This is a genomic window from Halobacillus litoralis, assembly GCF_009856415.1.
GTDB lineage: Bacteria > Bacillota > Bacilli > Bacillales > Halobacillaceae > Halobacillus > Halobacillus litoralis_C.
Genome location: NZ_WMEZ01000002.1, coordinates 343,864 through 459,206 on the forward strand (window position 1 = coordinate 343,864; position 115,343 = coordinate 459,206).

The window sequence follows — 115,343 nt, forward strand, 5'->3', positions numbered from 1 at the left end:
GACAGCCAACTGGTTTTCACTCAGGACCTCAATGTTCTGAACTTCCAGGAAAAGTGTTCCTTGAGCCACTTCTGTATTGTAGGATAACAGCGCAAAGTCACCACGACGCATTTTGGCATTTGGTGAAAATGTTGTTGTCGTTGTACCGGAGATCAAGCCGTGAGAATATAGAGTTTTTAAATCTTCCATATACCATGCTCCATCTACCACATCTGTGAACGGCATCTCTTTTTCATCTTCTAACTCCAAGCCATATCCCTGGACAATCATACGTGCCAAAGCCGCCCGCGTAATGTTGTCTTTAGTACCGAACTTATTTTCACCTACACCAACGACAATGTTTGAATGATAGAGAGCATTGATGGCACCGGAATACCATACCCCTTGCTGCACATCTTCAAATGGGGCTGGTGGGGCATTCTCTTTATCTAGATTCAACAAATTTGCAAGCATAACTGAAGCTTCTGCACGAGTAATTTGATTTCGAATCTTGAATTCTCCACCTTCATAACCACTTACAATTTGTTTTTCAGCCAAAGCATGAATAGGTTCATAATAAACCGTTCCTTCTGGTACATCTGTGAACACTTGTGCATTTATTTTTACTGGATTGATCGTAGCAACCACAGATAAAGCCATGACAAGAATCACAAACATACGATAAACGTTTATTCTTTTCATAGTGCTAGTCCTCCCCTAAATGATTTCCATTCCCTATTAACCTATAAAGTGGTAATTATAAAAAGAGTATTATTACCTAAATGTTAAAGGTATGTTACAAAACTTTTACAAAACACTGAAAAAACACTAGATAATTGGGTCTATTGATATAATTAATTGGAAATATAAACCTAACTATTAAACCAAAGGGGAGAGTTCATGCTTTACTACTTGGATAGTCAGGACAAAGAAAACCTTCAGATGTTGAAAAGAACGAATTTGAAAAGCGTTGGATGGAGAGAAGAAGATTTAGAGGAATTATTGGTGAAAAACTTAGACCGTGTTTTAGACGAGGAAAATTTGATGCCTATTTTTACGGAAAGAAATTTTCAACCTGAGCCCGATATATTAGCACTGGATGAAACAGGGAAATTATACATTTTTGAATTGAAACGCTGGAAGTCCAAAGATGACAATCTACTACAAGTATTAAAATATGGACAAAAATACGGCCAGAAAAGTTACAAAGATCTTGAAAACATGTATTTCAAATTCAACCCGGATGCAGCGTCCCTCATCCAGGACCATAGGGAATATTTTAAGCTGGATTCAGAATCAGAAATCAAAGAAGAACACTTCAATCAACATCAACAATTTTTAATCGTCACCGATGGGACAGATTTCAAAACACGTAGAGCCATTAACTACTGGAAGAAAACAGGCCTTGATATAGAAGCGATCGTCTACCGTGTTTATACGACAGATGCTAACGAGCATTTAATTGAATTCAATACGTATTCCCCATTTCAAGATGTCATTGAACATGAACCGTCCAACTTCATTTTGAACACCAATCACAAAAGAAACCCCGCTTCCCATCAAGATATGCTTACCAAAGAAAAAGCAGCCGCTTATTACCACCCTTGGAAAAATAAAATCCAACGCATCCAAAAAGGAGACAAAGTCTTTCTCTACCAAAGTGGCAAAGGAATTGTCGCTATGGGAATCGGTACAGGAATAGTTAACAAAGAGGAATATCATGGAAAAGCAAATGAAGAATATAATATGAACTTAGAAGATTTCACCATCTTGAAAAAGCCTATGGCAGCCAAAAAAATGAAGGAAATTACAGATTCAAATTTCATGTTCAACCAGACGTTATTCTCCGTCGATAAAGAAAAAAGTGATCTGATTTGGAAACATATAAAAGAAAATCATATGTAAATACAAAAAAGCCTGCTAATATTAGCAGGCTTTTATATTTATGAAAAAATCGAATCATTCTTTGTGATTTCCTCATCCGAAAGCTATCCAATGTCCACTAATTGTCAACCACCTGTTCCGTTCGTTCGCTTAGCTCCTGGAATGACGGCATCAATGGACGGCTGATTCAAGTACCAGGCCATTACAATATGAGGAACCTCCACTCTCTTCCACTATAGGACGGTAACTCATCGACTTTAGCTAAATTCTGTTTAAATAAAAGTAGAGCCCTGGAAACAATAGATCCAGGGCTCTACTTTTTATGAGTTCAAGAAATTCAAAGCGGCTTGTCTATAGATTTCCGTCGTTTCTGCAAGTTCATCGATATCCACATACTCATCAATCTGATGCGGTACTTCGCGGTCTCCCGCTCCAATCGTCACGATCGGAACACCCGCTACATGTAAAAACGTACCGTCTGTCGCACCGGGAACGCCGTTATACACCGGTTCTTTTTTCAAAACGGTGCGGACCGCTTCTGAGATGGCTTTTACCACAGGTTCATCTTTCTCTGTTGATGTCCAAGGGCGATCCTCAATGACAGTGAAATCCGCTTTGAAATCCGGATCATCCTTCGCTAGCCGATCTAATATTTGCTGCAGTTCTTCTTTCAATACCTCATGGTCCTGACCAGGAACGGTGCGGATATCCAGCGTAGTCATGCATTGTTCCGGGATGACATTGATCTGGGCATCCCCTTTGGCCGGCGATTGTAAAATAGTCGGTGTGATACTAGGCCATCCTAAGGTTGGGTGTTTCCCAAGCCGCTCCTGCTCCCGTTTCTCCAGTTTCTCTAATTCAACGATGATCTTCGCCATCCGCCAGTTCGGGTTGATGCCACTCCATGAGATCGCTCCATGGGCCATTTTTCCATACGCATTCAAAACCACTCTCATAGCTCCGCGCTGGGCGATGCACACTTGATTCTCTTCAGGTTCACAAATGATGGCGCCATCTACTGCATCGGCCCACCCCTGCTTAATGAAGTGCTTGATGCCAATCATCATTCCTTCTTCATCACAAGGAATACATAAAATAATCTTCCCGGACCATTCCTCTTGATCTTCCAAAAGAGATTGGACAGCTGTGATCATGCAGGAGAGGTTCCCTTTTGTATCATTCGTCCCCCGCCCGTACATCCGCTCACCGACAATCTCCGCACCAAAAGGATCGTATGACCATGATCCATGGTCTCCTTCCGTCACGACATCCGTATGTCCTTCAAATAAAAGCGTTGGTCCTGGCTTTCCAGAGTCGATCACACCGATGACATTCGGACGCCCCGGCTCCACTTCCTCCACATGAACTTCGATGCCTAGTTTCTTCAGGTATTCGGCAACATAAAGAGCCGCTTTTTCCTCATTACCACCCTCCACTCCAGGTCTGTAAACACTCGGGATACGAACAAGTTCTTGAGTCAAAGAAATAACCCGCTTCCGATCACGAATTCTTCTCGTTTCGATTTGTGTATGAGACATAAATTACATGCTCCTCTCTAATTGGTCATGAGAAATGGATTGATTTTGAATGAGCGATTTGGTCAATAAACTAATAGTGACAAAGGCGATAAAGGAAAGGAGAATCGGGACGACGACGTTATGCATTCCGAATAAACTCGGAAAAAATTGATCAACGATGATATAAGAAACAATCCCGACAACCATCGATGCCAAAGCTCCGTATTTATTCCCACCATCCCAATAAAGACCGAGCACAACCGGCCAAATAAAGGTCGCTTCAAGTCCCCCGAAGGCAAATAGGTTCAGCCAAATCAGTAAATCCGGCGGGCTTAAGGCCATGAGAAAAACTAAAATTCCAAGGATGGCTGTAACACCAAAACTCATCCGCTTCACTCGTGTATGCGAAGCATCCGGCTTAATGTAATTTAAATACACATCTTTCACAACAGCAGAGCTGACAAGGAGCAGCAAGGAATCCACTGTGGACATGATGGCTGCCATCGGAGCAGCTAAAACAATACCAGCCAGCCATGGCGGCAGCACTTCCTGGGCAATCAAGGGCATTACTTTATCTCCCACTTCAATACCAGGAAGAATCGGACGTGCGAATACTCCGATCAAGTGCATGTTCAACATGATGAAACCTACGACAATCGTTCCGATAATGAGCGCACGGTGCATGGAACGAGAGTTTTTATAAGCCATAGCACGAACGGTTACCTGTGGCAGACCGACGACAGCGACACCGACAAGAATCCAGAAGGAGGAAACATAAGTCGGACTTAACCCACCATCGGCACCGTACGGAGTGACGAGGTTCGGGTTCTCTGCCGTAAGGTCTGCCATAATGTTGTCGATTCCGCCTCCTGCCATGATGGTCGCAATCAGCAAGATAAGCGTTCCTCCGAACATGACGACACCCTGGACCGTATCGGTAAGAGCGACCGCTTTGAACCCACCGATAATGACATAAACAAGAACAGAGACCGCAAAGATGAACAAGGCCGTCGTATAATTCAATCCAGTAAGAGATTCAATCAGACGTGCTCCCCCGACCCACTGGGCGGCCATGGCAGAAAAAAGGAAGATAATGATACTGAAAGCAGCTGTCAATACGACCCACTTACTTTGATAGCGGCCTTTCAAATAGTCGATGAGCGTGACCGCCTTATATCGACGGGCCATGATGGCGAACTTTTTACCGAGAATCATCAGTACAAAGTAACCGGTAGCTACCTGGGACATGGAAAGGAGTACCCAGCCGAAGCCTTGAGTATAAGCCACACCAGGGCCGCCGATGAAACTGCTCGCACTTCCATATGTAGCAATCATCGTCATGGCGAGGATAAATCCCCCGAGCTGCCTGCCTCCGAGGAAGTACTCCTGAAGGAAAGAATCTCCCGTTGCATTCTTAAGAGACCGACTCGACCAAAAGCCAATGGCAAAAATCAAAGCAAGAAAAATAGCGAGTGAAATGACGACTGGTGTGTTCATGTTTGTTCACCTTCCTCTTCATCGAAAGGAACTTCCACAAACCAGACCTTCACAACAAAAATGACGAGTAAAGCCATGATGATGAATCCTAGCACACAACTGTAAAAGAACCAGGAAGGTAACCCGAAGACGTATGAATAGTCTTCAGGTGTTCGATCTCCGAGACCATAAGCGAAAGCAAACCACCAGATGAAGTTGAACACCGCAAGAGCGACTCCAATCAAGGCTTCCCTGTTGGCAATCCTGAACCGGTCATCCTGTTTTTTCTTCCTTTCTTTTTCCAAGACCCCATCTCCTTTTTTATAGAGTTGAAAACTTCCAAGATAAAAGTTTTCATTGATTCATAGGGTGATCAAAGAAAATTGCAATTACATCTTGACCGCGACATTTTTCAAAATCGTATAGTTTTTCAGTGCTTCAAGCCCTTTTTCTCTGCCGAAGCCACTTTTTTTGTATCCACCAAAAGGCATCTGGATGCCTCCACCAGCGCCATAGTTATTGATGAATACCTGTCCGGCTCTTATTTTCCTGGCTAGACGGTGCGCGCGCCCGATGTTTTCGGTCCACACACCTGTTACCAATCCATAAGGGGTGTCATTGGCAAGTTGTATGGCCTCTTGTTCTTCTTTAAAAGTGAACACGCTGAGCACGGGTCCGAATATTTCTTCCTGGGCCACTTCACTATGGGCATCGAGACCATCAATGATCGTCGGAGCAAGAAAATAACCATTTTCACATCCATCAACATCGACACGCTCGCCCCCTGTTAAGAACGAGGCGTTTTCCTTCTTCGCAATGTCCAAAAACATTTCAATCCGCTCGTATTGCTTCTGTGACAAAACGGGTCCCAAGTCAGGATCGTCCAAACCTCTCCCAAGGCTTAAGCTCTCCATTTGTTTCTGAATACGTTGTAAAAATTCTTCCTTTATCCCTTCTTGTATGAGAAGGCGCGAACCCGCCGAACACGTCTGACCGGCATTTTGGACAATCGATTTGACGACCCACTTCGCAGCCTCGTCCAACTTAGCATCAGCAAAAACGATATTTGGAGACTTGCCGCCAAGTTCCAACGTGACAGGCACGATATTCTTTGAACCTGCTTCCATGACGAGCCTCCCCGTCTGGACAGAACCAGTAAAGGTGATATGGTTGACCTCTGGATGATGAATCAACGCATCCCCGGCTTCTTTTCCGTAGCCCGTAACGACATTGAACACTCCTTTAGGTAAAGAGGTTTCATCAAAAAGTTCTGCGAGTTTAAGGGCTGTAAGAGGCGTATCCTCCGCAGGCTTTACGACAACGGTGTTCCCTGTGGCAATGGCAGCGGCCGTACTTCGTGAAGTAATCTGGATTGGATAGTTCCACGGAATGATATGCGCCGTCACTCCGACTGGCTCCCTCACCGTGTAATCCAATACATCCGCCTGGACAGGGATGGTTTCACCAAAGATTTTGTCAGCCATGCCTGCGTAATATTCAAAATAACGAGCGGCCGCTTCCACATCTCCTCGAGCTTGAGAAATCGGCTTTCCCGTATCCTTCGTTTCCATTTGAGCGAACTCTTCAGCCGCTGCTCTGATTCTCCCTGCCATGTCAAAAAGAATCCTTCCGCGCTCTTCAGCTGCAAAATCCTGCCATTCGTCAGATTCAAAGGTCTTCCGTGCGGTCAGCACAGTTCGATGAACATCCTCTTTGCCGCCTCTTGGTACTTCTGCAATGACTTCTTGTGTCGCTGGATCTTTCGTAGCTAGCGTTCTTTGATCCTCACCCTCTACCCATTCACCACCAACATACATGTGCTTCATACCTTCACCCCTCCTCTTTTTACAGTCCTCTTCCTCCATCAACGTTCAAGACACTTCCTGTCACCATCCGTGCACCGTCAGAGCTTAAATACATCGCGGCTTCTGCGATATCTTCAGGTGTCACCAACTCACCTAGCGGGACGCTTTTCTTAAAAGTATCTTCTTTCACCTGATCGACGTCCCCGCCTTCTGGACTGAATTTCCCCAGCATACTCGTATCAGATGGACCCGGATTGATGGCATTCACGCGAATTTTGTATTCGGCCAGTTCAATGGCAAGCGCTTTAGTAAAAGCTAACGCGCCTCCCTTTGATGTGACATAGGCATTCAAACCCGGCCGCGGACGCTCAGCAGCAATAGAAGCAACATTGGTGATCACACCAGCACGCTGCTCTTTCATTCCTTTTACCACTTCTTTGTTTATAAGGAATAAAGAAGTCGTATTCACAGCCAAAAGTCGATCCCAATCGGCGACTTCCACTTCATCAATCGGTGTCGCAGGCTGAGCGATTCCTAAAGTATTCACTAATATGGAGATAGGTCCCAGAAATTCCGTCGCTTTTTCGACGGCCTCCCTCACTTCTATTTCCTCTGTAAGGTTAGCGGAAATGACCTCCAATTGATCGCCATATTCGTTTTTCCACTTTTCCACCTCATCAACATGCAGATCGAGAGCCGCTACTTTCGCTCCTTCTTCTAAAAACCGCTTCGTAATGACTTGCCCCATTCCACCATTGGCCCCTGTCACGACAACATTTTTATTTTGAAAATTCATCGATTCTCCTCCTACATCTGATGGTAGATTTGTTTGACAATGGCATCTCCGGTTTCAAACGTTTTCGCATTCCCTCCCATGTCAGGTGTCAAGAATTCTCCAGTTTCTATGACTTTTTCGATAGCAGTCATCACGATCAAAGCAAGGTCTTCTCTCCCTAGATGCTCAAGCATCAAAGCTGCCGACCAAACTTGTGCTATCGGGTTCGCCATTTGTTTTCCAGTAATATCAGGAGCTGAACCATGAATTGGCTCAAACATGGATGGGTAATCCCCTTCCGGATTCAAGTTCGCGGACGGGGATAACCCTAATCCACCGACAAGCGCCGCTCCAAGGTCCGTTAGAATATCACCGAATAAATTGGAAGCGACGATGACGTCAAAGGATTCCGGACGCTGGACTAGATGGGCAACCAAGGCATCAATGTAGACATCTTCCACTGCTATCCCTTCGTAATGCATGGCTATCTCTTTGACTGATTCATCCCACAGTCTCATTGAATGGACAATGGCATTGGATTTCGTTGCGTTCACTACGCTTTTCACATCATTCTTCTGAGCATAGTCGAACGCATAACGGGCCAGACGCTGCACCCCTTTTTTCGTAATCACCGTATTTTGAATGGCCAGTTCATCCGAAGTTTCCTGATACAACCGACCACCGATGTTGGAGTACTCCCCTTCCGCGTTCTCTCTGAAGACGTAGAAGTCTATCGGACCATCCGCTTGAATGGGACTCTGCACTCCAGGCAATTGTTTGATCGGGCGGAGGTTCACATATTGATGAAAGTTTTTCCGGATCGGCATGATCAAGTCCCAGATCGGGATGTGTTCGGGAACACGACGGTCACCAATCGCTCCAAAGAAGATGGCGTCATACTCTTTTAAAGTTGCCAGACCGTCTTCCGGCATCATGCGGTTATGCTTCAGGTAATATTCTGAATTCCAATCAAAGGATGTCGTTTCTAACTGGAAGGACGAATCCGTTTTGGTTAAAGCGTCCAAGACTTTCATCCCTTCCTCTACGACTTCAGGACCAATGCCGTCCCCTGGCAGTACAGCTAATCGATAAGTTTTCACATAATCCCTCCTCGTCTTTTTATTCAATGAACCATAGGCTTAAGAATGGTAAAAAGGAAACAATCAAAACATCGATAATCATAATGATGATGAACGGAATAATTGCACGGACGAGCTTTTCAAATTTGGTCCCCGCAATATTCGCAGCGACGAATAAGTTCACACCCACAGGAGGCGTAATAAAGCCGATCGCTAAATTCACGATCATAATGATGCCGAAATGCGTAAGGTCAATGCCCATCGCGTTGGCAATCGGAACGAGAATCGGTGTCAGGATAATGATGGCTGCTGAAGTCTCCAAAAACACCCCGACGAATATGAGTAGAAGATTGATGATCAACAGAGCGATGATCCAATTATCGGTCACGCCGAGCATCGCTTCCGTCAATTGAGCGGGGATGCGTTCACGTGTCAGGTAATAACCGAAAGCAGAGGCTCCCGCGATGATGAACATGATGACCGCTGATATGACAACAGAAGAAGAAAAGATCTCAGTCAAGTCCGGAAGTTTGATTTCTCTATAGATGAATACGCCAACAATCAATCCGTAAACAACAGCTACGACCGCAGCTTCTGTAGCTGTAAAAATACCCCCATAGATACCGCCAAGGATGATGACAGGCATTAAAAGAGCTAAAATCGCATCCGCAAATGCTCTCAAAAACTCTTTGAAGGAATGGGACTCTCCGCCTCCATATCCCTCTTTTACAGAAATGAAAAAAACAAGAACCATTAAGGAACCAACGACCAACACTCCTGGAACAATGCCGGCAAGGAACAAGTCACTGATTGAAACACCAGCCGTCACCCCGTAAAGAACAAGGGGCACACTCGGAGGAATCATAATCCCTACCGTCCCTCCAGCCGCTTGCAAGGCAGTTGAAAAGCTTTTGTCATAGCCTTTTTTCACCATCGCCGGTATCAACAAAGAACCAACGGCAGCTGTCGTAGCCGCAGCTGACCCTGAAATCGCTGCGAAAAACGCACAAGCGACAATTGACACAATGGCCAATCCACCTTTGACTCGCCCAACGATGACATTAGCAAAATGAATCAACCTTCGTGAGATGCCGCCGTTTTCCATCAGCTTTCCAGCTAGAATGAAAAAGGGAACCGCCAATAATGGAAAAGAGTCGACCGAATTGAACATACGCTGAACAATGACGATGATCGATAAGTTTCCCTCAATCAGAAAAACGATGGTCGCCGCCATCCCGAGCGTGACAGCGATCGGGACATTGATTAAAAAAAGGAGGATCAGGATACTAAAGAGCAGGATCGTCATGCGATTCGCCCTCCTTTTTCAACACATCTGAAATCGTATTGGCGAGTAAATTAATGATAAGAAAAATGCCGCTGATCGGAATGACAAGATAGACAAATCCCATCGGCAGATCGAGGACGGGTGATGTCTGGCTCGTCGATTTACTGACAAGCTGAAATCCGTAAATGACAAGTATTGAAAAGAATGAAAGACTGACGACACCTGCGAGGACGGCCATGATTTTTCTCCCAAGTAAAGGAAAGGAGTTCACGAAAAACTCCACGCTCAGATGGGCTCGTAGCGACATCGCATAAGCCGCTCCCAGAAAAGTGATCCAAATCAGACAGTACCGCGCTAATTCTTCCGTCCATGCCAATGGCTGTTCAATGAGAAAACGGAAGACCACCTGCATGAATACAGAAACGGTCAATACAGCCAGCAAAAGATTCAGGAAATGTTTCATCCCCAGGTTTATGTACTTTAAGATCGATTGGATGATAACTCCTCCTCTCTGAATGAAGAAACAGGAAAGAGAAGGAATTCCCTCCCCCAATCCCCATTACTCTTGCGCATCAAGGATCTGATTCAATAAATCCTGATATTCAATTTGATCATACACAGGCTTCACGGCTTCCTGGAACGGTTGGGTATCGACTTCTTCGATGATCTGCATCCCTTCATCCTTCAACGTTTGCAGAGACTCTTTTTCCATCTCTACAATCATCTCTCGTTCCATCGCACCGACTTTCTGCCCTTCTTCCATGACGATGTCACGGAGATCTTCCGGAAGCTCATCATAGGTTTGCTGACTCATCATATAAATGGCAACGGAATACACGTGGCCTGTTAACGTCATGTGTTCCTGGTTGGCTTCATAAAGCTTGAACTGGTCGGCCACAATCGCCGGGTTCTCCTGTGCATCCACGACTCCTTGCTGCAGGGCCGTCAATGCCTCTGTCCAAGCCATCGGCGTCGGCTGCGCTCCTAATTCCTCGAAAGCTGCCAAGTGAATTTCGTTTTCCTGGGTACGGATTTTCAACCCTTCAAGATCGGCAGGCTTTTCAATCGGACGCACACTGTTCGTTACATGTCTGTAGCCATTTTCGCCCCAGGAAAGTCCGATGATTCCTTCTTCCTTCATTTTGGAAAAGAGCGTATCTCCGACTTCCCCTTCTAAAACGTTGACCGCCTCGTCACGATTTTTAAAGATAAAAGGAGCATCAAGGACGGCCAGTTCTGGAACAAAGTTCGTAACAGGAGCGGTGGAAGAAACGACAAGATCGACCGTTCCAAGTGTCATACCTTCCGTCAGTTCGCGCTCTGCCCCGATTTCACTGTTCGGGAACACTTCGATTTTCACTCGTCCATCTGTCCGTTCTTCCACGTTTTCCGCCATTTCAAGAAACCCTAAATGATAAGGGTGATCCTCTGGTAAAGAATGACCAGCCTGAAGGGTGTATGTTTCTTCGCCACCATCAGAAGAAGCATCATCACTTCCACATGCAGTCAAAACCATCAAGAACAATAGAGAAACCAACCAAAACAATCCTTTTTTCATTATTCAGCCCCCTACACCCTGTCGAAAATCTTCCCAGGGTTCATGATTTGATTCGGATCAAGCGCCATTTTAATTTGCTGCATCACTTCAAAGGAGTCGCCATGTTCCAACTGCTGGTATTTCATTTTTCCGACTCCTACGCCATGTTCTCCCGTACATGTCCCTCCTCTTTGTAGGGCATGATGGACGATGGCTTCATTGAATAGATCCGCTTTCCGCTTCTCTTCTGCATTTTCTGGATCAATCATGAGTAACGCATGAAAATTCCCATCACCCACATGACCAAGTAAAGCACCCTCCAGTGAAAGCGCATCCATTTGTTCGCGTGCATGTTGAATGCCAAGCGCTAACTGAGAGATCGGCAGGCAGACATCTGTAACCATCATTTTCTTCCCGGGATGTCCGTGAACGAAAGAATACGCAAGGTTATGACGCGCTTCCCACAACTCATTTCTTCCTTTCACATCTTTTTCAAACTCGATATCCATGCCGTCTGCATCAGCTAATAACTCTTCAGCAAAAGAAATGTCATGATGAACACTTGCTTCATTTCCATGAAATTCAATGAACAAGGTCGGTGCTTCCTTGAAACTCTTCTCATTCGACTCGTTCACTTGTTTGATCGATGCCTCGTCAACGAGCTCCACCCTTGCGAGCTGAATGCCTGCAGATAACAATTGAATCACCGCTTCCACCGCTTGATTCAGGTGTTTGAAAGAAACACGGGCAGCGACGATGGTTTCAGGAATTCCGTACACTTGAAGTGTGAGCTTCGTGATGCATCCAAGTGTTCCTTCTGATCCTACAAACAGACTGCTCAAATGATATCCAGAAGAAGACTTCGCTGCGTGTGTCCCTGTTTGAATGATCTTCCCATTCGGAAGCACCACTTCTAAGCTCCTCACCTGGTCTTTCATCACTCCATATTTCACAGCTGTCGTTCCACTTGCATTCGTAGCGGCCATTCCACCAAGGGTAGCATCCGCTCCTGGATCGACAGAAAAGAATAAACCATACGGCTTTAACTTCTTATTCAATTGCGACCGTGTCACACCAGGATCAACGGTTACAAGAAAATCATCTGGTTTGACTTCGATTTGCTGGTTCATCGATGAAAAATCAAGACTGATTCCACCATGGTAAGGAATCACATGTCCTTCCAGGCTTGTCCCCAATCCAAATGGAACAACCGGAACTTGAAATTCATTGGCTATTTTGATGATTCTAGAAACTTCCTCACTCGATTCTGGAAAAACGACTACATCAGGGTTCCTAGGTTTTAGATAGGCCTCATCTTTGCTGTGCTGAGCCAAAATCGTCTCATTTGTAGTGACCCGATCCTTTGAAGTGGCTTGAATCAGTGCTTCAATGACTTCTATCATCTTTCTCCTCCTTTCCTGAATTTCGCCTGAACTTCAATGAAGATCTTCTTCAATACATGACCGAAAAATAAAAGCTATTGACGTGTACATCATATGTATGATGTATTATATATAGTATATTATCTGAATATTCGAACGATGTAAATGACTTCTATGGAAAATTCTGAAATATTAAAATACTTTTATGTGAGGATGTTTTTATTGAATCTTACATTCAACAGAATTCACCCGAATCAAACGAAGACGATGGGGATTGTTTCCTTAATTAAGGACTATTTAATTGAGGGGAAGCTGAAACCTGGAGATAAATTGCCAACCGAAATGGAACTGATTGAACAATTAGGAGTGAGCCGTACACCTGTCCGGGAAGCGATCAAGATCCTTGAATCGATCGGTGTCATTCAAATCAAGCGTGGAGAGGGGATGTTCATTACAGATAACTCATCAAAACTGACGATGAACCCGCTGATCTTCAGTTTGATCATGCATAGTCATAACCTCGAGCAGCTCATCGAATTTCGCCAACATTTTGAAATGCTGCTAATGAACATGGTCATAACGAAAGAAAAGAAAGATTTGGAGAAAATCGAAGCCGTGTATTACTCCCAAGTGGAACGGATGACACCAGACTTGACCCCCGAGGAGCTTGTCGATATTGATTTAGAATTCCACTATGCCATTTTAGAAGAGACGGAAAATCCATTCACCATGGAAATCGGCCGCACCATCTACGAATTGATCCGTCCGAAAATGGTCCATTTCAAGGATCCAGGGGGGATTGAAAGAACCTTGGCTACCCATAAAGAACACTTGGAATTTTTGAAAGGTGAGAAGGTCTTCGATACGAAGGAAGCAGTCACGCAAATGATTAAGAACAACGAGGATATGATTAAAGAATAAAAACACCCACCCTTCGATTTGGATGGATGTTTAGAATTGCTATTAGAGATTCGAAAGAAAGGAATCTCAAACGATATTTGAGAATCAACGCATACTCGCGGCGACACCCTTTTAAAAGAAAAAGTCTTGCTGATGAATCAAATCATGAGGAGAAGAGTTCGATTGAAGAACTCTTCTTTATTTTGTTCATTAACCGTGAGTACTACCGCAACATACACTACTCGATCATTCTTCAACATTAAATTCAACAGCTAATTGTTCCGTGATTCCCGTATGTGCCGCGTCGAAAGTCTTTACAACCCTATAAGTCCCCGGGTTAACATTTTGCTTTTCTAAGTCAATGTCCTGAACTGACGTTTCATGGGGATCGAGAAAATAACCAATATCCTCAAAAGCCTCATATTTGTTAATACTTCTCCATCCTCCCATACTTTGTTTTTCTAAAGAATAACCCTTACCAAAAGTTAACTGTGTCGGCCCCCAGTTCTCCACTTTGACTTGTATGGTTTCATCCATTCCATATGAGTCTTCCTCCACGGACAACCGAGCATTAAATTCCTCCCGCGGCACATAAAAAAGAGATACATCCGTATCTAACACTTCATCATTTTCACTAAGCGCTTCTTGACTGTAAGTGTAAATGGCGCCTTTTTTCTTTGGAAGCTCCACAGTCAATTTTTCACCATTCCTGAAAACCTCTTCCTTCACCATGTCAACTTTCTTTAAGTTACGATTTCTTTCTACAAGTTGGACCCGCACTTTATGATTAGGAAAGGATTCAAACGTCCCAACACTTTCTCCGGGTTCAGCCATAAAGAACGTGGTTGTTAGGTAGATTCCCTTGAAAAACTCTCCCGTAAAAGGCTCGTATCCTGATTTCTCACTAATCTCTTCAGTTGACCATTCTTTAAAGTCCGGCACATCCATTGAGTTCGGAGAACCTATATGGTCTGGAATGTCATTCGATGATTCACCGCCAGCACCACCACTACTACTGCTACTACTGGTAAAGGGAGCACACCCTACAACTAGGAACAAAACCATCAAAGGTCCCACCCACCATTTCACCTTGATCACCTCTCGTTAAATTCCACATTCCCATTCGGAAAGTTTTCAGTATGGGATATGGTATTTTATACCTGTATACAATAAGACGATTATCTTTCATTTCCGTTACACTCTCTTTACCAAATTCACTCTTTATGGTGATGTGTCTATGAAATGAAGAGTAGTGTGATTACACATAAGACGATTTTTTCATTAAAAAACGTCCACCTCTTAGAAAATAGAGATGGACGTTTGGTTCTATCTTTGATTTAAACTTCTTCTATTATCAATTCCCTGTGAAGACCAAGCGAGAAAACTTTGTTGGAAACATCAATACTTAAGAAAAGATTTCACTGATTTTTGATACTTCCTGATCGGTCAATTGCACATCCAACGTCTTCAAGTTATCGACCACCTGTTCCGTACGCTTCGCACCGGGAATAACAGCCTCAATAGATGGCTGATTCAAATACCAGGCCAAAACAATATGAGGAACCTCCACTCTTTTCTCTTCAGCTATAGGACGTAACTGATCAACTTTAGCTAAATTTTGTTTGAAGTTATCCCCTTGGAAAAGAGGATTCTTCGCACGGAAATCGTCAAATGTCGTATTCTCATCATATTTTCCAGCCAGAAGACCGGATGCAAATGGGAAGTAAGGGACGAATGAGATTTGATTGTCAGCCGTATAAGGCAGCATTTCGTTTTCCGCTTCGCGCTTGAAAAGGTTGTACTCCCCTTGGATGACATCCACATAACCGTCTTTGTTGGCTTCTTTCAGTTGCTCCACCGAGAAGTTGGAAACCCCAATGGACCGTATCTTCCCTTCATCTTTCAACTCTTTCAATGCACCCACCGCTTCGTCCTTCGGTGTCTCCTCGTCAGGAAAATGGATGTAGTAGAGGTCGATATAGTCCGTGCTCAAGCGTTGAAGGCTGTCTTCCACCGATTTTTTCAAGAAGGATGGTTCATTATTGAAAACGACATCTTCTCCCTTAAATTGGTGTGCTCCCTTTGTAGCCAGAACAATTTCATCCCTTTTATACTCTTTCATGACCTCTCCGACAAGTTCCTCGGAACGTTCAGGTCCATAGATGAATGCAGTATCCAAAAAATTCATTCCGTGATTCAATGCTGCGCGGACCACGTCTTTTCCGGCTTCTTCATCTAAATTAGGATAAATGTTATGGCCTCCAACGGCGTTTGTCCCAAGTCCGATCGGGTTCACATGTAAATCTGACTTTCCTAACTGTGTCTTTTTCATCGCTTTTACATCTCCCTTGGAAAAGTTCATCTTCTTACATTGTTTACCACATGCTTTTCCAAGAGAAACAAAAGAGTGCACAATGACTTCTTAATCAGTTTCCCAAAACACCAATTACCGTCTCTACTAACACACGAGAAGCATCAGGCATGGCACTTTGATCAAATGTCATATGAGGGTGGTGCAACCCAGGCTGCAAATCACATCCAACGGCAAGCATTGAAGCCTTCAACTCCGGCTTTCGGATCGTGTAAAAGTGGAAATCGTCTCCTCCGGTCGTTTGAATGGCTGGTTTTAAGGCATCTTCTCCCCTGACTTTAAGAATCCCCTGTTCCAAATAACTTGCTGCTTCCTCGTTAATCACAGCCGCAGGAACTTGTGCCTTCTCGTCTACCTGAACACCCGTACCATGCAAGTTTGATAGCGCATGACAGGCTGATTTTATTTTAGCCATCAATTCATCCATGACCTCATTCGTCTGGGCTCTTACATCAATAGAAAACGTCGCTCGACCTGGTATGATGTTCGTACTTTTCCCTCCGCTGTGGAACGAGGTCACTTTTGCCGAGTGTGGGACCATGGGATCCACATGGATGTTATTAAGCAACTGCACCAATTCTGCTCCTAGTTCAATGGCATTTTTATTTAGATGCGGTCTGGCACCATGAGCGTCTTCCCCTTCTATCCGTCCCTCGAGAAATCGGACAGCCCCGTGCTGAATGGCTGGGGAAAACTCTCCCGACCGCAATTCCTGGATCGGCCTCAAGTGCAAGCCAAAAAGATAATCGACATCATCCACGACTCCCTTTTCGACCATGGCAATTGCTCCTTCAATCGTTTCCTCCGCTGGTTGAAAAATGACGCGCAACGTCCCTTTCCAATCTGCCCGTCGCTCTTCCAATGCAAAAAGAGTATGAAGCACAATCGACATGTGGGCATCGTGGCCGCATGAATGATTCGCTCTGAATTCTCCGTCCACTTCCTGCCAAAGAGCGTCTATGTCTGCCCGGATGGCTACACATGGTTTTCCTTGACCAAGTTCGGCGACCACCCCAGGACAATCATTAAAACGTTGTACTCTGAAGCTCGTCTTTCCTAGTAGTCTTTCTATGTAATCGGTCGTATTATTTTCATGCCAGCTAATTTCCGGATGATCATGTAAATGTTTGTATATTTTCCCAATTGATGGGTGGCCTTTATTTTCCATATCTCCACTCACTCCTATCATAATTTCTCGTAATTCCTTTACCTTACAAATACGTGTTAGAACTCTAAAACTCCTCCCTACTTTTCACTAAGTAAGGAGGAGTAGATTACTCACTCTTTTTTTAATCGTCCTCATAATATCATGAGAGGATTCAACCCAGTAAAAGCGTCCACATTTACAAACCTTGACCACATGCCCTGGGCTGAGAAAGTAATCATCTACTTACATGAAAAAGGAATTATTCATGGATATGAAGATCAAGCGTTCAAACCGGAGGAGTACAATACAAAAGCAGAAGTTTCTGACATGATTGACCAAGCCTATGACATCCAGCAAAAAAGAGATAATCCGCATCAATTTGTCGATGTCCCGGATGTTGAATGGGCTGTTGAAAGTGTAATGGATTTGCACTCCAAGCTCATCATTATTGGATGTCTAGCGAGCCCATTTAAGCCGAACAAAAATATTACGCGTGACGTTTTTTCAAGGGTTCTATCCTCAACCATTTTGCTTTGTTGAAGTAATTTTTACATAGAAATTTAATAAAAACCAAGTCACGCGAACAATATAGTTTTGATTTGTTATATTTTATTGTAATCATTCAATATCGCTATCATTATTTGACTCTACTTAAGTTCTACTCCTAATAAGACGATATAGATATCAAGTAAAGCCCTAAAAGGATGATTACATGTTTGATAAATGGTTTCAAAAAAGGAAAAAAGCGTTACAAACCGAAAAAGCACTAAACAGGCAAAAGAACCCCGCTCCTCCAAAGAGTGAAGAAGTTAGTAAAAGGAAGGGAGAAATAGGGGAATATAAAATTAATATTCAATTGGACCAAATGCCCAAAGAATATCTACATATGAGTGACCTAATGATCAAGAATAGTAAAGCGAAATCTGACTACTCTCAGATTGATCATATCCTGATTACTGACTTTGGAATCTTTGTTATTGAAACTAAGAATTATCAAGGAACTGTTTACGGAGGTAAAGATAGAAAAACGTGGTCTGTGAATGGAAAATTCAAAATGATGAATCCGTTCTATCAAAACTATGGCCATATCCAAGCATTGATTTCGGTTATTGGAAAAGAATATGAAGACCGTATGATTTCTATCGTATCCTTCACGAAACGATGCACTTTTAAAATAGATTCGGACCTTCGAGATATTAAGCAGAATCAACTTATAGTTTATGATGTAGAACTAAGCGAATTCATTAACCGTAAAATAAATGTACAAAAGCTGATTCATAAAGAACCTTTACTCACAAATATAGAAATTAACAATATCTATGATCAAATCAACAAACATCATATTACTGATCCTAATGTGGTGGATAAGCATGTGGAAGCTCTTAATAGAAGTTCAACTACTACTTGCGAGATTTGCAAAAAAGAAGTATCAGACAAAGTAAAGGAATTTTGCCTTAATAATAGACGTTTTAAAGGAAAAGTTTATTGCTACACACATCAGAAAATGTAATAGAGAAATTAACTGCACCTACCTAACAAGAGATGTCTCACCCAATAAACAGAAAAGTTGTTGTGATATACCTGACATGTGGGGATTATTGCTAACATCCTTATAGAAGGCTAAAGTCAATTGTTTAAAGACTTTAGCCTGTTTAATATAGCGAACTTGGTCCTAATCTCCAATTATAATCCTGATGGAATCAATACTTTTCAAAAAATCTTTTCTTCCGCTTATCCATAGCTTTAGTATATCCTGAATTTTTCTCTCACACTTTCATATGAGACTTCCACTTCCCTAACCAGTTCACACTACCCCAGGAGATCCACCCTCTTCTCTTATTAAACTCCTAGGCTATCTTTAGACACAAAAAAACCCAAACCAGTGAAGACTGATGCTTCATCCGTTTGAGTCCCATTTAAATGATTCTTTATGCTCCCATTGTGGAGAGCGGTTGTTTTTCCAGTTGTTCCTCTTGTTCCTTTTTCATTTGAAGAACCTTCATTCGTTCTAGTTCCAACTCTTCCTGAAGTCGTTCATTCTCTTTCACAAGATAATCCCTTTGATCAAGGATTCTAATCATATCTTCTCTCATAATAGGTTCCCTCCTCTTATGTTATCGGTCTCTTTTTAAGAATTTGTAGAAAAATGACGGTTTCTATCTTTTTATAGGAATCATTTACCCAACATGGCACAAATTCAAACACATGGAGAAAATCTTTATGAGAATCGAGCTGTTCTTTCACTCATTTTTCTGAAGCAGATAGAGGAGTGCTCCAAGGATAGGGACCATGCCGAGCCAATGCTTCTGGTTGTACCTCCCTCTCCTGCTTTCTTTCCAATACACTACGAATGTAGACAAAAATGTCAATATAACGAAATCGATCGACATTATATGAACAAATTGAGATTCCAAAAAAGCCTCTACATAAAATTCAAAATCACCCTGCGTCATCCCATAAATCAATAAAGTAATGGTACCCATAAATAAAAGAAGGTGGAAAACACGGGAATGAAGCCTATTTAATATGAATACAGGAACCCTTGGCTTTCTTGATTCCTCCCCTTTTGATAGGAAGAAGTAGGGCATTAAGGCAAATGCTCCTAGGAAGAACATTCCCAGAACAAAAGGCCATAACGGCAAACGGCTATCATCTTCTCCGAGCAGCAAGGCAGAGAAAACCAGTGGGTATATACCAAGAAAACTGAACACCATCAATAAATAAGGATCCGGATCATCCATGGTCAGCAACTGATGGAGGTATCCTTGGTTACCGTCAGGTGCTAGAAATACGGCATACAAAATAAAAGCCATCCAACTAATGAAAAAGATGCTCTGTCGTATCGTCATTTGACCACTCCCTTTTTAAAGAACCCTTTAAGTTAACTTTATATTTTTTTCCCTTTGAATGCATGACAAACACCTACAGATAAGCAGGCATCTCTGATAACGACAGGAAATACAAAAATAGCGCAGCATCAACAATAAAGCCTGATGCTGCGCTATTCTCTAACTCGACTGAGTCTTAATTCTGATCACCAATAAACTTTACGCAAACAGGTTCCGGAACATGAACATCCGATTGAACAAGAGACAGCTTCCCAGTATTCTTGTCCCTTTCAAACAAGGTCATCGTATTTGACTTCTGGTTCGTCGCAATTAAGAATTCCTCAGAAGGATCCTGCACAAAGTCACGCGGCCAATTCCCTTCCGTAGATGTCCATTCTACAAACGTTAACTGCCCCGTGTCTTGATCGACCTTATATGATGCAATGGAGTTATGTCCTCGATTTCCAGCGTACACAAATTGCCCATCTGATGAAATATGGATCGCACTTCCGTCATTTGTTTCTTTAAAGTTTTCCGGGATTGTTTTAATCGCCTGATGCTGCGTAAAACTCCCATCTTTCTCATCATAATGAAGCACAAGCACTTCTGAACTCAGCTCTGTCATGACGTATGCGTATTTTTGATTCGGATGGAAAGTGATATGTCTTGGACCACTTCCTGGCGCTGTGTTGAATACTTGGACCTGAGTTAGATTCCCTTGATCAGCCGCGTAAGTAATGACCCGGTCACTTCCAAGGTCGATTGCAATCACGTATTTTTCATCCGGTGTGAAACCTGCATAATGCATGTGTGGTTTTTCTTGTCGTTCATGAGGCCCGGTCCCCTCGTGCTCGATCACAGAAGCTGCTGGATTCAAGGATCCATCTTCATTTGTTAAGTAGGATACGATATTCGTTGTATGATAATTCGCCGTTACCACTGTGTTCTTATCATGATCGACACTCACATGACACGGCGGTGATCCTGCGGCGGTTTGGGTATTTAATTTTGTTAGCTCTCCTGTTTCCTCTTGAATGGAAAAAGCCGTCACGCCGCCATCTTCTCCTTCTTTCGTGACCGCATATAAATTTTTCTGATCGTCACTTACCGTTACATACGTCGGGTTACCTAATTCAGCCGCTAATTTCACATCTTTCAGCTCTTTATTGTCAGTATCCAGCGTAAACTGATAGACACCTTTACTATCCTGTTTTGTGTACGTTCCAACATATCCAACATACTTTGTCATTTTTAAAACTCCTTTAAAAATTAGAATGATTATTTGGTTAGCCAGACTGTTCCTAATCATTATCTCACAAATGGTTTCGCTCCTAAATAACTACACCTCTTGGAAGACAAATAAACCTGCCCTCTATTTTATATACAAAATGGAGGACCCCACCCGCCTCACAAAAATTAATCATGTAGGATTCGTCCACTATCCTAATGGCGATCCTAATTAAAAGCGAAAGGGCATGCAGAATATGGGAATATTGTCAGGGGAAGTCAAAGATTCGTTATAATAGAAGTATCCTATTTATTCGAAGGTGATGACAGACATGCAACCAAAATGGAAACAACTCCTCCAATTAATACGTGCAACCCACCCACCAAAGCTTATCTTTTCCATCGCATTATTTTTAAGTTTGCTTACGACTGTGGCAGGGCTTGCTATTCCTTTGCTGGCCAGCCGTTTGATCGATAACTTTGATTTGAATGACTTAAATACTACCGTCATTAGCGGAATCGGGATCGCCTTCTTCGTCCAAGCCGTGGCTGGTGGTGTGTCTGTCTATTTCCTTGCTAAAGTCGGGCAGCATATCATTGCTTCTTTGCGGGAGCAATTATGGAGAAAACTCCTCGTCCTCCCGGTGTCCTATTATGATGCCCACGAGACGGGAGATGCGGTGAGCCGGATGACGAACGATACGGGCGTCATCAAAAACTTGATCACTGAGCACTTCACCGGATTCATTACAGGCATCATTTCTGTTGTCGGTGCGATTATCATTCTTTTCTACCTGGACTGGCCATTAACGCTCGTGATGTTTTCCATCATCCCACTAGCCCTCCTTTTTCTCATACCAATCGGGAAAAAGATGGCAAACATCTCACGGAACCTCCAAAAGGAAACGGCGGGCTTTTCGGCTCATTTGACGCGCGTCATCTCAGAAGTCCGCCTTGTAAAAGCTTCGAATGCCGAAGACAGGGAGTGGAGAAAGGGGCAGTCAGGGATCAAAAGATTGTACGCTCTCGGTTTACGGGAAGGGGTCATTCAAGCTTTGATGTCGCCCCTCGTCTCTTCTTTAATCATCGTTGTCCTTGTTTTAATCATCGGATATGGTGGGGTCCGGGTAACTTCAGGGGCCATGACACCAGGGGAACTTGCCGCTTTCTTCATCTACTTGTTCCAAATCATCATGCCAATTACACAGATTGTGGTCTTCTCTACCCAATTTCAAAAGACAGTAGGAGCGACTGAAAAAGTGCTCTCGATTTTGTCCTTGGACGGAGAAGATTTCCAAGATGGAAGTGAGGTCAATTCTTTAGACCACAGTCTCGTTATTCAGAAAGTATCTTTTGGCTACCAGCCTGAAGCCCCGATCCTGGAAGACGTTTCTTTTACAGCAAAAAAGGGCGAAGTAACAGCTATTGTTGGACCAAGCGGAAGTGGAAAAACGACAATGTTTTCTCTAATCGAACAGTTTTATTCCCCCACTAGCGGAGATATTCGTTATGGCGAAGAACCAATCTCAACCTACAACCTGAAATCATGGCGCACGATCATTGGATACGTATCTCAAGAGAGCCCACTCTATGCAGGGACGATCAAAGACAACTTAACCTACGGATTAGATGGGGACATTCCCATTGAAAAAATACACGCTGCGGCAGAAATGGCTTATGCGGATACCTTTATTCAATCGTTGACCGATGGTTATGAAACCGAAGTCGGGGAACGAGGCATCAAGCTCTCCGGTGGACAAAGGCAGCGCATCGCCATTGCCCGCGCCCTTCTCAGAGATCCTGAGATTCTCATGCTGGACGAAGCCACTTCAAGCCTTGATAGCCAATCGGAAATTGTCGTTCAACAAGCTTTGAAAAATTTAATGAAAGGACGAACGACACTGGTCATCGCGCATCGCCTTTCCACAATCGTTGATGCAGACCAAATCATCTTTTTGGATAAAGGAAAAGTAACAGGAATCGGCACCCATGATGAGCTGTTCCAACAACATACGCTTTATCGTGATTTTGCTCGCCAACAATTGAAGACTGATGTGTAAAAAGCCCTTACATTTATAACTTTTCAAAAAAGAGGCGGTCTGGCGTCCCTTTGATAGCATTTCCATAACAATATTTTACTAATAAATAGAAACACGGGAGCCTATCGGTTTGTTTATTCTTTCCGGCACCACCACCAGTTGCCAAAGACGAACAATATCTAATAAGCGGAATTCGTAATGAAAAGTCCCGCGGGTCCCTACCCAACCTCTAAGCACTCATGATTATTACTCTTTAAATCAGTTATTTTTAAAAACTTCAGAAGATAACACTTGGTTCCCTAGGTTGTAAAACGAATATTTACAACTAAATAAATAAAATCATTCGTTTTTTTCATTGTTTATTTTAATAGTGTTTGTTATAGTTACACCACAGCCAATTACATATCGTACTCGTATATTCTCAGTAATAAGGTCTGAGCGTTTCTACCTGGTTCCCAAAGAAAGAACTAGACTACGAGTTGAAGCAATCAAGCTGCGGGAAAATAGCAGCCGTTTTTAGCGATGCCGCTAACCCATGCTTTAACTTTTGGTAGTCTGGAAGGTAGAACATTCACTTTACAGACTTTTTTATTTGCGAATAAACGATGTACAACGATGTGATTGAGTACTACATCAAGGGAGAGCTACTCATGAAAAACATTCGCAACCTCGCAATCTTACTATTCATCACTCTCATCTTTTCTTTCGTGGCAGGATGCCAGAGTTCCACAGAAGGAGAAGCATCTGCTGAAGAAAATGAACAGCAGCCGATCCTCATTCAGGGACCAATGCCTATTGAAGCCGAAAATTTCGCAGCAAAGCTTGAGGATGTAGAAGAAGAGACCTCCGGGAACTTCGTCTTTTATAAAGGGAAAGTCGATGATTATCCTGTGATTGTCATGAAGACAGGAAAAGGCATGGAAAATACAGCTGCCGCTACGGCAATTGCTATAGAAAAATTCAATCCGGCTTCCATCATCAACCAAGGAACATCCGGCGGTCACGATCCTGACTTGCATGTGTTTGATATCGTCTTAGGAGAAAGAACCGTCAACATCGGTTCATTGAAAACAGGACATAGAGAAGATGGAGAAGGTATCGCACCAAAAGAATGGATCCCAATGGACCTTATGGCATCAGAAGGCAGTGCCGGTGAAGACCCTGATGCTGAAAACATCCGTTATTTTGAAGGAGACAAGGAATTGCTTAAAGCTGCCAAAGCCGTCAAAGATACTCATGAAGAAGGAAAAGTCGTAGAAGGAACCATTGGTTCTGCAGACGTCTGGAACAATGAAGTCGACCGCATCCAGTGGTTCCATGAAAACTTCGGGACTTCTGTTGAGGAGATGGAAGGAGCTGCCGGAGCTCAGATCGCCAAAGCCTATGATGTGCCTTACCTAGGCATTCGTACATTATCCAATAATAAAACGAATGGCGGAGAATACAATCCAAACACGGCTGAAGCAAACCAAGAGTATGTCTATGAAGTTGTGAAAGAGTATATTTCTAATAGAAAATAAAATATATGACACACGCAATAAACGTAACCAAATAACTATTGCTGTTAAAAAGCGAAGCATCCGAGACTTATGCGGATGCTTCGCTTTTCTATGGTCTTTCACCTGTCTCATTAGATTATTGCGGATGAATGTCTCACGTTCTCATCAAGATGATTGTGAACTATGTGTTTTCTCATATTGCTCTCCATAAACCTTCCTCATATGAAAGTAATGCACGAGCCGGATCGTCGGACGGATGAGCATTTGAATACTTCCGAGGACAAAGAGCGTCACACCCCAGGTCTTCAAATGTTCGAAATAAAAAAAGATACTACCGATCAAGAACCAGAGTCCAAGCAGGACGTCATTGATGGTATAAAGAATATCGTAGGTTTTTTTAAAGAAGATATCATGTTTCCCTACATGGAGATCGATGTATTTCTGCTTGTCTGACTTTTGGTTCGACACACTCCCACCTCCTCTAATCCCATTCCCTCCGCAAGCTACTTTTATAACGTATTGATATCGTATGAATTGCAGAAGTTTAGAATCCTCTCCTCCTCCTTTTTGTGCAACCCACACAAATGTAAGCGCTTATATTTTGGTGTTTCAACGAATGTTTATGGATGAAAACATGATAGGGTAGAACATGGACATTATCAAAGACCGCCCTACATAGACGGTTGCAACAGGATTAGGAGGGTAATGATGTTAGACGTATTGAACCAAATCAATGATGTTCTATGGGGAACACCCAGTTTAGTCTTGCTATTCGGGACAGGGCTGTTTTTGACCATTATGCTAAAAGGGCTGCAGTTCAGTAAGCTTTTTTATGCCTTTAAACTTGCATTTACGAAAGAGGAGAAAACAGAATCATCTCAGGATTCCCAAGGGGATATTAGTAATTTCAAAACTTTAATGACAGCGCTATCAGCAACGATTGGAAACGGAAATATTGCAGGTGTCGCGACCGCTTTGACACTTGGTGGACCCGGCGCGATTTTCTGGATGTGGATCGTCGGCTTATTGGGGATGGCGACCAAATACTCTGAAGCTCTCCTTGCGATGAAGTATCGAGTGAAAAATGAGAACGGAGAGTATTCTGGTGGACCGATGTATTATGTAGAACGAGGCATCGGGAAGAAGTGGAAATGGCTTGCCGTCGCATTCGCATTATTCGGTGCCTTTGCCGCATTAGGAATCGGTAACAGTGTTCAGTCCAATACCATTTCAGATGTTATGACGGAAAGCTTCCACATTAATGGCTGGTTCACTGGAGCTGTGCTTGCGATTTTGACAGGGCTGATCATTTTCGGAGGTATCCAGCGGATCAGTACAGTGGCCGGATTTTTCGTTCCGATCATGGCTTTTCTTTATATTGGAGGGGCTCTATTCATCATCATCGCCAACTACGAGGCGATTGTCCCTGCTTTTGAAATGATCTTCCAATACGCCTTCAGTCCGGTATCCGCAGCCGGTGGATTTGCTGGTGTTGTCGTCATGGAAGCGGTCAGAAGTGGTGTTTCAAGAGGAATTTTCTCAAACGAAGCTGGTTTAGGTACGGCCGCATTAATCGCTGGAAATGCCAAGACCGATCATCCAGTAAAACAAGCACTCGTTGCCATGACAGGTACGTTCATCGTAACCATCGTCGTTTGTACCATGACAGGGCTTGTCTTGATTATGACAGGATTTTGGGATCCATCCGGTGGAGCAATCTCTGGTGTTCAACACGCGACCGGCCTAGACGGTGGCGCGCTTACAAGTGCTGCATTCGGACATGCATTAGGAACGATAGGCGAATACATCGTAGCCTTTTCCGTCATCTTCTTCGGCTTTTCAACGATTGTTGGATGGTACATGTACGGAGAGAAGTGTTTCGAATATCTCTTGGGACTTCGCTATATCGTTCCATATCGTTTCATTTACATCACAGCAACATTTATGGGCGCCGTTATGCAGCTTGATCTCGTATGGGCTTTTGCGAACATGGCGAATGCTTTGATGATGATTCCCAACTTAATTGCTTTATTGCTTCTTTATAAAGTGATTGTGAAAGAAACGAACCATTACTTTAATGACTATATTCATCAACATCACTATACGCGTTCGAAAGCAAGTTAATATCATAATGGAAACAACCTGTCTTTAGGCAGGTTGTTTCTATTTGTTTCAGCTAGGTTAATCGTGAAATGGAACTTATAAAAAAAGAGGAAGAACTTTGAAAGTTCTTCCTCCCTTCTTTACCTCAAGCGATAGACAACCGCGGCAGCCTCCGCCCGACTTGCATTTCCTTTTGGTACAAATTCATTCCCTGGAAGACCGACCATGAGTTCAAGCTCGTAAGCTGCTGTGACTTCATCCACAAACCCGATACGGATCAGATCCTTATCGTCATAAGGCAGGTCACTTGATGGATGATAATCCTTTCCGGTTTTAAATTCATAAGCACGGACGATCATTGCCGCCATTTGTTCGCGAGTGATAAAAGCTTCAGGATCGAAACGATCAGACGCAATTCCATGGACAATGCCATTTTCAAACGCAGCGGCCACTTCCTCCTGATACTTGTCCGGTACATCTTTAAATGGGCTTTCTCCTTCTGCCATTAAGCCTAACTCTCTTGTAAGAAGCATCGCGAATTGGACACGAGTCAGTTTGTCCGTAGGCCCGAAGTTTCCATTTGGATAACCTTTGATCACTCCGTCTTTGGCTAGTTCAGAAATCTCTCCTTCCGCCCAATAACCTTCAGGAACGTCAGGGAAAGAGATTCCCTCCTCTGTTTCAGACCATTCTACGGTGTATTCAGCGAAACCGTCGGCTTGAGTTTCCAGGTATGTGATGGCTTCCTCTTTGCCCGCATAATCTTTACCCTTTGGAGAGGATCGGAACGTTAAGGTTACATCCTCCTCGATGGGTGCAAAGGACCAGTTCCCATCCGCCTGAGGGTCAATTGTTCCATTTTCACGGATATAATTGACGAGTACCTGGCGATTTTCATCCGGTGATTCGATTACGACATTGTCACCATCAGGATTCGCAAATTTGGAAGAAGCACGATAGTTGTTTGTCGCTACTAAGAATTCCTGGTCAAGGTCGATCGGCTCATCATTGAATTCTACGTTAACGATACGGTGGCTGTTATTGATTTTATCCCCATCGTTGTTGTAGCGGGCCGGTTCGGTCACATCAATTTGATAAGTGATCCCGTCGATGACATCGAAGTTGTAACTTGGGAAACCAGGCTCTGTACTTGTATTCTCTTTGACCAACTGCTGGGCTTCATTTGTATCTGGATCGATTTGATTAAATTGTCCAGCACTCCACTCCAGCCACTCGATCACTTGAGCCCCATTGATTTTCACTGCCCGAACGGTGTTCGGATACTTATAGAGAGAGGTCGTATCTTTAATCGCTAAACCTCCCGCTGGTATATCGGTATAATCACCGACTCCGTCTCTTCCCGCTTTGAAGGGGGCTGCGGCGGACAGGACCGGCAATCCATCCAATTCTGTTCCTTGAATATACTTTTCAATATAGCTTTTCTGAGCATCATTGACGATCTGGACGGTCGGATCATCGAGAACTTGAGAAAAGTAGCTGTATAAAGGGGCCTCTGTTTCTCCGACAGGCGTTGCTACATAATCTTTTGTTCCCTCATGATCATGGGCGACAGCGTCCACAATTTCTTGATCCGGATCCACAAGAGGGTCTCCTGTTTCAGAGTCATAAATGGGACGGGCTTCCGAATTTCCTTGAACGACTTCCCATTCTCCATCCGTTTTTTCCATCTGTAAATCGATGATTCCTAAGTCAGATCCCCAGAAACCAGCTTGGGTGGTCGGCACTCCGTTGATCGTACCTGTATTCAAATCAATGTTGTGCTTGCCATCAAGAGAAGCATAATCCTCACTTGGGAACGTCTGGTGGGAGTGCCCGAAAAGCAATGCATCAAAACCATCGACCGTAGACAACTGATAGGTTTGGTTTTCTGCTCCCTTGATATATTCTTCCGCCGACCCAAGCCCTGAATGAGCGATTCCTACGATTACATCAGCGCCGGCTTCTTTCATCTCAGGAATGAATTTTTCCGCCGTTTCTTTCAAGTCACGCGTGGTCACGTGACCTTCCAACTTATCTTTGTCCCATGTCATGATCTGCGGAGGGACAAAACCGATGACACCTACCTTGATAGAGTGGGCCTCCCCATCTTGGTCAACGACTTTCCGGTCAAGGATCACATATGGATTGAAATAGTTTTCCTCACTACCTGCTTTATACACATTTGCGTTCACGTAAGGAAACTCTGAACCTGAAATAGCCTGTTTGAGAAACTCCAACCCGTAATTGAATTCATGATTGCCATAGTTTCCTGCGTCATACTCTAATAGATTCATGGCTTGATAGACAGGATGGATCTTTCCTTCTTCATCAAGAATCTTTTGATCGACAACATAATCCGCCATCGGATTCCCTTGAATCAGATCTCCGTTATCAAACAGCATCGAGTTTTCAACCTCATCTCTTGCACTATTAATCAATGTTGCTGTGTTTACAAGACCGACCTTGTCATCCTGTTGACCGGAAAAATAATCATAGTTCATGACATGGCTGTGCAGATCTGTCGTTTCCATCAATCGTAAATCAACGACATCCTCATCCGTATCCGCCATAACCGCTGAAGGCAATACGGCTGAGGCTGCCAAACCCAGACCTAGAGCCGAGCGAAGCCACCACTGCTTTTGGTTCTTTTTCACTCTCGCATCTTTCCTTTCCGTATGGATTTTTTTATGTAAAATCTTGGTGTTTCTTCTATTATTTTATCACCTTATCGAAATAATGATATGCCTTTATCTATACTGATCAATGATATTCTAAAAATAATTACCCCTACCTAAAACTAACTAAGGGTTAAGGGGCGTCTATCTGCATTCGTGAAGTTAAAAACCGAGACGTCATAATGTTCCAACAAGAAAACTCCCTCTCAACGAAAGCAAGAGGGAGCTCACAGAAAAAGATAATACGATTAAATGAATAGATATCACGCCTATAAATAATCCCCTTACTTTTCTTAAATTTTTCAGAGACAATAAATGGTCAGGCTTCTTCTTTCTTATCAATGAATGTTTTCCATGCTTGTCCTTGGATATCTAATTCCACTTCCGCTGCTCCCATTAAATATAGCTCGAACCTCTTATAATCCAGCGTCAACTCTTCTCTATAAAAATGCACCTTCCCTAAGATGTCTACCACTTCTAAAAGCAACTTAGCATTCGATTTCATCTCAGTTCTCAAACCTGCAATACTATAAAATAGGAGTAAATCGGCTCTATTCTTAGGTTTTTCTATTATTTTTCTTATTTGTAGTAATTCAGGGCGTTGAAATGGTGACCCTAAATACCCTAAATCACTGAACCTTTTAGTAACAATCAAGTTATTAGCTGAACAGTAATCAAACAACACCTTATCCTGGTGGATAATGCGCTCGACTGGAGTCCGTGAGTTTCCAAAATCAATAGACTTCCTGTAATAACAGAAAACACTTCCCATCCCTTGCCCACATCCCGTTCAGTATAGTGATGAAAGAATGAAAGACGCACAAAAAAGCATATGCATCCAACAATCTGGATTCATATGCTAGTATGGCCTCTTAAACCTCTCATATATTCACTACAAACTAGACTTATGGGTCTTTCTAATCATGCTCATAAAAAAAGAGCCTGGTCTTCAACCAGACTCTATCTAACACTTAGGGCATCAATTGAATAATATGTTTGACGGCTTCAGTCAAATCTTTCTGTGACCAGCTTGGCAGTTTTCCATGCTGAACCGCCAGCTCGTGAGAAGCAGGAATATGAACAAAGCCAGAAGGAACCTGTTTATGGTTCACATGAAAATGATAAAGCGCTTGATACATCACATGGTTACATAAGTAAGTCCCAGCAGTATTTGAAACCTCAGCCGGATACCCTTTTGATTGTAAGTCTTCAACAAAGCTCTTTATTGGCAGAGTAGAAAACAACCCATCCGGTCCCTCTTCTTGGATAGGATCCCCATCAGGTGTGTTCCCTTCGTTATCCTTTTCATTGCTTTCGTTACAGTTGATGGCAATCCGCTCAGGTGTCATTTTGTAACGTCCGGCAGCAAGCCCGAGTGAGATGACTGCATCCGGTTCGCCGTCATTGATATGCTCTAAAATTTCACGGCCGGACTTGTTATAATCGACGGAAAGAATCCTTCCTTCGATACGATATCCATTCAACTCTTTCCCTTTCAGTTCCTCTACAATTTGATGTGTCGGGTTAATTGGGAAGTCGAGAAATGGTTCAAATCCTGTGAGTAAAAGTGTTTTCATTTGCTGTTTCTCCTTTCATGGATAGAGGTCTTTTTCTTTCAATGATGTGATATCCACCTTCTTGATATTTGGATAACGATTGTTTTTCAGAGATTACTTCTAAGATCGATTGATTAAATACTTTTTGTGCTTCTATACATAACTTCAAGTCCTCCCCATACACCGTTTCGTCTGCGGCCTCAGATGTTAGATCTGCACTGACCCAGTCTGGAAATCTCGAAATCGCTACATGAGATTCAGAGTCTGGATGAGTCTCCCATGTGAAAAACAATAAAGATCCCGTTTGTTCTACAGGGAAGATATCAGGGAGCCATTGGTGGCCGTACTTTTTATACCGATCCATCCATTCCTGGTTTTTCTCTTCAAGTATGGTTCCTTGGACCTTAACCATCATATGATGTTGAATTCGTTCTAATAAATCCCTCTGTTTTTCATATGTTGCTCCCACTAATTTTCGTCCAATACCATAAATCAAAGCATTGGGAAGCCAATACGACTTCGGAAAACGAGGAGGACTGTTATACCCAGCAAAAGGCTGAATCCATTCATGAGCCGGAATCCCGTGATTATCAATCACAACATCAGGAACCCAGCGATGCATAAGGTCAGGAACAACTCGTGCTTCCCCGAATGGAGTAGATTGATAACGGTGTTCCGCGTACTCCAGTCCGACAGCATTATACCGTGCTGCATGGTGTTTCCATTCTGAGTTCTCCCTTGTCATTTTCTTGTGAATGATATCCCCATCAGGGTTGGCATTAGGTATGGCAACGATGTTCAAATGATCAACACTTCCGTTCTCTGATAAATCATCCATAAGTTCGATGACGGCGGGACGACTGGACACCTCATTCGCATGGTGTCCGGTTTCTATGAGAATGGTGGGCTTATAAGCAGAAAGTTTCTTCCGAGATAAATAGGTTTCATCGGTTTCTGTGTACCATTCATAAACGGGGATCCATTTCCCCTTGTAAGATTGCTCAGGTATCCATGTAAAAGAGGCACTCTTACTTTTTAACACATGTTTACCTACGTTGATAGAACTTGGAGGGACGGAGATCTTCTCCGTTCTTATCACACCATTAATGTCCTTGGCGAGTCCAGTTGGATAGGGGTGACTGTCCTGAAAAGTGAGACCGATGACAGCACCCTGCTTAAGTCCAATGTTTTCCGTTTGATAAATTTTAATATGAGCTTTTGGTCTCGACCCTTCCCTGACATTCATAAAAGGGTAAACCCCGCCTGGGAAATCCTGATCTTTGTCATGAATATCAAAGAAGTGGAGCGTATTAAAATACAAATCTTCATGTAGTGCTTCCAATGAAGAAATACGCTCGTGCTCAACAGAAAGCTTCTCCTCTGGCTCACTCATTTCAACATCGATTTCAATTCGGTCGAATAATGGCTGACCTTCGTTCAGTTTTAATTCATTCAAAAAGGAGTCTAAAACGCGTGTCTGATAAAAGTAATAAAAATTTTGACGGTCGGTAGCAAAAGCTTTCTGTTTACATACTTCGCCTCCTACCATCCAGCGAATCTCGTTTGAAACAGGATACACTCGTTTATTACCATCTACGTAGTTCATAGAATCGATAGGGACGAGAATCGATTTCTCAAAAATCACTCCTCCGCTTTTATCATAGACTTCCATGTTAACCTGAGGTTCTTGCGAACCATCAAGTTCAAAGATAACGACATCTTTATGTAAGGAAAGTTCTTCTCCAAGCCATTCATCCAAAGGATAAAGCTCCTGGATCCAGCGGATAGGTAACTCACATCCATCTTCATTCATTTCTTCTTTACAGACAAATTTGATGTGACCAATTTCTGAAACTACATTCTTCAAACTTTCTATCCACTCTTCCATCACTACACTGACAATCGGTTTAAAGGAAGAGTAAACATTCACCTTTTCTGCACCGGTCATTTTTTGAACTTTATTCCTGATTTTCTTTCTTTCAGATAAAGGTTCGGATAAGAAGATAGTCACTTCATCTGCTTCACTTGAATGATGTTTTCGAACAAGATCTAAACAAACATCCGTTTCGCGTTCACCTTCCCATATTAAATCTGAAACGACAAACTCTTCTGAAGTTGATTGCAAATCCGGTCGTTCCCAAAACGAAACCGCGCCCCCTTCCCGCCAGTGCTTGTCGTGCAGTAAATAACGGACAGCATGACGTAAGGAGCTTCCTTTCCCTTGGACCTTTATTCTATTACCGTCTAAAGTGATTTCAGATTGTTCTTTGTTCTGATTTTCGATTAGAAGTAAAACATCGGCATTCTCCACGTTTGTCAGTGGCAATTGTAAAGCCGTTGAGGACATCCCTATTCTGGCTGCCCCATAACAAATATCGAGGAAAATTTCCTGGGAAATACTTTTATCAACATGAATGGACATGGATTGTTTTTGAGTAGGAATGGGTGTCGAATCACTAAAAAAGGCATCATATTCCCAAAGCTCTGTGAGACTCTGAATCTCATTTGTATGATTCACATGGTTTTCAACAGATTCAGGAAAAGTAACAGGAGTCCTCTTTCCTTTTCCAACCCACCATTCTTCCTCACAAAAATAAATGACTTCCACTGGTCTTTTCTCCATATCAGCAACTGGCCACTCGCAAGCAAGAAATTGAAGGAAGCGACTTGATTCCTCCTCAGACCTATAGTGGAAAGTTAATTGCTTCGTTTCTGGGTGGAGTTTCAATGCTGTGATCGTTTCATCCTTAACAAAGTCCATCTTATAGTCTGGTTGCTGATTTCCGTTTAAAAATTCAAAAGTCAACGCGGTCGTTTCAAAACCAAGACGGGCACAAAAATCAATAAGACCTGAAGGAGTGAATCCTTCAGGCAATTGAAGATTGACGTTGATGTGATCTGGAACCCCGTCATGATTTCGGTCAGTAACAAGATAGCCTGGTTCCCAAAGATTTCTTAAATCATTCATTTTATCACCTACACATCAAGGTTTGGATCAAACTTATCCCGAAGCCAATCGCCAAATAAATTGAATCCTAGTACAGTAATCATAATCGCAATACCTGGGAATGTCGCGGTCCACCAAGCTGAACTGATATAGTTACGACTATCGGATAACATGCCTCCCCAGGAAGGAATCGTCGGGTCAACGCCTAAACCTAAGAAAGTCAGCGAAGCTTCGAGTAGGATAAACTCAGCAATGAAAAGCGTACCTAACACGAGAATGGAAGACACCACATTAGGGAAAATGTGTTTTCCGATGATCCGTAGATGAGAGCCGCCAACCGCTTTTGCAGCCTGGATATATTCCAGTTCTTTCAGCGACATGACCTGCCCCCGGATCAGACGGGCGAAGCCGACCCAATAAGTCAGCCCTAAAATGATGACAATCTTCCAAATGCCAGTACCCAGTACACTCATAATAATGATGGCAAACAAGATAAATGGGAAGGCGAGCTGAATATCAGCCAGACGCATGATAAGATCATCCATCCATTTACCAACATACCCTGAAATCAATCCAAGAATTGTTCCTACCACCATCGCTAAAAGAACACCAAAGAATCCAACCATTAAGGAGATCCTTGCCCCATAAATGATTCGGCTGAATAAATCACGTCCGATCTGATCAGCACCTAATAGGTGTTCTGTATCAGCCCCTGATATAGAGGGTGGAGCAAGCCTAGAAGTCAATTGAGCTTCCGTCGGATCCATGGGAGCTATCCAAGGAGCGAATAAAGCACAGGATACACTGATGATAACGAGAAGAAGTCCGAACATTCCGGACGCATTCTTCAGCAGGAATAGACCAGGACGAAACTTTTTCTTCGGTTTCGTCTGTTGCACTTGTTCTTCTTGTTCATAGACTGCAGGTTCCATCAGCTATTGCCACCTCCCGCTTTAATTCTCGGATCGATCAGACTATAGCTGATATCAACGAGTAAGTTAACTAAGACCATGATCATCGCAAGCATGATGACGCCACCCTGAATGACGGGATAGTCCCGCTGGTTAATCGCATCAATGATCATACGACCGACACCTGGCCAGGAAAAGACTTGTTCAATGATTACGGTCCCGCCTAACAGCGATCCGAATTGAATACCGAGAAATGTAATGGTTGGGATCAAAGCGTTACGGAAGGTGTGACGCATGATAACGACCCATTCTTTCAATCCTTTGGAACGGGCGGTGGAAACATATTGTTGCGATAAGTTTTCAAGCATGGAAGATCGGACTAACCTAGCAAGAATACCTGATAGAATCATACCAAGCGCAATGGAAGGCAGAATCAAATATTCGATTCCGTCATAACCCGAAGCCGGCAGCCATTGAAGGTTCACAGAAAAGATCAAAATCAGCATAATACCGAGCCAGAAGTTCGGAAAGGATATGCCGATGAGTGAGAAGATACGACCAAAGAAGTCTACCGCTGTTCCTCTTTTCACTGCTGACAGAATCCCTACAGGAAAAGCGATCAGCATGGCAACAAAAACACCGCCGAATGCTAGAAGCAAGGTGGCTCCCATTTTGTCTACGACCATGTCAGTCACCGGTAAGCCTGTCCTGAATGACTCCCCCAGATCAAAGGTTGCTAGATTTTTCAAAAATACTAAATACTGGACAGGTAAAGGTTCATCCAGACCAAGGTTTTCTCTCACGCTTTCAATGGCTTCCGGTGAAGGTTCACCAGCAGCAAACATGACAGTTACTGGATCGCCCGTCAGTCGGATACTAAAGAAGATAATAACGGAGATGGCTAAGAGAACTAATACACTATGTAATAGACGCCGAATAATGAACTGTAACACAACGTCCCCTCCTATCAATCAATGATATAGAAGAAGACAGGTTGCTTCCTGCCTTCTTCCATTCCAACTATTCGACGGTTACTTCTTCTAAACGCATACGATCTTCGTGAGGTGGTTGGAAATTCTTCACACGATCATGGACAGCATAAAGAGCAACTTCAGAGTAAAGGTTCGCTTCAGGAGCCAGTTCATGCAAACGCTCTGTCAGCTTCATGAAGATTTCTTCACGTTTTTCCTGATCCACCGTTGTACGTTCTGCTTCCAACAGCTTCTCTACTTCTTCATCATAGAAAGAAGGGTTCCAGTGTTCTCCTTCGTGGTACATAAGATACGCTGTATTATCAAAGTCGAGCGTCCATCCGCCCCAACCTTGACGGTACATATGACCAGCTTCGCCACTTGGAATAAGGTCAGAAATCAAGGTGTTGCTATCGACACTTTCAATGTTCGCTTTCAAGCCGACTTCTTCAAGGTAATAGGATACGACTTGAGTAATCTCTTTGAAGTTTCCATCGTTACCAGGAATATAAATGTCTACTTCCGTTCCTTCAGCGACACCAGCTTCTTCAAGGAGTTGCTTCGCTTTTTCAGGATCATATGGATATGGCTTCAGATCAGGGTTGTTACCAAAAGAAAGCTCACTTTGGAACGTGCTGATTTTCTCTCCGTACCCACCCAGGATTTCCTCAATGATGGCATCTTTATCAATGGCATAGTTAACTGCTTGTCTTACACGCTTATCGTCAAAAGGTTCTTTCTCCGTATTGAAACGCAAAGAATAAACTGTTGGTGTTCCCACCTCTTGAATAGAAAGAGAAGGATGATCCTTCAAAGATTCAACCTGACTAATTTCAACACGCTTCATGACATCAATTTCACCTGTTTGCAATTCTGCCAGACGTGTGGACGCCTCAGGAATGAAACGGAAAGTCACTTTATTAAGTTTGGGAACGCCGTCTTTCCAGTAGTCTTCATTCTTCTCAAGCACAGCTTTGCTATCCTGTTCATAAGAAGTCATTTTGAATGGTCCTGTACCTACAGGGTTTGTATTGAAATGTTCATCCCCATTTTCTTCAATATACTTCGGAGGAACAATTACGGCGCCATAACCAGCAAGTTTCGTCAAAAGGACCGGATCCTTTTCATTTAAGTTGAAATTAACGGTGTACTCATCCACCACTTCTACATTATCAATGGACGTATAGTTCGCTTGCTGTGGTCCTTGTGCACCTTCTTCACCGAGCAAACGATCAAATGTAAACTTAACCGCGTCCGCGTTGAAAGGTTCTCCATTATGGAACGTCACTCCTTCACGAAGCTTGAATTGAAGGGTTTTATCGTCTACATACTCCCAGCTTTCAGCTAGACCCGGCTGTAGTTCAAGGTCCAAGTTACGATCTACAAGCCCCTCAAATACAGATGTTGCAACCGTACTCCAATCCAGCAAGAATGTATCGATCGGGTCCCAGTTCTGTGGATCCCCAGGAACGCCTACCACTAATTCATTTTCTCTTCCTTCCACTTCAATCTCGCTTGCATTTTCGGCACTCGTTTCTTCAGAGTCCGAACTGCAGGCAGCCAGCAATAGAACAACAAATAATAACATGAAACTCCATCTTGCTTTCTTCATTTACTACTCCCCCATTTTTGTAATTTTTGATTCATATGGATAAGGTTCTGAAAAACCTAGTTGCTTTGAAAGTGTCTCGCAAATCCCCCACATCCGTGATGCATATCTTTCCGCCTGATCTGGTGTGACAGTCGAAGCAAATCCAGCCACACTAATTCCAGCTGCAATCTCTCCGAACCGGTCAAATATCGGCGTCCCTACAGATGCCGTTCCTTCTTCAAGTTCAGATTGACTGTAGCTATATCCACATTTCCGAGTTTCTTTTACCTTTTCCATAATGACCTCGTCATCGATCATCGTTTGAGAGGCGTACTTCTTTTTCTCCTTCTCCTGCTGCAGAATTCGTTGAATCTCATGGTCAGGTAAAAAGGATAACAGCGTACGAGGACAGGCCCCTGCGTAGAGAGGAGCTCTTCTCCCGATTTTCGTATATAAGCGGACAGGTTTATCACTTTCAACTTTTTCGATATAAATGGCCTCATCTTGATCCATGATAATGAGCTGGACGGATTCTCCGAACTCCTGCTGCAGCTTCCTCATATGCGGAAGTGCAAGGCCACGGATCTCGAACTGACTCGAAACCATGTGTCCAAGTTCAATCAGACGTGTGCCTAACTGATACATTTCTCCATCGATAAATACACCATTCTGATAAAAACTTACTCTTTGAATAAAACCTTCTTCCTCAAGCGTCTTCATTAAGCGGTAGACAGTCGCTTTCGGCAGATCGGATGCCTCAGATATTTTATCGAGCCTCCAATAAGGCGTTTCTTCTGTGAAAAATCTTAGAAGTTGAAGTGCTTTTGATAATGTTTTACTCATCCTATCCGGTCCGTTCTGGTTCTGTAGGCTGATCATATAAATGACAGGCTACAAACCGTCCATTTTGGTTTTCCAGCTGAGGCCGGACTTCAGAACAGATGTCCATTTTCATTGGACAGCGAGGATGAAAGGCACACCCTTTAGGTGGATCCGAAGGACTTGGTACATCTCCTTCTAAGATGATATCTTTTTTCTTACGCTTCGGATCCATCACAGGAACAGCAGATAACAACGCTTCTGCATAGGGATGAAGCGGGCGGTCATAGAGTTCGTGCTTCCCAGCCATTTCCACCATTCGTCCGAGATACATGACTCCGATACGGTTGCAAAAATGTTTAACAACACTCAAGTCGTGAGATATAAATATGTAGGTTAGACCCAATTCCTTTTGTAAATCACGCAGCAGATTCAATACTTGAGACTGTATGGAAACATCCAATGCTGAGACGGGTTCATCGGCAATGATGATGCTTGGTTCACAAGCTAAAGCTCTTGCTATCCCAATCCTTTGCCGCTGTCCACCACTAAATTCATGAGGGTGACGGTCGATTTGTTCAGGTCTTAACCCTACCTGATCCATCAGTTCAAGCACACGTTCTCTTCTCGCTTTTTTTCCTTCATACAATCCAAAGTTAATCAGTGGCTCTTCAATGATTTCTCCCACTTTCATCCTTGGATTAAGGGAAGCGAAAGGATCCTGAAAAATGATTTGTATTTCTCTACGTAGATTTTTCATTTCCTGTTTAGAGGCCTTCGTGATATCTTTGCCTTTAAACAAGACTTCTCCATCTGTCGCCTCAATCAACTGTAGAATGGTCTTGCCTGTTGTACTTTTCCCACAGCCTGATTCACCGACAATTCCAAGGGTCTCCCCTTTATTCACATGAAAGGAGACATCGTCCACGGCTTTGACTTGATTCAACGTCTTCTTACCGAAGATTCCTCCCTTGATTGGAAAGTACTTTTTAAGATTTTTCACTTCAAGAATGGTTTCCTGCGCCAACTTCCTTCCTCCCTTCTTGAACATTTGAAACATCCTCATGATAGAGCCAGCAACGGCTTTTCGATTGTTCATTGACATCGAACAATGGAGGTGTCTGATGACAAGCTTCAAATGCATGCTTACAACGTGGAGCAAATCGGCATCCTGTTGGCATTTGCTCAGGTGTCGGCACGGTTCCGCTGATGGAAGACAAATACTCTTCATCCTTGTCCATATTTGGAACAGAATCGACTAATCCCTTGGTATAAGGGTGTTTTGGTGATTCAAAGAGCTCTTCTACAGTCGCTTCTTCGACCACTTCCCCTGCATACATCACGATGACACGGTCACAAGTTTCCGCTACGACACCTAAATCATGAGTAATCATCACAATCGACATATTCATCTCATCTTGCAGGGACTGCATGAGCCTTAAGATTTGCGCCTGAATAGTAACGTCCAAAGCGGTTGTCGGCTCATCGGCAATCAACAGCCCAGGATTACAAGATAAAGCCATCGCAATCATGACCCTTTGCCTCATACCACCGGATAACTGGTGCGGATATTCATGCAGCACTTGCTCCGCGCGAGGTATTCCAACCAACTTCAGCATATGTAACGCACGGTCATACGCTTCCTTCTTCGTTTTTTTCGTATGATTACGCACTAGCTCAACGATTTGGAAGCCAATTGTATAAACGGGATTAAGAGAAGTCATCGGCTCCTGGAAAATCATCGCCATTTCTTTTCCACGCTTTTTTCTGTATGCATTCTTCGATAACTTGGTCAACTCTTCTCCATTAAGCGTTAAGGAACCACCTGTCACCGATAGTGCTTGCGGTAAAAGATCCATAATAGACAGAGACGTCATACTCTTTCCACAACCTGATTCTCCTACAATTCCAAGGGTCTCCCCTTTGTTTACAGAGAAAGAAACCTTATTAACGATGTTTCTTCTTTCGTTATCGATTTTCACCGACACTTCTAAGTCTTTTACATCAAGGACTTTGGACACGACCACCCCTCCATTTCATTATTTGAAACGCTATTTCATTTCCTGGATTAACCATATAATACATAATGGTCAGAAAATTATCAACCTTTGAAAAAGTATAAAAACTAGTTCTCCTGGGTGAAAATTTCTAACTTTCCTTTAGTCATAGGGAAAAGGAGACATAAAAATTTGTTGTAAAATTTATTAGAATGAAAAACCTTTTTTGTAAATTTGTTGAAATATGAGGAGCTTCAAAGTCATAAAAAAAGCGTAGGAGCCTATTTCCCTACGCTTAAATCGCTTCAACAATATTATGAGTTTAATAGATCAGTTTCTCTTACACTGGTCCCCAACTAATCAACACGCCAACCGTAAGCATAATGACAGCAATCACTGTCCAAATCAATAACAACGGCAGCATCCATTTCGCCCACTTAATCCAGGGCACTCCAGCTACAGCAAGACTCGCCATGAGCGGCCCTGATGTTGGGAATATGCTGTTCGTAAATCCATCACCAAACTGATAAGCCTGCACGGCGACCTGACGGGTAACGCCGATCATGTCAGCCAGCGGCGATAGAATCGGCATAGCGATCATGGCCTGCCCGCTTCCAGAAGGGATGAGGAAGTTCATGACACCATTAGCCACAAACATACCAAGGGCTGCCATCACAGGAGAAAGTCCTTCCAAAGGAACAGATAAAGCATGAACAGCTGTATCGAGAATGTTGGCATTCTCCATGACAATCAGAATGGCACGGGCGACACCAATGATAAGTGCGCCATACACAAGTTTTTGACACCCATCAAGGAAGGTCAGAGCAATCTTATTGTAATTCATTCCGGCGATGATTCCTGAAACAATACCAATAATAATGAAAAATGCAGCCATATGGTTGATCGTCCATTTGTATTGGATCGTTGCAAAGATGAAGAAGGCCAGGGCAACAGCAACAAAGGAAAGTATCCATTTATGTCTGGCTGTAAAAGGGGCTTGCAGTTCATCATGGGAAGCATCCTTTTCATCTAATACACCGATCAAGCTTCTTGATGGATCATGAAGGATTCGTTTCGCGTACCTCCATGTGTAAAGAATCGTTACCCCTACAATCACTACAAAAGCGATGATTCTCAAAGCCATCCCCGAAAATAAAGGAAGGTCTGCGATCGACTGTGCAATTCCTACCGTATATGGATTCAAAAATCCTACGTTAAAGCCGGCAAACGTGGCTCCAAACGTAATGGAAACCGCTACAATCGCATCAAGTTTCAACGCTCTAGCAATAATCACACCAATCGCAACAAATGGGATGACAGAGTTTGCTACCGCACCAACCGCACCGCCTAGAGCGAATAAAACAGAAACAATGGCAATCAGCCAAAACTCTTTCCCTTTCGTTTTATCTACAGCACGCAAGATACCTCCCTTAATGGCACCCGACCGCTCAATGACCTCAAAAGCACCTCCGGCGAAAAGAACGAGGAAGATCAATCCACCAGACTGGACCATTCCTTCCTGCAATGCTAAGAAAATATCCATAAACCCGGCCGGCTCTCCCTCAACGCTTGCATATGTATTCGGAACGACTCGCTCCACCCCATCAATCGTCTCTCTTTCAAATGATCCGGAGGGAACGATGTATGTAGCGATGACCGCTGTTAGTAAGACAGCAAACAGAATCACGTATGTATCCGGCATTTCCCACTTCTTCTTATGATTACTAGAAACTTCTGGTGCTTTTTCAGGCAAACTCATTTAATGACATACCTCCTAAAATTCTCCCATTTGAAATATTAGGAAATTATACTATAGTTCCTTTATAATCTCAAAATTCAGTCTTTTTCACCAATACTCTTTGTACGTCTACAAGTAGCATTTTAGTAGAATGTTCCTAGGGACCATAACCCCCTGAAAAGAATACTTTTAAGGAAATATAAAGAAATTTTTCATAAATTGACAAAAAAAGATATACTCATCTTCATTTTCTAGTATAATAGTCGTGGAACTAATTGAATGGAGGTGTAATTATGAATGTCAAATTAAAGAATGATGCAGGAGTCGTCAAAGAGGTAAAAGTAGGATTCAGTTGGACTACTTTCTTTTTCGGTTTTATTCCTGCTCTTATTAGAGGAGATTTAAAGTGGGCCGTGATCATGTTTGTTACTGCCATACTTGCCGGCATTTTCACCCTTGGAATTGGTGCTTGGATCCCTGGAATTATTTTTTCTTTTGTTTATAACAAGATCTACATCAAAGGGTTGCTGGAGAAGGGATATCGTCCTGCGACTGAAAGCGATCAAACAACATTAGAACAACAGGAGATTATCTCACCTGTTGCCAAAGGAGCTTAATAGGCTCGGGTTGTATCCTGAACCATTAAAAGCTACATAATGAATAAAAGAAGAAGAGGGAAGCGATCATGCCTCCCTCTTCTTCTTTTTTATAGAAACTGACTAAGATAAAAACCTCGATGAGGGATAACATCCAACCCACGTTCTATGGTAAAATGTGTAACGGTATTCAACATTAAACGGAGGCTTTATATGAATCTATATAAAGAAAAGAAAAGAAAATTCAGGCCGGAGATAGAAGGATTACGAGCGATAGCTGCGATATTAGTCGCTGTTTACCATATCTGGTTAGGTAATGTTTCAGGTGGTGTCGATGTATTCTTCGTCGTATCCGGATTTTTAATAACAATCTCTCTTTTAAATATGTTTGAAAGAACAGGGAAAATAGATATATTGGGCTTTCTTCTAAAACTGGGAAAAAGATTATTTCCAATAGCATTCTCAGTACTAGTCTTTGTGATTATTACTAGTTTTTATTTCCTACCTCAGTCTCAATGGTCATCAATTATTCAGGAAGTCGCCGCTTCTTTGGTCTATTTTGAGAATTGGCAGCTGGCCAGCAACTCGGTGGATTATTTGGCGCAAAATAACGTCGCCAGCCCCGTGCAGCATTTTTGGGCCATGAGTACCCAGTTTCAGTTTTATATTATTTGGACCTTAGTATTGCTCACATCCATAGCAATCGCAAAGAAATTAAACATGAAAACAAGAAACGCTTTATTCTATACGTTGATCGTGATCTGTGTTGTGTCCATCAGCTATTCCGTCTATAAGACTTCAGTGAATCAACCATGGGCTTACTTTGATACATTCGCTAGGGCTTGGGAATTTGCAGCGGGGGGCATCCTCTCTCTAGTCATAGCCAACATCTCCTTGAATAAATCTACAAATCTAGTCATTGGCTGGTTGGGTTTATTCGGACTAGTAAGCTGTGGTCTGCTCCTACAAGTATCGACTGTTTTCCCTGGATATGCGGCTTTATGGCCGGTTCTGTCAGCGGTGTTGATCTTGATTGCTGGTAATGGTGGTGGGAAATTTGGAGCACACCATCTGTTAAGTGCGAAACCATTGGTTCGGTTCGGTGGAATTTCATACGGTTTCTACCTATGGCATTGGCCGCTATTAATCTTATATTTCAACATCATTGGTAATGACACGGTTCCCATCACACACGGTTTATTGATTATCGGGTTGGCCGTCGTGTTGTCCTATGTGACTACGAATCTATTTGAAAAGCCTATCAGAAACAAAAAAATACAATCGAAACCAAAGTTAGCATTCATACTAGTAGCCATTGCCGTTCCAGTTGTAATTTTAAATGGCTCCTGGTCTTGGTACGTGAAGGATGCACAATTTGCATCTGCCAGTGTGGAAATCTCTAATAGCGATGATTACCCAGGTGCTTTAGTTATGGCATCCGATGACGAGTTTCATTCAGATGAACCTTTCGCACCTAGTGTTTTACAGGCAAAAGAAGAAACTCCAAAAAGTTATGATGATGGGTGCCACCAAGGTATGGAAGAGTCCGAAGTCATTCTGTGTGAATATGGTGAAGTCGACAATCCAGATTATACGATCGCCTTAGTCGGAGGCTCCCATAGTGCCCACTGGCTGGCTCCATTAGAGAACTACGCGAATGAAGAAAATATCAAAATTCTGAACTATACACGTAGTGCCTGCCGATTCTCCAGCGAGTCTTATTTATTGACGACAGAACTCGATCAGGAAACTTGTGCAGAGTGGAACGAAAGTGTCATGGACGAATTGATTGAGAAGAAACCTGACCTTGTTTACACAACCGCCGATGCTACAGAGTGGGAAGGAATCCCTGAAGGTTATGTGGATCAATGGAAAGAACTTGGAAAACATGATATCAACGTGTTTGCCTTAAAAGACAATCCAAGAGCTGAATTTGATATTCCTACTTGTATTGATGAACATGGTGCCAATGCTAAAGAATGTACGACAGAGGACGATCTTGAGGATCTATCAGACGACATTGATAAACTTGATTTGGATAGTGTGTACTATGCGGACTTGACGGATAAATTCTGTGAAGAGGATGTCTGTAAACCGATTATTGGTAACGTATTGGTTTATCAGGATGGTCACCATTTGACGAGGACTTATGCGGAAACGCTGACTCCTTTCGTTGGGGAAAAAGTAAGCGAGGCACTCGAACATTTTTATGATAGAAATTAAGCTATACTGAACTGAGCACCTCTTTTGGGGTGCTTTTTTTATCCTGCGGCATAATTGAATTCTCATTCTATAGAGTTATCCTTAAATGAAAAAGATAGCACCAACAAAAATCATTGGTGCTATTATATGAACAATTTCTTTAATGATTTGATGTGATGGAGATTCATATGTGGAGCAAAGGGTTCAGTAAGAACTATGGTGATAACGGTTTATCCGATCAATATCATATTCCCATTCTGCAATGGCTTCTGAGTACTTCGTTGCCCCATTTCTTTGTGATTTGAACCTGCGAATAAATTCTGATAATTTGTTGATAACTTGTTGTGTAGGATACTCATTTAATATCTCTGCTTGTAGGATCTCCCACCTCTTTTTCCTACTTATTTTCGTAGAATACCCTCTTTCACTTAGGAATGAAGTTTTCGGATAATCATTCTCTGAGGATTGCGCGCTATTCCTTTCCGTTGTATGAATAGAGGGAACAACAAGTGGATTCGCGTACTTTTTCAGGAATTCAACAGCTTCTTCGAAGTAATATTGTTGAGCTAAATCCATTGCTGTTTGTCCATTTTCATTTCTTAGGTTAACGTTAGCCCCGTGTTTGACTAGCATTTTCATATAGTCAATGATCACCTCATTTCCATCTATGATGTAGTCTTTATACTTAAAAGCAGTCATCAGTACAGAGTTCCCATCATTATCCTGAAGGTTTACATCCGCTCCTGCATTCAAAAGTACCTCAGTGCATGCTAAAAAATCATTTTCATGCTCCAGTTCAAGACTGAATAAACAGAGCATCAAAGGAGTTTCCCGATAAGAGTTCCTTTGATTTACATCCGCACCTCTGTAGATTAGATATTGGAGAAGTTCTTTGTCCCGGCTTATAGCTGCGACATGGTGAAGAAGTGAGAATCCCTCAGAGTCAATCTTATGTATGTCAGCTATTTTATCAAGGAGTAATGCAGCAACCTCCCTATTATCCATGTCAATCGCTTGAATTAATGGAGATAAATTATTCTCATTAAAAATGGCACCGCTCTCCAGCAGAATAATAACAATCAAAACATCACACGTAGCAGAAGCTTGATACAAAACCTCTGTTAAATCATTCTGTGAAAAAGAATTCGTCTTTAGAAGTTCCATGACTACAATATGATTCCCCATAAAAGCAGCTTTCTTTAATAAACTCAATTGCTTATCATAATCGCATTTTATATGGTAGTTATCCTTTAATAACCATTGCGTGATAGATGAAGATCTTAAATCTAAGGACAAATACAAAGGATCACTTTTCAAATCTGATGCAAGGAACTCATCCACATTATCCTCTAGGTACTGAATACATTCACTTATATTTTCTTTTTGAATTGCTTTTTTAATATTCAATTGATCCACACCCTTTATCCAAGCTTCCATTTATTGATAAGCAAAAAGCCTTCCATTCTTTTTATCGGGTCTAATCTAGACTAAATTTAAGAAATTCAAATGAAAGTATAAAGATAATAAAGAATCATGAATAATCTATATTAAGGAAACAAATTTGCTGTAGTGTCAACATAAAGAACCTACTCTTAAAGGGACTTTTGTTATTCATATAGGTTAAAATTACCACTTAATCTAATTATCTACTATAATAAGACCTAGAAAAGAAGGAGGAATCTACTTTGAAAAAAATCTTATCATCAATGTTCGTACTCTATGTTTTCCTTACAATTCCGATGGTCACTGTGAACGCGTCGGAATCTTACCCGGATTTAGATCAGGTACCATGGGCCAAAAGTGAGATCTTATATTTGAGCGATCATGAAATCATCAGCGGCTATCCCGATGGATCATTTAAACCGAAGGAAGAAGTGACTCGGGGCCAAGTAGCCTTAATGGTGATCAAAGACTTATATCCAGAAGCTGCTCCGCAACAAAATAATCCATTTGTGGACGTTCCAAAGGGCAAGTATTATACGGATGCGGTTCGTGTCGCGTATGAAAAAGGAATCATTTCTGGATATCCAGACCAAACTTTTAAACCGAATGCATACATAACTCGAGCTGAAGTGGCTCTCATTGTAGACCGTGCATATTCCATCAATCGTGAAGGAAACCCTCATGGATTTACTGATGATCATATATTCCCATGGGCACAGGAAAGCATCTTAGACTTAAATTCTAAAGGGATTATTAATGGATATACGGATGGAACATTCAAACCAGGAAATGATATTACGCGTGCTGCATTTGCCAAAGTGTTAGGTGCTACCATCAACCCGGAGTTTCGTGTACCAGGTCCTCCTGCACGATTGGAAACAACGTTTGACGGCCTTCACCGTTCTTATAAACTTCGGGTATTTGCAGATAATGAGGAAACGACGGTCAATGACTTGCCTTGGGCTGGAGCCAACGAAGGGGACGTTCTCCATTCAGGCTATTATGAAATGACATTACAACTAGGCGACTCGGCGCCGATGAATCAAAAGGTTGCCATCGGAAACTTCACATACAACGAATCACAACAAAATTTGTATGTGCTTGATAGTAATCCTGATGTATTAGTTGCAACAGAAGTTCAGAGCTCCAATGTGACGTGTGGACAATTATTCTATGCTAAAAATGGAGAGATGAATAGAATTGGAGTTATGGATACAGATAACACTATGTTCTGCTTCGCACAAGACGGAATCAAGCATGTAAAAGAAAACCATTTCCAAACCATTATTTATAACAATTCAACCTGGTCATTCTTTATTAATGATTGGGAAATTAATTTTGAAAATGGAGCAGCCACGAATACAGCAACCTATGAAGTCAAAGAGCAACAGGGATGGAATGTCTTTGACCGCTTCATGAATGATCCTGATTATTATTACAGTCCTTAACATTCCCTTTCTCAACAGAAACAGCGTAGCACCCTAAATAGGATGCTACGCTGTTTCCATTTCATCACTTCGAATGCTTCAGGGTAGGTCTGTGCCGATACCTTGAATAAATCACAGGATTACTCTAATCCATTTATTGCTGACTTTAATTTACTATCCACTTCCTCATTTCCTAGTTCATAAAATACCAAGATGTTTTTATGCATGTATTTTTCGTGTTCAACGACTCCAGCTGCAGCTGATTTTTCTTCAAAATCATCCATTCCTTCTTTTCTTGCATCTGTAGATGGAAATACATAGATAGAAAGTGTATCACCATCTATAAAATATGCTTTGGGCGAAACACCGTTTAACTCCCTAGTGAAAGCATTGATGCTTGGTAAGTCTGCCTTCTCTAGAACCATTCCTTGATCTGTGATAGCGGTTTTCACCTCTTCTAGTGTGATATGATCTTCTTCTGATACGCTCTGTTGGCTACAAGCACTAAGAACGAAAATGATTAATATGTAAAAGAATATTTTTTTAATCATATCATTACCTCCTGGAAATGCCTCTTTTATAAATGAGAAGCAATAATTAATAGATTTAACACGGACAACCACCTCCTATACTTATTCACTAAAAAGTCCAGGAATTCCTTTCCAAATCGCCACCCTATTCTAATGGGAGAACAGCTATTAAAAAACACCTTCAAAGTCGTTTTAAGACTTTGAAGGTGTTTGCTATGCTCAGATTCTATGATGATTCATTAGTGTCAGTCAGTTACTCTGAAGCTCTCTTCCAAAACTCTCGCTACAAAAGAGGCAAATTCAGCTCTCGTAATTTCCTGTTCCGGTTTGAAGGTACCATCCGGGTACCCAACCGTTATATTATTGGCAGCCAGAGTTTGAATATAGGAATCCGCCCAGTGCCCTTTCGTATCTGAGAAAATATCGGTTTGACCTTGTAATTGATAGGCTCTTGAAACGATGGTTGCCATTTCTGCCCGGCTTAAATTTTCATTCGGGTGAAAAGTTCCATCCTTGTACCCTGAGAGGATATTGGCCTTGGCGGCAGCACCAATGTACCCGCTCGCCCAGTGATCTTCTGAAACATCTGTAAAGTCAGATCCAATCTTCTCAAGCTCTAGTTCTCTGGAAATAACGGTTGCTGCTTCAGCCCTCGTTATATTTACATCAGGTTGGAAGGTACCGTCTTTATACCCCGTTAATAAGTTATTTTGTACTAGATAATTTATTTTGTCTTCCGCCCAATGACCTTGGATATCTTTAAAAGTAACATCATTGGAAGGCTTATCAATGGTTACCTCCGTAGATTGGATTGCTTCCACGTTCCCTGCGTAATCAATAGTGCGATAGTCGACAGTGTGAGTTCCTTCTTCGCTTAATAGAATTGCAGAGTTATATTCCTTCCATTCTCCTTGATTGATTCGATATTCTGTCTTGCTTACTCCAGACAGTGCATCGGAAGAACTCAGGGTGACCTCCATATCACCATCTCGCTTTTCAGTACTCATGGCTGTGTCTGGAGCCGTTGAATCCAATTTAACATTGATGCTTTTAACCTCTTCTTCATTTCCTGCATGATCGATACTGCGATAATCAAGGGTGTGGCTGCCTTCTTCATCAATCAACACAGGAGTAGTATATTCTTTCCATTCTCCCTCATTGATTCGGTATTCTGTCTTAGCCACTCCGGATAATGGATCAGTGGAACTCAAGGATATCTCTATTCCAGAGTTTTGCCATTTGTCGCCTACATCACCAGCCGATGTTTGTGGAGCATGATCGTCATATTTCACAGTTAAACTCTTAAACTCTTCTACGTTCCCAGCTGTATCGACACTGCGATAGTCAATGACATTTTCGCCCTGCTGCTGGAAGGTAATCGGACCGGTATACTCTGTCCATTCCCCTTCGTTCATTCTATACTCAATCGTAGCTACACCTGACCATTGGTCTTTAGAAGTTAATGTGATTTCAGTCGTTTTATTTGCCCATTTTTCAGGGACTCCGTTAACTGAAGTAACTGGTGCCGTTTTGTCCAATTTAATTGTTTCATTTTGAATTCCTTCTACATTACCCACGTTATCAATACTTCTAAATTCAATCGTTGTCGATCCTTCTTGATCTAACTTAATAGGATCACTATAGTCTTTCCACTCGCCATCATTGATTTTATATTCAATGGAAGACACGCCTGACAACTCATCAGAAGACGATAAGGTTAGCTCAACATCCTGATTGGACCAGTCCGTCGGTACTTCTTCAACTGTGGTCACTGGTGCGGTTTTGTCTACTTTGATCACTTTGCTTTGTGTCGCTTCTACGTTTCCAGCATGATCGATGCTTCGGAATTCTACTTTATTGCTTCCTTCTCCTTCAACAAGAATAGAAGTATCATAGGTTGCCCATTCCTCTTCGTTCACTCTATATTCCGTTCTTGAGACGCCTGACAAACCATCTGAAGAACTTAGTGTTACTTCCACATTGGATTTATGCCATTCATCACTCACGGAACTCATTGTAGTTGCTGGGGATCCAAAATCAAGATTGACATCGGCCGTCTGAATTTCTTCCTGGTTCCCAGCTTGATCTGTACTTCGATATTCAATGACATGTTTACCTTCTTCATCGATCGTAATAGGTGTATCGTAGGCAGTCCACTCACCTTCGTTCATTCTATACTCAATAGAACTTACACCTGAAGATTCATCTCTAGCCGTTAAGGATAGCTCTATTTCTTCATTACCCCAGCCGGAAGGAATTTCAGAAGTTGTCGTCACCGGCGATGTTTTATCTATTTTGATGATCTCGGTTTGAATTTCCTCTATATTGCCAGCATGGTCCACGCTTCGGTAATCAAGCTGAACTTCGCCTTCCTGGCTGATTTCGAAGGCATCTGTATATTCGATCCAATTTCCTTCATTTATACGATACTCGACCTTTTTGATGCCGGCTTCTTCATCGGTTGCGCTTAAAGAAGCTGTAACATTTGAAGGGTACCATTCATTCTTCATTGGATTGGTAGAGGTGATATCCAAGCTTGTTATTGGTGCGATCTTATCTGTTTCTTCTACGACTACATCATATGAGCTTAGATCTATATACTCTGAGGTTTCCTTCTTATACTCTGCACCACCGTATGAGTTATTGTAATAGTAATGGTTATCCTGTTCATCCAATACGTATAAGTAATCGATTTTCCAATGCCCTGCGACATCATACTCTCCAATTTCAAGGGTTCCTTCATATCTTCCAGTGGTAGAATTTAATTTTAAAGTTGTGTACTTTTCTGCTGTGCCCTCAGGTGCGTCGTACCTAATGCTGACCCGTTTCACACCTGATAGGTTGTCATTTACATTAGCAGACACCTTTACTATTTCCCCTCTTATCACATTTGTAGGGGTTACTTGAAGATCGTCAAGTTCAGGCGGCTCTTTGTCTTCTTCCGTTCCAGACACAACTACATCATACGGACTTAAATCTATATACTCTGAAGTTTCCTTTTTATACTCTGCCCCACCGTATGAGTTATTGTAATAATAATGATTGTCCTGTTCATCTAATACGTATAAGTAATCGATTTTCCAATGTCCAGCGGCATCATATTTTCCAATTTCAAGACTACCTTCATATTTTCCAGTGGCAGAATTCAATTTCAAAGTTGTGTACTTTTCTGCTGTTCCTTCAGGTGCGTCATACCTTATGCTGACTCTTTTCACACCTGATAGATTGTCACTTACATCAGCTGATACCTTTACAACATCCATTTGTGTAACATTTTTTGGGGTTACTTGTAGTTCTTCTAGCTTAGGTGGTTCTTTGTCTTCTTCCGTTCCAAACACCAATACATCATACGGACTTAAGTCTATATACTCTGAAGTTTCCTTTTTATACTCTGCACCACCATATGAGTTATTGTAATAATAATGGTTATCCTGTTCATCTAATACATATAAGTAATCGATTTTCCAATGTCCAGCGACATCATATTTTCCAATTTCAAGACTACCTTCATATTTTCCAGTGGCAGAATTTAATTTCAAAGTTGTGTACTTTTCTGCTGTTCCTTCAGGTGCGTCATACCTTATGCTGACTCTTTTCACACCTGATAAATCATCAATCACATCAGCAGTGATTTTCACTTCATCGCCCACTGTAGCCTCTTGTTTTGAAACAGTTAACTCCTTTAGTACTGGTGGAGTAACATCCGAACCCGCATAACTAACCTCCGGATTTCCCAGCGAGACAATAAGCGCCAGAATGGCAAGCACAAGTACTCGCTCTATTTTTCCTTTTTTAAATAACATTCACTCACTCTCCTCTTTCTTTTACGAAGAAAAACCTTCTCTTTATGTAATTTCACATTATTTACACACCCCTTATTTTAGTATAAAAGCCTGATGAATTGTTAATTATTTTTAAATAAACATGACGAAAGTTTTCCACTCAAAACCACATTTAAGCTTCATCTAATTATGCTTTAATAAACAATGAAAAATGGCGTAGTACCCATCTTAAACGAAGGATACTACGCCAGCCTTTAGTTCAATCTTACAATTAAAGTTAGACACTATCATTTACTAAGCAAAAAGTCTGCACTCTCTTACATGACACTCAAAGAGGTGAAATTAAATAAATCTATTATTGATTCAAATTAAATCCAAATAAATACTCGACCAACTTGTTAAATTCATCATCAGAGGAACACTCGATTTGTAGATCAATAAAAGTCATCACAACTTCTTCATCCTCAAACGGAAAGTGGCTATTATCTACATTGGTTAGGATGTCCCGCTTGGATAATCCCTTTTTAAGTAAAACATCAACGGCCTGTTTCATCGAAGATACTTCTGCCATGTGTATGCCCCCTTATTTGATATCTTTTCTCACTTCTGCATTCCTTCTTCAGGTTCTGTTTAATGTTAGGAATAGCAAGGATGACAAGAATAAAAATAAATTCCTGTACTAAATATTTACTACACCATTCATCCAAATTCCTGCTTCCCCTAGAAAAAACGACTTTACAATTGAGGATAAAACTAGGTGGTAATCAAATGCATAAGTTTTCAAAAACATAAACATATAAAATTGAAAAAGCCACGGAAAAACTAGCGAAAACCACTGATGTTAAGCTATCCTTTCGTTTTCTAACACACTTAAGATAGGGCACAAAATAAAATTAATTTTCACACTTTTCTATAAAATGCATTGACACCAATCCTTTCCCTTGCTAACATGGCACTTAACCAAATAACGAAAGAACATCTTATCCAGAGAGGTGGAGGGACTGGCCCTGTGAAACCCGGCAACCGCTATATTCATAGCATGGTGCCAAATCCTACTGAGTGAACGCTCAGGAAGATAAGAGATTTACATAATCTCTAACCTCTCTATCACTGATAGAGAGGTTTTATATTTTCCAACTGAATACTTATTTCTTATCCAGAGAGGCAGAGGGACTGGCCCGTTGACGCCCGGCAACCATCAAGCAAACGCTTGAAAAGGTGCTAATTCCTGCAGGAGATGATCCTGGAAGATAAGAAGAGCCAAGAGCCCTCTTCTTATTTTTGTGAAGAGGGCTCTTTCTAATTTACAAAAAGGAGTGGCTACATAGATGAGTACCGTACTTTTAGATGGCATTCGTACCCCGTTTGGAAAGTGGAAAGGGGCTTTGAAAAAGAAATCCGCAGCAGAACTTGGATCGCACGCGCTGAACGCTCTAATTGAGAGAAATCCGATAGCCAAACAAGCAGATGGTGTGCTGCTTGCCCAAGTGATCCAGGCTGGGGGCGGCCAAAATCCTGCCAGACAAGTCGCTTATAAGGCAGGGGTGGAAATCGATACACCTGCCCTCACATTGAACAATGTCTGCTTAGGCGGAATTGCTACGATCGCAGATGCCTCCCGCAGACTGCATTTGAACGAAGGCGAATTATACATCGTCGGTGGATTCGACTCGATGACGAACGCTCCTCATACCGCTCCAGTACGTGCTTCTTCAGGACTCGGCCATAGCATCCTCAAAGACACGTTACTAAACGACGGTTTGTGGTGCGCCTTAACCGATGTATCCATGGGAGCTCTTACCGATGAGAAAAACCGCTCCTTCGAAATCAATCGAGAAGAACAAGATGAGTATGCTGCCCTTTCCCAGCAACGAGCAGCTGAGGCTCAAGAAAAAGGATGGCTGCAGCCGGAAATCGCTCCTTTTTCAGGTTTGCTTGAAGAAGATGAAGGCATCCGCAAAGGAACGACAGTTGAAAAGTTAGCAAGCCTCTCCCCCGCCTTTTCCAACGAAGGCACGATTACGGCAGGCAATGCATCGCAAATGACGGACGGGGCGAGCGTTGGGATCGTTACCACCAAAGAGAAAGCTGAATCACTCGGGCAGGATCCGCTCGCAGAAATCATCGACTGGTCAGAAATTGCTGGACCAGATCCGAGTTTACAAACCAAACCATCGCAAGCGATCCAAGAACTATTAGACAGACATCAATTGACGACGGACGATATCGACCTGTTTGAAATCAATGAAGCTTTTGCCAGTGTCGTGATTGCGAGTTGCAGGGAGCTTGGCATCGATTTTGAGCGGGTCAATGTCAACGGTGGTGCGATCGCTCTTGGTCACCCTTTGGGCGGCACAGGCTTCCGACTCGTTTTAACGCTTGCCCATGAATTGAAGCGGCGCGGCGGAGGAAAAGGTATCGCTTCCCTTTGCGGCGGTGGCGGCCAGGGCATGGCCCTATTGATTGACGTTCCCCATTCATAATGCGAAAGGAGATAGATCCAATGAATACATCGATCACAGCTCAGCGTTCCCCTTATCTATGGGAACCATCGAGCGAAAGAATAGAACAATCACACATCAAAGCTTTTGCTGAATCTACCGGCCAGCCGCTTTTTCCATATGAACGGTTTCACCGCTGGTCCGTTTCTCACCTCGCTGAATTTTGGTCAGCGGTGTGGGATTACGCAGGAATTATCGGAGAGAAAGGTGACCGTTTTTTTATCCCTGGACCTTCGATGCCTGATAGTACATGGTTTCCGGAAGCACGGTTGAATTTCGCTGAAAACCTGCTGCGTGGTTCTCTCGATCGGACTGTTGCCTATGAAGCGAATGAGACAGGGGTTCATCAAAGCATTACTTTAAAAGAGTTGAGGGAATCCGTAGCCAAAGCACAGGAAGGGTTAAAACAGTTAGGTGTGCAAAAAGGCGATTGTGTCGCCGGGGTCACAACGAACGATATCCAAGGGTTGGTCGCCCTGCTTGCGACGACATCATTAGGAGCGACATGGACCTCCTGTTCCCCAGACTTCGGGACAAAAGGAATCGTCGATCGCATTGGTCAGGTGAAACCGAAAGTATTATTTGCTGCAACCTCTTATCAATATAAGCAGAAACCATTCGATATCGTGGACAAAATCAAACAGACGACAGAGCACTTGGATGGACTATCTGCACTCGTCACGTTCGGAGACGAAACTTCTATAGAAGGACTCCAATCTCTATCCTGGGACGAGCTTTGCAACAATGAAGCCAGTGAGCCGACATTCGAACCCGTCCCTTTTAACCATCCCTTATATATTTTATATACATCGGGAACGACGGGACTGCCGAAAGCAATCGTTCATTCGGTCGGCGGGACACTCCTGCAACATGTGAAAGAACACCAATTGCACTGTGATGTCCAGCAAAATGATGTGTTGTTCTGGTACACCAATACCGCCTGGATGATGTATCCATGGCTCGTTTCAGGGTTAGCCAGTGAAGCGGCGATTCTATTGTATGACGGTTCGCCAGTAAGGCAGGATTCCCTCACCCATTTGTGGGACATTGCGGATGAAGTCGGCATCACCCATTTTGGTACAAGTCCTAAGTACTTAGATACATTGATGAAAGCAGGTGTCGATCTGAAAAATAGTCACTCGCTCAACACTTTGAAAAGTCTGCTATCCTGCGGGGCTCCCTTAGCACCAGAGCAATACAACTGGATCTATCAGACAATCAAACAAGATCTGTTCCTTGCTTCCATTTCCGGCGGAACAGAAATCATCGGCTGTTTTGTGATGGGCTCTCCCGTTCACCCACTGAAGCAAGGCGAAATCGCGTGCAAAGCGTTAGGAATGGCGGTGGATGTATTGGATGAGCGAGGAGCATCTGTTTACGAAGAAAAGGGCGATCTTGTTTGTACGAAGCCATTCCCAAGCATGCCGCTCACCTTCTTAGGTGAAGGTGGAGAGGAACGTTACCGGAAGAGCTATTTTTCCAAACGACCAGGGATTTGGACACATGGGGACTTAGCCGAACAAACCATCGACCAATCGTTCATCATTTATGGACGTGCCGATACGACATTGAATCCAGGTGGCGTAAGAATTGGAACGGCAGAAATTTACGGTGTCGTCGACCATATCAAAGAAATCAAAGACAGCGTCGTGTTCGGATTACCGAAAGATAACGACGAAGAAATCATCCTTTGTATTGTTACGGAAAAACTGACGGAAGAATTAGCAAAAGAAATACGCCTGCAGATCCGGGCCAAAGCTTCTCCCCGTCATGTACCCAAACGGATTTATCAAGTGGAGGAAATCCCCCATACCATCAATGGAAAAAGAGTCGAAGGAGCAGCGAAAACAGCCGCTTTAGGAGAAGAAGTGAAAAACGAAGCGTCCTTACGTAATCCATCAAGCTTACAAGCATTTCGTCAGCTTTCAGAAAGGAAGTTCGTGTAATGGCCAGCCAAATTCGAGGAGCGATCACCGGAATCGGTGAGCTGAAGCCCGTCCGTTATTCAGAAGGAAAAACCACCTTAAGTTTGATTGCAGAATCCGTCCGTCTCGCCATCCAGGATGCCGGCATCTCCAAGGAAGACGTTGACGGACTGCTCGTCGGACCACAAGTCGGGGAAACGCCGCAGCATGTGCCGGCGACGGTTTCCGAATACTTAGGAATCGATCCCAGTATGTCCAACACAGTGGATCTCGGGGGAGCGACCGGTCCGGGGATGATTTGGAGAGCAGCCGCAGCCATCCAGGCCGGCATGTGCGAAACCGTCGTCTGTGTCTTAGCTAACAAAAATGAAAAAGGAGAAACATTGCGATCCCCAAACCGCAATCCGATCCGTGAATTTGATGTGCCTTTCGGGGCATCGGGAGCGAATACTTCCTATGCTCTCTTAAAAAGACAGCACATGGAAGAGTACGGATCTACACAGGAAGATTTCGCAAGGATCGCATACTGGCACAGGAAAAATGCTCAGTTGAACCCGGAAGCGATTTTTTATGGAAAACCCGTGGAAGTCGAAGATATTCTCGCCTCTCCGATGATTGCCGATCCGCTTCACCTGCTGGAAATCGTCATGCCTGTCGCCGGTGGTTCAGCCGTCGTCGTAACATCAGCGGAAAAAGCTGCCTCAGGGAAGCATAAACCAGTCTATTTGAAAGGAGCTGGTGAAAAGATCACCCACCGGGCGGTAAGCCAGGCGCCAAGTATAGACGCTCTGCCGTTCAACTATTCAATCCCAAGGGCACTTGACCAAGCCCATACGAACATTGAAGACATCGACCTTTTCTCCCTGTATGACTGTTATACAAGCGTCGTTGCCACCACCCTTGAAAGTGCAGGACTATGTAAGCCAGGTGAGTTCGGAGAGTTTGTCCAAAACCACAGCTTCGGTCATGACGGAGATTATCCATTGAACACGCATGGAGGACAATTGGGCTTCGGTCAAGCAGACTTGGCCGGCGGCATGTCACACGTCGTGGAAGCCGTCCATCAATTGAGAGGCGAAGCTGGAAACCGTCAAATACCAGATGCCAAACAGGCTCTTGTGACGGGGAACGGAGCCACATTAAGCGAAACGACGGCCCTTGTGTTAGGAGGAGAACGATGAGCCAACTACAAAACATTTCTTTACCAGGTCCTACGGCTACACCGATCAGCCAGCCTTTCTGGGAAAGCATCCATGCCGGACACCTCAGTCTTCAGCAATGTGACCAGTGTGAGCAATGGATCTTCTACCCACGCGAGCACTGCCCCCATTGTTTTCATGATTCGTTAACTTGGAAAAAAGCTTCTGGACGAGGGAAGCTGAAAACATGGAGCGTCATCCATCGGGCCGGACATCCAGCGTGGCAGGAACATACGCCCTATGTGGTCGGCGTCGTCGCCCTGGAAGAAGGACCTTCCCTATTGACACATGTCTTGGTAGAAGGAACTGCCTTAACCCAGAACCTAAAAGTCGAAATGGAAATCAGTGAAATCGGACCACACCCATTGCCATTCTTCAAAAAACAGGAGGAAACGATATGATCCTTACGTATTTCATAGCTGTTGCTTTATTCTGGTTACTCGGACTATTCATATGGAAGAATTTTTACACGACGAAGAAAGGAGGACGATAAACGATGCTTACAAGTTCCAGTGTATTGCTATGGACCGTTATCCTTCTGTTAGCTGTATACTTTGCCGCTGTGACGTGGGTGGGTAAAAAAGGGCGGGCGCACAGTCAGTCGATGTCCGGTTTTGCAACAGCCCGGGGAAAAGTCAGTCCCTGGTTGGTCGGCGCAAGTTTTGCCACTTCCTACGCCAGTGCCAACTTATTCATCGGCGTCCCAGGCCTCGCTTACGAACACGGGACCGCCGTGCTCTGGTACACCCTTGGCTGCTTTGGCGTATCCTGGGTCGGCCTTCTTCTATTCGCCAAAACGTTCTGGCGTTATGGGAAGAAATTCGGTCATGTGTCGACACTTCCGGAGTGGCTTGGAAAACGTTATAACTCGAAAGCCCTGCAAGCCATCGTCTCTTTACTGATCTTATTCAATGTCTATTATATCGTCGGACAAAATGTCGGACTTGCGACCATCTTTGAAACCGTCATCGGTATCCCCTACTTCTGGGGTATCATCATCGGTGTGGCCATCACGATTCTTTACATCGGTCTAGGCGGTGCCTTCGCACAAATCATCACGGATGGCATCCAGGGGATTCTTATGGCAATTACATCAGTATTCATCGTCGTTTCCTTTTTCTGGACAATCGGTGGAGGTTGGAATGTCTTCGGTGTACTAACCGATCGGCTGAATAGCATCGACCCGAACCTGACCGCAGCCATTGCAGACGGCGGTCCCTACAACAGCGCGCTCGCCATCATGGCTGTACAGTTCCTGCTATTTAGTTTCGTATTGATGCCACACCTGTTGAACAAAGTCCTGTCGATCGAAAAAGAAGAAGACCTGGCACCGTTCACCTTATCCGCAGGGCTCGTGCTCTGCATCATATCAACGCTGATGGTGCTCGGTGGTCTCGCCGCCCGCGTGCTTTTCCCAAGTTTGCAAAGTGCCGATGCGGCCATTCCGACTTATGTCATTGAGGCTTTCCCGAGTGTCATCGCAGCCATCATGATCGTCGGTATTATCTCTGCAATCCTATCTAGTACCGACAGCTTGTATTTAGGAATTACCACAAGTATCGGTAACGACCTGTACCGCGTCGTCGCGCCGTTACTGACATCAAGGAAAATGTCCACACAAGAATTGGACAACAATTCATTGAAAGTGGCGAAAGGATCCCTAATTGTCGTAGGACTCCTGTCTCTCTACTTCTCATTAGAACGACCAGAGTCCCTGGCCTTCCTGATTCAGTTCAGCTTCTCCGCAATCATATCCGGTATCATCGCGCCCATCACCCTCGGGTATTTCTGGAACCGGGCGAATCATTATGGCGCGATCGCCGCTGTGGTTACGGGTGCTTCCCTGTATGTAACCTTTACGTCTCTTAACTTAATCGGAAATATTTTTATCGCCATGTTCTTTAGTGCAGCTGCGGCCTTTGTCATTATGGGGATTGTAAGTGTACTGACGGCTAAAGCGAAAGAAGAAAAGTTGGTGTTGGAGAAATCTAGTTAACTAAATACAGGCTTAACCCCAACAGACTATTTTACATGGCCATAAGTGCGTAACACCATAGATCATTGACTCTGGTGTTACGCCATCCTATGTCGATCTACCGCACAGAGAATCAACTCAGTTCAACTCAGTTTATTTCCCTTCTAAATGTGGGCACCCAATTGTTAAAAAAAGCACCTTAGAGGGAACAATTTTTATTATCGTTTTTCCCTCGGCTGTTTCTCTTCTTTACGATCATGAATTTGTGCATTCTTATTCGAAAGTTTTTTGTTTCCTTTTGCCATGATTATCCCTCCCATCTCTCTTATTATTTCGAGAGTTGCACGTTTTATTAAAGAAGCCCCGGAACAATCAATACACATACAAGTACTGTAAATAGAAGCGAAGCATTAAAGGAAAACCTCACCATAAGCAGAAGCCTACTTTGTTCATGGATTTCAACAACGATAGCCCCCACTTCTTAAGGGATAAGAAGTGGGGGCTATCGTTGTATATTTAATATTTATATATTGATTTTAGGATTTTTTATATGACCAAACCTATGCCTGCAACCATAACGTACATAGTACACCCCTTCAATTCAAGACCTTGTTCTGTACCCAGCCTAAAAAAAGAGGTTTAATCATCACCCATTTGAGTTATAGATACTTGTGAAACGGTTTGGTTTAATTTAATGAACGATACAAGAAAGCACTAAATTCAGCTCTTGTTGCTTCTTGATTAGGGCGGAATGTGTTGTCATTATATCCTGAAGTGATAGAATTCGACGCTAATGTATACACATCATCATAGGCCCAATGAGAAGAGCTCATATCCTTAAAACGATAGGAACTGCTTTTATTGCTGAATTCGAAAGCTCTATTAATGATGGCTGCTATTTCAGATCTGGTAATCGCTTCATCTGGTTTGAATGTACCGTTCCCATAACCAGTGACCAGACCAGCATTCACTGCCGCATTGATGTAGCCATATGCCCAGTGTGAAGAAGAAACATCTTCGAATTGGGTGGATGAAGATGGATTAAGCTTCAAAGACTTGCCCACCATCATAGCTACTTGTGCTCTGGTGACATGATCTGTAGGTCCAAAACTTCCATCAGAATAACCATTGATGATTCCTTCGTTATTTAAATGTTTTATTTCATTATAGGCCCAGTAACCACTGGATACATCATTGAAAAAACTGTTATGTAAAAACCTTTTGGCGCCCGTGTACTTATCTCCCCAATAACCAGAGTAGACAGGGTCAATGGCAACTCCTCTACTTTTAGTAGCCGAAATCATTTTCCCGTCTCCGATATAAAACCCTACATGAGAAATTCCTTGTTTATATGTACCCGAGAAGAAAACCAAGTCACCTTTTTGTAGATTTGATTTCGATACATAGGTCCCTTGTTTATATTGATCATAGGAACCCCTTGAAAGATTGACTCCTACTTTGTCCATTATGTAGTATGTAAATCCGGAACAATCAAACCCAGCAGAAGTTTCTCCACTCCACTGATATGGCGTTCCAAGATGTTCTTTTGCAAGTTTGATTACTTCCTCGCCTGAGACGGATGCTGCCTGAGTTTGTGGTACAAATAAGACCATGGCCATAAGACTTGTTAACACGACACTGAAAAATTTCTTCCCCAAAAGATTGTACCTCCTGATTATGTATGAATGGATTGTTTTTTCTCTTTTACTATCGTAGCACACTATATTTCGACATTATTTTACAATTATGTAACAAAGCCTCTATCTTTCTCCTTATTACCATTGAAGCTATACTAGCCCTCAGTAGTTTTAAGGGGAGAACAATATACCATTTGGATTAAATCGAAAATCCCATTTCAGCTATGTTTTCAATGTACGCCAGCACCAACAAAAGTGCGTATATGAACATATAAGCATATAAAGCATGGAAAAGCGTAGCATCAAGGACAAACCCTCAACCCTACGCTCCCTCTGAGCCTCTATTATATTTGGAGGCAACCCCAAAAAATACAGTCTCAGTCTCTTACAACGATTCGCTCTCTTTCCTCTTCCGTCGAAAACGTATTTTTCAGTGTTATTTGCCATTGGTCCTCTTCATCCTCATACGTAGAAGACACCACCACAACAACACCTTGCCCAAGTGCGTGTTTGTCTATCGCTTTTCTTAAAGCTTCAGAAGGATAAAGATCCGCACCATCCGGCTTCTTCTCCGGAACGACCTTTATCTTATCCCCATTGGCCTGACCGGGGTAAGATTCCTCTACTCCTCCTTCTAACCAAACTTCTACCTCTTCACCAACTTCAGCATCAGTGTTCATCCTTACTCGAATAGCTTCGTGGTAATCTTCTTCTTCTTTAGTATGCGAGAAGTCTTTGCCTTCCGGATTTACCACCAGGATTCCGTCCCTATCTTTTACCATGATATAACCGTATATATCTGGAGAGTCGCCTGGCAACAATATGTTAGGTTCATCGTTAGAACCGACAGTTCCATAACCACAAGCAGTTAAGAGGAGAGCAACGTAAATCATGATTAACGTTCTCAAAGAATCACACCTTCCATATAATGACCAGCTATATTAATAATAAAGTTTCATGATTACCCAACCGCAGAGTCACCTATCATCACCATAAAAAGCAGTATTACTATAAGTGGTTTCATAACCAACCTCCACCATCGTACTTAAGGTTATGAACCACTATACCTTTAGTATCGTGATTCAGATCCACTATGCAATTTAATCCCTTTCACTCCAATAAGTCGATTACAGGATGGAAAAAGTTTCAATGATAGTGGGAAATTAAGCATATACATTTCATATAAAAACAACGTGAAATCACCTCTAAATGTTGTGGATACTGAAGATGTCACCTTCGGGAACGAAGGATTGTAAAAGTGCGATGATTGTGCTAATCTGATGCGTGGCTCTTCTTGTCATTTTTTAGTACTCTTACCCTTACATATCAAACTATTGTTGTAGCTGTTTCTTAAATAATTAATAGTATCTATGAATATATCAATGAAAGCACTCGTTGTATTCCAGCCCTCTCCTTTATTGGGGAGTCAGAGCCCTTTCAAAAATAATATAAAGGATGAATGTTTTGAAAAAAATAATGTTTGTGACATCTGTTGTTATGGTTTTCTTTTTGATTCCTAATCTTCAAGCCCATGCTTATCCGTTTGAACCTGTCGATATTGAGGGGCATTGGGCGTATGAAGAAATGGATCAGTTTGCAAAAGCATCTCTTGTGCAGGGGTATGAATTATCGGATGGCCGAAGAGAATTCCGCCCATACCAGTCCATTACGCGCGCAGAGTTTGTAGCCATCCTAAATCGTGCTTTAGACCTGAAGGAAGTAGAAGGTGGAACGGATTTTAAAGATATTAAAGGAAAGTGGTTTGAAGAGAGTGTCCGTATTGCTTCTTCCCAAGGACTCGTTTATGGGATAGGAGAAAATAAGTTCGAACCAAACCGTCCCATTACACGAGCAGAAATTGCCTCCATCGTTATTCGAGCGATGGAAGACAGCATTGACTTCTCTAAAGGATCTGTCAAAACGTTTGACGACTTATCTCAGCACTGGGCATTAGATGCGATCAATCAAGCGAGTAAAGTCGGCATCATTCACGGGGTATCTACGACAGAATTCAAACCAAACCGAAACGCTAATCGTGCGGAATCCATTGTTATGATCAAGCGTGCGTTAGACAAAGAACAAAGTAATGTTCCTACGGAAGAATATCTGGTCAACCTCATTCACCAATTATCCGAAGAATGGACGTCTGCTCTTGAAACGAAGGATTATGAAAAATTAAGGGCGACACAAGAACGGACTACTGGATATTATGAAGCGATGCAATCCATCAGTCATTCATATGACATCAAAGGAATGGAAGATGGAACTTCAGTGGATTATGAAGTGACTACACCTAAACAAGGACATGCCGTTCATATAGCCAATCGATTCGCTGCCGTGAAGATTACCCAGGGGGAAGTGGAAAGAACGGTGACTTTCCCCTATGAACGAAATGGAAGTAATGTATGGACTTCCTCTATCTCTGAGGTGGGAACCTACCGTTTCTATAAGGAAGATGGAACATGGAAGATTTACGACATTCAGTCTCAAGGGGAAGAAGGATTGCTGCTTTATTAAACATTATCCAAAACCGCTCCAAAGCTACTATGCTTTGGAGCGGTTTTTATTTGGAAAGCAGATGTATTATAAAGAGTTGATTGTTAGAACTTTCGTTTGATATATTCACGTTCTTCTTCTTCGCTCATAAGTCCCGTCGCCCTACCGATCGTTCCGTTTTGCCATTCCCAAATGGTATTGTGAACAGTTACGGCGTTGGAGAAGTCACCCTTGTCCCATGCTTCCAACGACTTCTTATAAAAATCAAAATGTTCGTAATGGTCTTCGGTTCCTTCCACTGATTTCAATATACCAAGCATATGGTCAATTTGCTCTGCCGTCATTTGTTGACTTCCGCGCTTTTTGTTAGCTCGAACCTTTTGGTGCGTCATTTCGTGTAGTTCCTGTCTAAAAGAACCTTCAGAAGGAATACCGTCTTTTTCAACTGCTTTTATTTCTTTCTGATCCGTTGGTTCGTTAACTTCCTTCATAATCTGTTCCTGTTCTTTCGTCATGGAATTACCTTCTGATTGAAACCCAGAAAAAACAACCCAAACAATTGCCCCAATTACAATAAGAGATACTGCTCCTAACGAATACAATGACCACTTCAGAATTTTTTCCGCCATATAGTTCCCCGTCTCCTTTGATTGTTTATTTCCAGTGTGAAAACGCAAATAAGTCGTTTGACAATGCTTCTTTGTTGAATTTGAAATTTTATAGGTATGCGTGTCTTATGATCGTTCATCATTCAACTAGCACGTGCTACTAACTCCTTCGTTTCCTTCGTTTCCTTCCTTTTCTATGAAGTTTTTTTAACTACGAATTCTTTACAGTCACTTGAACGAAGCAGCCCTTTCTTCAAGCGTTTCTTCTTTCCACTTTTATTTGTTGAGATAAAATCATTACAAAATCATAGCTTATTTCCCCAACCTTTATGTAGTGTATTGCTCCAATGTACCCAGTTAAATAAAAAAGCCTTCCCCCCGCTAACAATTAGACGATCCTATTAGAAGAAAAGACGGGGATCGTATGAAAAAATAATTGAATAAGAGACTAACAGATACCGTTATCGTTCCAAATTCAATATGTATATATGCCCCCCGGCGCATTAGAGTGCTAAAGGTTGGCGTAGTATTAAAGGTCTTTAGGTGATACTACGCTCTTTTTTATATCTTGTATATGTGTATCTGTGCAGGCACCGACCTTCAAAACCGCTCCAAAGCTAAAAGGCTTTGGAGCAGTTTTTCCTTTGTATGTGCAAGGCCAGTTCCACTTAACTCAAATGAGAAGTAACAACATAAAAAGAAGAGCCCTACCAATTTGGTTCGTAGGGCTCTTCTTTATTTAATAGACTGAGTTTTGTCCCGGCCTCTTTCATTTTTATTCATTACTTAAATGTCAGTCCCGCCCGTTGATGCATCCACTTCAAATTTAGCACCATCTTCGTTGTTCCTGAACACATGGATTTCAGTAGTATAAGAATCTCCGTCATAATCCTGTATTTCTTTCTCATACGTGTGCAGGTAAGTGACATCCGTTACTTTAAACTCATCATAAATTCTCTGCTCGGCCTGTTCTACGGTCAGATCGAGGTGGCGATCAGCGTCAAAGACTTCACTAACAATCGCATCCAGCTTCCATTTGCCATCTTCTTTGATGAGAGTAATGGTTTTAAATGCCCCCGTGTATGTGAAAGCTTCCATCTGTGCCGTTTCAACAATGACCTTATTACTGTTATTCTCCATCACATTCATATGAATGTCCCAGGCGAAGTTATTGTCATAGTATAAAGTATCACAGCTTAAGCATGCTTCATAATAGGTTTCTTCGACTTCTTGGTTGAAGTCACTCGTTACATACTCAGCCATTTCGTCTTCAATTCTTTGATAATCACGGTCTTCGCTATCTGCACCGTGTTCCTTTAAATCATCGTATAAAATTGTGAAAACTTCCTCCTTCAAAGTTTCTGTTTTTTGAGCGATTTCATTCTCACTCAAATGGTCAGATCGGAAGGAAGGCTCAATGGTTGCAGCCAGCACTCTGGCGAATTCCGCACGCGTAATATCTTCTAAAGGAGCGAACGTTCCATCAGGATTCCCATGGATGATCTGCTGAGAAGTTAGATCAAGGATGCTCTTGGTTGCCCATGGCACATCTCCCGCATCAGGAAAAACATCGACTTCTCCATTTCTTTGGATGGTGTAGGCACGATCAACCATAGCTACTGCTTCTGCACGGGTGATTGGATCTTCTGGTCTCATATTTCCGTCGTAACCTTTGATGATCCCTTCTTCATAGGCGACCCCTACTTCATCAGAATAATAAGCATCTTTGGCTACATCATCGAATGGTATGTCCCCTTCATGGGACTGATTTGGGTAAAGATCACGTATAAGCATGACTGCTACCTCTGCGCGTGTCACATTTCCCATCGGACCGAACGTACCATCCGGGAACCCGTAAACAATTCCTTCTTCATTCAAGTATAGTATTTCATCCTTTGCCCAGCTTACTTTATCCAAATCCGGGAAAGAATCAGCAGCACTTACACTTGTAATGGAAAGTGACAAGATAAACGAAAGTGACAATATCAAAGTCAACAGTTTTTTCATACGCACACATCCCTCCTTGAATTATTTACCATATAATTGTACTACAAATAAAGGAAGCAATGATAAAGCATTCATATATTCATAGTCTTTAAAAGTAAACTGAGAAAAACGACCTAGTTTATTAAGCATGGAAACAGCGCCAAGAATAGAAGCGAGAGTTTTGGACTTATCGAATTAACAAAAGACCAACGTTTGAAATAGTTCCCCAACTTAACAGCTGAGTAAATCCATGTCTCCAACTTTTGGGTTTTAGTTACCTATCCCCTAAAAAAGCGGATACACGATCTATCCGTAAAACCCAAGGAAATTGCTCCAATAAAATTCTTCTGGATAGCTGACGATCCCTGTCCTCACCGGACCAAGGTGAATATAGCGAATAACTTTTGAAAAGTAACGGTCATTCTCTAGCTGCTCACTTCAGAAACGATCTTAATCATCATAAAACAGCTCACTACCATGGTTTCCCCTTGCCGTAATATGAAATCTTGCCCCACTGTACCAATGTCGTGGCTGTGTCCGCTCCACTAAAAAAGCCCTGCATCAAAAAAACGATGCTGAGCCAGCCTCCCCTGATCATTCTTCTCTTTTAGATCTTGCTTCCTCTAGAACCCTTATCGCCATATTATAGTGATATTCCATTTCCGCCCTTGATTTCGCATTTGACATTTTTTCTCTGTACATTAGGAATTCTAGAATCAGATCATCAAGTTCTTTTCTTCCTGTCGGGTTAAAAGGTGTCAATTCCCCCACATCGTTCTCTCCTATTCGTATTAAGCTTACCTTTTAGAACACGAACGTATATGAAAAGCGTGTGGATGTGGGTGAGAGCACTGAGTAATGACCTTTCTGTATGTATGAGTGTAGAGCGGCAACATAGCACGCATGGAGTCGGACCCACAGTGTTGAGGGCCTTGAAGTTCATTCGCTGTAACAGTGGCTCTCCATTGGCATCCGGGCTAGCGTCAGACACGATGGATAGCAGGACGAATTTGTATGGATGACTTGCTATGTTGCATTTTTAAATGTCATGTGTCCTTAATTGAGAAAGGCAAGCCAAACCCGATAAACTTCAATTAAGAACTTTTTTAAAGAGGAGAACGGTTCCATGAATAAAGCGCAACAAACGGTGCTTACATTATTCCAAAAAAACAATTGGACTGCGACGACCATATGGAGGAAATGACACACTTATGGAATGAATACTGCCAAAGAGTATCCCCTGACATTAAGGAGCCCGCCTGCTTCCTCTAATAATTAAACGATTTTATTAGAAAAAAAGACGGCAATTAAATGAAACAAGTAATTGAAGGAGAGTCTGTCATATACCAAACTAAATTGAGTATGTGTATATATGCAATTACAAATATTTAGACCATGAAAAACAGCATAGTATCATTTACAAACCGTTGATACTCCGCTACCTTTAGCGCTCTAACGCATTGGGGGGAGGTGCCGAAATAGAACAAGTTAAAGTTATTCGTTAATTGTATAGGTATACGCCTGATATGCATCGTAACTTGAACTAGAATCTGCATCCTTTGCATGAATGGAGAATAAATACTCTCCCTTTGTAGATGGTGTCCATATGAACGTATTTTCTGTACTATAGTCTTTTAACACTTTCCAAACCCCATTTTTTCGTACCCAGAACTTATACATCGGATTTGAACTGCCCGTTGAGGTTGCCGTTAATGTAATTGATGTACCTAGCTTTTGAGGGCTGGCTTCATCTACTGTTACATCCACATTTTCTACTTTTGATCCAATTGTATAGTTGAATGCCTTATACGCATCGTAACTTGAACTGGAATCTGCATCCTTTGCATGAATGGAGAATAAATACTCTCCCTTTGTTGATGGTGTCCATATGAACGTATTTTCTGTACTATAGTCTTTTAACACTTTCCAAACCCCATTTTCTCGTACCCAGAACTTATACATCGGATTTGAACTGCCCGTTGAGGTTGCCGTTAATGTAATTGATGTACCTAGCTTTTGAGGGCTGGCTTCATCTACTGTTACATCCACATTTTCTACTTTTGATCCAATTGTATAGTTGAATGCCTTATACGCATCGTAACTTGAACTGGAATCTGCATCCTTTGCATGAATGGAGAATAAATACTCTCCCTTTGTTGATGGTGTCCATATGAACGTATTTTCTGTACTATAGTCTTTTAACACTTTCCAAACCCCATTTTCTCGTACCCAGAACTTATACATCGGATTTGGACTGCCCGTTGAGGTTGCCGTTAATGTAATTGATGACCCTAACTTTTGAGGGCTGGTTTTATCTACTCTTATATTTATACTCCCTACTTTTCCTGAGACTATAAAACTATCAGTATATCCACTAGAGGTATTATAACTTTTATAGTTCCCTGCATTATCAGTTAACCTTAGGTCACTAAATTCCCATGTTCCACTTACAGTATCACTTGGTACCAAATAACTTCCTTCATATTCTCCCGTGCTTTGGTTTAATGTAAGGCTGACTTGTATCCACTTTCTCGTTTCTGGATGTACAAAGTTGATGTACGAGTTTGATGCCAGACCAGAGTCTGTATCCGATCCTGCCACTTCAACCTGAATTGAACTTCCCACTGACACAGTCTCTTGTATAACGTTTATCCCTGTTAAAACTGGTGCTGTTTTATCCTCTACTCCACCCTCTACTATAAAACTATCAGTATATCCACTAGAGGTATTATAACTTTTATAGTTCCCTGCATTATCAGTTAACCTTAGGTCACTAAATTCCCATGTTCCACTTACAGTATCACTTGGTAACAAATAACTTCCTTCATATTTTCTCGTGCTTTGGTTTAATGTAAGGCTGACTTGTATCCACTTTCTCGTTTCTGGATGTACAAAGTTGATGTACGAGTTTGATGCCAGACCAGAGTCTGTATCCGATCCTGCCACTTCAACCTGAATTGAACTTCCCACTGACACAGTCTCTTGTATAACGTTTATCCCTGTTAAAACTGGTGCTGTTATATCTTCATCAGCATATACATTATTACTATAACTTAAAGGAAAAATTAAGGTTAACACTAAAATATAAACAATGATTTTCAAATAGACTTACCTCCTAGCTTATCTTGTCATAAATTATGTAAAAATTATTAATTAAATGCATGGGTGAAAACCTTATACGAATCATACCTTAAATTCAAATTAGCATCCTTTCCATGGATGGAAAAGAAATACGCTCCATTTGATGAAGGAATCCCATATAATGACTAATAGTTCAAAATCTAAATTGATATAATTATAATATTTATTCTTTTCAAGGTTCTTTTATAAGTGGTAATTTTGTAAAAGGAATTTTTAGTTTAAGATTGTTTTTAGTTGCTTCATCTTAAGTAATTAGTTCGAATTTAATATTATTATGAGCTAAGTGTTTAATCATCTTATTAAATCTAAGCTTAATTTCTTTTTAATTTTTTCTGTTTGCTTTGTGTCATCAAGGTCAACTTCCTCTTAAATATAAGGTAGCCTATAATTATTATATCTTAAGGGGAAAAGGTTGAAAAGGCTTTCCCGCATTCACAATTGTATATACCATGGAGAATGTTATTGTGGCTAAATTATGGTTTCCTTCATCGGACGAAGCCTCGGTCCCCGGGAATATTATAGGGATATCAAATAAATATGACGTTCTTCAGTATGTCAACAGAGCAGAAATAAGAAATAGCAACACCTTTCACCCATCAAAGACTAACGTGGTATATTTTCTCAAATACAAAACATGGAATGTCTACATGAAAATTAAAGCACTTTTATGTTTTCTAAAAGGAAATCACAGGTATGATTACTATACTGATAAGTGTGCCAGGTGTAGATATAATCTTTTCTAATAATACGTTGCAGTTAGTGGTACCTTCCTTCATGCGTTTCTCTAAGTAATCTTTGAAGGGATCTACCTTACTACCTTTACTAGGTACTTTATCCATCCTTGGTAATCCTTCAGATTTCATGTACTTTCTAATCGTTTTTAGGTCAAAGCAAGTCTCGTTAGAGATAGCTGTGATTGATCACCCTTTTTGAAATAATTCTCTGATCATTGTAAATTCCCCAATCTTGATCATCACTTCTACACTCCAAATCTTTATCCAGTATAGAAATGATTATCTGTTATTAGCGAAAAATTTAAAACCGTTGTTATTAGGGATTTTAGCACCATTGCTTACAATAGAATATTGACTGTACTCAGCACCGATCAGTTTTACTATTACTGCTATATTTTATATAAAGTCACTCTTTCATTGTTTACTATTCCATACAGCGGGGTTCAAACACCGACATTCTATAAATTCTGCTTGGATTGTTCAATATTTTATATGATGAGTGTCTCGATGATGTTCTCGTAGAAATGATGAGGATTCTCCTCTTGCTTTTCTACTACTACTTCTTTTTTTCTATCGTTTCGTTTTTTTAAATTAATGTGTTCGACTTGAGGCCATTGTTCTCATCCACACTTCCGTTCGCGTTGTCCATTTTTTCCTATAAAGGTGTATTTCGATAGATGGGCGCTTGGTTGCCAGATCTTGAAGTTGAACGTCACATACCCTTTCTCAAAGAGTTCCTTACGTACTTTACGTATGCTGCTTTCGCTCAAGTTGGATTTCACATAAAGGACGGCCATCGAAGCAGTGAACTCTTTTTCCAACGTGATTTGTTATTCACATGCATGAGGCTGTGCCAAAGGTTGATTGCCGCGGATGTCAAAGGGTTTAATCCTTGTTGCTCATAGAAGGCATTGATGGCTATGATATAGTTCATTTGGATTTTCCTATTCTTATGGAAAGATGGGGGATTTGTGCATAGAAAAACACTTCCTCATTTCTATAATCGAAGGAAGTGTGTATTTGGTGTCTATGAAATGGGGAATTTTTGAATAATCTTTGATTATACTATACTTCTAATGATGTGCAACAATATATTTTTTTACATATATAGGAAGCGTAAGAACCGTCTCCGCGCTTAAAAACTCGATCCTAAGTTTATTTATTCTTATAAATTTTTGCCGGTATCCCCACTGCAATACAATTTTCTGGGACATCTTTCAATACAACAGCTCCAGCGCCAATTTTAGCAGAATCTCCAATAGTAATAGGCCCTAAAACTTTCGCTCCAACTCCGCATATAACGTTATCACCAATAATTGGAGCAAAAATTTCCTCTTTCCCATTAAACGAGGTTTTGCCCATATTACCACCTATGGTCACGTGATGCATAACAAGTGTATTACTTCCAATCTTTGTCTTTTTATTAATTACTGTCCCTAAGCCATTATGTGAAAAGGTTACAGTACTGTCTATATCAGCTTGATAAGGTATATCACAACTAAAAAAAATTCGATTAAAAGCCCACAAGAACTTAGGGACTATAGGAACCTTGTATTTGTATAGAGTTCTTGATAAGTTATATATTTTACTTACGATGTTTTTTTTCATGATTTATCTCCTCATTATATATGTATTTTAGCTCCTCTTATTTTTTTACCCAATTGGGTTCTAGTCCTATATAAAACTCTGTATTCTTTTTCGGGATTAATGCTTGTTTCTTATCGTCTATTAAAAAATGCAGCATAACCTCAAATTAGATAAAATGACGAAGTACGCAGAGTAATATCCAATTTTATAAGAGAATCAAGTTTTTTTAGTGAATTGTCAACAACTGTTTAAAATTCCCTGTTTTCAACGGAATCACCCCCCCCCCCTATTATAAACGGATTTTGTTTGGCTATATGCCAGCCTTTTTCTTTTCCCTCAGTTGATAAGAGTCTCCTTTAATATTAAAAGTCGTGGAATGATGGATTAGACGATCCAGTATGGCCGTTGCTAAAACTTCATCTCCAAAGATCTTACCCCATTCAACGTATAATTTATTTGAAGTAATAATCATCGCTCCATGTTCCTATCTTCGGGATATGATTTGAAAGAGTGTGTGCGCTTAGTTCATCAAAACTAAGGTAACCCAATTCATCAATAATCAGTAATTCTGGTGGACTATATCCTTTAATAATCTGTTGTTGGATTAACCCTTGTTTCTCAGCCTTTTGGCACTCAGCTATAAAATCATTGGCTGTGATAAAAAGTGCTTAGTGGCCATTCGTTATAGCTTCAAAAGCCATGGAAATGGCTATATGCGCTTTCCCAACTCCTAGTGGAACGAGAAGTAGGATGTTATCTCCATTATGGATGTATCTACTCAATAACACTTCTTTCACCCTTAGTTCGTCAATACTAGGTTGAAAACTAAAGTCGAACTCATGAATACTCTTGATGTAGGGAAGCTTCGCTTTCTTTATACGCTTATTTAAAGCTGCTGTTTTCCTTTTGTTTGATTTATTGTGATAATAGCGTAATTAAGAAGTCCGAAAAGATTACTTAGAGAAACGTAAGAAGGAAGGTACCAAGAACTGCACTGTATACATCTATGGGGTACGAGGGTAAAATGAAAATCCTCCGGGATTTAATTCGACCATACAGCGTCCATCCAAAAAAGCAAGCTACCATAAGGTACGAGACTCCCCCTGAGAAACTAAAAGGTTTTTGATGTGGTCATGATTGATCACCTCCTTCTAGTTGCTCATAAATTTAAAGGGAACGTTGTTCTACTTCAATACTTCAAATCTTTATCTAGTATAGAAACGATTATCTGTAATTATTGGAGAATTGGAAAAAGTTGTTATTAAGGATTTTAGCACCGTTCCTTACATGAATTTCAAACTCTTATGTTTTTCACTTACTTTTAAGCATGTTAATCATCTTATCTACACTTAGTTTTTATTTTTTAAAAAAACCTTTAAGTCTTTATAATAGATGAATATTATAACCCCTATTATAAAAATACCAATAATATGTAGCATTATATCAGGTACCTTTATTAATGAAATTAATGCGAAAGTTAGTACAGACAAAATTACAAAATAAAACTTTTTCAATTCATAATTTACAGGGAACATTTTCATCGAAATATGTGTGCGTAAAATAAAGAAAAACAAATATGAAATTGCAGTAGCAATTGCAGCTCCTATTGCACCATGTTTTGGAACAAGCATCCAATTTCCAATAATATTTATAAAACACGAAACTATTGCAATAGGTACATGCCACATTGTTTTCTTCATAAAGTTTATCCCTACCACGGTAATTTCAGAAATAGTGTAAAAGATAGGCATAAATATTAAAAAAGGGATTACTAAGGATGATGATTGGTAATCATTCCCAAGTAACAGAACAAATAAATCCTTACTTAGAATAGTTAGAACTGCGAGAATGGACATTAAAAATGTAATTATCTTCATGATTTCACTATAAAATTTTGTGTCCTCAGGGAACTTTTTATACCTTTCAAAACTCACAGGAGTCCAGAAAGAAGAAAATGCTGCTTGTAAAGCTACTATTAGGCCAACAATTTTATACGCTGCTGTGTATATCCCAAGTTCTTCAAAACTATTCCATTGCTTTATCGCTATTCTGTCGAAAGATTGAAAAAGCCATGTTATTAATACAGTAAAAACAAAAGGCGATCCATACTTTATAATATCTATAGGTTTATATTTAGTAGAAGAATAACTTTGATGTTTTACCTTCCATAACTTCTTTCCTAAACTAGCTTGTATAAAAAATGAAATCACTAATGTTAAAATCAATGAATATATCATTATTTTATAATCTGATCCTAAATAAATTGAAAATATAACAATGAAAAGTAAAGGAAGTACTTTGCTTATAATTTCTATCAGCGAATACCAATTAGCTTTTTGTTGCATTCTAATCACTAATTTTCCAAACCTATTAAGCGTTTGAAAAATCACCCCGATAATTACAGAAATAGTTAACAGCATACTACTTTCATTAAATAAATAATATGTTATTGACTCGTGATAGAATAATATAATTAATGAGAGTAATAATGTTATGAGAACAGGAATTTTCAAGCTTGAATAAAGAAGCTTCCCTCTATTGTTTTCATCTTCTTCATAATAAAACCTTATAAATGCCTGATCAGTACCAAAAGTAGAAATAATCATACTGACAGTAATCAATAATGTGAACATAGATGCTTTTCCAAGCTCTTCAGGTGTCAATATTCTTGTGGTTACAACAGTAGTTATTAATCCAATAAAAAGACCTATCCAACTTCCATACGAAAACGAGAAGAATTTCTTAATTAAATCATTTTTCATGTAAAAAAACCTTTACTTTGCGAGTGATTATGCTCTTTATTTTTTACACTATAATACAAATTCATTATTATAAGAACTAAATAAAAATAGGTAATATATTTACTTAATGATTGTAAACTTAGCAAATAAAACAAAAAACTAAATAAAGGTAGTAAAGATATAAAAGTAACTTCACCACTGAATTTCACTTTTCCAATTCTAAATACTAACCACAAAAAAAATACAAATAAAAAACTCCCTAATATACCCCAGGATATAATCATTTCTAGATATGTGTTATGTGGTCCTACAATTGTTCCTTGTAACCTAATATTATAGTTATTTAAGTATCCCATTAATCCTTCTCCAAATAATATTTGAAGAAGTGATGCCTCAGAAAACTTTTCCCAGTATAGTTCTACTACAAGAGAGCGTGAGCCGCTTAATTCACTCATACTGTTTGATAATGCAAATCGATTGTAAATAGATTGTATAATATTTGATATTTCATTAAAGAAAGGCAGAGTTATTAAAGCAGACACACCGATGATTGACATAGAAACTTTCCTATGTATTTTCCTGCTTGATAAAAGACTATAAATAAAATAAATAATAAATACAATTGAACTAACTATAATAAAACTACGAGAAAGTGTCATTAACCCTAAGATATACATTATGACAATTAGGGCAATATAGTTAGTTTTCATTTGATTTTCTTTCATTTGAATATTGATTAAGAATAGTATAGCAAGTAAAACACTCATTCCAAAACCATTTGGATCCCCACTGGCCCCCTCAAACCTATAATATTCAGAATCATTTTCAAACAACCCTATTAAGCCTAGCAGTCCAGAGTTAAAGATGCCAAAAACGAAGAATAAAGTTAGCTTGCGGAAATTTAAAGAAACTTTGTTATCAGCTATCAAGATAAATGCATATAATACTAAGATTGCCCATCTAACTAGAGCGGTGGCTTCAGAGGGTGAATAATTAAACATATGGAGCAATTCGTATGCTACTAGCAATAAAAAAAAGATAAGAAATTTATTATTAATTTCAATTTCACCAAATCTATATATTATGTACTTTAAAAAGGATATTAACAATATTATAGTGGCGTATGAAAAACCATTTTCGTGTGATATAAATACATTCAAAGAAGGTAGTAAAAAAAATATTAAATAAATATTTTTTTTGTAATTAAAACATAAAATATAAATACTTAATAAACAAGCAACAATAACTAAAAATATATTTTCTCCTGTCAATGCATTTATACCTAATAAAAAGATAGTAGCTGTATAGAATAATATATTTATAATTCTCGTGATATTTTTTTTATTTAGTTCAGATTTTCTATTTCTAATTATCATAAACCTACCCTCTATACTAATTAATACTTTACATTGTACATTTCCATCAACTTTGCTATATTATCATTTAAACTATATCCTTTTGCACTTAAAGCTTCGGCTGCTTTTATTTTTCCGTTTTTAGGATGTTTTGATTTTTCAATAATGTAATCGGCCCATACGTTAGGCCCTTCCGTGAGATTTAAAAAGGTAATACTTCCATTATCAATATCTACTTCCCTAGAAACACCAGATGATACAACACAAGGCACATCACTCACTTGGGCCTCCAGTAAAGAAACCGGTACACCTTCAAAATGCGATGGAAATACAAATATATTGAACATATTCATTAATTCTGGAATATCGGGTCTTAGCCCAGTTAATAAAAACTTATCACTTAAACCTTTTTCTTTTATTTTTCTTTCTATTTCAGGTTTAAGAGGACCATCTCCTACAAGGACAATTTTAAAGTTATTGGTGCGCCTACATAATGATTCTGCAACATCTATAATAAATGAATGATTTTTCACATCTGAAAATCGCCCAACATGTCCTATTATTAAATCTGAGTTGATCTGCAATGTCCTCTTGTATTTTATAGCTTGAGATTGGCTCAATTTAACATATTTTTCAATATCAATTGCATTTGTAACAAGTTCAAAGCTTCTTTTACCAAATAAAAAAGTTCCAGCCTCATTACCACATGCTACTAACTTTGTTGCATTTATTATGGAAAGGGTCTTCAGAAAATATAAGTATTTCTTTTGCCAATTTTGCTCTACATCGCTAGTATGTATGTGACAAATTCTTCGTTTAATACCCGCCATTCTAGCAGACAACAAAGAGAATCCAGACTTGTAACCGTGATGTACATGTATTGCCTCGTATGGACCATTCTTTTTGCAAATATTAAAAACTCTCTTTATATGTGTATAAGGCCCATCATTTTTAATATATGGAATCTCAAATACATTGCCTCCCCTATTGATTATTTCTTCTTTTAATGGTCCATCATTGAACGTTACAAAATCAAACTGTACTTTTTTAGTATCAATCTTTCTATATAAGTTCATAACCATAGAGGATATTCCACCATAAGATGTAGTAGGAATCACATGCAAAATTTTTTTTGGTTTAGTCACTATATATTTTCACTCCTTTACTGTATCCCATAAGACTGAAATAAATCTTTTATTTCAGTTTCAAGAAGCATCCCTTTTTTAGTGAAATTTTGTTTTATATTATATTTATTTGTAGTAGGCTTAATAGATTGGTTTTTTATAGCTTTAATCCATTCTTCTAAACTTTGATCTAATGATACAAATTCAACTAAATTTAATCCCATATCCACTTCATCTGGTAAAGATTGAGAAACTACGCAAGGAGTACCTGCCGCCTGAGCTTCAATAACCACCCCTCCTAATCCTTCATAGGTAGAAGGCATAATTAAAACATCTAGCTGCTTCATGATTTGTGGTATATCTTTTCTAACACCCAAAAAAACAATTTGTTTTTTTAGACCTTCTTTTTCTACAAGGGCTTCAATTTCCCCCTTTAAATTTCCATCTCCAACTAGTATTAATTTAGCTTCAATTCCTTCATTAATAATCGATTTAAATACTTTTATGGTGAATTTGTGGTTTTTCATGTGACTAAAGCGACCTACTTGCCCAATAATCAGTTGCCCCTCGGTTATACCTAATTCTTCTTGTACGTTCTCATCTTTGGATGTATTCAAATATCTTTCTACATCAATTGCGTTTGGAACGACATTAACATCCCCATTGTTAACAGCATTTTCCCCAAAGACATAATTCCCAGCATTTTTACTTATCGCTAATAAAGAAGTACTATTTCTTCTTATTAAGATTCTGCCAAGATTGATAAATATCTTTTTCAAGATACTTTTGTTAGATTTTGTAGAAGTTGTTCTTGCATGACTTATTCTATATTTAATCCCCGCTGTTCTTGCAATTAAACACACTAACCCAGAGTGATAAGAGGTGTGAGAATGTACAGCCTGGTAATCCCCGTATGTTTTAAAAACTTTAAATAAATCATAGATATGTTTAAATATGTTTTTTCGCGGATTAGTTACGACAATTTTCTTACCACCCAATTCTCTAATTTCGCTATCATAGTAATGTATATTATTTTCCATTACTATAAAATCAAATTGTACGTCATTTTTATTGATCTTTCTATAAACGTCCATTATTCTAGACTCTGCCCCACCAGTATTCATGGTCGCAAATACATGTACAATCTTAATTGGCGTTTGATTAAACATTAGTTATCAGTACCTTTACTATAATAAGATATAATATTATTCTTAAACTTAAAAGAAGGAAGAGGGATTATAAATTAACTTTGTACCAGTTCAATGCATTTTCAAAACCATCATGAAAGTTCCATTGCGGATCATAATTCAAATATTTTTTTGCATTTGATATATCAGCCAAACTATGTTTAATATCTCCTTTTCTGTTAGGACCATATTCTGGGCTAATATTCTTATTTAATAAGTTTTTCATGATTGGATAAATGAAATTCAAACTATAACTCTCACCAAAAGCAACATTATATGCATAACCACAAGCTTCTTCACTTGCTATGCACGCTTTTAAATTAGCTTCAATTACGTTATCAATATAGGTGAAATCCCTGCTTTGTTCACCGTCACCGTTAATGGTAGGAGATTCATTATTTAGTAATTTTTTTGCAAACAACGGAATAAGTGCAGCGTACTGAGAATGGGGGTCTTGCCTTCTGCCGTAAACATTAAAGTATCTTAAACCTATACATTGAACCCCATATAATTCAGTATATAAATTTGCATAAAGCTCGTTAACTTTCTTAGTAACTGCATAGGGGGATAAAGGTTGGCCTTCTTGACCTTCAATCTTCGGTAACGAAGATGAGTCACCATAAACAGCTGAAGAAGAGGCATACACAATTCTTTTGACTCGTTTTGATTTTCTAGCGGCTTCCATAATATTATGAGTTCCTTTAATGTTATTATCCTCATAAATTAAAGGGGTCTCAACTGATCTTGGAACAGAGCCAAGTGCAGCTTGATGTAATATATAATCAACACCTTCACATGCTTTCAAACATGTATCAAAGTCTCTAATATCGCCTTCAATAAATTCATATCTATCTTCGTTATAAAAAAATTCTACGTTTTCGTGTTTACCAGTTGAGAAATTATCAATTCCTCTTACTTCATAACCCATCTTGACTATAGCTTCAACCAAATTAGAACCTATAAACCCTGCTGATCCAGTCACTAAAAACTTTGAACCTTTTGGAAATACTAAATCCTTATATCCCATATTATAACCTCCAGTAGTCATATCCTTTGTTTATTGCTTCTTCTTTATTGAAAAGACCTTTAATATCCATTAAAACATAGTTATCTTCTGTGTTGTTTGCAACTTCAGTAGTTGCGGCAACTTCTTGCAAACCTCTCATATTAGAATCGCTATTATACAATTCTTTCAGTTCACTTAAGTTTAAAGTGCTAAATTCCTTATGCGACACTGCAAAAATTATTGCATCTATATTATTTACATCTTCCATTTTGCAAGTATTAATTTTATATTCATTCCATAAATCTTCTTTATCTGCTACAGGATCAACAACTTTAACTTCCACACCATATTCTTCAAGCTCATTTACAACATCTACCACTTTAGTATTTCTTACATCAGGACAATCCTCTTTAAAAGTAACACCGAAGATAACAACTTTAGCTCCATTAATTTGCTTATTAGCTTTAATCATCTTTTTTACTGTATTCTCAGCCACATATTTCCCCATATCATCATTGATCTTTCGTCCGGACAATATGATTTGTGAATAATATCCCATTTGTTCAGCTTTGTAAGTAAGGTAATAAGGATCAACACCAATGCAGTGACCTCCAACTAAACCAGGGAAGAATTTAAGGAAGTTCCATTTAGTACCGGCTGCTTCTAATACAGCTTTAGTATCGATATCCATTTTGTTAAAGATAATAGATAACTCATTCATAAAGGCAATATTAATATCCCTCTGAGCATTCTCAATAACTTTTGCTGCCTCTGCAACCTGTATACTTTCAGCTTTATGGACGCCTGCATCAACGACTAATTCATAGACTTTAGCAATAGCATTTAATGTTTCTGTGTCCATACCGGAAACTACTTTTACAATTGACTCTAATCTATGTTCTTTATCTCCTGGATTAATTCTTTCAGGAGAGTAGCCCACTTTGAAATCCACTCCGCATTTCAATCCAGATTCCTGTTCTAGAATTGGAACACAAATATCCTCCGTGACTCCTGGGTAAACAGTAGATTCGAAGACAACTATTGAACCTTTAGATAGATTCCTACCAAGAGTTTTACTAGCTGCCTTTACAGGAGTAAGATCCGGTGTTCTGTCTTCTTTCACCGGTGTTGGAACAGCAACAATATGGAATCTCGCTTCTCTTAGCTTTTCTTCTTCATATGTGAAATCTATAGTGGTTTCTTTAATTACTTCATTTCCAACTTCTTTAGTAGGGTCAATACCATTTTTATAAAGGTTAACCTTTTCTTTGTGAATATCAAAGCCAATGACATCTGCCTTCTTTGCAAAAGCAACAGCGATTGGCATGCCAACATAACCAAGACCTACCAAAGAGATTTTTTCCTCTTTATTTACAATTCTCTCGTATAAATTCATACTAACTCTCCTCATCTATTTCATTTAAATAGGATTCGATGACTATTTCTCGGTCATATTCTTTTTCCATTTTTGTACGCCCCGCTCTACCCATTGCTTCCTTCTCTCCAGGAGACAGTTCTAAGAAATTATTAATAGCTTCTATTAAACTACCTGCATTTTTCACTCTGAAACCTAATCCACTAATACCTTCATCGAAGGTTTCTTTACAGCCCGATATATTCGAAGCCAATACAGGTCTTCCTGTTGCTGCTGATTCTAATAGTACGTTTGAAGTTCCTTCATGGTGTGAGGGTAGTATAATTGCATGAGCCCTTTTCATAAATTCTTGTACATCAGAGCGTTGGCCATAATAATTAATAACACCTTCATGATTTAAATCGTTTAAGTTGTCCGAATAATCTCCTTCACTAGGTCCAACAACATTAAATACAACATTAGTATTTTGTTTTTTAAAATGTTGAGCTGCTTCTAAAAGTTCATCAATCCCTTTAGCCTTCATGATTCTGCCCACAAAAAGGAAATTAACTTTTTCATTTTCAATAGGGTATTCGTGGTATGAATTCTGCTGTAAATTGACACCTGACCCAGGTATTAGGTTCACTTTTGAATGTACAAGTTTATTTTCCATAAAGAAATTCATATTAGACTCATTTTGGAAAAAGACACTCCTCGCATTTCTCAACCCACTTTTATATAGCCTCAATACCATAGATTGCATTAAACCTTTTTTCTCTACAGAGGTGCCTAAGCCTGTAACATTTACAATATATGGCTTCTTCATTAATCTACATGCGATACCACCGTAAATATTCGGTTTAATAGTGTAGGTTAACACTATATCAGGTTCCACTTTTTTCAAGATTGATATATATTTTTTTAACAAGCCCAGATCACTAACAGGGTTAGTTCCTCTACGGTCTACGCTTGTATTTATAAAGTGACAACCCATTTTCTTCAATTTAGGAACATATTTATCATCACTAGGTAGGGAGACATAAACTTCATCCCCTCTAGTCAATAATTCTTTCAATAATTCTTTTCTAAATTTATATAAACCCATACCAAAATTGGCTAGTACAAGAACTTTCATAAATTAACTCTCCTAGCAGGAACCCCGACATATGTCCCACTTTCAGTAATATCCTTCACAACCACAGCTCCAGCTCCAACTTGGCAGGATCCTGTAATCCTAACATTATTGCTGACTGTACAACCTACACCTATCCATGTATTATCTCCTATATCTACTGTTCCAGCTATGTGAGATCCAGGAGAAACATGAACGAAGTCGCCAAGAGTATTATCATGGTCAAGGCTTGATGAGGAGTTGATGATGCAACCTTTACCTAGTCGAGTGCCACTATTAATGACTACACCCGCCATGATCACAGAGCCCATACCAATGGAGACATCGTCCCCTATAATTGCATGGGGGTGGACAACAGATGTTAAAGTGGCTCCCTTGGATGCTAATTCTTCATGTAAAGACTGCCTGGTCAAATTTGCTCCAACACCCACTACAAACGCACATTCATCTATGTACTTCCATGTATCTTTAACTTTACCTACAACTGGATATCCTAGAACCTTTAATTGTTCAGTTTTGTCGTCTAAAAACAAAATTTCTCCCCATTCACCCGACTGTTTAGCAATGTCAGCAATAACCTTGCCGTGGCCACTGGCACCAATGATTAGCAGTTTATTCATGATCGTCATCCTCTTTATTACCCTCAAAGGGCTTTACAGTAGCTGCTTGTTCTGAATTAATTCCCTCTCGAATAAAGACCTTTTTTATCGTAGCTATAATGATCTTTATATCTTTACCAAGAGAAAGGTGATCTACATACTGAACATCTAGATTGAATTTTTCATGCCAACTAATCGCATTTCTACCACTAACTTGAGCTAAACCAGTAAGACCTGGTTTAACCTCATGCCTTCTTTTTTGATGATCATTGTACAATGGGAGGTACCTCATCAATAAAGGCCTAGGACCCACAATAGACATATCGCCTTTTATTATATTAAATAGTTCTGGCAACTCATCGAGTGAAGTTGAACGCAAAAAGGTACCAAATTTGGTAAGGCGTATATGGTCTGGTAAGAGCTCACCTTTATCATCTTTTTCATCGGTCATTGTTCTAAACTTGTACATAAAAAAAGGCTTTCCATCAAGACCTGGACGTTCTTGTTTAAACAAAATTGGAGATCCAAGTTTCTTTCTAACCATAAGAGATACTATTACAATAGGGACGCTTAGCAGAATAATAGCAAAAGAGGAAAGAGAGATGTCAACGATCCTTTTGATAAAACCTTCATAAGCACCCTTTTTCTTATAAGCCATTATTCCGCCCACAAACCTTTCACTGTTTTTACAACTCTATTCAAATCTTCCTCAGATATTTTTGTGTCGGATGGTAAGCAAATACCATTCTGGAATAAGTCCTCAGATACTCCTGTTCCTACATAGCCATATTCCTCAAAATAAGGTTGCATGTGCATAGGTTTCCATACGGGTCTGGATTCAATATTTTCCTCCTCAAGGGCATTCATTACATCTATCGGTCTAACTTCACTTTTTAGTGTTAAAGAACTCAACCAGTAATTCGGTTCATCCCACTCATTTATAGGCATGAAATCAACTCCCTCAAGGTCACCAAGTTCCTTCTTGTAAAAATCAAAAATATATTTTTTCTTTTCCACTCTCTCATCCAGAACTTTTAGCTGCCCTCTTCCAATACCTGCAACCACATTACTCATACGATAATTAAACCCTAATTCACTATGCTGGTAATGTCTGGCTTGATCCCGGGATTGCGTGGCCCAAAACCTAGATTTTTTTATCATCTCTTCATTATTCGATACAAGCATCCCGCCACCAGAAGTTGTAATAATCTTGTTTCCATTGAAAGAAAAAACCCCATAGTCTCCAAATGTTCCTGTGTGCTGACCTTTGTAATAACCACCCAACGACTCCGCTGCATCTTCAATAACAACGACATCATGGTTATTACAGACGCTCATAATCTTGTCCATATTAGCTGACAATCCATATAGATGGACAACAATTACCGCTTTTACTTCAGGATACTTTTCAAAAGCTTCTTCTAGTGCTTCAGGACACATATTCCAAGTTTCATAATTACTATCTATGAAGACTGGAGTAGCGTTTTGGTAGATGATAGGGTTTGCAGTTGCTGAAAATGTTAGTGTGGGGCAAAAAACAATATCCCCTTTTTCAACATTAGCTGCTTTCAATGCCAAATGAATAGCAGCTGTTCCGGATGACAAAGCTGCAGCTGCTTTGGATCCAACTTTTTCAGCTAATTCTATTTCAAATTGGTTCACATTATTCCCTAACGGTGCAATCCAGTTGGTATCAAATGCTTCCTGTACATACTGTCTTTCATAACCCTCATCACTCATGTGAGGGGATGATAGAAATACACGTTCTCCCACGGTTCACGACTTCCTTCCTACTGACTTGTCTATTATGTCTGTATATATTCAATTAATGTATAAGATACTTAGTCTATTTGAATAAAGCTGTGCTTCCAAGTCACCTATAGAATGTGTTCAACAACCTTTTCGTTAGACGGAAGTCTATTATTAGCCAAGTCAATAGCGTACTTTTTTAAGTCTTCATCCCTAGACTCCCCATGATGCTCAACCAAATACTCTACTAACTGGTAGTCAAACTCCACCGTTTTCCCAATAAAGATCTTAGGAAACACAGGCTTCTTATTCACTTCCTTATCACTCAGAAGCTCCTCATACATCTTCTCCCCAGGACGAATCCCATTAAACTGAATTGGAATTTGCTCTTCAGTAAAACCGGAGAGGTGAATTAAGTTCTTCGCAAGATTGACGATTTTCACTGGTTCCCCCATATCAAGCACAAATACCTCTCCACCACGAGCAAGAGCCCCTGCTTGGAGTACCAATCTCGAAGCCTCCGGAATCGTCATAAAGTAACGTGTCATATCTGGGTGAGTTACAGTAACTGGCCCACCTGCAGCAATTTGCTTCTTAAAAAGTGGAATAACACTGCCTCGACTTCCAAGTACATTGCCAAAACGGACAGCTACAAACTTAGTCTGGCTTTGTCGGCCAAGGTTCTGCACAACCATTTCTGCAATCCGTTTCGTGGAACCCATTACGTTAGGAGGGTTGACTGCTTTGTCTGTGGAAACGAGCACAAAGGCTTTTACTCCTGCGTGGTGTGCGGCTTCGGCAACATTTTTCGTTCCAATGACGTTGTTCTTCACCGCTTCTTTCGGGTTCGCTTCCATTAACGGCACGTGCTTGTGAGCAGCTGCATGGTAAATATAGGACGGAGCGTAATCTTGCACGACTTGGAAAATACGCTCTCTGTCCTGAACATCCGCAATGACGGTCACAAGTTCTGCATTAATGTCGTATTGTTTTAATTCCATATGAATCGTATAAATGCTGTTTTCGCCGTGGCCGAGCAAAATGAGACGTTCCGGACCAAACTTGACGAGCTGTCGACATATTTCTGAACCGATACTCCCCCCTGCGCCTGTGACCATGACGGTGCGACCTTTGACTTCAGATTCGATGGAATCAATATCGAGTTCGACTGGCTCCCGACCGAGAAGATCTTCAATCTGCACGTCTCGTATTTGATTTACAGACACATTACCCAGGGCTATATCCTCAATCATAGGTAAGGTCTGGACATTTTTTACAGCTTTCCTTGACATTTGAATTAAATTTTTTACAACATTTTGCTTAACAGATGGCATTGCCATGACGATATGATTAATATGGTGCTTTTTAGCTAGTTGCTCCACATCTTTTGTACTACCCAACACAGGTAGACCAGAGATTGTGAGATGATGCATCGTGGAATCATCGTCAACAAAGCCTATGACCTCTCCGTGGAACTCTGTCGAATTATTCATCTGCCTTGCAAGCATACGACCAGCCGCACCCGCACCTACAATCAATGTGCGTTGGCGGTTTGGATCATTAATGACTTTCGCTTTTTTTAACTTAGGTCTAAGTGTAATTCCGTAGTTTTTATAATACTGCCAGGCGAAACGGACACCGCCGATAAGTAAGATATGTAACATCCAGGTGATGCTCAGGGCGCGTTCATATACATTCCCGAACGTAACCCATTGAACAATGACTGCTGTTATGATGGAGAACGTCACCACGCCTATGATTCCAATTAATTCTTCTGTGCTGGCATAACGCCATTTCTTCTTATACATGCCGGTAATGCTGGAAAATAGATGATGGCTAATCAGTAAAGTGGCTGACAAAACAATCATGGCATTGTCAAAAACAGCAACGTAAGGGTTTAAAAAGAAGTGGGACATGTAAACTGAGAAGAATACAATGACGGAATCAATCAAAATAAGTAATAGAAGCCTCTTTTTATAAGCTGTTGTCAACACATTCCCTCCTTGTCCAAGCGAGATGCTTTTCGTTGTTTCATAGCTTTAGCCAATTCTTTTTCTAAAAGCGACAACTTTTCATCCGGCGCTTCGTATTTGATGTAACGAATTGTTTTAATTGCAGACTTAGGTAATTTCCTGTTTTTCACTATTCTTTCACGACCTTTTTCTACATGTGATGGATATGATTAACAATTCATTGTAACTATTTTGTAACATACGTATTGTATCAATAACATTGTATCCTTTAAAGGGTATTCTTGTGGATATTTACATAATTTTTATATAATTTGTAAAAAAACGCTTTCATTTATTGTTTGTTGATATAAGAAAAGTGATTCCAGCACCTTAAGCCAAAATCACTTTCACTACATATCTACTAAAACAAACCAAAAACTTTTTTCTTTTTCTTTACGTGTTGAGGTGGCTCTGCCTGCAGTACCCTACCTGCAATGACATCCTCTGCATTCTCAGAAAGAATGTATACCATATCAAGGCCATAGTTCTTTCTGATTTCAGCGTAAGCTTCTGACATACAGAAACCTCTTGATGTCGTATTATGCGCATCACTGGCGATCAAGTGTGCCAAATTCGCATCAATCAATTGTTCAGAAAACTTCTTAATACTCTTTCCAAACTTCCCGCAGACACTCGCCGCTGTAAGTTGGACGAAAGCGCCTTTTTTCACAAACGAATAAAGAAGGTCAGGGTTCTCGATAATCGCTTTATTCCTCTCAGGGTGAACGATGATTGGCTGATAACCGGCTACCTGCATATCAAAAAACAGTTGCGAAGCATAGCGCGGTACGGAATTGGATGGGAATTCGACAAACACGTAGTTCGTATCATCATTGATGGGAAGGATTTGATTGGCCGACAATCCTTCAATCATCTCTCCGAATACTCTTGTTTCCTGCCCTGGTAGCACTTGCAGGTCGATTCCTTTTTCCTTAAAGGTACGGTTCAACTCTGCGACTTGGATCTTGATGTTGTTTTTATAGTTGTTGTATGCTCCGTTGTTATGATGGGGTGTGGCAACAATATGCGTAATGCCATCGTTTACTGCTGCTTCTGCCATTTGAATGCTTTCGTCGATCGTCTGAGCTCCATCATCCACACCCGGTAGGATATGACTATGAATATCTATCAAAAGAACTACTCCCCTCTATTCTGTTTATACCTATTACTAATATTTTTTCTGTCTTTATATAATCTGTTTTAGATTATACCAATTTTAGACATCTTTTTGAAGGGGATTCTATCGTTCTTTTAAAATATTTTACACTTTTTTTAAAAATATCACATCAATGTAAAGACAGCTATATATTCATAACAAAAAAAAGAAGAGCTGCCTTCAGCTCTTCTCCTAATCTATTGTCCATAATAATAATAATAATTGCTTGATTTCAAATCTTGATCATTAAGGACAACCCCTAAAATGTTTGCTTTTGCTTGTTCAAGGGTTTCTTTCGCTTTAACAGCCGCTTCTTTTTCTGTCTGCTTACTGCGAACGACAAGCAGGACACCATCAACAAAGTTGGATAGTACTTGAGAGTCTGTCACAGCCAGAACAGGAGGCGTGTCAAAAATGATCATATCATACGTTTGTTTCGCTTCTTCAATGAACTGTTTCATCTTTCTGGATCCAAGCAATTCTGACGGATTTGGAGGAATCGGGCCGCAGGTAATGACATCAAGGTTTTCGACATCGGTTTGGCGGGCTAATTCAGTCACTTGTTGCTTACCTACAAGGTAATTACTCAAACCACTGGTATTGGATACTCGAAATGTGTAATGCACGGTCGGTTTCCTTAAATCGGCATCGATCAACAATGTCTTTTTCCCTTGTTGGGCAAAGACAGTAGCCGTATTGGCCGTTGTGATCGACTTCCCTTCCGAAGGGCTTGCTGATGTAACCAGCATCGTTTCTAAATCTTCATCAACGGTTGTAAATTGCAAATTGGTGCGGATGGTACGGAACTGTTCCGCAATCGGTGACTTCGGATTCTCATTGGCAATGATGTTTCGCGCTCTTGTATTGACCGCTTGCTTCTTTTTACGTGCCAACAGACTCACCTCTCATTTCTGTCACGTTCGACTTTTTTCTGGAACGACCTGGGGCTGGAAGCTCGTCAGCGGTAATGGTTGAGACTACTCCAAGGACAGGCAATCCAAGATTCTCTTCGATATCGTCTTCACTTTTAATCGTGTTATCCAAATATTCCAACAAGAATGCGATTCCTACACCAACCATAAGACCAACAACTAAAGCGATGGCAATATTCAAAGCCGGGTTCGGGCTGACAGGAGCAGGTTCCGGTCCCACTTCCGCACTGGAAAGTACGTTAACATTATCGACATTCATAAGCTGAGGGACTTCTTCTTTAAAGACCCGCACCGTGGTATTCGCCAGGTCTGCAGCAAGCATTGCGTTACTGTCCGTTGCTGTTACGCTCACAACCTGGGATTGCTCAGAACTTGAAACCTGTAGTTTTTGAGCCAATGTCGTAGAGGAGTAATCCACTCCGAGTTCCTCAACAACAATATCTAAAACCCTGGGGCTCTTGATGATATCGTTATATGTATTGATTAACTCCACATTTGTACGGATGTCGTTGATATCATAAGGGGCATTTTCCTGTTGACCTTGGGCCTGGCTGACAATGAATTGGGATGAAGCTTGATACGTGGGAGTGACTAGGAAAAAGGTGTACGCCGCACTTAGTCCTGCCGCTACTACAGCTAAGCTGATGATCAGCCAAATACGCTTCTTCAGCACCTCGAAAATCTCTTTCAAGGAAATTGTTTCTTCCATGATAAACCTCCTGTTGTTTGTCGAATAAACAGATATGAGCATTATAGCATAAGATATCTATCTATCGACCCTGTAATCTTGAATCTTTCACTGTATTTTTACAAAAGTATTACGACTTTCTAAAATTAATTATCGGATATCTCTTCGACAATTTGTAGGGGAAACCGATATATATAGTGAAAACACGACAATTATCCTAGTATTCCGATTTTTCTATAACCGGTGTACAATAAGAAAAATGAGTACTAGTTTCCTAGAAAGGACTGTGATGTGATGAACATTAAACGACTACTGGTTTTTATCGCTTTACTCGGTATTGCGACAGCCGGTACTATTTTCACCGTGAATGCTGTTCAGGCCAATACGCTTGAAGAGCAGTATGACCGGGCAAACGAAGCTTTTAAAGAGGAGGATTTCCAGAAGAGTGTAGAAGTCTACTTGAAAGTATTGGAGATGGACCCTTCCCACCATGAAGCACGGTTGAAACTTGCGCAATCCTACATACACTTGGATCAAATCGAGAAAGCTGTTGAAACCCTGAATGAGGGGATTTATGAATCACCTGAAGTTGGTTCTTTATACACCCTTCTATCTGATTTGTACGTTCAAGAAGGCAGCATTGATAAAGCTTACCGAACATTGGAAAAAGGAAAGCGGTATAGCAAAGAGACTTCAGTTCAAGAGGCAATCGATCAACTTCTTTCCAACATTACAGTGGATACAGAAAGAAGATTCGTTCAAGAGGGCTACGAACGGGAGTACCGACTTGTTTGGTCATCCGAAGAGGGAAACCTTTACCCCCTTGATGCGGAATGGTCGGTTGAGAATGCTGACATTGGAGAAATAGCTCCTGTAGAAGACGATATTTCTGTGATGTTTAAAGGAACAGAAGTTGGACGAACAGAAGTCGTTGTCTCATGGGAAGATTATACTGAAACGATGGAATTGGTTGTCAAGGATCAGGTTTTAGAAGAAGTCAGCTTTGATGAATTGGAAGCTTTCTCTATCGGACAAACTTCTACACTAGAAGTCATAGGAAAAGACGCGGCCGGGGAAGAGATGACCTTTGAGCCTAAATGGACACTATCAGAGGAAAAGTTCGAACTTGAGGCAAGCGAACAGACCGCGACACTTACGGCCGAAGAGTCGGGTTTAGATGTATTGACCCTCTCCTATCAGGACTTCACGAAAGAAATCCCGTTGATGGTTGAAGGAGAAAATGAATCCTATATCCAAACGAACGTAGAGGGGCAGGGCCGCATCGTGATCACCCCGGAAAAAGAAAGTTATGAACAAGGAGACGACATTCAGCTTCAAGCGGTCGGAGAACCTGGTTGGACGTTCGTCCAATGGGCAGGCGATCTTGAAGGAAACCAAAGCACAATTCAACATACAATTGAAGGGAACCTGAACGTCACCGCAATTTTTGAAACCAGCCTCCACACATTGAACCTTACGATCGAAGGAGAAGGTGAAGTTTTCCGTGATTCTCTCACGAACACCTACCCGCATGGCGAGACAATCTCGTTACGCGCACGCCCGGCATCTGGATGGACATTTGAGGGCTGGGAAGGCGATGTGACAGCATCGACAACGAACACTACGCTAACCTTTGATGAAGATAAACAGCTGCGTGCGGTCTTTGTTGAAAAAGACCAGGAAGATGAGGAACAAGAAGATGAAGGTGAAGGTGAAGAGGAAGAAATAGAAGAAGAGAAAGAAACAACCGAATACCGACTGAACGTAGGTAAATCAGGGAAAGGAACAATCAAGCAAAGTCAATCCGGTTCCAGATTTGAAGATGGTACGCTTGTAACTTTAACCGCCACCCCATCGAATGGTTATAAGTTTGTTGGTTGGCGGGGAGATGTGAACCATTCGTCCCGGACAGTGACCATTAAAATGAACAGTCATTATTCTGTGAAAGCCGTGTTCCAAGAGATCGCTCCGGAACCTGCGCCTGAGCCAGATCCAGAACCGGAACCTCAACCTGAACCAGAACCGGAACTCTATACACTATCAACTTCCACGGATGGACAAGGATATATTCGCGTTTCCAAGCAGACGGTATCCGCAGGGGAAAGCATCTCCATTCAAGCCATTCCCGCTGAAGGTTGGACATTTGTCCGCTGGAAACGCGATGGTTCAGGAAGTTCTGCGAGTACATCGATCACAATGAATCGAAACAAACAGGTAACCGCTGTATTTGAACAAGTGAAAGAGTCTACTTCAGAAGAAGAATAAAGGAAAAGCCATGAGATCATTGTGATCTCATGGCTTTTCTACTTTCACTTCTTATAAATATTGATAATCCGCTCGAGCATGACTTCCTCATCATTCTCCTGAGCCAGTTGTTCCCCTTTTTCAATCCTGGCGTTTCTTAAAGAAGAATCATTTAGTACTTTCTCCATTCCTTCTTCAAGCGCTCGGGCATCTTTTGGCTGAACAAGCTCGCCCGCTCCATCTTTCAGTAGATAAGACAATCCACCGACATCAGAAGCGACTACAGGAGTATGAGCCGACATCGCTTCAAGTGCGACAAGTCCGAACCCTTCAATATGAGAGGGCAGGACGAAAAGGTCGGCCGCTGCCATCCACTTCCCGACAGTCGCCTGATCTTTCGGTCCATGGAAATGAATACAGTCTTTTTGATTTGGTTGAATGGAAGACTTCAATTCTTGTAAGAAACTTTCACTCTTCTTGCTTCCGACGATATGAAGCTGGAGGTTCTCTTCTCTTTCATTTAAGGACTGGAAGGCATCCAATAATTCACGTAACCCCTTCGCTTCAATCAAGTTTCCAACAAAAAGGATGTGTCGAACGTCTGCTGAGAGGTTGAGTTCCTGTTTCGTCTCCTCTTTCGGCTTCGGAGCGAAGACGTTCCGGTTCACTCCCATGTTGATCACAGAAACATTCGACTCAGCAATGCCGAACCCTTGGATGACTTCTTCTTTCAGTGCTTCACCCACGACAATGACATGGTCCGCTTCTTTCAAAATGTATCTTGTCATTTTGCGGATCCACTTGTTCTTTTTCGCCATCTGATCGAGGTCTCCGCCGTGGGAGGTAACAATCAGCTTCGTCCCAAAGAGCTTTTTGAAGAAGAGTGCTGGCAGCCCGCTTGGAAAGATATAGTGGGCATGGACGACATCGTAGGTACGGCCGGCTGGCAATTTACTGATCGTTTTCAGGAACCAAAGGCCGTACTTTTTCAAAAGGTTGACCTTTCCGCCACGGTTATCGCTGTTGACGGCCGTGTCGATGTTCAGCCCCTTTTTCTTCAAAGCTTCCACCTGGTTTCTTACGAAGATGCCGTAGGTCGGGTTCTTCCGGCTGGGATACATATTACTGATGACTAGTACACGTTTACTCATAGATGAATCCTCCCCGGCCACTACTTGATCGAGTGACGATAGAAATCTTTTTTCTGGTCATAGTTCTTGAAAATCGCCCACAACAGCGTATCCGTCCGGTTCACTTGCTTGAACGTTTTCGGGAAGTTGATTTCCTTTTCCTTCAGCGTGTCACAGTGTTTAATGAACGCACCCTTGTCGAGTTCAATGAACCCTTCGGCTGATTGGACAGGGGATTTGGCTAGATTCCCTTTCAATTGGTTCAGTTCAAGGAAGCCGTCGAAAGCGATGGCTTGAGAAGCGAACACTTCCGTCGCCTGTACTTTCTTGCCGTACTGATCCGAGGTATCGACAAGGCAGTTGATGAAATCCGGTGGAAACGCGCAATTGATTTCGTACATACGGACAATTCCGCGGTAGTCCATTTGTTTCAGCGTGTCCGCGAGAAGCTGGGCGGTTGCTGTGTGATCGGTGTGGGCATCCACATAAGGTGTCGTATAAATCACATCAGGTGAAACTTCTTCGATCTTCTGTTTTAAGAATTGAATATTCTCTTCGCTGCTTGAAACGCTGCCATCAGGAAGGTCCAAATAAGAGACATCGGATAGCTTCAAAATGTCCATCACTTGATCGATTTCACCTTTCCGGCTTTGTTTCAGTTCTTCTTCACTTAAATCACTGACACTTCCGCCTCCATCGGTCATGAAAAGGCAGTGGATCTCCGCCCCATGTTCGGCATGTTTTCGGAGGGTCGCGCCGGGGCCGATGGTTTCATCATCCATATGAGGCGCGAGGACAAGTACCTTTTTCTCCCCTTCTACAGACGTTACCTCTAAATCGGCACTGTAATGTCTTTTCAATATTCTACGCGTGACAGGTCGGTTGACCGGTCTTGCGATATTCATTAAGGTTTCTTTTCTACTCATAATCCCTACCCCTTACGTTTCGTGACATTTCTTAGCAAGAACAAGAAGGCATGCGTTTTTAATACAAAAGCGACAGCAGCAAACACAACGCCACCAGTGATGGCGACTGTGATGATTTGAACGATGTTTGGCCAGTCGGTGATCAGCTGTTGGACACCGATCACCGCTCCACTCATTGCAGCAACAGCCAAGGTGATTTTGAGATAGTCGAGCGTTAAATAATTGAAGTCCAGTCCACCGACGAGTTTTACGAAAACGATCAAACACGCACCTGTGTAGAACAAAGCCATGACGGATGCGGCGAGTGGAATTCCTAAGTACCCGAGCCATTCTGCGAATAAGAAGTTGAACAACACGTTGAGCGCAATCGACCCGATACTGATCATCAAAATCAGATGGCCTTTTTTCATCGTGTAGAACCCTTTGTTGATAACGTTATTCAAACTGAAGAATACGACGGAACCAAAATAAAAGTATGCTACTTGGGTCGTAGCCGTCGTCGCTTCATTGGAAAACGCTCCGCGTTCGTAGAAAAGCTCGATCAAGTTGGGCATCAACAACATCATCCCAATGACCGAAGGGAGCAGCACGAGATACATCGTCGTCAGTCCTTTTTCAATACCTTTCTTGAACTGATCGTTGTCGTTGGCGGTTACCGCCTTCGATAACAACGGGAAGATGATCGTTGCGATCGTCACACCGAAAATCGCCTGTGGCATATGAACAAGGTTTTTCGCGTAGTTGATGTACGTCACGGCCCCTTCGCCCTGGTAGCCGGCGAAAATCGTTCCGACCATCAAGTTCACCTGTCCGACGGCAACGGTGAGCCCGACGGGTAAGAAAATCCAGTAGAACTGTTTCACTTCCGGCCAGTCGATTTTCTGCTTCACATCCATCACTTTTCTCGGGACAACGAGGAACAGCTTGAAGATCAAGGATAAGATTGTCCCCGCCAGGTAGCCGAGCGCCAGTGAGTAGGCACCGATTTGATTGGCGAACAAAAAGGCCGCCCCGATTGAGCTTAAGATGACGATGATTTGAGACACGATCGACAATGAGAATTTGCTCTCGGCATCAAAGAACGCTTCCAGCACACTGTTCATCCCGACAAAGGAGATGCACGCAAAAAAGATGATCGTCACCCATGTCGCAATCTGCGTCGCTTCTTCACTAAAGTTCGGGTAAAGCAGCGGCATGAGCACCGGAGCGATCAGCATACCGATGACAGATAGAATGAAGGCAAGGACGAGCGTGCCTTTGAACACCTGCCCTAAGTATCTCTTCCCTTTATTTTGTTCTACCGATTCGATATAGCTCGGTACAAGCGCATTTTTCATCCCGTTCGTCATGAACAGAATGAGCATGTTCGGAATGATGAAGGCAGCCAAATACGCATCGGCGACATAACTATCTCCGAAATAGTAGGCAATGACCATATCCCGGATCAAACCAGAGACTTTCAGGAGCAGTGTCGCTCCGATAAATAATAGACTTGCGATCCCTAACTTCGATTTCAATTTCTATACCTCTTTCATTTCCTTCATAAATTGACAATAAAAATCCATTAGCATGATTTTACCACAGCTGTAGGGATGGGTGAACGGAATACATGGAAGCACGACGAAAGATGGGTGAAATTTCTCCTTTTCTTTTCCATCTATACCCTATAAAATATAGGAGTTATGAGAAAGGAGCATCCTATGAAACGTACGATGATCAACGAGATTTTCTTCATCCGGGCGATTGCTTGCTTATGTGTCGTGCTCATCCATTCCATGACGATGACCCAGCATAATTATGAGCTGTTCCGATTGACGGATGAACTGATGTATATGTTTAAACTGACGATTATGTTTGCCACACCCGTTTTTGTTATGATTTCTGAATTCTTATTATCTTACTCTTATCCAGACAGACTTCCAAAAGCTTTTTGGAAGAAGCGAATTTTATATATTTTAGTGCCTTATATCGTAATGGCCGTCATCTATTCCGCCTACCCTCTATTGGTAGGGACAGGCTTTACGTGGGGACGTTTTATGGAATTGTTCTTTGAGAAAGGGTTCTTAGGACTGTGGCATGGTTACTTCGTCTTAATCATCTTCCAGTTCTATGCGCTGCATTTCTTATTGAAGAAATATTTCGATCGTTTTAACCCATTTTTGATGATTGGAATCTCCCTTGTCATCAACATGTTCTACCTGGCCATTTATAATTTCAGTTGGTTCCATGATTTTGCATTTGTCTCTGCGCTAAGACCTTATTATAAGCTGCCATTCCTTGGCTGGATCTTTTACTTTACGGTCGCCTACTATGCAGGGAAAAACATTGATGTATTCCTGAGCTTCATTCAAAAGTATAAATACTATCTGCTTGCAGGTGCCGCACTGACTGGAATGGTACCGTTACTGATGAGATACAACCACATCTATTCGGTCGTATCATCGAAGCGATTTGACGTCGTCCTTTATACGTTTTTCATCTTCTGTCTGCTCTATCTCATCGCGAGACAGTTGAAGAAAACACCGACGATCGTCATGTGGATCAGCAGCAGTTCATATGGAATCTACCTGCTTCACCCGCTATTCCAGTTCAACACGATCGACTTCTTGCAAAGCATGCCCTTCTACACAAACTTCGGTGTGCACATTATACTTTTATTCATCATGGGCGTCGGCGGCCCGATTTTGGTGACCTATCTATTGAACAAGGTACCATATGGAGCTTTGATTGTCGGCAAGTTCAATACACCTAAGACATCAGCACCATCGAAGGCGAAAATGAAAGCAAGTTAATCAGAAACAAGGAAAAACGACCAGCTTCTGCTGGTCGTTTTTGTTATGTATCTAGAGACTATTCCCCACTAGTAAAACCTATGAAACTTATTTGTTACATAACTGTAAAACTATGACGAATCTTGTTATGTTACGCTTGTAAAGGATTACAAGGACAGACAAAAAAACACAAGGGGAGTACACTAGAATGAGAAAATTCTTAACGTCGATTGTCGCTTTTGCCACGGTTTTTCTACTATTTACACCTAATGCTTTTGCAGGACAAAGCGTTCGGGACCAAGTAGTAGATATCGCATTTGATTACTCAGGTTCACCATATGTTTATGGAGGAACATCACCACATGGCTTTGATTGCTCAGGATACACGCAGTATGTTTATGCAAAAGCGGGGATTGACCTTAATCGAACTTCTCGTCAACAGTACACGCAAGGTGAATATGTAAGCCGCTCCAATTTGCAGCCAGGTGACCTTGTCTTCTTCGGCAGCCCAATCTGGCACGTAGGGATATACATAGGAAATAACAAAATGATTTCAGCGGAAAACCCGACAGACGACATCACCGTTGCTTCTCTTACAGGTTACTGGGGCCGTAACTATGCTGGAGCGAAACGTGTCATTGAAGAAAGAGAAACCGCAACAGATTCTGCTAACGAAGAACTTCCAGCAGGAGAATACCACGACGTAAACAAGTACCACTGGGCTTTTGATCACATCAGCCACCTTGGAGAAACAGGCATCATCAACGGATATGAAGGAAGCCTCTTCAAGCCAGATAACAAAGTTACACGTGCGGAAGCTGCTACCATGTTAAGTATCGCGCTGGGTCTTCCGACTTCTTCTCATAGCGAGTATTCTGATGTATCTAGTTCTCACTGGGCATCTGATTACATCAACGGTGTTACAGCAAAAGGGTACTTCTCCGGATATGAGGACGGTACTTTCAAACCGGACGAGCCGATTGAACGTGCAGAAATTGCCGCTCTATTCACTCGCGCATTCGACCTTGATGCAAGCGGATCCGGAAGCTTCGCTGACCTAAGCTCTGATCACTGGGCTTATGAAGATATCCAAACATTATCTGCTAGCTCCATTGCAACAGGTTATTCCGATAACACCTTCAAGCCTGGTAAAGAAACCATTCGTAGTGAGTTCGCTGTATTCTTGTACAGAGCACTCTATCAATAATAGATTGGTATAGAAAGCTCAGAGTTTATGACTCTGGGCTTTTTTGTTGTCTTTTTTATATATGAGAGACTATATATTCATCAACTATTTAATCGGTATTCTTAAAACATTTCCCGCTCGCTTTAAAATTCAAACATGCTCTTATAATATTTTCACTTCTACTTAATAACCAGATCCAAGAATGATATTCTCCCTCTTCTGGAAGCTCTCACTTCAGAATGCAGGACGAATTTGTTAATACACTATAGTCAATAGTCGGCGGAGTAAATCTTTGAATCTAAACATTTGGTTCTGTTTAAGTCGCCTGTTGGTTTTTGGTGCAAGAGCCTTGATATATGATACGTTTAGCTTAAACAATTTAAATTTTCATTGGGACTATTATATCTTGTCCCACAAACAGAGCAGGAATATAGGATTTAGGCTGGGAGGTGCAAATCATAAGATATTTATTTATGGTGTTGACGCTTTGTTTAATCACTGAATGCACCAACGCTGGACCTTAAAGGTTATTTTCATACTGTCGAAACTTCTAACACACTACGAATTGATTGTTCTTCAGCAGTCAATAAAAATGATTCTTACGAAACAGATATAGGCTATATGTGTAAGGTAGAGGTCACTGAAAATACGATCATTGAAACCGAAGAAGGCAAAAAATTAAATGTTAATGATTTAGCTGAGTTGGATGTAGAAAAAACAAACACCCCCAAGAGTGTGAAAGTCGTCCTGGCTGAAGAACAAGAGATAAATACAAGCATCAGTAGTAGGGAAGGATTAAAAGCATCCAAGATTGTTTTTTTCTAATTAAACTAGCTCCTATACTTTATAAATATCCGCCCTGTACATAACAAATTTACACATAGAAAACCCCTCTGCTTTTGCAGAGGGGCGGCTATTAATCTACCCAATTATAATAGTCTTGTATACCTTGTGCGATGGCTTCCGCTGCACGTTCTCTCCAATAATCCGATCCGAGTCTAGACGCATCGGTATCGTTCGTTAAAAACCCTAATTCTACTAAGGCAGACGGTAATGGAGTTTCACTAATCACATGATACGGAACATCCTTCACACCGCGATCCGCTAAGTCGAGGGCTGGAACCAGGCGGTTTTGTATATAAGTGGCCAACTGTTTACTCTTTCTAGCCCGGTCATCCAAGCTAGCGGAAGAGTAGTAAGTTTCGATTCCATTCGCACTTTCCATATAGAAAGAATTCGAATGGATACTTACGAACGTGTCCGCATTACGACGGACGGCATAATCTACACGGTCTTCCAATTCAACAAAAGTGTCATCATCTCTTGTCATCACGACTTGAATCCCTGAATCCACCAAATACTTCTGAACACGCTGCGCTACATCAAGATTGACCTCTTTCTCTACCAACCCGTTAGCTGCGGCACCGCCGTCCCCATCACCGTGACCTGCATCGATTGCAATGATATGGGAACTCGACGAATGACTTGTCGTCGTATAATCTTCATGCACATAACCGTTTAAACTACCATACGAGATTTTCAGCCAATCGCCTAAATCTTTGTGAACTTGAACCGTTGTCCCCTCAGATAGTTTACCGACAATAGAATAACCCGTACTTGGGCCGGATCGAACATTTAGTATATCTGCAGTGACTACGCGTTCCCCGTAAGAATCAATGTCCGTGGAAACTCTGAATTGTTCATTCAAAGCCCGAGCGACAAATAATGCAAACTCTTCTCTTGTAATTGCTGATTCCGGACGGTATGTACCATCAGGGTATCCTGCAGCTACCCCGGCGCTTGTTACACTTTTCACGGCGTCATAATAGTACGCATAGGGGCTGACATCTCCATAGCTTCCATTACTGCCGGAACCTAGTGAAAAAGCGTTAGAGACCGAAACAGCCATCTGTCCACGTGTCATCGTTTCTTTTGGTTTGTATGTACCATCAGGATATCCTGATATGGCTCCTTGTTCATAAGAAGACTGTATGTATCCAGAAGCGTAGGAATAACGTGAAACATCCGAAAATACCGTATTTCTCTGAGTACCATCGAGTTTAAGCGCTCGTGCAATTAATGTCGCCGCTTCTTCTCTGGTTACTTCCTTATGAGGCTTGAACGTTCCATCGGGGTAACCGCTCAATACTCCTTGATTCATCAAATAATTGATTTCTTCCTCTGACCGATCAGGTATATCCGATAACGAATCAGCTTTGGCTACATTCGATGGCCAAACAGCTGCAGTGACTAAAGCTAAAAGGAACACCAACATTTTCATACGATTTTGCAACATTCTCCAAAAATCTCCCTTTCTCGAGTTTTTTCGTTTCTATTGCTATTATACTTGGAAACTATTCACTATCATAGTGTGTTTTTACTTAATTGCTACTAAGAAGAAAGCCCTCCAAGTAAGTCAAAAATACCTAAAATTTCCCGCAGACCCACTCATTTTTAAATTTGTCGAAATCAAGATTCACTATTCTATCAAATTCTGCATTTACACTATGAATAATGAATCCTGCATTTAAAACAAAAAAACCGGATGGGTAGAACCCCATCCGGTTTTACTTATTGATTGTGATTAGAAACGATCGTCTTCTGCTTTCGCAATGAAACGAGCAAATTCTGCACGTGTCGTTTCTTTGTTCGGCTTGAACGTTCCATCAGGATAACCGACCGTAATTTCATTGGCAGCTAGTGTGTTGATATAGCTGGAAGCCCAATGCGCGACAGGAACGTCGCTGAATCGATCATCCGTACTTCCTTCCAAGTCATAAGCGTCGACAACAATCTTCGCCATTTCAGAACGCTTCAGCGTGGCTTTCGGATTGAACTCACCATCTGGTGAACCGACCATAATGCCTGCTTCAGCAATGGCAGCAATCGCATCATACCCGTAATCGCCCGCTTCGACATCGCTGAATCCTGGGTCTTCAACATTGTCTGTCTCTAAACCAAGCGCACGCGTGATCATTTGTGCCGCTTGCACACGCGTAATATCATCGTTTACACCGAAATTGCCATTCGGGTAACCGTAAATGATACCAGCAACGTTCAGCTTTTCAATCGCATCCTTCGCCCAGTAGCCGTCCGCTACATCATCAAAGGAAGCAGGTGCACCGCCAGACTTGTAGATCGTAATATGCTTCGTCGTTGTATTGCCGGCAAGATCGACGAGTTCAAATGTGAACGAGTTCTTGCCATCTTTTAAGTCAACCGTATGCTCGAGCGTTTCTTCAATCGCTCTCATTTCAAATGGCTCTTTGAACACTTTAGAGTATGCTTCGTCACCATTGACAGTCAAACGAAGCTCATCAAAGTTGTCGGCCATGGAGACATCAAGCGTTGCTTCGTCTTGATCCGTATAATGTGGACCTTCAATGGCCAACTCTGGGCTTGTGGAGTCAATCATGAAACGACGGATGAAGGAAATATCGTTTCCGCTGTCATCAACGGCATGGAATTCAATTTCTTTGAATCCGTCAGATTTGAAGCTGATGGTTTCATTGAACGCATAACGCTCATTCTCAGAATCCCATGTCAGTTTCGCTTCTTTACCGTTCATTGTAAGTTTTTCCACTTTGGAATCATCCGTCACATAACCAGTGACAAGTACTTCTCTACTATCCGTAGGCTCTAGAGCTAAAGGCGTAAGAGCATTCACATAAGGAATCGTGTCGTCTTCACCTTCAAGAGCGCTGTCCGTTGTCGTATTACCCGCATAATCGTAAGCGACGACTCTCACGCTTGTAACTTCTTCAGCTTCTACAGTGTAAGTAGCTGTACTAGCTGCTAAAGGTGTTTCTGTGACATCTTCCCCGTTAACAATAACGTCAAAGTGGGAAAGTCCAGCTCCTTGATCTTCCGCATCCCATGTGATTTCTTTTGAATCAGAATCATAGGACACATCTAAATCGGGTGTCTTCGTATCGACACGGACTGGAATCACTTTAGACTGCCAATCAGCATCTGGATAGTCAACCACAGATTTCACTTCATAGTAGTAAAGACCGTCTTCGACGAATTCTCCATCTACTTTACCGTCCCATGCGCCTTGATCGAAAATGGTATAGGAAGGTGCAGCTCCTCCATCAAAGTAATTCTTCCTCACTTCTTTAAGGGAACGGATCGTACGCAATTCGTTCATCTCTTCATCTAGAATATTGAACTCTACTTCTTTCGCATTCCTCAAGAAGGAAAGGATCGGCATGACTTTATCAGCCATTCCATCTGCATTCGGTGAGAACCCGATGTTATTGCTGGAACCAACAAGGGCTTCCTCTTCACTTAACAGTGGGTCGACACCTAGGTACTGGAGTTCCATACCATATGGAGCAAGGAGACCAGATTGGCCATAGAAGGAATCTCCTTCTTTTTCATAGATGGTATCATCAACAATTGGTGCTTGATCCCATTCCCCGTCAAAACCTACATAAGGGACATTAAGTGAGGCATTGACATCATTAGGATCTTCCAGTGTCACGAAACCTTCTACAAAGTAGCCATTTTCAAAGATTTCATCCAATGGCTGGCTTCCGAACCAGTCAATCCCATCTGTTAAATCAACAGTTACGTCAATCTCAACGGAAGAGTTGGCTGGTACAAGTACTTGATATTCCCCATCTACTTCACTTCCAGCATTTGAAGTGATTTCAATCGGAAATTCCCCTGCGTACGGTGATTCTTCACTGATTGTGCCTTCCTTGTAGATTCCTTGTGTTTCTACAAGGTTTTCACCATCTGATACAAGGTCTGTTTGAACGGTACCTGACACATGATACACCGTGTTTTCATCACTGAAGTTGTCAACGGTCAATGTGAAGGATTCTTTGCCATCCATTTCTTTCAAAGCGACTTTACCTAGACCTGTTTCTTTCTCCGTAACGATGGCAGGCGTCTGCATAGCCGCATGCAGATCCATCAAACCTGCTCCTTGTCGACGTGGAGAGAATGCAAGTCCTGACTGGTAGTAGTCATTATACAAACCTGTATCTACTTGCGGTACAGACGTGTTCATAAGAAGGTTTTTCGCCATTTCCACACGATCTTCACCAGCAAGATCGAATTCATCTTCAAGGCGCTGCATCACTAATGCTGAACCTCCAGCTACGTGTGGAGCAGCCATGGATGTCCCACTCATCAAACCATATTCATCATCTTGCAAAGTGGATAGGATGTTCCCACCAGGTGCTGTAATTTCAGGTTTGAAATCAAGGTTTGGTGTCACTCCCCATGAAGTGAAGGAAGAAAGATTTCCGAATTCAGGGTTGATTGATTTTACTTCTTCCCCTTCAAAGGAAACTTCAACGGTGCTGCCTTCCTGTAATTGATTTCTCAAACTCTCACCAAGATCTTTCAGAATGGACAACTGAGGGATATTAATTTCTCCACTTGATGCCATACTGATATAGCCAGAAACATTATTGAAGATAATAACCCCTTTTGCCCCGCGTTCTTGGGCGTTCAGCGTTTTACTTACGAATGTGGACTCCCCACGCTGAATAAGAGCGATTTTCCCTTCAACATCAACGCCTTCAAAGTCGTTCGCTTCCGGGTTCACCTCTGAATCACCTGGTGTACGGCCAAGTCCTGCATAAACGAGCTCATGGTAACCCTCTTCTAGCGTATCAGGGTGTACATCACTCGCAGAAAGGAATGGTACAGGAATTCCTTCTTCCCCATCCACTCGTGTATTGAATCCGTCTAGCATCAAATATTCGTTTTCAAAAGATGCCACCTGCAGGGACTCTGTGGAAAGACCTGGTGCCCCCACTACTCCAATATCAGGGTTGGAAGCAAGCGGATTAGCGAAGCCATCTCCCAGTCGTGCAGAGTTTCCTGCAGAGATAGCCATCATCACACCATTCTCAACAGCTCTTGCAATCGCTTTCTGCTCAGGGTCTTCAGCATCGACGAAACTTGCTGTCGAACCAAGGCTCATGTTGATGACATCCGCTCCAAGAAGGATCGCATCATCAATCGCTTTAATGTAAATGTCTCCATAAGTCGAAGGCATTTCAGGATCATTACCGAAAACTTTCAATCCGAGGATTTGAGCTTCCGGAGCAACCCCTTTAATTCCTCCATTGTCTTCATCGCCATTGGCGCCTACTGTACCGGATACGTGCATGCCGTGCATACTCGCATCTGGGCCAAGGTCTAACACGGTGTTGTTTTCATCCGCATAGTTGTAACCATAAGGGACTTTTTCCGTGAAATATTTACCTTTCAATTCACCGGACTGTCTTAGTGTATCGACATCACCCTTACTGATTTCAGGGGCGGTTTCCTCACTTAGGACCATGTCCTTGTGTTCCGGATCGATTCCTGTATCGATGACACCTACTGTCATTCCTTCCCCTTTATAGCCATACTCCTGCCATGTTTTTTGTGCATTGACAAGCTCTTTACTATAAAGCATCTCCGGCTGTTCTGTCGGGCGCTGGTATTCGTTTGTGATATGTACTTTGCCGACATTTGGTAGAGATTCAATCACTTCTACAGCTTTGAAATTCACAGTACCACTAAAGCCATTCACTACAGTTGTAAAGCTTTGTTTGTAATCCATCGGGACGGATTCCTTCTTAATGGCAGCTTTCACTTTCGCCTGCGCATCTAAAGCTTCCTCCCGCAATTTGATCTTATTCGCTTCTGATAATTCGCTGTAGCTCTTCCCTAAACTCTGAGCCGAATAAATGGTAGGCTCGTCCTCTAATTCAACAATGATTCTCACTTCATCATTTGGTCCATAATTCTCACGGTCATCTTCCAGTGAAAATACTCGTTCTGTCTTTTTATCTGCGGAATTGGTTGAACCTTCCAAGTTTTTGTTTGGAAGTCCAGTCGCAGCGAAGACAGAATGAGAGAATGCTAGAAGGAATACAAAGAACAAAATCAACGTTTTTTTCAAATTCAAATTTTCTCCTCCTTCAATAATTTCCAGAATCGTGCTACAATACTCCCCCTTTCTTCATGCCTCTCCATTATATTCGTATTATTCTTACTAATCAAACAATTACCCACTCCTTTCTACAAATTTTCCAAACACTCCCTTCGATGTGTAGAAATGACTAGCAGGAACATGCTAAAATGAAAGATAATGACTACTACACCAAGGAGCGTCTAGGACTAATGATAGATTCAGTGAAGCGTATACTGCCGAACAAAAGTGACCGGCAGCTGAAAAAGTATAATAAATACATAGAGAAGATTAACGAACTTGAGGAAACGTATAAGAACCTTAGTGATGATGAACTACGAGCTAAGACAGATGAATTTAAAAAAGAACTCGAGGATGGACGATCGATTTACGATATTCGTAATGATGCATTTGCGGTCGTACGTGAAGCCGCAAAACGGATCCTTGGCATGCGTCACTTTGATGTCCAGTTGATTGGAGGCCTTGTGCTGACAGATGGGGATATTTCCGAAATGGCGACAGGTGAAGGAAAGACGCTGGTCGCTACTCTTCCCACCTACCTTAGAGCCTTAGAAGGCAAAGGCGTCCACGTCATTACGGTCAACGAATACCTCGCCCGTAGAGATGCAGAAATCATGGGTCCCTTATATGAGTTCTTAGGTCTTTCCGTTGGTTTGAATGTTCCTGGAATCTCATCGGCGGATAAAAAGAAAGCCTATATGGCTGACCTCACGTATGGGATTGGAACAGAGTTTGGTTTTGACTTCTTAAGGGATCACATGGTGACAGCCGTCCATCAAAAAGTCCAACGTCCATACCACTATGCCATCGTTGATGAGATCGACAGCGTCTTGATCGATGAAGCAAAAACGCCATTGATCATTGCTGGGAAAATGAAACCAAGTGCGAATCTACATAAAGTGGGTGCTATGCTCGCCCGTTCCTTCAAAGCAGATGCCGACTATCACTTTGATCCTGAAACGAAAGCGGTCAATCTGCTGGACGATGGCATGAACAAAATTGAGCGTGCCTTCGCAATTGATAACCTCTATGACCTCGAGCATCAAACGCTCTATCATTATATGATTCAAGCCCTAAGAGCCCATGTCCTTTTTGAGAGAGATGTGGACTATATCGTGCACGACCAGGAAGTCAAACTGATTGATATGTTTACAGGAAGAATGATGGAAGGACGTACGATGTCTGATGGTCTCCACCAGGCGATCGAAGCAAAAGAAGGTCTTGAAATTACGGAAGAAAACAAAGCACAAGCTTCCATCACCGTTCAAAACTATTTCCGTATGTATCCTTCTTTAGCAGGAATGACAGGGACAGCCAAGACGGAAGAAAAAGAATTCCAAACGGTTTACGGCATGGATGTTATCCAGATTCCTACCAACAAACCAGTCGCAAGAGAAGATCGTTCCGATAAAGTGTTCCTTACAAAAGAACAGAAGTACGAAGAATTGGTGCGTGAAGTTCAAGACGTCCACCGTACCGGTCAGCCGATTCTGATTGGGACGACTTCCATTTTGCAATCGGATGAAGTGGCTACCTATTTGGATAAGGCCGATCTTCCCTACGAACTATTGAACGCGAAAAGTGTAGAACAGGAAGTACGCCTCATTTCCTTAGCCGGACAAAAAGGACAGATCACCATCGCCACCAATATGGCTGGCCGTGGTACCGACATCGTTCTTGGAGAAGGAGTTGCGGAGTTAGGCGGTCTTCACGTCATCGGAACCGAGCGTCACGAAGCAAGAAGAATTGATAATCAATTAAAAGGAAGATCCGGTCGCCAAGGGGACCCGGGTTCTTCTCAATTCATCATCTCACTAGAGGACGATTTGATTGTTCGTTTTGCGAGAGATGAGAAGGAAAGAAAAATGAAGTCCCTCAAAACGGATGATCAGGGTCGGGTTACGAATAAGGACATTCACAAATTCGTCGACACCGCTCAACTGATCAGTGAAGGCAGTAACTATAACGTGCGCGAGTTCACACTGAAAATGGATGATGTCGTCAATGACCAACGGAAGGTCATTTATGAATTCAGAGAGAAGCTTCTGATTGAAGAAGATATTCTCACATTAATATCCAAACAAGTTCGCACGCACTTCTTACATCTAATAGATAAACTATGCCCGGAAACCGTCGTTCCAGAAAATTGGCCGCTGGAAAGACTCGAAAATGAAATCCAGCGAAGTGCACCTGGTGCCGCTCCAGCGTTATCAGAAAAGCATTATGAAGATATCGAGCAATTAAAAGCAGATGTTCTTTCCTATGCTGATGAGTATTGCGCCCAACTCCAACCATGGTCTGAGGATGAGTCGCTTCAACTGAATTTGCGGCAGTTCTCCATTGATATCCTGGACAAGCTTTGGGTCCGCCATTTAGAAATGATGACACGATTAAAAGAAGGGGTCGGGATCAGACAATATCAGCAAGAAGATCCGCTGCGCCTCTACCAGCAAGATGGGTATGACATCTTCCAGCATAATTATGCCGAAATTAACAAAGAGATGGTGTTCATGCTTGCGCAAGTGATGAAGCCGAAGCTCATGAAACAACAGGAAAAGGAGGCGGAATCGAATGTTTAAATGGAAAAAGAAAGAGAAAGAAACGCAAGCGTATGATGAGGGGGCGGTGGACGCTTCCTTATTCACCGGGAAAGAAGAAGAGGTTCAGGATACAAAAGAAGTCTACACGGAACTGTCTCTCCACCCAGACTGGCATCTTCCAGAAGAAGAAACGTATGTTTACCGCTTTTATAACAGTGATCTGCCTCCACTTAAACCGAATCAAGTGAGTGTCACTGGGTTTGATATTCAAAAGAAGGATCAAAACATTCTTGTTAAAGCGTTTCTACGGAATTCTTTGCAAAGAGGCATTCATTTCAAACCTACTTCAATCTTACTATTAGATAAACAAGGACAAATAATGGCCCGGAAACATTTTGATCTCACGGATGTCGGATTGTTACCAGGTCGATCCAGCCGCCCATGGATCTTCTCCTTTCATCAAAAGGACTTTATCAATGATGATACCAACATTCCGGTCAATGGTTGGAAGTTAGCTTTCGAGACGCAAACAAGAAAACACTCCCTCGATCTTGAAGAGACCTGGGAGAAATCATTGGATACAGAAGAAATTGATAAACTTGAAGAGTATGTGAGCAACATAACCCCTCCAAAGCCTGGGGAAGTCAACTTCCTAGGACTACAAGTGAGGTTTAGTGACGAGGGCCATTTGCATATGACTCTTCTCGTAAGAAATGGAAATGAAGAGGATATTAAGTTAAAATCCATTCCCCTTGTCGTTGAAGATGCAACAGGAAAGGTCATTGCTAAGGGTGGATTTAAACTGAATGATTTAACAGTAAAAGCCCATACAAGTAAGCCATGGACTTTTGTCTTCCCTAAAAATAAGGTAAACCGTGATGAGGTCGACTTGTCCAGATGGAAGGTTTATCCGAAATAAAAAAAAGCCACCCGCGGGTGGCTTTTTTATTATTCTTTATATGTATTTTCCATATTTGTTCTTAACAATTCGTACATATTTACACTTTTAGAAGCTGGCGAGCTTGCCATATGGTTCAATTGATTCAGAAAAAATTGTGTAGAAAAGGAAATAAAGGAACTTTTACTAAGCCCCAACTCTTTTGCTTTCTGCTCAATTTCATCATTTAATGACTCACTAACCCTTACACTTACCTGCTTTTTCATCTTCGTTGAAGTCCTCCTGTCTTTCTGTTGCCATCCCTATGGTTGTTAAGATTATTATTCATAGATTATCATAACAATTATTAACAATCCACCAAATTTGTAAACTTTTTCTTTCTTTTATGACCCTATTACCCAGGCCTTTTATTGTAGAGGTTCGTTGTATAATACTAGACCAAATATATGATCGTCTCTTTTTGATACCACTGAATCACTAGATTATTATATAATTTTATCGTTTCTTTCTAATAACTTTGTTCACAACAATTCTCATCCAAGACATTTGAAGTTCATTCGACTGATTATTTGAGAGATTTATTGTCTATTTAAAGCTAGAAGACCTAACAAAGCCAGCTTCTCGGATAGAAGCTGGCTTTTCTTTTACCTATTATTCTGTAATAAACGAGCCATGAGCGTGGCAAATTCAGCTCGGTTGATTTCTTTCTTAGGTCGGAATGTACCATCTGGAAAACCTGATACGAGATCGTTGGACACTAGGATCGAAATGGGTTCATACGACCATGTTCCCTCTTGAACATCCGTAAACTCATTCTCCTTATCGCCTGTTAACTCATAAGCACGAACAACCAAGCTCGCCATTTCTTCACGTGATAAAGCTCTGTTCGGTTTGAATGTACCGTCATCATAGCCTAGAAAGATTCCCGCTTCTTCCATCGCTCCAATATATTTCGCCGCCCAATGGTCGGGACTGACATCAGGAAAACGAGATTCTTTCAGTGGCAAATTCATCTCTTTAGCAATCATAACTGAAGCTGAGGCTCGAGTAATCGAATCTTTGAAACCAAAAATACCATCGGGATAGCCGACCATTAATTCTTCTTCCACTAGATAATTGATATAAGATTCAGCCCATGTCCCTTTGACATCCGGGAACGTTTGAGCTGCTGGCCCATATTCACGATTCGGAGTCGTTACATTCAGTTTGTATGATTTTGATGACCAATGATTGTAATATTCAAAGACCTGAAAGTGGTATTGGCCTTGTTCTGCTGTAAATGTGTACGATTCCTGTTCACCTTTTCCTTCATCATCAATAATGGTGCGGTCTCCTTCTTCGTTCACAAGAACACCCACTAAGTCCATATGGTCATCCAATTGGTCAAGGCTAATCTTTGTTTCTCCATCTTCCTTAACCTCGAATGTGTACCAGTCTGAGTCCCCGGGTTTTCCAATTCGATTGCTTACGTCTGTGCTTGTCATCTGGTAGGCATCCTCATAGATGTCCGATATGTCTGCACTTGAATCATAAGGCTGACTATTGATGGAAAGGGATGCATCAGGAATGCCGAATCCCTCATACATATTCCAAGTCACTCCCGTAAACGTCTTCGCTGCATTTTGCATGGCCCATTCAATTTCCGAAGGATCCCAAGAAGGATGATGGCTTTTCACTAAACTTGCCACTCCCGCTACAAGAGGGGCTGAAAAAGAAGTTCCATCATTATAAGCATAGCCACCTTCAAAATGCGTGCTTACTAAATTTTGACCAGGGGCTGTCAAATCAATCCAGTCTCCATAATTGGAAAAGCTTGTTGGGCGATCCATTTCATCTGTTGCTGCAACACTGATAACTGGCCGATAAGAAGCTGGATATGCAGGTTTTGAAGAGTCATCATTGGATGCAGCAGCTACCAATACAATTCCCTTTTTATAGGCTTCATAAAGTGCCTCCCGCTCACTGTCCATCTTTTGATAACTGGAGTAGCTCATATTGATCACATCGACACCTTGGTCGATCGCGTAGTAGATCGCTTCCAAACTTGCAGAAAAACTGACGTTGCCTTCCTGTCCGGCTACTTTCAAGGGAAGGATTTTAGCTGCTGGATTCACACCGACAATTCCTTCATTATTTGCATTGGCTGTAATCAGTCCAGCAATATGGGTTCCATGGCCATGATCATCCGAGGCATCTGTTGTATCATCTAAAAAGTTATAACCAGGTAAGATCTTACCCTTCAAATCGGGATGATCAGCGTTCACTCCTGTATCCAAGACAGCGATCACCGTATCATGGGAGCCGCGCATCCCCCAAACCCCACTCATATTCAAAGGATTGAATTGCCATTGTTCCTCGTAATAAGCGTCTTGAGGTGCAGCCGTCGATGTTCTTATATAGTTCGGTTCCACCCGTTGAAGATCCGCTTCACTTTTCAGTTTCTGCAAAACATCCTGGTAATTTTGTGACTCCGGCACTTGGAGCACATGGAAATTCCGCTTACTTAGTACATTTGAAACATTTAATGGCTTCAGATTATATGTATGTATAACTTGTTGAACGGAGGTTTTACTTCCTTTCACTACTATACTACGTTGGTCTATTTGGGAAAGATCTACTCTCAATGAACTTTTTTGGTATTGTTCCTTTTCATAGCTTTCTTGGATGTTCTGAAAATCTGAAGATGCATTCACGTTCGTATGAATGAAGACACCCGACAAAGTTATCATAAAGCAAGTCATCAGGACTAAAAACAGGGGTCTTTTTATCATGAGAGTTCCTCCTACTACTATTCTATTGCTTGTAATCTAATTGTAACATAACTACCCATTTATAAGATTTTTGTTACAAAAGTTGTCAATCTTTTACTTTTTATTTACATAACCTCTCTATAATGTTAATTTCCTAGTATTAGAGATATTAAACATAAAAAGAGGAGGAGACTTGGATGAGATACTTAACAACCTGGATCATTATGCTCACCCTTTTGTTAGCTGGACAGTGGAATATGGTGAGCGCGGAAGAAACCTTTCATGATTTAGACCAGACCCCATGGGCGAAAGAAGAAATTTTATATCTGAATGAAGAAGGAATCATCAACGGTTACGGAAATGGCTTGTTTGGGCCGAGGGATCCCATTACACGCCAGCAGGCAGCCATGATGCTCGTCAATGATTTATACCCGAACGAGACACCTCAATCTCAGCCGGATTTCAGTGACTTGGAGAATGATAGTATTTACTATGAGGCCATTGCCATTGCGGAAGAAAAAGGACTTGTCAGTGGTTACCCAGATGGTACATTCAGAGGTTCAGCACCAATTACTCGTGCAGAAGCTTCCTACATGATCGACCAAGCCTATGACGTTCAAGGAAACGGAAATTCAGCGACATTTAATGATTTGCAATATCACTGGGCAAAAGAATCGATCGAAGAATTAGCTTCCCTCCAAATCATTAATGGTTATCGAGATGGTTCATTCCAACCACAAAAGTCCATCATTCGTGCTGAGTTTTCTGTGATTCTTGCCTTTACTATTAATGAAGATTTACGACCAGACCCTGAAATGACGGCTCATTTCATTGATGTTGGTCAGGGAGACAGTACTCTCATCGAAACACCTTCAGGAAAAACGATCCTGATTGATGGTGGTAGAAAATCGGCTGGAGAAGAAGTCGTGGATTACTTGTCTAAGGCCGGAATCGACACCATTGATTTACTTGTCGCCACTCACCCAGATGCGGACCATATCGGTGGATTGATTAATGTAATGGAGAACATTCACGTAAATAAAGTGCTAGATAGTGGAAAGACGCATACGACGGATACTTATTTTGAATACCTGGATATTATTGAGAGAAAAAATATTCCTCTTGAAATGGCGGAAGAAGGTAACAGCTTAGACTTTTCACAACTGGACATTCAAATCCTTAATTCTGAAAATACATCAAGTGATAACAATGAGTCGTCAATTGTATTGAAGGCCTCTTATGATGAGATTGATTTCTTGTTAACAGGGGATGCGACGGTAGAAAACGAACAGACGATGAGTCGTCTCTATGATGTTGAAGCAGAAATTCTCAAGGTCGGACACCATGGAGCTGATACCTCGACTTCAGGTGAATTTGTCCATTATGTAGATCCGGAAGTCGGGATTTTATCTTATGGCGACAATCATTACGGTCACCCTGAATCCGAAGTAGTGAACCGCTTATGGGATCACGGAACGGATCTTTACTCCACATGTGATACCGGTGACATTATAGTAACTACAAATGGAACGACTTTTGATGTGCAAGGGTCTTCCTTTGATGGTAATGATGAGTGTACGACGGAAGACAATGATGGTGATTCAGGATCTGGTGGTGGAAATGGGTCCGATGATGGAGAGGTCACCTATCCGATCAATGTAAATACCGCCGGTTTTGAATTGCTTCAGGAAATTACAGGCGTCGGTCCGACGATCGCACAAAATATCATTGATTATCGAAATGCGAATGGTCCATTTGAGACGTATAGCGAATTGTTAAATGTCAGCTATATTGGAGAAGTTACATTGGAAGAAATGCGACCGGAAATTACACTGGGGTGATCTTATGCCAACGTACACAATTGATCGATTTGAAGGTAACAAGGCTGTCTTGTTGTTAAAAGGGAACGAGGCTGAAGAAAAACTTGTAGATCGAAACGTATTACCCGAGTCTGCTAAAGAAGGAGACCTACTAGAGACATCTGACAACGGTGGTTACCGCATCCTTCATAAGGAAACCGAAAAACGCAGACAACAAGCCAAAGCAAAACTAGAAGCCCTAAAAAACCGCCCCAACTCAAAGTAAGAATCAATTGTAAAACATTGCCACACCAGGTCATCCATATATTGGATGACCTGGTGTGGCATTTTATTCCATATTTTCTCATTAAAAAAACGCAGGAGAGATGATCTCCTGCGTTTTCTTGTTTTTTATTATTCTTCTGAAGCTACGTCTACAATACGGTCTTCAATGACTGGTGTTACCTCTCCTAGTTCAGCAACATAGTCACGGAAGTTCTCCCAGTCTGATGAACCTAGGTCTGTCACACGACCTTCGTCATAAGCGTTGGCAAAGACATCGTAACCATCTCCACCTTTAGCTGTGAATGCGTTGGTTGCAACCGTATAAGTCACAGACTCATCTAATGCCACCCATTCTCCCTCAACATTCAGTTCAACAGATTGTACACGTTCACCAACAGCCAGGGAGCTATCGTACGTGTAGTTCAACCCAGAAACTTGCAGGAATCCACCAGATTCTTTAGGTGCATTGCTCACACTGTGCTCTAATGCTTCCATAATTTCAGCACCGGACAGTTCCATCGTTGCAAGTGTATTACCAAATGGCATAACCGTTAGGATCTCACCAATCGTAATTGGACCTTGGTCGATCGCTTCACGAATTCCGCCACTGTTTTGGAAGGCCGCAACTGTATCCGGGTTATACTCTTTCGCTTTATCCAGCATTCCATCTGTGATGAGGTTACCTAGTGCTGTTTCACTGTTACGCACACTGATTTCGTCCCCATCTTCCAGACGTGGATTCGGGAAGGCTTCTGTAGCAACAGCTCCACTTTCCTCGTCACGGATATCCTCGATCTTGGAAGTGTATTTTTCAAGAGCGGCAGCCGCTTCAGCGTTTGCTTCTTTTTCACTTACATCAATCAAATCACCCGCGTAACCAACCACGACACCTTCATCATCGAATTCTACATCCAATGTACCGAGGTAGTCTCCATATTGACCGGCTTGAACGATGACAGTAGGGTCTTTAGGATCACCATTCTCATCGGTTGTCACTTCCACTGGTTCTGAAAGTTTCGAATGACTGTGTCCTCCGACAATGACGTCAATTCCATCCACTTCGGCCAACAACTGGTCATTGTCATAGTTCGGGTTATCATCGTATCCAATGTGTGTCAGAGCTACGATCTTATCCACACCAAGGGCTTCCAGCGCTTTCACTCGCTCTTCAGCTGTATCAATATAGTTATCGAAAGTAATGGCTTCAGGACTTGAGATATCCGCCGTTTCTTCAGTCGTCAATCCGAAGAAACCAACTTCTTCCCCATCTACTTCTTTAATGACACTATTGTAGATTTCACCATCTACAGGCTTCTTGCTGATGTAGCTATTATAAAGTCCCTTCATGTTCTCATCCTGAGAGAAGTTCACGTTGGAACTTACAAAAGGAAAATTTGCTCCGTCGACGAAATCAGCAAGAGCTTTATGCCCCTCTTCACTTGAACCAAGATCGAATTCGTGGTTTCCAAGTGTCATCATATCGTAACCCATCATGTTCATGAATTCTAAATCTGCCTGGCCTTTGAATTCATTGAAATATAGAGTTCCAGAGAAAACGTCCCCCGCGTCAAGAAGAAGAGCATCCGGATTTTCTGCTCTCACTTCATTCACGGCTGTCACACGTTTAGCGACATCATCCAAGTGAGCGTGCGTATCATTGGTATGCATTAAAGAAAGTTCAAAATGTTCGTCACCTAGTGTGAATCCATACTCGTAATCTGTATTGGCAAGCAACCAAGCGAAATCCCCTCTGCGGATATCATCTTTCGGGCCGAATTTCGTCTCACTTTGCCCACTTACAAGGTCAAGGTTATAAAGGGTCGCAATGGCCTCTTCATACCAGGCACCTTCTTGGACATCTTCAAATGGATGTTCACTTGCATCACTCTCAAGACCATAGGCTTCTACAATCAATTGAGCGAATTCACCACGAGTCATTTCTTTTTTCGGTTGGAACGTACCATCTTCCATACCGCTGATGTACCCCGCTTCATGTAGGGCATTAATGGAGGCAGCGTACCAATCTTCTTCATATACATCAGAGAAAGTAGAACCTTCTCCTGTTTCCATATCTAAATCAAGAATTCTGGCCATCATGACTGCTGCTTCGGCACGAGTAACAGAAGAATACAATTGGAAAGTTCCGTCTTCGTAACCGGTTACAACTCCAGCTTCAGCTAAAGCATGAATCACATCATGGTAGGTATGATCGGAAGGGACATCTGGAAATACATCCTCTGCGGATACACTTGTACCTGGGGCTACAGCTGATGCAACTAGCGCGGCACTCACTGAGGATAGGAATAAAGCACTTTTCTTATTAACTTTCTTCATTAAAATGACTCCTCCTTGAATATATAATCTGGCGGACTTCGGTCCCATTCTATGTAACTTAATAAGGGACAAATACCCCCATACATTTCTATCTTACAAGAATTTTCTATTATTTCCTACACAATTTTCATAACTTTAAAGATTTTCAAACGATTTCTTTACAAATTTTGTACTTTCAAAGAATCATAAAAAACCCTGCAGAGAATCTCCTCTGCAGGGTTAATCAGCTAGATTAAATTAGCGAGATGTAGAAGTTAGAGAGAAATTGATGTTATCAAGATCTGTATCTTCTACGGATACCTCTTGGTCGCCTACATAAGTACCGTCAGCGAAGACAGCTACCTCGTAGTTACCGTTTGGTACGTCTAGGGAATAAGAACCAGTAACGCCAGCATCTTTAGCAACAACATTACCATTTTCATCGATCGCTGCTACAACAACGTCTGATCCATTAAGTCCTGTAACTGTACCAGATACGTTGAATAGAAGGTCATTTTCAGTGTTTTGAACTGTGATACGCTCGTAAACTGTTTCGTTCTTACCAACGGACAGACCGAACTCTGTATCGTTGTAAACGCCAGCATCACCGTCTACACCCACTGTGTATGTTCCTTCAGAAAGGTAAGCTGGAGTTACGAAGCTACCTGCTTTAGAACTGTCTACAGAGTATACGTTATCAGCGGTTGTTGTTGGGT

89 protein-coding genes, 2 pseudogenes and 3 riboswitches (2 of these 94 only partly in view) are annotated in these 115,343 nt (G+C 41.5%); of the genes and pseudogenes, 25 read left to right on the plus strand and 66 right to left on the minus strand.

The features are described 5' to 3' along the window. A protein-coding gene (locus GLV98_RS07335) for an S-layer homology domain-containing protein (protein ID WP_160913593.1) crosses the window boundary here: on the minus strand, positions 1-681 show its 5' portion. The gene continues 1,305 nt to the left of window position 1, outside the view; 681 of the gene's 1,986 nt are visible here — the first part of the coding sequence; its start codon is at positions 679-681; its stop codon lies off the left edge, out of view. A 198-nt stretch (positions 682-879) separates the two neighbouring features. On the opposite strand from GLV98_RS07335, the gene GLV98_RS07340 reads away from it, so the two are divergent. Beyond that, complete coding sequence (locus GLV98_RS07340) at positions 880-1,884, plus strand: EVE domain-containing protein (RefSeq protein ID WP_160913595.1); 1,005 nt, start codon at positions 880-882, stop codon at positions 1,882-1,884. A gap of 299 nt (positions 1,885-2,183) precedes the next feature. On the opposite strand, the gene GLV98_RS07345 is transcribed toward GLV98_RS07340, so the two are convergent. From GLV98_RS07345 to GLV98_RS07390, 10 genes are all read right to left on the minus strand, one after another. Then, positions 2,184-3,401 (minus strand): M20 family metallopeptidase, encoded by a 1,218-nt coding sequence (locus tag GLV98_RS07345; RefSeq protein ID WP_160913597.1) that lies wholly within the window; start codon positions 3,399-3,401, stop codon positions 2,184-2,186. 3 nt (positions 3,402-3,404) lie between these two features. Next, complete coding sequence (panF, locus tag GLV98_RS07350) at positions 3,405-4,877, minus strand: sodium/pantothenate symporter (protein ID WP_160913600.1); 1,473 nt, start codon at positions 4,875-4,877, stop codon at positions 3,405-3,407. Continuing rightward, entirely contained in the window at positions 4,874-5,161 is a 288-nt protein-coding gene (locus GLV98_RS07355) for a YhdT family protein (RefSeq protein WP_160913602.1), read from the minus strand. Before GLV98_RS07355 ends, panF begins: the two co-directional genes overlap by 4 nt. 84 nt (positions 5,162-5,245) lie before the next feature. Further along, the gene (locus GLV98_RS07360; protein WP_160913604.1) at positions 5,246-6,682 is read right to left on the minus strand and encodes an aldehyde dehydrogenase family protein; all 1,437 of its coding nucleotides are present in this window, start codon (positions 6,680-6,682) and stop codon (positions 5,246-5,248) included. 19 nt (positions 6,683-6,701) lie between these two features. Further along, positions 6,702-7,457, minus strand: a complete 756-nt coding sequence (locus GLV98_RS07365) for an SDR family NAD(P)-dependent oxidoreductase (RefSeq protein WP_160913606.1) — start codon at positions 7,455-7,457, stop codon at positions 6,702-6,704. A gap of 11 nt (positions 7,458-7,468) precedes the next feature. After that, the gene (locus tag GLV98_RS07370; RefSeq protein ID WP_160913608.1) at positions 7,469-8,536 is read right to left on the minus strand and encodes a tartrate dehydrogenase; all 1,068 of its coding nucleotides are present in this window, start codon (positions 8,534-8,536) and stop codon (positions 7,469-7,471) included. 19 nt (positions 8,537-8,555) lie between these two features. Then, positions 8,556-9,821, minus strand: a complete 1,266-nt coding sequence (locus GLV98_RS07375; protein WP_160913610.1) for a TRAP transporter large permease — start codon at positions 9,819-9,821, stop codon at positions 8,556-8,558. After that, positions 9,802-10,353: a TRAP transporter small permease gene (locus GLV98_RS07380; RefSeq protein WP_237417064.1), complete on the minus strand. Its 552-nt coding sequence runs from the start codon at positions 10,351-10,353 to the stop codon at positions 9,802-9,804. Before GLV98_RS07380 ends, GLV98_RS07375 begins: the two co-directional genes overlap by 20 nt. A 6-nt stretch (positions 10,354-10,359) precedes the next feature. Next, the gene (locus GLV98_RS07385) at positions 10,360-11,358 is read right to left on the minus strand and encodes a TRAP transporter substrate-binding protein (RefSeq protein ID WP_160913612.1); all 999 of its coding nucleotides are present in this window, start codon (positions 11,356-11,358) and stop codon (positions 10,360-10,362) included. 11 nt (positions 11,359-11,369) lie between these two features. Continuing rightward, positions 11,370-12,740: an FAD-binding oxidoreductase gene (locus GLV98_RS07390; protein WP_160913614.1), complete on the minus strand. Its 1,371-nt coding sequence runs from the start codon at positions 12,738-12,740 to the stop codon at positions 11,370-11,372. Positions 12,741-12,932: 192 nt separating this feature from the next. Between GLV98_RS07390 and GLV98_RS07395 the strand changes: the two genes are divergently transcribed. Beyond that, positions 12,933-13,640, plus strand: coding sequence for a GntR family transcriptional regulator (locus GLV98_RS07395; RefSeq protein ID WP_160913617.1), 708 nt, complete (start codon positions 12,933-12,935; stop codon positions 13,638-13,640). Positions 13,641-13,865: 225 nt separating this feature from the next. Here GLV98_RS07395 and GLV98_RS07400 read toward each other — a convergent pair whose 3' ends face one another. From GLV98_RS07400 to GLV98_RS07410, 3 genes are all read right to left on the minus strand, one after another. Then, on the minus strand, positions 13,866-14,708 hold the full coding sequence (locus GLV98_RS07400; protein ID WP_160913619.1) for an immunoglobulin-like domain-containing protein: 843 nt from the start codon (positions 14,706-14,708) through the stop codon (positions 13,866-13,868). Positions 14,709-15,024: 316 nt separating this feature from the next. After that, positions 15,025-15,951, minus strand: coding sequence for an aldo/keto reductase (locus GLV98_RS07405; RefSeq protein ID WP_160913621.1), 927 nt, complete (start codon positions 15,949-15,951; stop codon positions 15,025-15,027). Positions 15,952-16,045: 94 nt separating this feature from the next. Next, positions 16,046-17,158, minus strand: a complete 1,113-nt coding sequence (locus GLV98_RS07410; RefSeq protein ID WP_160913623.1) for a M20 peptidase aminoacylase family protein — start codon at positions 17,156-17,158, stop codon at positions 16,046-16,048. A gap of 141 nt (positions 17,159-17,299) precedes the next feature. Between GLV98_RS07410 and GLV98_RS07415 the strand changes: the two genes are divergently transcribed. Then, positions 17,300-17,677 carry an S-layer homology domain-containing protein gene (locus GLV98_RS07415; RefSeq protein ID WP_160913625.1) on the plus strand — a complete coding sequence of 126 codons (378 nt, stop codon included), beginning with the start codon at positions 17,300-17,302 and terminating at the stop codon, positions 17,675-17,677. A gap of 172 nt (positions 17,678-17,849) precedes the next feature. Then, complete coding sequence (locus GLV98_RS07420; protein WP_160913627.1) at positions 17,850-18,647, plus strand: nuclease-related domain-containing protein; 798 nt, start codon at positions 17,850-17,852, stop codon at positions 18,645-18,647. Positions 18,648-19,065: 418 nt separating this feature from the next. Here the strand turns inward: GLV98_RS07420 and GLV98_RS07425 are convergent, their stop codons facing one another. The 3 genes from GLV98_RS07425 to GLV98_RS07435 form a co-directional block, all read right to left on the minus strand. Further along, complete coding sequence (locus tag GLV98_RS07425; RefSeq protein WP_160913629.1) at positions 19,066-19,230, minus strand: hypothetical protein; 165 nt, start codon at positions 19,228-19,230, stop codon at positions 19,066-19,068. Positions 19,231-19,377: 147 nt separating this feature from the next. Further along, on the minus strand, positions 19,378-19,986 hold the full coding sequence (locus GLV98_RS07430; protein WP_202409959.1) for a hypothetical protein: 609 nt from the start codon (positions 19,984-19,986) through the stop codon (positions 19,378-19,380). Positions 19,987-20,161: 175 nt separating this feature from the next. Next, positions 20,162-21,214 (minus strand): lactonase family protein, encoded by a 1,053-nt coding sequence (locus tag GLV98_RS07435; RefSeq protein WP_160913631.1) that lies wholly within the window; start codon positions 21,212-21,214, stop codon positions 20,162-20,164. A 301-nt stretch (positions 21,215-21,515) separates the two neighbouring features. Here GLV98_RS07435 and GLV98_RS07440 point away from each other — a divergent pair, with 301 nt between their 5' ends. Together GLV98_RS07440 and GLV98_RS07445 are read left to right on the plus strand one after the other, a co-directional pair. Then, positions 21,516-23,252 carry an ABC transporter ATP-binding protein gene (locus GLV98_RS07440; RefSeq protein ID WP_160913633.1) on the plus strand — a complete coding sequence of 579 codons (1,737 nt, stop codon included), beginning with the start codon at positions 21,516-21,518 and terminating at the stop codon, positions 23,250-23,252. A 370-nt stretch (positions 23,253-23,622) separates the two neighbouring features. Then, positions 23,623-23,726: riboswitch (purine riboswitch) on the plus strand. A gap of 155 nt (positions 23,727-23,881) precedes the next feature. After that, positions 23,882-24,751, plus strand: a complete 870-nt coding sequence (locus GLV98_RS07445) for a 5'-methylthioadenosine/S-adenosylhomocysteine nucleosidase (protein ID WP_160913636.1) — start codon at positions 23,882-23,884, stop codon at positions 24,749-24,751. Positions 24,752-24,895: 144 nt separating this feature from the next. Here GLV98_RS07445 and GLV98_RS20235 read toward each other — a convergent pair whose 3' ends face one another. Beyond that, the gene (locus tag GLV98_RS20235) at positions 24,896-25,198 is read right to left on the minus strand and encodes a YrhK family protein (protein WP_160913638.1); all 303 of its coding nucleotides are present in this window, start codon (positions 25,196-25,198) and stop codon (positions 24,896-24,898) included. Between the two features lie 240 nt (positions 25,199-25,438). On the opposite strand from GLV98_RS20235, the gene GLV98_RS07455 reads away from it, so the two are divergent. Continuing rightward, positions 25,439-26,854 carry an alanine/glycine:cation symporter family protein gene (locus tag GLV98_RS07455; protein WP_160913640.1) on the plus strand — a complete coding sequence of 472 codons (1,416 nt, stop codon included), beginning with the start codon at positions 25,439-25,441 and terminating at the stop codon, positions 26,852-26,854. Between the two features lie 119 nt (positions 26,855-26,973). Here GLV98_RS07455 and GLV98_RS07460 read toward each other — a convergent pair whose 3' ends face one another. The 11 genes from GLV98_RS07460 to GLV98_RS07510 all read right to left on the minus strand — a co-directional run bounded on the left by GLV98_RS07460 (position 26,974) and on the right by GLV98_RS07510 (position 42,059). Further along, on the minus strand, positions 26,974-29,487 hold the full coding sequence (locus GLV98_RS07460; RefSeq protein WP_160913642.1) for a bifunctional 2',3'-cyclic-nucleotide 2'-phosphodiesterase/3'-nucleotidase: 2,514 nt from the start codon (positions 29,485-29,487) through the stop codon (positions 26,974-26,976). 340 nt (positions 29,488-29,827) lie between these two features. Then, positions 29,828-30,280: a recombinase family protein gene (locus GLV98_RS07465; protein ID WP_160913644.1), complete on the minus strand. Its 453-nt coding sequence runs from the start codon at positions 30,278-30,280 to the stop codon at positions 29,828-29,830. Positions 30,281-30,479: 199 nt separating this feature from the next. After that, on the minus strand, positions 30,480-31,085 hold the full coding sequence (locus tag GLV98_RS07470) for a pyroglutamyl-peptidase I (protein ID WP_160913646.1): 606 nt from the start codon (positions 31,083-31,085) through the stop codon (positions 30,480-30,482). Then, positions 31,057-34,032, minus strand: coding sequence for a M14 family metallopeptidase (locus tag GLV98_RS07475; RefSeq protein ID WP_160913648.1), 2,976 nt, complete (start codon positions 34,030-34,032; stop codon positions 31,057-31,059). Before GLV98_RS07475 ends, GLV98_RS07470 begins: the two co-directional genes overlap by 29 nt. 8 nt (positions 34,033-34,040) lie before the next feature. Further along, the gene (locus tag GLV98_RS07480; protein ID WP_160913650.1) at positions 34,041-34,943 is read right to left on the minus strand and encodes an ABC transporter permease; all 903 of its coding nucleotides are present in this window, start codon (positions 34,941-34,943) and stop codon (positions 34,041-34,043) included. Then, positions 34,943-35,875: a nickel ABC transporter permease gene (gene nikB / locus GLV98_RS07485; protein ID WP_160913652.1), complete on the minus strand. Its 933-nt coding sequence runs from the start codon at positions 35,873-35,875 to the stop codon at positions 34,943-34,945. The genes GLV98_RS07480 and nikB overlap by 1 nt, the downstream gene beginning before the upstream one ends. A gap of 67 nt (positions 35,876-35,942) precedes the next feature. Further along, positions 35,943-37,505 (minus strand): ABC transporter substrate-binding protein, encoded by a 1,563-nt coding sequence (locus GLV98_RS07490; RefSeq protein WP_160913654.1) that lies wholly within the window; start codon positions 37,503-37,505, stop codon positions 35,943-35,945. A gap of 3 nt (positions 37,506-37,508) precedes the next feature. Further along, positions 37,509-38,327, minus strand: coding sequence for an IclR family transcriptional regulator (locus tag GLV98_RS07495; protein ID WP_160913656.1), 819 nt, complete (start codon positions 38,325-38,327; stop codon positions 37,509-37,511). 1 nt (position 38,328) lies between these two features. Continuing rightward, positions 38,329-39,354, minus strand: a complete 1,026-nt coding sequence (locus tag GLV98_RS07500) for an ABC transporter ATP-binding protein (protein ID WP_160913658.1) — start codon at positions 39,352-39,354, stop codon at positions 38,329-38,331. Next, positions 39,308-40,324 (minus strand): oligopeptide/dipeptide ABC transporter ATP-binding protein, encoded by a 1,017-nt coding sequence (locus GLV98_RS07505; protein ID WP_160913660.1) that lies wholly within the window; start codon positions 40,322-40,324, stop codon positions 39,308-39,310. Before GLV98_RS07505 ends, GLV98_RS07500 begins: the two co-directional genes overlap by 47 nt. Before the next feature lie 316 nt (positions 40,325-40,640). Further along, positions 40,641-42,059 carry a YfcC family protein gene (locus GLV98_RS07510; RefSeq protein ID WP_237417066.1) on the minus strand — a complete coding sequence of 473 codons (1,419 nt, stop codon included), beginning with the start codon at positions 42,057-42,059 and terminating at the stop codon, positions 40,641-40,643. A gap of 272 nt (positions 42,060-42,331) precedes the next feature. On the opposite strand from GLV98_RS07510, the gene GLV98_RS07515 reads away from it, so the two are divergent. Both GLV98_RS07515 and GLV98_RS07520 read left to right on the plus strand, forming a co-directional pair. Beyond that, positions 42,332-42,655: a DUF2628 domain-containing protein gene (locus tag GLV98_RS07515; protein WP_160913662.1), complete on the plus strand. Its 324-nt coding sequence runs from the start codon at positions 42,332-42,334 to the stop codon at positions 42,653-42,655. 192 nt (positions 42,656-42,847) lie between these two features. Next, positions 42,848-44,857 (plus strand): acyltransferase family protein, encoded by a 2,010-nt coding sequence (locus GLV98_RS07520; RefSeq protein WP_160913664.1) that lies wholly within the window; start codon positions 42,848-42,850, stop codon positions 44,855-44,857. A gap of 183 nt (positions 44,858-45,040) precedes the next feature. On the opposite strand, the gene GLV98_RS07525 is transcribed toward GLV98_RS07520, so the two are convergent. Further along, positions 45,041-46,243 (minus strand): ankyrin repeat domain-containing protein, encoded by a 1,203-nt coding sequence (locus GLV98_RS07525; RefSeq protein WP_160913666.1) that lies wholly within the window; start codon positions 46,241-46,243, stop codon positions 45,041-45,043. Positions 46,244-46,521: 278 nt separating this feature from the next. Between GLV98_RS07525 and GLV98_RS07530 the strand changes: the two genes are divergently transcribed. After that, positions 46,522-47,727 (plus strand): S-layer homology domain-containing protein, encoded by a 1,206-nt coding sequence (locus GLV98_RS07530; protein WP_160913668.1) that lies wholly within the window; start codon positions 46,522-46,524, stop codon positions 47,725-47,727. A 119-nt stretch (positions 47,728-47,846) separates the two neighbouring features. Here the strand turns inward: GLV98_RS07530 and GLV98_RS07535 are convergent, their stop codons facing one another. From GLV98_RS07535 to GLV98_RS07545, 3 genes are all read right to left on the minus strand, one after another. Continuing rightward, on the minus strand, positions 47,847-48,257 hold the full coding sequence (locus GLV98_RS07535) for a lipoprotein (protein ID WP_160913671.1): 411 nt from the start codon (positions 48,255-48,257) through the stop codon (positions 47,847-47,849). 224 nt (positions 48,258-48,481) lie between these two features. Beyond that, a complete protein-coding gene (locus GLV98_RS07540; RefSeq protein WP_160913672.1) occupies positions 48,482-52,039 on the minus strand; it encodes an S-layer homology domain-containing protein in 3,558 nt (1,185 codons plus the stop codon). 334 nt (positions 52,040-52,373) lie between these two features. Continuing rightward, positions 52,374-52,589 (minus strand): hypothetical protein, encoded by a 216-nt coding sequence (locus GLV98_RS07545; RefSeq protein WP_160913674.1) that lies wholly within the window; start codon positions 52,587-52,589, stop codon positions 52,374-52,376. A gap of 406 nt (positions 52,590-52,995) precedes the next feature. Further along, positions 52,996-53,100: riboswitch (SAM riboswitch) on the plus strand. Between the two features lie 67 nt (positions 53,101-53,167). Continuing rightward, positions 53,168-53,275, plus strand: a riboswitch (SAM riboswitch). Positions 53,276-53,346: 71 nt separating this feature from the next. Between GLV98_RS07545 and GLV98_RS07550 the strand changes: the two genes are divergently transcribed. The 5 genes from GLV98_RS07550 (at position 53,347) to GLV98_RS07570 (ending at position 59,639) form a co-directional block, all read left to right on the plus strand. Then, complete coding sequence (locus tag GLV98_RS07550; protein ID WP_160913676.1) at positions 53,347-54,501, plus strand: acetyl-CoA C-acyltransferase; 1,155 nt, start codon at positions 53,347-53,349, stop codon at positions 54,499-54,501. Positions 54,502-54,521: 20 nt separating this feature from the next. Continuing rightward, complete coding sequence (locus GLV98_RS07555) at positions 54,522-56,465, plus strand: acetoacetate--CoA ligase (protein WP_160913679.1); 1,944 nt, start codon at positions 54,522-54,524, stop codon at positions 56,463-56,465. Beyond that, complete coding sequence (locus GLV98_RS07560) at positions 56,465-57,625, plus strand: thiolase family protein (protein WP_160913681.1); 1,161 nt, start codon at positions 56,465-56,467, stop codon at positions 57,623-57,625. Before GLV98_RS07555 ends, GLV98_RS07560 begins: the two co-directional genes overlap by 1 nt. Further along, positions 57,622-58,044, plus strand: coding sequence for a Zn-ribbon domain-containing OB-fold protein (locus GLV98_RS07565; protein ID WP_160913683.1), 423 nt, complete (start codon positions 57,622-57,624; stop codon positions 58,042-58,044). Before GLV98_RS07560 ends, GLV98_RS07565 begins: the two co-directional genes overlap by 4 nt. Positions 58,045-58,139: 95 nt before the next feature. Continuing rightward, positions 58,140-59,639 (plus strand): sodium:solute symporter family protein, encoded by a 1,500-nt coding sequence (locus GLV98_RS07570; protein WP_160913685.1) that lies wholly within the window; start codon positions 58,140-58,142, stop codon positions 59,637-59,639. 665 nt (positions 59,640-60,304) lie between these two features. Here GLV98_RS07570 and GLV98_RS07575 read toward each other — a convergent pair. Next, positions 60,305-61,276: a C40 family peptidase gene (locus GLV98_RS07575; protein ID WP_160913687.1), complete on the minus strand. Its 972-nt coding sequence runs from the start codon at positions 61,274-61,276 to the stop codon at positions 60,305-60,307. 356 nt (positions 61,277-61,632) lie between these two features. Continuing rightward, on the minus strand, positions 61,633-62,148 hold the full coding sequence (locus GLV98_RS07580) for a DUF3221 domain-containing protein (protein WP_237417067.1): 516 nt from the start codon (positions 62,146-62,148) through the stop codon (positions 61,633-61,635). A 571-nt stretch (positions 62,149-62,719) separates the two neighbouring features. Here GLV98_RS07580 and GLV98_RS07585 point away from each other — a divergent pair. Next, complete coding sequence (locus GLV98_RS07585) at positions 62,720-63,772, plus strand: S-layer homology domain-containing protein (protein WP_160913691.1); 1,053 nt, start codon at positions 62,720-62,722, stop codon at positions 63,770-63,772. 83 nt (positions 63,773-63,855) lie between these two features. On the opposite strand, the gene GLV98_RS07590 is transcribed toward GLV98_RS07585, so the two are convergent. The 8 genes and pseudogenes from GLV98_RS07590 to GLV98_RS20380 all read right to left on the minus strand — a co-directional run bounded on the left by GLV98_RS07590 (position 63,856) and on the right by GLV98_RS20380 (position 72,685). Continuing rightward, positions 63,856-64,266 carry a DUF6241 domain-containing protein gene (locus GLV98_RS07590; RefSeq protein WP_160913693.1) on the minus strand — a complete coding sequence of 137 codons (411 nt, stop codon included), beginning with the start codon at positions 64,264-64,266 and terminating at the stop codon, positions 63,856-63,858. 879 nt (positions 64,267-65,145) lie between these two features. Continuing rightward, positions 65,146-66,366, minus strand: a complete 1,221-nt coding sequence (locus tag GLV98_RS07595; protein WP_160913695.1) for an S-layer homology domain-containing protein — start codon at positions 66,364-66,366, stop codon at positions 65,146-65,148. Positions 66,367-66,939: 573 nt separating this feature from the next. Continuing rightward, on the minus strand, positions 66,940-67,116 hold the full coding sequence (locus GLV98_RS07600) for a hypothetical protein (RefSeq protein WP_160913697.1): 177 nt from the start codon (positions 67,114-67,116) through the stop codon (positions 66,940-66,942). A gap of 723 nt (positions 67,117-67,839) precedes the next feature. After that, positions 67,840-69,447 carry a triple tyrosine motif-containing protein gene (locus tag GLV98_RS07605; protein WP_160913699.1) on the minus strand — a complete coding sequence of 536 codons (1,608 nt, stop codon included), beginning with the start codon at positions 69,445-69,447 and terminating at the stop codon, positions 67,840-67,842. 1,551 nt (positions 69,448-70,998) lie between these two features. Further along, positions 70,999-71,154 (minus strand): hypothetical protein, encoded by a 156-nt coding sequence (locus tag GLV98_RS07610; RefSeq protein ID WP_160913701.1) that lies wholly within the window; start codon positions 71,152-71,154, stop codon positions 70,999-71,001. A gap of 221 nt (positions 71,155-71,375) precedes the next feature. Then, entirely contained in the window at positions 71,376-71,828 is a 453-nt protein-coding gene (locus GLV98_RS07615; protein ID WP_160913703.1) for a serine O-acetyltransferase, read from the minus strand. 289 nt (positions 71,829-72,117) lie between these two features. Further along, entirely contained in the window at positions 72,118-72,279 is a 162-nt protein-coding gene (locus tag GLV98_RS20375) for an ATP-binding protein (RefSeq protein ID WP_423785005.1), read from the minus strand. After that, positions 72,260-72,685: pseudogene (locus tag GLV98_RS20380) on the minus strand (ATP-binding protein). The gene GLV98_RS20375 and the pseudogene GLV98_RS20380 overlap by 20 nt, the downstream one beginning before the upstream one ends. Before the next feature lie 70 nt (positions 72,686-72,755). Here GLV98_RS20380 and GLV98_RS20105 point away from each other — a divergent pair. Further along, positions 72,756-72,918 (plus strand): annotated as a pseudogene (locus GLV98_RS20105) (IS21 family transposase); the annotation flags it as partial. A 238-nt stretch (positions 72,919-73,156) separates the two neighbouring features. On the opposite strand, the gene GLV98_RS07625 reads toward GLV98_RS20105, so the two are convergent. The 14 genes from GLV98_RS07625 to GLV98_RS07690 all read right to left on the minus strand — a co-directional run bounded on the left by GLV98_RS07625 (position 73,157) and on the right by GLV98_RS07690 (position 88,863). Next, positions 73,157-74,569: a lipopolysaccharide biosynthesis protein gene (locus GLV98_RS07625; RefSeq protein WP_160913705.1), complete on the minus strand. Its 1,413-nt coding sequence runs from the start codon at positions 74,567-74,569 to the stop codon at positions 73,157-73,159. Then, on the minus strand, positions 74,566-75,924 hold the full coding sequence (locus GLV98_RS07630; RefSeq protein ID WP_160913707.1) for an O-antigen ligase family protein: 1,359 nt from the start codon (positions 75,922-75,924) through the stop codon (positions 74,566-74,568). The genes GLV98_RS07625 and GLV98_RS07630 overlap by 4 nt, the downstream gene beginning before the upstream one ends. Before the next feature lie 20 nt (positions 75,925-75,944). Continuing rightward, complete coding sequence (locus GLV98_RS07635; RefSeq protein ID WP_160913709.1) at positions 75,945-77,048, minus strand: glycosyltransferase; 1,104 nt, start codon at positions 77,046-77,048, stop codon at positions 75,945-75,947. Between the two features lie 17 nt (positions 77,049-77,065). Continuing rightward, complete coding sequence (locus GLV98_RS07640; protein WP_160913711.1) at positions 77,066-78,196, minus strand: glycosyltransferase family 1 protein; 1,131 nt, start codon at positions 78,194-78,196, stop codon at positions 77,066-77,068. A gap of 67 nt (positions 78,197-78,263) precedes the next feature. Continuing rightward, a complete protein-coding gene (locus tag GLV98_RS07645; RefSeq protein ID WP_160913713.1) occupies positions 78,264-79,241 on the minus strand; it encodes an SDR family oxidoreductase in 978 nt (325 codons plus the stop codon). Between the two features lies 1 nt (position 79,242). Continuing rightward, entirely contained in the window at positions 79,243-80,616 is a 1,374-nt protein-coding gene (locus GLV98_RS07650; protein WP_160913716.1) for a nucleotide sugar dehydrogenase, read from the minus strand. 1 nt (position 80,617) lies between these two features. Continuing rightward, on the minus strand, positions 80,618-81,709 hold the full coding sequence (locus GLV98_RS07655) for a glycosyltransferase family 4 protein (RefSeq protein ID WP_160913718.1): 1,092 nt from the start codon (positions 81,707-81,709) through the stop codon (positions 80,618-80,620). Next, positions 81,706-82,326: an acetyltransferase gene (locus tag GLV98_RS07660; RefSeq protein WP_202409961.1), complete on the minus strand. Its 621-nt coding sequence runs from the start codon at positions 82,324-82,326 to the stop codon at positions 81,706-81,708. The genes GLV98_RS07655 and GLV98_RS07660 overlap by 4 nt, the downstream gene beginning before the upstream one ends. Next, entirely contained in the window at positions 82,319-82,963 is a 645-nt protein-coding gene (locus GLV98_RS07665; protein WP_160913720.1) for a sugar transferase, read from the minus strand. Before GLV98_RS07665 ends, GLV98_RS07660 begins: the two co-directional genes overlap by 8 nt. Next, positions 82,963-84,078 (minus strand): aminotransferase class I/II-fold pyridoxal phosphate-dependent enzyme, encoded by a 1,116-nt coding sequence (locus GLV98_RS07670; RefSeq protein ID WP_160913722.1) that lies wholly within the window; start codon positions 84,076-84,078, stop codon positions 82,963-82,965. The genes GLV98_RS07665 and GLV98_RS07670 overlap by 1 nt, the downstream gene beginning before the upstream one ends. Before the next feature lie 104 nt (positions 84,079-84,182). Continuing rightward, the gene (locus tag GLV98_RS07675) at positions 84,183-86,048 is read right to left on the minus strand and encodes a nucleoside-diphosphate sugar epimerase/dehydratase (RefSeq protein WP_337193729.1); all 1,866 of its coding nucleotides are present in this window, start codon (positions 86,046-86,048) and stop codon (positions 84,183-84,185) included. 379 nt (positions 86,049-86,427) lie between these two features. Continuing rightward, positions 86,428-87,198 carry a tyrosine-protein phosphatase gene (locus GLV98_RS07680; RefSeq protein WP_160913724.1) on the minus strand — a complete coding sequence of 257 codons (771 nt, stop codon included), beginning with the start codon at positions 87,196-87,198 and terminating at the stop codon, positions 86,428-86,430. 221 nt (positions 87,199-87,419) lie between these two features. Next, a complete protein-coding gene (locus tag GLV98_RS07685; protein WP_160913726.1) occupies positions 87,420-88,115 on the minus strand; it encodes a CpsD/CapB family tyrosine-protein kinase in 696 nt (231 codons plus the stop codon). After that, on the minus strand, positions 88,105-88,863 hold the full coding sequence (locus tag GLV98_RS07690) for a YveK family protein (protein WP_160913728.1): 759 nt from the start codon (positions 88,861-88,863) through the stop codon (positions 88,105-88,107). Before GLV98_RS07690 ends, GLV98_RS07685 begins: the two co-directional genes overlap by 11 nt. 273 nt (positions 88,864-89,136) lie before the next feature. Here GLV98_RS07690 and GLV98_RS07695 point away from each other — a divergent pair, with 273 nt between their 5' ends. Further along, a complete protein-coding gene (locus tag GLV98_RS07695; RefSeq protein WP_160913730.1) occupies positions 89,137-91,107 on the plus strand; it encodes an InlB B-repeat-containing protein in 1,971 nt (656 codons plus the stop codon). A 44-nt stretch (positions 91,108-91,151) separates the two neighbouring features. Here GLV98_RS07695 and GLV98_RS07700 read toward each other — a convergent pair whose 3' ends face one another. From GLV98_RS07700 to murJ, 3 genes are read right to left on the minus strand one after another with little or no spacing between them, the layout of a single operon-like run. Continuing rightward, on the minus strand, positions 91,152-92,237 hold the full coding sequence (locus GLV98_RS07700; protein WP_202409962.1) for a glycosyltransferase: 1,086 nt from the start codon (positions 92,235-92,237) through the stop codon (positions 91,152-91,154). A gap of 20 nt (positions 92,238-92,257) precedes the next feature. Further along, positions 92,258-93,142: a PIG-L deacetylase family protein gene (locus tag GLV98_RS07705; protein WP_160913732.1), complete on the minus strand. Its 885-nt coding sequence runs from the start codon at positions 93,140-93,142 to the stop codon at positions 92,258-92,260. A gap of 5 nt (positions 93,143-93,147) precedes the next feature. After that, positions 93,148-94,659 (minus strand): murein biosynthesis integral membrane protein MurJ, encoded by a 1,512-nt coding sequence (murJ, locus tag GLV98_RS07710; RefSeq protein ID WP_160913734.1) that lies wholly within the window; start codon positions 94,657-94,659, stop codon positions 93,148-93,150. A 183-nt stretch (positions 94,660-94,842) separates the two neighbouring features. Here murJ and GLV98_RS07715 point away from each other — a divergent pair, with 183 nt between their 5' ends. The 3 genes from GLV98_RS07715 (at position 94,843) to GLV98_RS07725 (ending at position 97,924) form a co-directional block, all read left to right on the plus strand. Next, complete coding sequence (locus GLV98_RS07715) at positions 94,843-95,934, plus strand: acyltransferase family protein (protein ID WP_160913736.1); 1,092 nt, start codon at positions 94,843-94,845, stop codon at positions 95,932-95,934. Between the two features lie 187 nt (positions 95,935-96,121). After that, positions 96,122-97,120: a C40 family peptidase gene (locus GLV98_RS07720; protein ID WP_160913739.1), complete on the plus strand. Its 999-nt coding sequence runs from the start codon at positions 96,122-96,124 to the stop codon at positions 97,118-97,120. Positions 97,121-97,720: 600 nt separating this feature from the next. After that, complete coding sequence (locus GLV98_RS07725) at positions 97,721-97,924, plus strand: hypothetical protein (RefSeq protein WP_160913741.1); 204 nt, start codon at positions 97,721-97,723, stop codon at positions 97,922-97,924. Between the two features lie 91 nt (positions 97,925-98,015). Here GLV98_RS07725 and GLV98_RS07730 read toward each other — a convergent pair whose 3' ends face one another. Continuing rightward, on the minus strand, positions 98,016-99,395 hold the full coding sequence (locus GLV98_RS07730; RefSeq protein WP_160913743.1) for an N-acetylmuramoyl-L-alanine amidase: 1,380 nt from the start codon (positions 99,393-99,395) through the stop codon (positions 98,016-98,018). Positions 99,396-99,683: 288 nt separating this feature from the next. After that, positions 99,684-104,018 (minus strand): S8 family serine peptidase, encoded by a 4,335-nt coding sequence (locus GLV98_RS07735; RefSeq protein WP_160913745.1) that lies wholly within the window; start codon positions 104,016-104,018, stop codon positions 99,684-99,686. Between the two features lie 215 nt (positions 104,019-104,233). Between GLV98_RS07735 and secA2 the strand changes: the two genes are divergently transcribed. Beyond that, on the plus strand, positions 104,234-106,621 hold the full coding sequence (secA2, locus tag GLV98_RS07740; RefSeq protein ID WP_160914503.1) for an accessory Sec system translocase SecA2: 2,388 nt from the start codon (positions 104,234-104,236) through the stop codon (positions 106,619-106,621). Beyond that, on the plus strand, positions 106,614-107,501 hold the full coding sequence (locus GLV98_RS07745) for an accessory Sec system S-layer assembly protein (RefSeq protein ID WP_160913747.1): 888 nt from the start codon (positions 106,614-106,616) through the stop codon (positions 107,499-107,501). Before secA2 ends, GLV98_RS07745 begins: the two co-directional genes overlap by 8 nt. Positions 107,502-107,530: 29 nt before the next feature. Here GLV98_RS07745 and GLV98_RS07750 read toward each other — a convergent pair whose 3' ends face one another. Both GLV98_RS07750 and GLV98_RS07755 read right to left on the minus strand, forming a co-directional pair. Then, positions 107,531-107,746: a ribbon-helix-helix domain-containing protein gene (locus tag GLV98_RS07750; protein WP_160913750.1), complete on the minus strand. Its 216-nt coding sequence runs from the start codon at positions 107,744-107,746 to the stop codon at positions 107,531-107,533. 378 nt (positions 107,747-108,124) lie between these two features. Then, the gene (locus GLV98_RS07755; protein ID WP_160913752.1) at positions 108,125-110,251 is read right to left on the minus strand and encodes a S8 family serine peptidase; all 2,127 of its coding nucleotides are present in this window, start codon (positions 110,249-110,251) and stop codon (positions 108,125-108,127) included. A gap of 176 nt (positions 110,252-110,427) precedes the next feature. Between GLV98_RS07755 and GLV98_RS07760 the strand changes: the two genes are divergently transcribed. After that, a complete protein-coding gene (locus GLV98_RS07760; protein WP_160913754.1) occupies positions 110,428-112,071 on the plus strand; it encodes an S-layer homology domain-containing protein in 1,644 nt (547 codons plus the stop codon). Between the two features lie 4 nt (positions 112,072-112,075). After that, on the plus strand, positions 112,076-112,315 hold the full coding sequence (locus GLV98_RS07765) for a DUF3006 domain-containing protein (protein ID WP_160913756.1): 240 nt from the start codon (positions 112,076-112,078) through the stop codon (positions 112,313-112,315). 128 nt (positions 112,316-112,443) lie between these two features. Here the strand turns inward: GLV98_RS07765 and GLV98_RS07770 are convergent, their stop codons facing one another. Continuing rightward, positions 112,444-114,648 (minus strand): 5'-nucleotidase C-terminal domain-containing protein, encoded by a 2,205-nt coding sequence (locus GLV98_RS07770; RefSeq protein ID WP_160913759.1) that lies wholly within the window; start codon positions 114,646-114,648, stop codon positions 112,444-112,446. A gap of 237 nt (positions 114,649-114,885) precedes the next feature. Then, positions 114,886-115,343 carry the final stretch of an S-layer homology domain-containing protein gene (locus GLV98_RS07775; protein WP_160913761.1) on the minus strand. Its footprint extends 2,803 nt past the window's final position, so the window shows 458 of its 3,261 coding nt (coding positions 2,804-3,261); its start codon lies beyond the right edge, outside the window; the stop codon is at positions 114,886-114,888.

Bases quoted from the DNA above. Each gene is read 5' to 3' on its own strand.
- GLV98_RS07580 (WP_237417067.1), bottom strand. From the start codon at position 62,148: ATGATTTACGTTGCTCTCCTCTTAACTGCTTGTGGTTATGGAACTGTC.
- GLV98_RS07395 (WP_160913617.1), top strand. From the start codon at position 12,933: ATGTTTTTATTGAATCTTACATTCAACAGAATTCACCCGAATCAAACG.
- GLV98_RS07345 (WP_160913597.1), bottom strand. From the start codon at position 3,401: ATGTCTCATACACAAATCGAAACGAGAAGAATTCGTGATCGGAAGCGG.
- GLV98_RS07515 (WP_160913662.1), top strand. From the start codon at position 42,332: ATGAATGTCAAATTAAAGAATGATGCAGGAGTCGTCAAAGAGGTAAAA.
- GLV98_RS07340 (WP_160913595.1), top strand. From the start codon at position 880: ATGCTTTACTACTTGGATAGTCAGGACAAAGAAAACCTTCAGATGTTG.
- GLV98_RS07470 (WP_160913646.1), bottom strand. From the start codon at position 31,085: ATGAAAACACTTTTACTCACAGGATTTGAACCATTTCTCGACTTCCCA.
- GLV98_RS07660 (WP_202409961.1), bottom strand. From the start codon at position 82,326: ATGAATAAACTGCTAATCATTGGTGCCAGTGGCCACGGCAAGGTTATT.
- GLV98_RS07770 (WP_160913759.1), bottom strand. From the start codon at position 114,648: ATGAAGAAAGTTAATAAGAAAAGTGCTTTATTCCTATCCTCAGTGAGT.
- GLV98_RS07500 (WP_160913658.1), bottom strand. From the start codon at position 39,354: ATGTTCAAGAAGGGAGGAAGGAAGTTGGCGCAGGAAACCATTCTTGAA.
- GLV98_RS07665 (WP_160913720.1), bottom strand. From the start codon at position 82,963: ATGGCTTATAAGAAAAAGGGTGCTTATGAAGGTTTTATCAAAAGGATC.
- GLV98_RS07760 (WP_160913754.1), top strand. From the start codon at position 110,428: ATGAGATACTTAACAACCTGGATCATTATGCTCACCCTTTTGTTAGCT.
- GLV98_RS07715 (WP_160913736.1), top strand. From the start codon at position 94,843: ATGAAACGTACGATGATCAACGAGATTTTCTTCATCCGGGCGATTGCT.
- GLV98_RS07725 (WP_160913741.1), top strand. From the start codon at position 97,721: ATGTGTAAGGTAGAGGTCACTGAAAATACGATCATTGAAACCGAAGAA.
- GLV98_RS07375 (WP_160913610.1), bottom strand. From the start codon at position 9,821: ATGACGATCCTGCTCTTTAGTATCCTGATCCTCCTTTTTTTAATCAAT.
- GLV98_RS07645 (WP_160913713.1), bottom strand. From the start codon at position 79,241: ATGGGATATAAGGATTTAGTATTTCCAAAAGGTTCAAAGTTTTTAGTG.
- GLV98_RS07490 (WP_160913654.1), bottom strand. From the start codon at position 37,505: ATGAAGAAAGCAAGATGGAGTTTCATGTTATTATTTGTTGTTCTATTG.
- GLV98_RS07570 (WP_160913685.1), top strand. From the start codon at position 58,140: ATGCTTACAAGTTCCAGTGTATTGCTATGGACCGTTATCCTTCTGTTA.
- GLV98_RS07555 (WP_160913679.1), top strand. From the start codon at position 54,522: ATGAATACATCGATCACAGCTCAGCGTTCCCCTTATCTATGGGAACCA.
- GLV98_RS07455 (WP_160913640.1), top strand. From the start codon at position 25,439: ATGTTAGACGTATTGAACCAAATCAATGATGTTCTATGGGGAACACCC.
- GLV98_RS07565 (WP_160913683.1), top strand. From the start codon at position 57,622: ATGAGCCAACTACAAAACATTTCTTTACCAGGTCCTACGGCTACACCG.
- panF (WP_160913600.1), bottom strand. From the start codon at position 4,877: ATGAACACACCAGTCGTCATTTCACTCGCTATTTTTCTTGCTTTGATT.
- GLV98_RS07755 (WP_160913752.1), bottom strand. From the start codon at position 110,251: ATGATAAAAAGACCCCTGTTTTTAGTCCTGATGACTTGCTTTATGATA.
- GLV98_RS07655 (WP_160913718.1), bottom strand. From the start codon at position 81,709: ATGAAAGTTCTTGTACTAGCCAATTTTGGTATGGGTTTATATAAATTT.
- GLV98_RS07550 (WP_160913676.1), top strand. From the start codon at position 53,347: ATGAGTACCGTACTTTTAGATGGCATTCGTACCCCGTTTGGAAAGTGG.
- GLV98_RS07650 (WP_160913716.1), bottom strand. From the start codon at position 80,616: ATGAATTTATACGAGAGAATTGTAAATAAAGAGGAAAAAATCTCTTTG.
- GLV98_RS07465 (WP_160913644.1), bottom strand. From the start codon at position 30,280: ATGGGAAGTGTTTTCTGTTATTACAGGAAGTCTATTGATTTTGGAAAC.
- GLV98_RS07545 (WP_160913674.1), bottom strand. From the start codon at position 52,589: ATGGCAGAAGTATCTTCGATGAAACAGGCCGTTGATGTTTTACTTAAA.
- GLV98_RS07610 (WP_160913701.1), bottom strand. From the start codon at position 71,154: ATGAACTATATCATAGCCATCAATGCCTTCTATGAGCAACAAGGATTA.
- GLV98_RS07360 (WP_160913604.1), bottom strand. From the start codon at position 6,682: ATGAAGCACATGTATGTTGGTGGTGAATGGGTAGAGGGTGAGGATCAA.
- GLV98_RS07730 (WP_160913743.1), bottom strand. From the start codon at position 99,395: ATGTTGCAAAATCGTATGAAAATGTTGGTGTTCCTTTTAGCTTTAGTC.
- GLV98_RS07560 (WP_160913681.1), top strand. From the start codon at position 56,465: ATGGCCAGCCAAATTCGAGGAGCGATCACCGGAATCGGTGAGCTGAAG.
- GLV98_RS07420 (WP_160913627.1), top strand. From the start codon at position 17,850: ATGTTTGATAAATGGTTTCAAAAAAGGAAAAAAGCGTTACAAACCGAA.
- GLV98_RS07385 (WP_160913612.1), bottom strand. From the start codon at position 11,358: ATGAAAAAAGGATTGTTTTGGTTGGTTTCTCTATTGTTCTTGATGGTT.
- secA2 (WP_160914503.1), top strand. From the start codon at position 104,234: ATGATAGATTCAGTGAAGCGTATACTGCCGAACAAAAGTGACCGGCAG.
- GLV98_RS07440 (WP_160913633.1), top strand. From the start codon at position 21,516: ATGACAGACATGCAACCAAAATGGAAACAACTCCTCCAATTAATACGT.
- GLV98_RS07590 (WP_160913693.1), bottom strand. From the start codon at position 64,266: ATGACGAAAGAACAGGAACAGATTATGAAGGAAGTTAACGAACCAACG.
- GLV98_RS07720 (WP_160913739.1), top strand. From the start codon at position 96,122: ATGAGAAAATTCTTAACGTCGATTGTCGCTTTTGCCACGGTTTTTCTA.
- GLV98_RS07765 (WP_160913756.1), top strand. From the start codon at position 112,076: ATGCCAACGTACACAATTGATCGATTTGAAGGTAACAAGGCTGTCTTG.
- GLV98_RS07630 (WP_160913707.1), bottom strand. From the start codon at position 75,924: ATGATAATTAGAAATAGAAAATCTGAACTAAATAAAAAAAATATCACG.
- GLV98_RS07405 (WP_160913621.1), bottom strand. From the start codon at position 15,951: ATGAAAAAGACACAGTTAGGAAAGTCAGATTTACATGTGAACCCGATC.
- GLV98_RS07540 (WP_160913672.1), bottom strand. From the start codon at position 52,039: ATGTTATTTAAAAAAGGAAAAATAGAGCGAGTACTTGTGCTTGCCATT.
- GLV98_RS07520 (WP_160913664.1), top strand. From the start codon at position 42,848: ATGAATCTATATAAAGAAAAGAAAAGAAAATTCAGGCCGGAGATAGAA.
- GLV98_RS07415 (WP_160913625.1), top strand. From the start codon at position 17,300: ATGAGAGGATTCAACCCAGTAAAAGCGTCCACATTTACAAACCTTGAC.
- GLV98_RS20375 (WP_423785005.1), bottom strand. From the start codon at position 72,279: ATGATTATTACTTCAAATAAATTATACGTTGAATGGGGTAAGATCTTT.
- GLV98_RS07705 (WP_160913732.1), bottom strand. From the start codon at position 93,142: ATGAGTAGAAAAGAAACCTTAATGAATATCGCAAGACCGGTCAACCGA.
- GLV98_RS07695 (WP_160913730.1), top strand. From the start codon at position 89,137: ATGAACATTAAACGACTACTGGTTTTTATCGCTTTACTCGGTATTGCG.
- GLV98_RS07475 (WP_160913648.1), bottom strand. From the start codon at position 34,032: ATGAATGATTTAAGAAATCTTTGGGAACCAGGCTATCTTGTTACTGAC.
- GLV98_RS07595 (WP_160913695.1), bottom strand. From the start codon at position 66,366: ATGAAAAAACTGTTGACTTTGATATTGTCACTTTCGTTTATCTTGTCA.
- GLV98_RS07365 (WP_160913606.1), bottom strand. From the start codon at position 7,457: ATGAATTTTCAAAATAAAAATGTTGTCGTGACAGGGGCCAATGGTGGA.
- GLV98_RS07535 (WP_160913671.1), bottom strand. From the start codon at position 48,257: ATGATTAAAAAAATATTCTTTTACATATTAATCATTTTCGTTCTTAGT.
- GLV98_RS07750 (WP_160913750.1), bottom strand. From the start codon at position 107,746: ATGAAAAAGCAGGTAAGTGTAAGGGTTAGTGAGTCATTAAATGATGAA.
- GLV98_RS07700 (WP_202409962.1), bottom strand. From the start codon at position 92,237: ATGAGTAAACGTGTACTAGTCATCAGTAATATGTATCCCAGCCGGAAG.
- GLV98_RS07410 (WP_160913623.1), bottom strand. From the start codon at position 17,158: ATGGAAAATAAAGGCCACCCATCAATTGGGAAAATATACAAACATTTA.
- GLV98_RS07625 (WP_160913705.1), bottom strand. From the start codon at position 74,569: ATGAAAAATGATTTAATTAAGAAATTCTTCTCGTTTTCGTATGGAAGT.
- GLV98_RS07640 (WP_160913711.1), bottom strand. From the start codon at position 78,196: ATGTTTAATCAAACGCCAATTAAGATTGTACATGTATTTGCGACCATG.
- GLV98_RS07445 (WP_160913636.1), top strand. From the start codon at position 23,882: ATGAAAAACATTCGCAACCTCGCAATCTTACTATTCATCACTCTCATC.
- GLV98_RS07390 (WP_160913614.1), bottom strand. From the start codon at position 12,740: ATGATAGAAGTCATTGAAGCACTGATTCAAGCCACTTCAAAGGATCGG.
- GLV98_RS07480 (WP_160913650.1), bottom strand. From the start codon at position 34,943: ATGGAACCTGCAGTCTATGAACAAGAAGAACAAGTGCAACAGACGAAA.
- GLV98_RS07510 (WP_237417066.1), bottom strand. From the start codon at position 42,059: ATGAGTTTGCCTGAAAAAGCACCAGAAGTTTCTAGTAATCATAAGAAG.
- GLV98_RS07495 (WP_160913656.1), bottom strand. From the start codon at position 38,327: ATGAGTAAAACATTATCAAAAGCACTTCAACTTCTAAGATTTTTCACA.
- GLV98_RS07435 (WP_160913631.1), bottom strand. From the start codon at position 21,214: ATGACAAAGTATGTTGGATATGTTGGAACGTACACAAAACAGGATAGT.
- GLV98_RS07690 (WP_160913728.1), bottom strand. From the start codon at position 88,863: ATGGAAGAAACAATTTCCTTGAAAGAGATTTTCGAGGTGCTGAAGAAG.
- GLV98_RS07425 (WP_160913629.1), bottom strand. From the start codon at position 19,230: ATGAGAGAAGATATGATTAGAATCCTTGATCAAAGGGATTATCTTGTG.
- GLV98_RS07430 (WP_202409959.1), bottom strand. From the start codon at position 19,986: ATGACGATACGACAGAGCATCTTTTTCATTAGTTGGATGGCTTTTATT.
- GLV98_RS07745 (WP_160913747.1), top strand. From the start codon at position 106,614: ATGTTTAAATGGAAAAAGAAAGAGAAAGAAACGCAAGCGTATGATGAG.
- GLV98_RS07615 (WP_160913703.1), bottom strand. From the start codon at position 71,828: ATGAAAAAAAACATCGTAAGTAAAATATATAACTTATCAAGAACTCTA.